General features: G+C 71.6%; 103 protein-coding genes, 7 tRNA genes and 2 pseudogenes (1 of these 112 only partly in view). 86 read left to right on the top strand and 26 right to left on the bottom strand.

Annotated features, from left to right (window positions below):
- Positions 1-166: 166 nt before the first annotated feature.
- Entirely contained in the window at positions 167-709 is a 543-nt protein-coding gene (locus CFW40_RS05985; protein ID WP_088796798.1) for a GNAT family N-acetyltransferase, read from the top strand.
- A gap of 114 nt (positions 710-823) precedes the next feature.
- Here CFW40_RS05985 and CFW40_RS05980 read toward each other — a convergent pair whose 3' ends face one another.
- Both CFW40_RS05980 and CFW40_RS05975 read right to left on the bottom strand, forming a co-directional pair.
- The gene (locus CFW40_RS05980; protein WP_088796797.1) at positions 824-1282 is read right to left on the bottom strand and encodes a hypothetical protein; all 459 of its coding nucleotides are present in this window, start codon (positions 1280-1282) and stop codon (positions 824-826) included.
- The gene (locus tag CFW40_RS05975) at positions 1275-1643 is read right to left on the bottom strand and encodes a hypothetical protein (RefSeq protein WP_088796796.1); all 369 of its coding nucleotides are present in this window, start codon (positions 1641-1643) and stop codon (positions 1275-1277) included. The genes CFW40_RS05980 and CFW40_RS05975 overlap by 8 nt, the downstream gene beginning before the upstream one ends.
- A 656-nt stretch (positions 1644-2299) precedes the next feature.
- Between CFW40_RS05975 and CFW40_RS05970 the strand changes: the two genes are divergently transcribed.
- The 8 genes from CFW40_RS05970 (at position 2300) to CFW40_RS05935 (ending at position 14086) form a co-directional block, all read left to right on the top strand.
- Positions 2300-3376 (top strand): methionine ABC transporter ATP-binding protein, encoded by a 1077-nt coding sequence (locus tag CFW40_RS05970; protein WP_088796795.1) that lies wholly within the window; start codon positions 2300-2302, stop codon positions 3374-3376.
- Positions 3373-4107, top strand: coding sequence for a methionine ABC transporter permease (locus CFW40_RS05965; protein ID WP_088796794.1), 735 nt, complete (start codon positions 3373-3375; stop codon positions 4105-4107). Before CFW40_RS05970 ends, CFW40_RS05965 begins: the two co-directional genes overlap by 4 nt.
- A 93-nt stretch (positions 4108-4200) precedes the next feature.
- Positions 4201-5058, top strand: coding sequence for a MetQ/NlpA family ABC transporter substrate-binding protein (locus CFW40_RS05960; protein ID WP_088796793.1), 858 nt, complete (start codon positions 4201-4203; stop codon positions 5056-5058).
- Between the two features lie 291 nt (positions 5059-5349).
- Positions 5350-5985: a GNAT family N-acetyltransferase gene (locus CFW40_RS05955; protein WP_088796792.1), complete on the top strand. Its 636-nt coding sequence runs from the start codon at positions 5350-5352 to the stop codon at positions 5983-5985.
- Between the two features lie 165 nt (positions 5986-6150).
- Complete coding sequence (gene cbiE / locus CFW40_RS05950; protein ID WP_088796791.1) at positions 6151-7371, top strand: precorrin-6y C5,15-methyltransferase (decarboxylating) subunit CbiE; 1221 nt, start codon at positions 6151-6153, stop codon at positions 7369-7371.
- 236 nt (positions 7372-7607) lie between these two features.
- Positions 7608-11819, top strand: a complete 4212-nt coding sequence (gene cobT / locus CFW40_RS05945) for a nicotinate-nucleotide--dimethylbenzimidazole phosphoribosyltransferase (protein ID WP_088796790.1) — start codon at positions 7608-7610, stop codon at positions 11817-11819.
- A gap of 160 nt (positions 11820-11979) precedes the next feature.
- Positions 11980-13218, top strand: a complete 1239-nt coding sequence (cobA, locus tag CFW40_RS05940) for a uroporphyrinogen-III C-methyltransferase (protein ID WP_088796789.1) — start codon at positions 11980-11982, stop codon at positions 13216-13218.
- Positions 13219-13270: 52 nt separating this feature from the next.
- Positions 13271-14086 carry an RNA methyltransferase gene (locus tag CFW40_RS05935; protein WP_088796788.1) on the top strand — a complete coding sequence of 272 codons (816 nt, stop codon included), beginning with the start codon at positions 13271-13273 and terminating at the stop codon, positions 14084-14086.
- A 399-nt stretch (positions 14087-14485) separates the two neighbouring features.
- Here the strand turns inward: CFW40_RS05935 and CFW40_RS05930 are convergent, their stop codons facing one another.
- Positions 14486-15841: a serine/threonine-protein kinase gene (locus CFW40_RS05930; RefSeq protein ID WP_088796787.1), complete on the bottom strand. Its 1356-nt coding sequence runs from the start codon at positions 15839-15841 to the stop codon at positions 14486-14488.
- A 610-nt stretch (positions 15842-16451) separates the two neighbouring features.
- On the opposite strand from CFW40_RS05930, the gene CFW40_RS05925 reads away from it, so the two are divergent.
- From CFW40_RS05925 to CFW40_RS05915, 3 genes are all read left to right on the top strand, one after another.
- Positions 16452-16658 carry a hypothetical protein gene (locus CFW40_RS05925; protein WP_088796786.1) on the top strand — a complete coding sequence of 69 codons (207 nt, stop codon included), beginning with the start codon at positions 16452-16454 and terminating at the stop codon, positions 16656-16658.
- A gap of 270 nt (positions 16659-16928) precedes the next feature.
- Positions 16929-17954, top strand: a complete 1026-nt coding sequence (locus CFW40_RS05920) for a phosphotransferase family protein (protein ID WP_088796785.1) — start codon at positions 16929-16931, stop codon at positions 17952-17954.
- Positions 17955-18027: 73 nt separating this feature from the next.
- Positions 18028-18315 (top strand): zf-TFIIB domain-containing protein, encoded by a 288-nt coding sequence (locus tag CFW40_RS05915; protein ID WP_088796784.1) that lies wholly within the window; start codon positions 18028-18030, stop codon positions 18313-18315.
- 63 nt (positions 18316-18378) lie between these two features.
- Here CFW40_RS05915 and CFW40_RS05910 read toward each other — a convergent pair.
- The 5 genes from CFW40_RS05910 to CFW40_RS05890 all read right to left on the bottom strand — a co-directional run bounded on the left by CFW40_RS05910 (position 18379) and on the right by CFW40_RS05890 (position 18849).
- Positions 18379-18450: transfer RNA gene (locus CFW40_RS05910), tRNA-Val, on the bottom strand.
- Between the two features lie 34 nt (positions 18451-18484).
- Positions 18485-18556, bottom strand: a tRNA-Val gene (locus CFW40_RS05905).
- Between the two features lie 38 nt (positions 18557-18594).
- Positions 18595-18666 (bottom strand) — tRNA-Val (locus tag CFW40_RS05900).
- Between the two features lies 1 nt (position 18667).
- A tRNA-Cys gene (locus CFW40_RS05895) sits at positions 18668-18741 on the bottom strand.
- Between the two features lie 35 nt (positions 18742-18776).
- Positions 18777-18849 (bottom strand) — tRNA-Gly (locus CFW40_RS05890).
- Positions 18850-19026: 177 nt separating this feature from the next.
- On the opposite strand from CFW40_RS05890, the gene CFW40_RS05885 reads away from it, so the two are divergent.
- The 3 genes from CFW40_RS05885 to CFW40_RS05875 are packed head-to-tail and all read left to right on the top strand — an operon-like array spanning position 19027 to position 21781.
- Positions 19027-20094, top strand: coding sequence for a chorismate-binding protein (locus CFW40_RS05885; protein ID WP_088796783.1), 1068 nt, complete (start codon positions 19027-19029; stop codon positions 20092-20094).
- The gene (locus tag CFW40_RS05880) at positions 20091-20915 is read left to right on the top strand and encodes an aminotransferase class IV (protein WP_088796782.1); all 825 of its coding nucleotides are present in this window, start codon (positions 20091-20093) and stop codon (positions 20913-20915) included. The genes CFW40_RS05885 and CFW40_RS05880 overlap by 4 nt, the downstream gene beginning before the upstream one ends.
- Positions 20916-20950: 35 nt before the next feature.
- Positions 20951-21781: an N-acetyltransferase gene (locus tag CFW40_RS05875; RefSeq protein ID WP_088796781.1), complete on the top strand. Its 831-nt coding sequence runs from the start codon at positions 20951-20953 to the stop codon at positions 21779-21781.
- Between the two features lie 70 nt (positions 21782-21851).
- Here the strand turns inward: CFW40_RS05875 and CFW40_RS05870 are convergent, their stop codons facing one another.
- Positions 21852-22379: a DsbA family protein gene (locus CFW40_RS05870; protein ID WP_088796780.1), complete on the bottom strand. Its 528-nt coding sequence runs from the start codon at positions 22377-22379 to the stop codon at positions 21852-21854.
- Between the two features lie 195 nt (positions 22380-22574).
- Between CFW40_RS05870 and CFW40_RS05865 the strand changes: the two genes are divergently transcribed.
- Together CFW40_RS05865 and CFW40_RS36990 are read left to right on the top strand one after the other, a co-directional pair.
- Positions 22575-23036, top strand: a complete 462-nt coding sequence (locus tag CFW40_RS05865; protein WP_088796779.1) for a hypothetical protein — start codon at positions 22575-22577, stop codon at positions 23034-23036.
- A gap of 68 nt (positions 23037-23104) precedes the next feature.
- Positions 23105-23260, top strand: coding sequence for a hypothetical protein (locus tag CFW40_RS36990; protein WP_018087659.1), 156 nt, complete (start codon positions 23105-23107; stop codon positions 23258-23260).
- 66 nt (positions 23261-23326) lie between these two features.
- Here the strand turns inward: CFW40_RS36990 and CFW40_RS05860 are convergent, their stop codons facing one another.
- Both CFW40_RS05860 and CFW40_RS05855 read right to left on the bottom strand, forming a co-directional pair.
- Entirely contained in the window at positions 23327-23896 is a 570-nt protein-coding gene (locus CFW40_RS05860) for a CGNR zinc finger domain-containing protein (protein WP_088796778.1), read from the bottom strand.
- Between the two features lie 227 nt (positions 23897-24123).
- Complete coding sequence (locus tag CFW40_RS05855) at positions 24124-24537, bottom strand: SsgA family sporulation/cell division regulator (protein WP_003959770.1); 414 nt, start codon at positions 24535-24537, stop codon at positions 24124-24126.
- 190 nt (positions 24538-24727) lie between these two features.
- Between CFW40_RS05855 and CFW40_RS05850 the strand changes: the two genes are divergently transcribed.
- The 4 genes from CFW40_RS05850 (at position 24728) to CFW40_RS05835 (ending at position 26022) form a co-directional block, all read left to right on the top strand.
- Positions 24728-25159 carry a TIGR02611 family protein gene (locus tag CFW40_RS05850; RefSeq protein ID WP_088796777.1) on the top strand — a complete coding sequence of 144 codons (432 nt, stop codon included), beginning with the start codon at positions 24728-24730 and terminating at the stop codon, positions 25157-25159.
- A gap of 54 nt (positions 25160-25213) precedes the next feature.
- Positions 25214-25285 (top strand) — tRNA-Val (locus tag CFW40_RS05845).
- A gap of 86 nt (positions 25286-25371) precedes the next feature.
- Positions 25372-25833, top strand: a complete 462-nt coding sequence (locus tag CFW40_RS05840) for an SRPBCC family protein (protein WP_088796776.1) — start codon at positions 25372-25374, stop codon at positions 25831-25833.
- A gap of 117 nt (positions 25834-25950) precedes the next feature.
- A tRNA-Val gene (locus tag CFW40_RS05835) sits at positions 25951-26022 on the top strand.
- A gap of 136 nt (positions 26023-26158) precedes the next feature.
- Here CFW40_RS05835 and CFW40_RS05830 read toward each other — a convergent pair.
- On the bottom strand, positions 26159-26884 hold the full coding sequence (locus CFW40_RS05830; RefSeq protein ID WP_088801932.1) for an exonuclease domain-containing protein: 726 nt from the start codon (positions 26882-26884) through the stop codon (positions 26159-26161).
- A gap of 199 nt (positions 26885-27083) precedes the next feature.
- Between CFW40_RS05830 and CFW40_RS05825 the strand changes: the two genes are divergently transcribed.
- The 3 genes from CFW40_RS05825 (at position 27084) to thrS (ending at position 30932) form a co-directional block, all read left to right on the top strand.
- Positions 27084-27650 (top strand): DUF4365 domain-containing protein, encoded by a 567-nt coding sequence (locus tag CFW40_RS05825; RefSeq protein WP_088796775.1) that lies wholly within the window; start codon positions 27084-27086, stop codon positions 27648-27650.
- Entirely contained in the window at positions 27650-28828 is a 1179-nt protein-coding gene (locus CFW40_RS05820; protein WP_088796774.1) for a hypothetical protein, read from the top strand. Before CFW40_RS05825 ends, CFW40_RS05820 begins: the two co-directional genes overlap by 1 nt.
- A 124-nt stretch (positions 28829-28952) precedes the next feature.
- Entirely contained in the window at positions 28953-30932 is a 1980-nt protein-coding gene (thrS, locus tag CFW40_RS05815; protein WP_088796773.1) for a threonine--tRNA ligase, read from the top strand.
- A gap of 89 nt (positions 30933-31021) precedes the next feature.
- Here thrS and CFW40_RS05810 read toward each other — a convergent pair whose 3' ends face one another.
- Entirely contained in the window at positions 31022-31663 is a 642-nt protein-coding gene (locus CFW40_RS05810) for a potassium channel family protein (RefSeq protein WP_088796772.1), read from the bottom strand.
- A 67-nt stretch (positions 31664-31730) separates the two neighbouring features.
- Between CFW40_RS05810 and CFW40_RS05805 the strand changes: the two genes are divergently transcribed.
- The 3 genes from CFW40_RS05805 to CFW40_RS05795 all read left to right on the top strand — a co-directional run bounded on the left by CFW40_RS05805 (position 31731) and on the right by CFW40_RS05795 (position 34403).
- Positions 31731-32288 (top strand): HIT domain-containing protein, encoded by a 558-nt coding sequence (locus CFW40_RS05805; RefSeq protein ID WP_088796771.1) that lies wholly within the window; start codon positions 31731-31733, stop codon positions 32286-32288.
- A gap of 100 nt (positions 32289-32388) precedes the next feature.
- Positions 32389-33201: a polysaccharide deacetylase family protein gene (locus CFW40_RS05800; protein WP_371127307.1), complete on the top strand. Its 813-nt coding sequence runs from the start codon at positions 32389-32391 to the stop codon at positions 33199-33201.
- The gene (locus CFW40_RS05795) at positions 33201-34403 is read left to right on the top strand and encodes a YncE family protein (RefSeq protein ID WP_088796769.1); all 1203 of its coding nucleotides are present in this window, start codon (positions 33201-33203) and stop codon (positions 34401-34403) included. Before CFW40_RS05800 ends, CFW40_RS05795 begins: the two co-directional genes overlap by 1 nt.
- A gap of 18 nt (positions 34404-34421) precedes the next feature.
- Here CFW40_RS05795 and CFW40_RS05790 read toward each other — a convergent pair whose 3' ends face one another.
- Positions 34422-36077 carry a hypothetical protein gene (locus tag CFW40_RS05790; protein WP_088796768.1) on the bottom strand — a complete coding sequence of 552 codons (1656 nt, stop codon included), beginning with the start codon at positions 36075-36077 and terminating at the stop codon, positions 34422-34424.
- Between the two features lie 269 nt (positions 36078-36346).
- Positions 36347-38545 carry an elongation factor G-like protein EF-G2 gene (locus tag CFW40_RS05785; RefSeq protein WP_088796767.1) on the bottom strand — a complete coding sequence of 733 codons (2199 nt, stop codon included), beginning with the start codon at positions 38543-38545 and terminating at the stop codon, positions 36347-36349.
- 276 nt (positions 38546-38821) lie between these two features.
- Between CFW40_RS05785 and pgsA the strand changes: the two genes are divergently transcribed.
- From pgsA to CFW40_RS05710, 15 genes are all read left to right on the top strand, one after another.
- On the top strand, positions 38822-39478 hold the full coding sequence (gene pgsA / locus CFW40_RS05780) for a phosphatidylinositol phosphate synthase (protein ID WP_088796766.1): 657 nt from the start codon (positions 38822-38824) through the stop codon (positions 39476-39478).
- The gene (locus CFW40_RS05775) at positions 39475-40449 is read left to right on the top strand and encodes a phosphatidylinositol mannoside acyltransferase (RefSeq protein ID WP_176956562.1); all 975 of its coding nucleotides are present in this window, start codon (positions 39475-39477) and stop codon (positions 40447-40449) included. The genes pgsA and CFW40_RS05775 overlap by 4 nt, the downstream gene beginning before the upstream one ends.
- Positions 40446-41606, top strand: a complete 1161-nt coding sequence (locus tag CFW40_RS05770) for a glycosyltransferase family 4 protein (RefSeq protein ID WP_088796764.1) — start codon at positions 40446-40448, stop codon at positions 41604-41606. Before CFW40_RS05775 ends, CFW40_RS05770 begins: the two co-directional genes overlap by 4 nt.
- A gap of 199 nt (positions 41607-41805) precedes the next feature.
- On the top strand, positions 41806-42351 hold the full coding sequence (locus CFW40_RS05765; RefSeq protein ID WP_088796763.1) for a hypothetical protein: 546 nt from the start codon (positions 41806-41808) through the stop codon (positions 42349-42351).
- A gap of 193 nt (positions 42352-42544) precedes the next feature.
- Positions 42545-43456, top strand: a complete 912-nt coding sequence (gene pdxS, locus CFW40_RS05760; RefSeq protein ID WP_088796762.1) for a pyridoxal 5'-phosphate synthase lyase subunit PdxS — start codon at positions 42545-42547, stop codon at positions 43454-43456.
- A gap of 8 nt (positions 43457-43464) precedes the next feature.
- Positions 43465-44052: a pyridoxal 5'-phosphate synthase glutaminase subunit PdxT gene (gene pdxT / locus CFW40_RS05755; protein ID WP_088796761.1), complete on the top strand. Its 588-nt coding sequence runs from the start codon at positions 43465-43467 to the stop codon at positions 44050-44052.
- A 113-nt stretch (positions 44053-44165) separates the two neighbouring features.
- Positions 44166-44918 (top strand): YebC/PmpR family DNA-binding transcriptional regulator, encoded by a 753-nt coding sequence (locus CFW40_RS05750; protein ID WP_030076370.1) that lies wholly within the window; start codon positions 44166-44168, stop codon positions 44916-44918.
- Positions 44919-45088: 170 nt separating this feature from the next.
- Positions 45089-45667, top strand: a complete 579-nt coding sequence (gene ruvC, locus CFW40_RS05745) for a crossover junction endodeoxyribonuclease RuvC (RefSeq protein WP_088796760.1) — start codon at positions 45089-45091, stop codon at positions 45665-45667.
- Positions 45664-46284 carry a Holliday junction branch migration protein RuvA gene (gene ruvA / locus CFW40_RS05740; RefSeq protein ID WP_088796759.1) on the top strand — a complete coding sequence of 207 codons (621 nt, stop codon included), beginning with the start codon at positions 45664-45666 and terminating at the stop codon, positions 46282-46284. Before ruvC ends, ruvA begins: the two co-directional genes overlap by 4 nt.
- Positions 46285-46369: 85 nt before the next feature.
- On the top strand, positions 46370-47461 hold the full coding sequence (gene ruvB, locus CFW40_RS05735; protein ID WP_088796758.1) for a Holliday junction branch migration DNA helicase RuvB: 1092 nt from the start codon (positions 46370-46372) through the stop codon (positions 47459-47461).
- Positions 47462-47622: 161 nt separating this feature from the next.
- Complete coding sequence (gene yajC / locus CFW40_RS05730) at positions 47623-48171, top strand: preprotein translocase subunit YajC (RefSeq protein WP_088796757.1); 549 nt, start codon at positions 47623-47625, stop codon at positions 48169-48171.
- 151 nt (positions 48172-48322) lie between these two features.
- Entirely contained in the window at positions 48323-50107 is a 1785-nt protein-coding gene (gene secD / locus CFW40_RS05725; RefSeq protein WP_088796756.1) for a protein translocase subunit SecD, read from the top strand.
- 1 nt (position 50108) lies between these two features.
- Positions 50109-51233: a protein translocase subunit SecF gene (secF, locus tag CFW40_RS05720; protein ID WP_088796755.1), complete on the top strand. Its 1125-nt coding sequence runs from the start codon at positions 50109-50111 to the stop codon at positions 51231-51233.
- Entirely contained in the window at positions 51230-51778 is a 549-nt protein-coding gene (locus tag CFW40_RS05715) for an adenine phosphoribosyltransferase (RefSeq protein ID WP_088796754.1), read from the top strand. Before secF ends, CFW40_RS05715 begins: the two co-directional genes overlap by 4 nt.
- 173 nt (positions 51779-51951) lie before the next feature.
- Positions 51952-54579: a bifunctional (p)ppGpp synthetase/guanosine-3',5'-bis(diphosphate) 3'-pyrophosphohydrolase gene (locus CFW40_RS05710; RefSeq protein WP_088796753.1), complete on the top strand. Its 2628-nt coding sequence runs from the start codon at positions 51952-51954 to the stop codon at positions 54577-54579.
- 160 nt (positions 54580-54739) lie between these two features.
- Here the strand turns inward: CFW40_RS05710 and CFW40_RS05705 are convergent, their stop codons facing one another.
- Both CFW40_RS05705 and CFW40_RS05700 read right to left on the bottom strand, forming a co-directional pair.
- Positions 54740-55969 (bottom strand): DUF349 domain-containing protein, encoded by a 1230-nt coding sequence (locus tag CFW40_RS05705; RefSeq protein ID WP_088796752.1) that lies wholly within the window; start codon positions 55967-55969, stop codon positions 54740-54742.
- 250 nt (positions 55970-56219) lie between these two features.
- Complete coding sequence (locus CFW40_RS05700) at positions 56220-57047, bottom strand: peptidylprolyl isomerase (RefSeq protein ID WP_088796751.1); 828 nt, start codon at positions 57045-57047, stop codon at positions 56220-56222.
- Between the two features lie 162 nt (positions 57048-57209).
- Here CFW40_RS05700 and CFW40_RS05695 point away from each other — a divergent pair, with 162 nt between their 5' ends.
- The 4 genes from CFW40_RS05695 to CFW40_RS05680 all read left to right on the top strand — a co-directional run bounded on the left by CFW40_RS05695 (position 57210) and on the right by CFW40_RS05680 (position 61672).
- On the top strand, positions 57210-57923 hold the full coding sequence (locus tag CFW40_RS05695; protein ID WP_088796750.1) for an MBL fold metallo-hydrolase: 714 nt from the start codon (positions 57210-57212) through the stop codon (positions 57921-57923).
- A gap of 11 nt (positions 57924-57934) precedes the next feature.
- Positions 57935-59197 carry a histidine--tRNA ligase gene (gene hisS, locus CFW40_RS05690; protein ID WP_088796749.1) on the top strand — a complete coding sequence of 421 codons (1263 nt, stop codon included), beginning with the start codon at positions 57935-57937 and terminating at the stop codon, positions 59195-59197.
- A gap of 347 nt (positions 59198-59544) precedes the next feature.
- Positions 59545-60186 carry a vitamin K epoxide reductase family protein gene (locus tag CFW40_RS05685; protein ID WP_088796748.1) on the top strand — a complete coding sequence of 214 codons (642 nt, stop codon included), beginning with the start codon at positions 59545-59547 and terminating at the stop codon, positions 60184-60186.
- A gap of 115 nt (positions 60187-60301) precedes the next feature.
- Positions 60302-61672: a replication-associated recombination protein A gene (locus tag CFW40_RS05680; protein WP_088801931.1), complete on the top strand. Its 1371-nt coding sequence runs from the start codon at positions 60302-60304 to the stop codon at positions 61670-61672.
- Positions 61673-61736: 64 nt separating this feature from the next.
- Here CFW40_RS05680 and CFW40_RS05675 read toward each other — a convergent pair whose 3' ends face one another.
- Positions 61737-62489: a DUF2470 domain-containing protein gene (locus tag CFW40_RS05675; protein ID WP_088796747.1), complete on the bottom strand. Its 753-nt coding sequence runs from the start codon at positions 62487-62489 to the stop codon at positions 61737-61739.
- A gap of 182 nt (positions 62490-62671) precedes the next feature.
- Between CFW40_RS05675 and rpsD the strand changes: the two genes are divergently transcribed.
- Complete coding sequence (gene rpsD, locus CFW40_RS05670; protein WP_030987289.1) at positions 62672-63283, top strand: 30S ribosomal protein S4; 612 nt, start codon at positions 62672-62674, stop codon at positions 63281-63283.
- Positions 63284-63358: 75 nt separating this feature from the next.
- Here the strand turns inward: rpsD and CFW40_RS05665 are convergent, their stop codons facing one another.
- On the bottom strand, positions 63359-65590 hold the full coding sequence (locus CFW40_RS05665; RefSeq protein ID WP_256331576.1) for an AAA family ATPase: 2232 nt from the start codon (positions 65588-65590) through the stop codon (positions 63359-63361).
- A gap of 194 nt (positions 65591-65784) precedes the next feature.
- Between CFW40_RS05665 and CFW40_RS05660 the strand changes: the two genes are divergently transcribed.
- The 14 genes from CFW40_RS05660 to nusB all read left to right on the top strand — a co-directional run bounded on the left by CFW40_RS05660 (position 65785) and on the right by nusB (position 79174).
- Positions 65785-66219: a DUF948 domain-containing protein gene (locus tag CFW40_RS05660; protein ID WP_176956563.1), complete on the top strand. Its 435-nt coding sequence runs from the start codon at positions 65785-65787 to the stop codon at positions 66217-66219.
- A gap of 8 nt (positions 66220-66227) precedes the next feature.
- Positions 66228-66572 (top strand): DUF6167 family protein, encoded by a 345-nt coding sequence (locus tag CFW40_RS05655; RefSeq protein WP_088796746.1) that lies wholly within the window; start codon positions 66228-66230, stop codon positions 66570-66572.
- Positions 66572-69241, top strand: a complete 2670-nt coding sequence (gene alaS / locus CFW40_RS05650) for an alanine--tRNA ligase (RefSeq protein WP_088796745.1) — start codon at positions 66572-66574, stop codon at positions 69239-69241. The genes CFW40_RS05655 and alaS overlap by 1 nt, the downstream gene beginning before the upstream one ends.
- 14 nt (positions 69242-69255) lie before the next feature.
- On the top strand, positions 69256-69720 hold the full coding sequence (gene ruvX / locus CFW40_RS05645) for a Holliday junction resolvase RuvX (RefSeq protein WP_088796744.1): 465 nt from the start codon (positions 69256-69258) through the stop codon (positions 69718-69720).
- A gap of 127 nt (positions 69721-69847) precedes the next feature.
- The gene (mltG, locus tag CFW40_RS05640) at positions 69848-71539 is read left to right on the top strand and encodes an endolytic transglycosylase MltG (RefSeq protein WP_088796743.1); all 1692 of its coding nucleotides are present in this window, start codon (positions 69848-69850) and stop codon (positions 71537-71539) included.
- Positions 71536-72363: a shikimate dehydrogenase gene (locus tag CFW40_RS05635; RefSeq protein ID WP_088796742.1), complete on the top strand. Its 828-nt coding sequence runs from the start codon at positions 71536-71538 to the stop codon at positions 72361-72363. Before mltG ends, CFW40_RS05635 begins: the two co-directional genes overlap by 4 nt.
- A gap of 132 nt (positions 72364-72495) precedes the next feature.
- The gene (gene aroC / locus CFW40_RS05630; RefSeq protein ID WP_088796741.1) at positions 72496-73680 is read left to right on the top strand and encodes a chorismate synthase; all 1185 of its coding nucleotides are present in this window, start codon (positions 72496-72498) and stop codon (positions 73678-73680) included.
- Positions 73677-74231: a shikimate kinase gene (locus CFW40_RS05625; protein ID WP_088796740.1), complete on the top strand. Its 555-nt coding sequence runs from the start codon at positions 73677-73679 to the stop codon at positions 74229-74231. Before aroC ends, CFW40_RS05625 begins: the two co-directional genes overlap by 4 nt.
- The gene (gene aroB, locus CFW40_RS05620; protein WP_088796739.1) at positions 74228-75319 is read left to right on the top strand and encodes a 3-dehydroquinate synthase; all 1092 of its coding nucleotides are present in this window, start codon (positions 74228-74230) and stop codon (positions 75317-75319) included. The genes CFW40_RS05625 and aroB overlap by 4 nt, the downstream gene beginning before the upstream one ends.
- On the top strand, positions 75316-75768 hold the full coding sequence (gene aroQ, locus CFW40_RS05615) for a type II 3-dehydroquinate dehydratase (RefSeq protein ID WP_088796738.1): 453 nt from the start codon (positions 75316-75318) through the stop codon (positions 75766-75768). Before aroB ends, aroQ begins: the two co-directional genes overlap by 4 nt.
- A gap of 295 nt (positions 75769-76063) precedes the next feature.
- The gene (locus CFW40_RS05610; protein ID WP_088796737.1) at positions 76064-76921 is read left to right on the top strand and encodes a Pro-rich N-terminal domain-containing protein; all 858 of its coding nucleotides are present in this window, start codon (positions 76064-76066) and stop codon (positions 76919-76921) included.
- Positions 76922-76996: 75 nt separating this feature from the next.
- Positions 76997-78103, top strand: a complete 1107-nt coding sequence (locus CFW40_RS05605) for an aminopeptidase P family protein (protein ID WP_088796736.1) — start codon at positions 76997-76999, stop codon at positions 78101-78103.
- A gap of 67 nt (positions 78104-78170) precedes the next feature.
- Complete coding sequence (efp, locus tag CFW40_RS05600; protein ID WP_018087607.1) at positions 78171-78737, top strand: elongation factor P; 567 nt, start codon at positions 78171-78173, stop codon at positions 78735-78737.
- A 2-nt stretch (positions 78738-78739) separates the two neighbouring features.
- A complete protein-coding gene (gene nusB / locus CFW40_RS05595; RefSeq protein ID WP_088796735.1) occupies positions 78740-79174 on the top strand; it encodes a transcription antitermination factor NusB in 435 nt (144 codons plus the stop codon).
- A gap of 196 nt (positions 79175-79370) precedes the next feature.
- Here the strand turns inward: nusB and bldD are convergent, their stop codons facing one another.
- On the bottom strand, positions 79371-79871 hold the full coding sequence (gene bldD / locus CFW40_RS05590; protein WP_030076442.1) for a transcriptional regulator BldD: 501 nt from the start codon (positions 79869-79871) through the stop codon (positions 79371-79373).
- Between the two features lie 221 nt (positions 79872-80092).
- On the opposite strand from bldD, the gene pyrR reads away from it, so the two are divergent.
- From pyrR to CFW40_RS05520, 14 genes are all read left to right on the top strand, one after another.
- Positions 80093-80683 (top strand): bifunctional pyr operon transcriptional regulator/uracil phosphoribosyltransferase PyrR, encoded by a 591-nt coding sequence (gene pyrR, locus CFW40_RS05585; protein WP_088796734.1) that lies wholly within the window; start codon positions 80093-80095, stop codon positions 80681-80683.
- A 93-nt stretch (positions 80684-80776) separates the two neighbouring features.
- A complete protein-coding gene (locus tag CFW40_RS05580) occupies positions 80777-81754 on the top strand; it encodes an aspartate carbamoyltransferase catalytic subunit (protein WP_088796733.1) in 978 nt (325 codons plus the stop codon).
- A 5-nt stretch (positions 81755-81759) separates the two neighbouring features.
- Positions 81760-83046, top strand: coding sequence for a dihydroorotase (locus CFW40_RS05575; RefSeq protein WP_088796732.1), 1287 nt, complete (start codon positions 81760-81762; stop codon positions 83044-83046).
- Positions 83043-83639, top strand: coding sequence for a hypothetical protein (locus CFW40_RS05570; RefSeq protein ID WP_088796731.1), 597 nt, complete (start codon positions 83043-83045; stop codon positions 83637-83639). The genes CFW40_RS05575 and CFW40_RS05570 overlap by 4 nt, the downstream gene beginning before the upstream one ends.
- Positions 83636-84790: a glutamine-hydrolyzing carbamoyl-phosphate synthase small subunit gene (gene carA / locus CFW40_RS05565; RefSeq protein ID WP_088796730.1), complete on the top strand. Its 1155-nt coding sequence runs from the start codon at positions 83636-83638 to the stop codon at positions 84788-84790. The genes CFW40_RS05570 and carA overlap by 4 nt, the downstream gene beginning before the upstream one ends.
- Positions 84783-88094 (top strand): carbamoyl-phosphate synthase large subunit, encoded by a 3312-nt coding sequence (carB, locus tag CFW40_RS05560; RefSeq protein ID WP_088796729.1) that lies wholly within the window; start codon positions 84783-84785, stop codon positions 88092-88094. Before carA ends, carB begins: the two co-directional genes overlap by 8 nt.
- Positions 88095-88175: 81 nt before the next feature.
- The gene (locus tag CFW40_RS05555; RefSeq protein WP_088796728.1) at positions 88176-89285 is read left to right on the top strand and encodes a quinone-dependent dihydroorotate dehydrogenase; all 1110 of its coding nucleotides are present in this window, start codon (positions 88176-88178) and stop codon (positions 89283-89285) included.
- Positions 89282-90193, top strand: a complete 912-nt coding sequence (gene pyrF / locus CFW40_RS05550) for an orotidine-5'-phosphate decarboxylase (protein ID WP_088796727.1) — start codon at positions 89282-89284, stop codon at positions 90191-90193. The genes CFW40_RS05555 and pyrF overlap by 4 nt, the downstream gene beginning before the upstream one ends.
- Before the next feature lie 215 nt (positions 90194-90408).
- Positions 90409-90732, top strand: a complete 324-nt coding sequence (locus tag CFW40_RS05545; protein WP_006607450.1) for an integration host factor — start codon at positions 90409-90411, stop codon at positions 90730-90732.
- A gap of 38 nt (positions 90733-90770) precedes the next feature.
- Positions 90771-91391, top strand: coding sequence for a guanylate kinase (gene gmk, locus CFW40_RS05540; RefSeq protein WP_088796726.1), 621 nt, complete (start codon positions 90771-90773; stop codon positions 91389-91391).
- A 71-nt stretch (positions 91392-91462) separates the two neighbouring features.
- Entirely contained in the window at positions 91463-91735 is a 273-nt protein-coding gene (gene rpoZ / locus CFW40_RS05535; protein ID WP_005319902.1) for a DNA-directed RNA polymerase subunit omega, read from the top strand.
- Positions 91736-91863: 128 nt separating this feature from the next.
- Entirely contained in the window at positions 91864-93099 is a 1236-nt protein-coding gene (gene coaBC / locus CFW40_RS05530; RefSeq protein ID WP_088796725.1) for a bifunctional phosphopantothenoylcysteine decarboxylase/phosphopantothenate--cysteine ligase CoaBC, read from the top strand.
- Between the two features lie 253 nt (positions 93100-93352).
- Entirely contained in the window at positions 93353-94561 is a 1209-nt protein-coding gene (gene metK, locus CFW40_RS05525) for a methionine adenosyltransferase (protein WP_088796724.1), read from the top strand.
- 125 nt (positions 94562-94686) lie between these two features.
- On the top strand, positions 94687-96825 hold the full coding sequence (locus CFW40_RS05520; RefSeq protein ID WP_088796723.1) for a primosomal protein N': 2139 nt from the start codon (positions 94687-94689) through the stop codon (positions 96823-96825).
- A 119-nt stretch (positions 96826-96944) separates the two neighbouring features.
- Here CFW40_RS05520 and CFW40_RS05515 read toward each other — a convergent pair whose 3' ends face one another.
- Positions 96945-97502 carry a hypothetical protein gene (locus CFW40_RS05515; protein ID WP_088796722.1) on the bottom strand — a complete coding sequence of 186 codons (558 nt, stop codon included), beginning with the start codon at positions 97500-97502 and terminating at the stop codon, positions 96945-96947.
- 248 nt (positions 97503-97750) lie between these two features.
- Here CFW40_RS05515 and fmt point away from each other — a divergent pair, with 248 nt between their 5' ends.
- Together fmt and CFW40_RS05505 are read left to right on the top strand one after the other, a co-directional pair.
- Complete coding sequence (fmt, locus tag CFW40_RS05510; protein ID WP_088796721.1) at positions 97751-98689, top strand: methionyl-tRNA formyltransferase; 939 nt, start codon at positions 97751-97753, stop codon at positions 98687-98689.
- Between the two features lie 151 nt (positions 98690-98840).
- Positions 98841-100274 (top strand): RsmB/NOP family class I SAM-dependent RNA methyltransferase, encoded by a 1434-nt coding sequence (locus CFW40_RS05505; RefSeq protein WP_088796720.1) that lies wholly within the window; start codon positions 98841-98843, stop codon positions 100272-100274.
- A 164-nt stretch (positions 100275-100438) separates the two neighbouring features.
- Here CFW40_RS05505 and CFW40_RS05500 read toward each other — a convergent pair whose 3' ends face one another.
- The 5 genes and pseudogenes from CFW40_RS05500 to CFW40_RS05490 form a co-directional block, all read right to left on the bottom strand.
- Positions 100439-100831, bottom strand: coding sequence for a DUF6193 family natural product biosynthesis protein (locus CFW40_RS05500; RefSeq protein WP_256331577.1), 393 nt, complete (start codon positions 100829-100831; stop codon positions 100439-100441).
- Between the two features lie 59 nt (positions 100832-100890).
- Positions 100891-103482 (bottom strand): RHS repeat-associated core domain-containing protein, encoded by a 2592-nt coding sequence (locus tag CFW40_RS38660; protein WP_306427425.1) that lies wholly within the window; start codon positions 103480-103482, stop codon positions 100891-100893.
- 93 nt (positions 103483-103575) lie between these two features.
- Positions 103576-103677 (bottom strand): annotated as a pseudogene (locus CFW40_RS38655) (RHS repeat domain-containing protein); the annotation flags it as partial.
- 170 nt (positions 103678-103847) lie between these two features.
- Positions 103848-104747 (bottom strand): annotated as a pseudogene (locus CFW40_RS38650) (DUF6531 domain-containing protein); the annotation flags it as partial.
- 1166 nt (positions 104748-105913) lie between these two features.
- Entirely contained in the window at positions 105914-106606 is a 693-nt protein-coding gene (locus tag CFW40_RS05490; protein WP_088796718.1) for an SDR family oxidoreductase, read from the bottom strand.
- A 312-nt stretch (positions 106607-106918) separates the two neighbouring features.
- On the opposite strand from CFW40_RS05490, the gene CFW40_RS05485 reads away from it, so the two are divergent.
- From CFW40_RS05485 to CFW40_RS05445, 9 genes are all read left to right on the top strand, one after another.
- Entirely contained in the window at positions 106919-107767 is an 849-nt protein-coding gene (locus CFW40_RS05485; RefSeq protein WP_088796717.1) for a LysR family transcriptional regulator, read from the top strand.
- A 119-nt stretch (positions 107768-107886) separates the two neighbouring features.
- A complete protein-coding gene (rpe, locus tag CFW40_RS05480) occupies positions 107887-108570 on the top strand; it encodes a ribulose-phosphate 3-epimerase (RefSeq protein WP_088796716.1) in 684 nt (227 codons plus the stop codon).
- Positions 108571-108822: 252 nt separating this feature from the next.
- Positions 108823-109839 (top strand): sugar-binding transcriptional regulator, encoded by a 1017-nt coding sequence (locus CFW40_RS05475; RefSeq protein ID WP_088796715.1) that lies wholly within the window; start codon positions 108823-108825, stop codon positions 109837-109839.
- Between the two features lie 238 nt (positions 109840-110077).
- The gene (locus tag CFW40_RS05470) at positions 110078-110545 is read left to right on the top strand and encodes a ribonuclease domain-containing protein (RefSeq protein WP_088796714.1); all 468 of its coding nucleotides are present in this window, start codon (positions 110078-110080) and stop codon (positions 110543-110545) included.
- Positions 110542-110985 (top strand): barstar family protein, encoded by a 444-nt coding sequence (locus CFW40_RS05465; RefSeq protein ID WP_088796713.1) that lies wholly within the window; start codon positions 110542-110544, stop codon positions 110983-110985. Before CFW40_RS05470 ends, CFW40_RS05465 begins: the two co-directional genes overlap by 4 nt.
- A gap of 176 nt (positions 110986-111161) precedes the next feature.
- Entirely contained in the window at positions 111162-112625 is a 1464-nt protein-coding gene (locus CFW40_RS05460) for a GuaB1 family IMP dehydrogenase-related protein (RefSeq protein ID WP_088796712.1), read from the top strand.
- 377 nt (positions 112626-113002) lie between these two features.
- Positions 113003-114466 (top strand): amino acid permease, encoded by a 1464-nt coding sequence (locus tag CFW40_RS05455; RefSeq protein WP_088796711.1) that lies wholly within the window; start codon positions 113003-113005, stop codon positions 114464-114466.
- A 10-nt stretch (positions 114467-114476) separates the two neighbouring features.
- Complete coding sequence (locus CFW40_RS05450) at positions 114477-114932, top strand: Lrp/AsnC family transcriptional regulator (RefSeq protein ID WP_030076492.1); 456 nt, start codon at positions 114477-114479, stop codon at positions 114930-114932.
- Positions 114933-115220: 288 nt separating this feature from the next.
- On the top strand, positions 115221-115343 hold the 5' portion of the coding sequence (locus CFW40_RS05445) for a carbon-nitrogen hydrolase family protein (RefSeq protein ID WP_088796710.1). Its footprint extends 693 nt past the window's final position; only the first 123 of its 816 coding nucleotides appear in the window; the start codon lies at positions 115221-115223; its stop codon lies off the right edge, out of view.

The following is a 115343-nucleotide window of genomic DNA, read 5'->3' as shown; positions in this document are numbered from 1 at the left end:
GATTGCCGCTGCCACATACCGGGGAACCCGGAAGGAGCAGTGTCAGTCACGCCATGGCGGCGACGGGTACCCCACGGCGCCGTCCGTCAGGGCACATCGTTCCGGGCGCACCCCTCTCACCCTCGAGCGCCCGGACCAACGAACCGAATAGGGGAGGCATACGCGCATGGGCACGAGCGTGACCATCTCTGCGGCGACCGACCAGGACGCCGAGCAGATCCTCAAACTCCAGTACCTCTGCTACCAGCAGGAAGCCGCGCTGTACGACGACTACGGCATCGAACCGCTCACCCAGACGCTGCAGGCGCTGCGCGCCGAACTGGGCGAGGGCTGCGTCATGGTGGCCAGGCTCGGCGAGGAGGTGGTCGGGTCCGTGCGCGGCACGGTCGACGAGGACGGCACCGCGCGGATAGCCAAGCTCATCGTGCACCCGCGGATGCAGCGCCACGGCCTGGGCGGACGGCTGCTCGACGCCATCGAGCAGCGGCTGGCGGCCGAGCGGTCGGCCACCCGCTACCGCCTGTTCACCGGCCACCGCAGCGAGGGCAATCTGCGGCTCTACCGCAGCCGCGGCTATGTGCCCGTGGGCACCGAGCAGCGCACTCCCCGGCTGAGCGTGGTGACGCTGGAGAAGGAGCTCCGGACGGAGGCCGCCGCCGTGGCAACGCCCGCCGAACCGAGCCAGGGCGAGTTCGCCGCCCAGGCGTGAAGCCGTCCGGCGGGAGAAAACCCGCATGAGAAAAAAGGGGGGTGCGGGTCCCGGCCGCGCGGCCGGGACCCGCACCCCCCTTCCGGGAAGACGGCCCTTGGGCGAAGACGCCCCTCAGGCGGCAGGCTGCTCCGTACGGGCCCGGCGCAGCCACAGCAGCCCCGTGACGGGCAGGATGACCGGGATGAAGAGGTAGCCCATGCCGTAGTCCGACCAGACCGTGGCGTCGGGGAAGGCGGACCGGTCGAGCAGCGTCCAGGTGCCGATGCCGAGCACCCCGAGCAGTTCCAGCGCACAGCAGGCGATCGCGGCCCGGCGGGCGCCCTCACCGCCGCGCACCAGCGAGAAGGTGATGAACCCGTAGACGACCGCGGAGAGCGCCGAGAGGCTGTAGGCCAGCGGAGCCCGGTCGAACTGGGCGATCAGCTGGTAGAGCGAGCGGGAGGCGGCCGCGACGGTGAAGATGCCGTAGAGCGTGACCAGCAGGCGTCCGGGACCGGTGCCCAGGGAACGCCTCGCCGGGGCGGTGGCCGTGGTGCCGTCCGCCGCCGTGGTTGCCGTGGTCTCAGGCACTGCCGCCTCCCCAGATGTCGAACAGCCGCACTTCCAGAACCGCCAGCACCACGGCGCCCGCCGCGACGGTGGCCGAACCCCAGCGGGTGCGCTCCGAGAGCGACATGAACCCGGTCGCCGGGACACAGGCGGCCGCCCCGAGCAGATACGAGACAAAGAGCGCGGTGCCCTTGTCCGGCGCCGCTCCGCCCGCCAGCTGCACGCCGGCGACGACCAGTTGGACCAGGCCGAGAACCGACACCAGGGCCATGCCGATGAAGTGCCAGTCCTTGGTCGGCTGGTCGCGGAAGGCGGCGAAGCCGCACCAGGCGGCGAGGGCGAGAGCGGTCACCGCGACCGCGATCGTCAGCGCGTCGATCACCGGGACCTCCGGGCCACGTGGCTGCGCGCCGTGGGGTTGTGGGGCATGGGGCGATGCTAATCGGCGGCGGACGGGTGGCCGTCTCCGGCCCCGCCGTGGCCCGCCGCCCGGCGGCGGAAACCACCGGGACGATGACCGTCGGGAGGGTGACCGTGGCGTTGGCCACAGCCCACCGGGCGGAAGTACTGCACCGGGGCGCCGTCGTCACCCTGCTTCCGGCGGCATCCGCGCAGGCCACGGGCGGACCGGTGGAGGGTACTCGCGCGCCGGGCGGCGCTGTCCACGGAATGGTCAGGCATGTCCGCCATCCGGACTGGCTTGATGGGGCCGTCCCGCTGTCTGGTTTACTTGCCGCCATGACCACGACGAGCAACCGCACCCCTGCGACCGAGGCGTACCTGACGCCCGGTGCTCGTTGCATGTGTCGAATGTGTGACCGCTGAGGGCCCCCGCCTGAGCCTCGCGCCCCGAAGCGAGACCCTGTCATGAGCCGTACGTCGGCCTCCTCCCGACGCCCCCGGCCGCCCCGCGTCACCGGAACCCGGAGCCGGGCCCCGCGCCCGCCGCCGCTCCCTGTTCCCCTCTGCCGCACTCGCAAGAATGCCCCGTGCCCGGCGGGCGAGCCGCCGAGCACTCGACAGTGACGGAATTCCCTAGTGATCACCACAACGGGCCTGACCAAGGTCTACCGTTCAGGAGACCGCGAAGTCACCGCCCTGGACGGCGTCGATCTGCACGTCCGCGAGGGCGAGGTGTACGGCGTCATCGGCCAGAGCGGCGCCGGAAAATCCACCCTCATCCGCTGCCTCAACCTCCTGGAGCGCCCCACCTCCGGCACGGTCACCGTCGCCGGCCAGGAGCTGACGTCCATCGCCGGGCGCGGCAAGCGCGCCAGTGCCCAGCTGCGCGCCGCCCGCAGCCACATCGGCATGGTCTTCCAGCACTTCAACCTGCTGTCCTCGCGCACCGTCCAGGACAACGTGGAACTGCCGCTGGAGATCCTCAAGGTCGACCGCCGTGAGCGCTCCCGCAAGGCGCTGGAGCTGCTGGACCTGGTCGGCCTCGCCGACAAGGCCAAGGCCTACCCCGCGCAGCTCTCCGGCGGACAGAAGCAGCGCGTGGGCATCGCCCGCGCGCTGGCCGGCGACCCCAAGGTGCTGCTCTCCGACGAGGCCACCAGTGCCCTGGACCCGGAGACCACCCGCTCCATCCTCCAGCTGCTGCGCGACCTCAACCGCAAGCTGGGCCTGACCATCGTGCTCATCACGCACGAGATGGACGTCGTCAAGACGATCTGCGACTCGGCCGCGCTGATGAAGAACGGCCGGGTGGTCGAGCAGGGCACCGTCGCCGAGCTGCTGGCCACCCCCGGCTCCGAGCTGGCCCGGGAGCTGTTCCCGGTCGGCGGCGAACCATCGGCCGACGACCGCACCGTCGTCGACGTCACCTTCCACGGCTCGGCCGCCACCCGCCCGGTGATCTCCGAGCTGTCGCGCACCTACAACGTCGACATCTCGATCCTCGGCGCCGCCATGGACACGGTCGGCGGCAATCAGGTCGGCCGGATGCGCATCGAGCTGCCCGGCCGCTTCGAGGAGAACGTCGTGCCCATCGGCTTCCTGCGCGAGCAGGGGCTCCAGGTGGACGTGGCGGATGTAGCGGGCCAGACCGTCGACGACGCGCTGAGCGTCGTCGCGGCCGGCGCCCCGCTGGAGAAGGAAGGTGCCAAGTGACCTGGTCCGAGATGCAGCCGCTGCTGTATGACAACACCCTCGACACCCTGTTCATGGTGTGGTGGTCGACGTTCTACGCGGTGCTCTTCGGCATCCCGGTCGGTGTGCTGCTGCACCTGACCGACCGCGGCGCCGTCCTGCGGAACCTCACGGTGAACAAGGTCCTAGGCGCGATCGTGAACATCGGACGGTCCTTCCCGTTCCTGATCCTGATCGTCTGGCTGATCCCCTTCACCCGGTTCCTCGTCGGGGTCTCCATCGGCCCGACCGGGGCGGTCGTCCCGCTCACCATCGCCGCCATCCCGTTCTTCGCCCGGCTGGTGGAGTCGGCACTGCGCGAGGTGGACAGCGGCCTGGTCGAGGCCGCCCACGCCATGGGCGGCGGCACCTGGACCGTCATCTTCAAGGTGCTCCTCCCGCAGGCGCTGCCCGCACTGATCGCGGGCGTCACCACGCTCGTCATCCAGTTGATCGGCTACTCCGCGATCGCCGGCACGGTCGGCGGCGGAGGCCTCGGCAACCTGGCCTACACCTACGGCTACCAGCAGTACGAGAGCAGGCTGATGGTCGTCACGGTCATTGAGCTGGTCATCATCGTCACCGTCGTCCAGTACCTCGGGGACTACGTCGTCCGCCGTCTCGCCGAGCGCGGCACCCGTACCTCCTCGCTGCGGGTCGGCCTGCGCCGTGCCCGCGCCGAGGAACCGGCCGCGGTCACCGAGGCCGCCTGACCCGAACCACCGCACCACCCCGCAGCCCGGACCCTTTGCCGGGCGGACATCACGCGTGAACGCGCGCGTGGGAACAAGAAAGAGGCACTCTTCGTGCGCAACACCGTCAAGATCTCCGTCGCCGTAGTCGCCGCCTCCGCCGTCGCCCTCGGCGCGAGCGCCTGCAGCGCCCCCTCCGACACCACCGCCAGCACCGACAAGAACGACAAGAACGCCCCCCTCGTCGTCGCCGCGAGCCCCACCCCGCACGGCGCCATCCTCGACTTCGTCAAGAACAAGCTGGCGGCGAAGGCGGGCCTCAAGCTGGTCGTCAAGCCGTTCAACGACTACAAGATCCCCAACAAGGTCACCGACGACGGCCAGGTCGACGCCAACTTCTTCCAGCACAAGCCGTTCCTCGACGTCTTCAACAAGGAGAACGGCACGCACATCGTGCCCGTCCAGAACGTGCTCATCGAGCCGCTGGGCGTCTACTCCAAGAAGATCGACAAGCTGTCCCAGCTCAAGTCCGGCAGCACCGTCTCGGTCCCCAACGACCCCTCCAACGAGGGCCGGGCGCTCAAGCTGCTCGCCGACAACGGCGTGATCACCCTCAAGCCCGGTGTCGGCTCCGACGCCAAGCTGACCGACGTCAAGGACGACAAGGGCATCAAGATCACCGAGCTGGAGGCCGCCCAGACCGCGCCGCGCATCGACGACGTCGACGCCGCGATCATCAACGGCAACTTCGCCATCGGCGCCCACCTCAAGCCCTCCAAGGACGCGCTGGCCCTGGAGAAGGCGAAGGACAACCCCTACGCCAACTTCCTCGCCGTCAAGAAGGGCAACGAGAACGACCCGCGGATCAAGAAGCTGGCCAAGCTCCTGAACTCCCCCGAGGTCAAGAAGTTCATCGAGGACAAGTACAAGGACGGCTCGGTCATCCCGGCCTTCGGTCCCGCCAAGAGCTGATGCCGCCGCTGCTGTCCTGAACGTTTTCCCCGCCGCCCACCCCCCTTCGGGGGTGGGCGGGTGTGGACGTGCCCTCGCCCCCGCGCAGGTCACCGGAAGGTGGCCGTCCGCAGGCGCGGCCACCGGGCCCCGGATCCGTGCACGCGCGCGGCCGGGGCCCATACGCGTGCACACCCGCGGGCCGATGCTGCATGCTGGTGCATTCAAGACGGTCAAGACGGCCCGTGACCTCGCGGTCTCACAGTCCGCGACGTTCCGGAACACCACAGTCAACGGCGTGGGAGCAGCGGCATGACATCCACCTTTCCGGACATCTCCATCAGCACGGACCGGTTGGTGCTGCGCCCGTTCGAAGAGGCCGACGTGCCCTCCCTCACCGCCATGATGAACGACGAGCTGGTCGCCGCCTGGACCGCGATACCCCAGCCGTACACCGAGGACGCCGCGCGTACCTGGACCACCGAGAACGCCCCCGCCGAACGGGCGTCGGGCCACGGCATCGACTTCGCGGTCACCGAGTTCCTGACCCAGCGCCTGGTCGGCGTGATCCAGCTGCGTCACACCGACTGGCGGATCCGCTCCAGCGAGATCAGCTACGTCGTCGCCTCCTGGGCCCGCGGTGAGGGGTACGCCTCCGAGGCCTCGCTCGCCGTCGCCCACTGGCTCTTCCACGACCAGAAGTTCGAACGCATCGAGCTGCGCACCGCCGCCGGCAACACCGCCTCCCAGCAGGTCGCCCAGAAGATCGGCTGTATCAGCGAGGGCGTGCTGCGCAACGCCTTCATCGTCCGCAGCCGCACCGAGGACGGCGGCTGGACGGACATCCGCACCGATCTGATCGTGTGGAGCCTGCTGCCCGAGGACCTGGACGGGCTCCCGGGCCGGCCGGGAGAGGCGGACGCATTTCCCTACCCCGAGTGGAACTGACCCCACACCCGCGCTCCGGTCCGTACCTCTCGGGGTACCCTCGGCCTGCCGCGCACCTGCGCGACCAGCGCCCCAGCGGCACCTCACCGGCCTGCGGCCGCCCGCAGCCGGCCCGCCTGCCGCCCCCGCGCGCGCAACCACAGCAGCCCCAGGAGACTGACGAGCATGGCCGACCGGGTCACGGTGATCGGATGGGACGGCTCCGCGCTGACCGCCGCCGCCCGCTCCGCCCTCGGCGCCGCCACCCTGGTGGCCGGCGCCGCGCACCACCTCGCACTGCCCGAAGTCCCGCCGAACGCCGAGCGGATCCGGCTCGGCAGTGTGACCCTGGCCGCCCGCCGCATCGCCCAGCACCGCGGCACCGCCGTCGTGCTCGCCGACGGCGACCCAGGCTTCTTCGGCGTCGTACGCACCCTGCGGGCACCCGAGCACGGCCTGGAAGTCGAAGTGGTACCGGCCGTCTCCTCCGTCGCCGCCGCCTTCGCCCGGGCCGGCATGCCCTGGGACGACGCCCAGGTCGTCGTCGCCCACAGCCGCGATCTGCGCCGCGCGGTGAACGTCTGCCGGGCCCACACCAAGGTCGCGGTGCTCACCTCGCCCGGCGCCGGGCCCGCCGAACTCGCCCTGCTGCTCGGCGGCGTCCACCGCACCTTCGTCATCTGCGAGGACCTGGGCACCGACCGGGAGCGGGTGACGGTACTCACATCGGACAAGGCCGCCGACCATGTCTGGCGTGACCCCAATGTCGTCATTGTCGTGGGGGGTTCGCCCGGCGGCGCCGCAGCCCAGGGCACCGGCTGGATCGCCGGACGCGAGGTAGGCCATCCGACGGGTGCGCGCGGCTGGGGACTTCCGGCCGGCGCCTACGGCGGTGCCCTGGGCGAGGGCGAGTCCGTCCAGCTGCGCACCGCACAACTCGCCCGCCTCGGGCCGCAGGTGGGCGACCTCGTCTGGGACATCGGCGCGGGCAGCGGAGCCGCCGCGGTGGAGGCCGGGCGCTTCGGCGCCGCCGTCATCGCGGTGGACGCCGACCCCGACGCCTGCGGACGCACCGCCGCCCTCGCCCGCCGCCACGGCGTCCAACTCCAGGTCGTGCACGGGCGGGCGCCGCAGGTCCTGGAGGACCTGCCCGAGCCCGATGTGATCCGGGTCGGCGGCGGGGGAGCGGAGGTCGTCACCGCCTGCGCGGCCCGCCGTCCCGAACGGATCGTCACCCACGCCGCCACCCGCGACGAGGCCGAAGCGCTGGGCCGGGCGCTGGCCGACGGCGGCTACGAAGTCGAGTGCGCGCTGCTGCAGTCCGTGGACCTGGACACCTCCGTCTGGGTCGAACGCGAGCGGTCCGTGGTGTTTTTGCTCAGCGGCTATCGCGTTCCTCACCCGTGACCAGCACGGCAACCCGCGCGAGGTAGGCTGGCGGATCGTTGCGCCGCCGTTCCGCATTCGGCTTCGTACACCAATATCCGGAAAATGCCGTGGTTTTGGCCGAATATGAAGCTCTGGAGAGCGGACGTGCCGCGAGGCGTGCTCGCTCGTTCTAGCTATCGGGGCGTCGGCGCGCCCCGGTCGAGCGCGTCGCACGAGCGGTTGGAAGGAGCACTACCAATGGGCGAGGGGTACGCATGACCGACACCGGCCAGGTCCCGGGCGAGGGACAGCCGGAGAACGCAGGCGGACATCCCGGGCAGCCGCAGCCGGCGGCCGCTCCCTCCCCTGCCGACGCCGGACCGACGGAGCTGCCGGGCATGGTGCCCCCTCCCGGCGTCTACCCCTATGCCGAGCAGGCCGACGGCGTCGCCGAGGACGACGATCTGCTGCTGATGCCGGGTGCCCAGGGCGCCTGGAGCGAACAGTCGGCGGCCCAGCCGCTCCCGCAGCCGCAGGAGACCCACCAGGGGCCACAGGGCGCGTCGTACGACCCGGCCGCTCAGGGGGCCACCGGCTTCGAGCCGATGCCCGCCCCGGCCGGTGACCACGAGAGCGGCGGCCGGGACTCCGGTTCGGTCGACCTCGGCGCCGTCCGTATCCCGCAGCCCGCGGCACCGCAGCAGCCCCGCGCCGCGGCGCCCGCCACGCCCCCGCGCCGCCCGCTGCACATGGGCCCGCCCGTCCCCGACGCGACCGGCGGAGTGGTCCGTTCGCTCGCCGACCGCGGACCGGCCGACGCGCCCGCGCAGCCCGCCGCCCGGCACGCCGGACCGCCCACCGGCGGTCCCGAATACTTCGACGTTCCGGCCGGGGCGCCCGAGGCCGTGGTGGGCGAAGCGCCACCGGCCGAGGCGGGCCTGCCGTACGCCGAGCAGCCCTTGGAGGAGGCGGCCGCGACGGAGCAGGGCGTTGCGGCGTCGTCCTACGCCGGGCAGCCGTACGGCGGGCAGCCCTATGGCGGGCAGTCCTACGGTGGGCAGTTGTCCGCCGAGCAGACCTATGGGGCCGCGGGCCAGGGCCCGTTGCCCGGCCCGCAGCTCGGCGAGATCCCGTCGCAGGTGCCGTCGTGGGAGGAGGCCGCCGCCCAGGCCGCGGCCTCGGCCCCGCTTGCAGAAACGGTCGCCCCCGAGGCGCCGGCCGCCCCTGCCGCCGAGGCGGCGCCTGGCCTGGCGGACACGGCCCAGCCCGCCGAAGCGCTGCCCGTTGAGCAGCCCCAGCCGATGCCGTCGGCGCCCGAGGGCGTGGCGGAGGCCGGTGACGTCGCGGCCGTCGCGGGAGTCCCCGAGGCCGGCCAGGACGCGCCGGCCGGGGGAGCGGCGCCGGAGCAGCCGCAGGAGAGGGCTGCGGACGTCCTGCCCGATGCCGCCGTGGCCGGTCAGGACGGCGTGGCCGAGGCTGTGGAGACGGCCGTGTCTGTGGAGACGGCCGAGCTTGTCGAGACGGCCGTGTCTGTCGAGGCGGCCGAGCTTGTCGAGACGGCCGAGCCTGTTGAGGCGGCCGAGGCGGAAGCAGTTGTGCCGGAGGCCCCGGTGGCGGAAGCTGCCGTGCCGGAGGCGCCCGCCGCCGAGGACCCGCAGCAGCCCGTGGAACAGGGCCTGCCCACCGAAGCCGAAGCTGGAGTCGAAGCCGGAGCCGGAGCCGGAGCCGTGGCCGACCCGGAGGCGCAGGCGCAGCCCGCCGCCACCCCGGCCCCCGTCGCGCCCGAAGCCGTCGTCCCGGCCGAGGAGCCCGCCACCGCCCAGCCGGCCGACGCTCCCGCCGATCCGGCCCCGGCCGCGCAGGGCGAGCAGCCCGCCGACCAGGGACAGGGCGCCGACCCGGCCCCTGCCACCGACGAGGCCCAGCCGCAGCCCGAGGCCGCAGCGCCCGAGGCGGTAACTCCCGAGGCCGCAGCGCCTGAGTCCGCTCCTGAGGCCGCCGAGCCCGAGGCCGCCCCCGCCGAGGCCGGTACGGACGCCCCCGTGGCCGAGCCCGCCGCCGCCCCGGCGCCCGTCGCTGCCCCCCAGGGGCCCGTCGCGCCGACCGCCGACGAGACCGGCGCGCCCGTGGACCAGGCGGACACGGAGCAGACCGACACGGATCAGACCGTCATAGAGCCGCCCGAGGCGCAGGAACCGGCCGCCGGGCAGCCGCAGTCCGATGCCCCCGCGGATGCCGCCGGGCAGCAGACCGCGCAGGCGCCCGCAGCGGCGGCCGCGCCGCAGGATGCGGAAGCCGCCGTCGAGGAGCGGCCCGCAGCGGACGGCCCGGAGGCCCCCGGCCTGCCGGAAGCCCCGCTGGCCGAGGCGACCCCGGACACCGCGCCCGCCGTGGAGCCGGCGGCCGATGAACCCGCGGAGCCCGGCACGACCGCGGAAACCGCGGAGCCCACCGCCCCCGAGCCCCCCGCCGCCCCCGAGACCCCCGAGGCCCTGCCCGACGACACCCCGCCGGTGGCCGTCCACATTCCGTCCCAGGCCTCCGGCGAGCCGTCCCCCGTGGACGGCCCGGCCCCGCGCGCCGCGGCCGCCGAGCCCTCGACGGCCGGGCCCACGCCCGACGCTCCCGCCGACGAGGCGCCCCACCAGCAGGACGTCGCCGAACTCGTCCAGCTCGGCGACGACCAGCCGCAGCCGGCCGGTGAGCAGCCCGACGGCGGCGACCCCGCAGTGTCCGACGCGGCCGAGGTGCCGTCCCCGGCCGCCGGGTACGACGACGACGAGCGGGCCGCCGTGCACCGCGTGATGCGCGAACGCCGCGACATCCGCAACGGCTTCCGCGGCGACCCGATCCCCAACGAGGTGCTGCTGCGCGTCCTGGAGGCGGCCCACACCGCCCCCAGCGTCGGCCACTCCCAGCCCTGGGACTTCGTGGTCATCCGCTCGGAGGAGACCCGCGAGAAGATGCACCAGCTCGCCATGCGGCAGCGTGAGGCGTACGCCAAGTCGCTGCCCAAGGCGCGCGCCAAGCAGTTCCGCGAGCTGAAGATCGAGGCCATCCTCGAAACGCCGGTGAACATCGTCGTCACCGCCGACTCCACCCGCGGCGGCCGGCACACCCTCGGCCGGCACACCCAGCCGCAGATGGCCCCGTACTCCTCCGCGCTCGCCGTCGAGAACCTCTGGCTCGCCGCCCGCGCCGAGGGCCTGGGCGTCGGCTGGGTGAGCTTCTTCGACGAGCGCGAGATGGTCCGCGAACTGGGCCTGCCCGAGCACCTCGAAGTCGTCGCCTACCTGTGCATCGGTTACGTCGACGAGTTCCCGGAGGAGCCCGAGCTGCTGCAGGCCGGCTGGTCCAAGCGGCGCCCGCTGTCCTGGGTCGTCCACGAGGAGACCTACGGCCGCCGCGCGCTGCCCGGCGAGAGCCCGCACGACCTCCTCCAGGAGACCCTGCAGGGCATCCGCCCGCTGGACGCCAAGGCGCTCGGCGAGGCCTGGGAGCGGCAGAAGCGGATGACCAAGCCGGCCGGGGCGCTGGGCATGCTGGAGATCATCTCCGCGCAGCTGTCCGGACTGTCCCGCAAGTGCCCGCCGCCCATCCCGGAGCCGGCCGCCGTAGCGATCTTCGCCGGTGACCACGGTGTCCACGCCCAGGGCGTGACCCCCTGGCCCCAGGAGGTCACCGGCCAGATGGTCGCCAACTTCCTGGGCGGCGGCGCGGTCTGCAACGCCTTCGCCAACCAGGTCGGCGCCGAGGTCTGCGTCGTGGACGTCGGTGTCGCGAGCGACCTGCCCGCCACCCCGGGTCTGCTGCCCCGCAAGGTCCGCGCCGGCACCGCCGACTTCACGGCCGGCCCGGCGATGACCCAGGAGGACGTGCTCAAGGCCATCGAGGTCGGTATCGACACCGCCCGCGACCTGGTCGCGGCCGGCAACAAGGCGCTGCTCACCGGCGAGATGGGCATCGCCAACACCACCACCTCCGCCGCGCTGATCTCCGTCTACACCGGCGTCGACCCGGGCGAGGTCACCGGCCGCGGCACCGGCATCAACGACGAGACGCACGCCCGCAAGGTCGAGGTCGTCCGCCGCGCCCTGGAGCTGCACCAGCCCGATCCGGCCGACCCCATCGGTGTCCTCGCCGCGGTCGGCGGCCTGGAGCACGCCGCCCTCGTCGGCCTGATCCTCGGCGGCGCCTCGCTGCGCACGCCGGTGATCCTCGACGGGGTCAGCGCCGGCGCCGCCGCCCTGGTCGCCCGCGCCATCGCCCCCGAGGCGCTGGCCGCCTGCATCGCCGGACACCGCAGCGCCGAGCCGGGCCATGTCGCGGCCCTCAACAAGCTGGGCCTGCGCCCGCTGGTCGACCTCGATCTGCGCCTCGGCGAGGGCACCGGCGCCCTGCTCGCGCTGCCCGTGGTGCAGAGCGCCGCCCGTGCCATGCACGAGGTCGCCACCTTCGACTCGGCCGGAGTGACCGAGAAGACCTGATCAGGCCCGACCTCCGCATGACCCCCGGCCCGCAGCCCCATAGGCTGTGGGCCGGGGCCGTACCGCCGCCCCGGGCCGTCCCCTCACCAGCCGCTCCAGAGCCGCAGCGGCTGAGCCGGTCGCCGAACCCCGCAGCATCCGCACAAGGAGCCGTACCGCCATGGCCGATCACGCCGCCGATCACGCCGCCTACCCCGTCGGACTGCGGCTGTCCGGCCGCCGGGTGGTCGTCCTGGGTGCCGGACAGGTCGCCCAGCGCCGGCTCCCGTCCCTCGTCGCCGCGGGCGCCGAGGTTCTGCTGATCTCCCCGTCCGCGACCCCCTCCGTCGAGGCGATGGCCGATGCCGGTGAGGTCCGCTGGGAGCGCCGCCGCTACCGGGACGGCGACCTCGACGGCGCCTGGTACGCGCTGATCTCCACCGACGACCCGCAGGCCAACGCCGCCGCGTCCCAGGAGGCCGAGGACCGCCGGGTGTGGTGCGTACGCTCCGACGACGCCGAGGCGGCCACCGCCTGGACCCCGGCCACCGGCCGCAGCGAGGGCGTCACCGTCGCCGTGCTCACCGGCCGCGACCCGCGCCGCTCCGCCGCCGTACGCGACGCGATCGTCGAGGGCCTGCGCGACGGCAGCCTCGCCGCCCCGCACCACCGCCGCCCGCACACCCCGGGCGTGGCGCTGGTCGGCGGCGGCCCCGGCGACCCCGACCTGATCACCGTCCGCGGCCGCCGGCTGCTCGCCGAGGCCGATGTCGTGATCGCCGACCGGCTCGGCCCCCGCGATCTGCTCGCCGAACTCCCGCCGCACGTCGAGGTCATCGACGCGGCGAAGATCCCCTACGGCCGGTTCATGGCCCAGGAGGCCATCAACAACGCGCTGATCGAGCACGCCAAGGCCGGCAAGGCCGTGGTCCGGCTCAAGGGTGGCGACCCGTTCGTCTTCGGCCGCGGCATGGAAGAGGCCCAGGCGCTCGCCGAGGCCGGCATCCCCTGCACGGTCGTCCCCGGTATCTCCAGCACCATCTCGGTGCCCGGCGCGGCCGGCATCCCGGTCACCCACCGCGGAGTCGCCCACGAATTCACCGTCGTCAGCGGCCATGTCGCCCCCGACGACGAGCGCTCGCTCGTGGACTGGCCGTCGCTCGCCAAGCTGCGCGGCACCCTCGTGGTCCTGATGGGCGTGGAGAACAGCGGCGCCATCGCCGCCAAGCTGATCGAGCACGGCCGGCCCGCCGACACCCCGGCCGCCGTCATTCAGGAGGGCACCACCGCCGCCCAGCGCCGGGTCGACGCCACGCTCGCCACGCTCGGCGACACCGTACGGGCCGAGGGCATCCGTCCTCCGGCGGTCATCGTCGTCGGCGACGTCGTCACCGTCGCCCCCGCACCTGCCCCCAGGTAGCCGATCCCGACGCGGCATTGGCACCCCGACACCGACAAGGCACTCTCTTCCCGTGGCAGAAATCATCACCGTCGACGATCCGGACGACCCCCGGCTGGCCGACTACACCGGCCTGACCGACGTCGAGCTGCGGCGCCGGCGCGAGCCCGCCGAAGGGCTCTTCATCGCCGAGGGCGAGAAGGTCATCCGGCGCGCCCGGCAGGCCGGTTACGAGATGCGGTCCATGCTGCTCTCGGCCAAGTGGGTCGACGTGATGCGCGATGTGATCGACGAGGTCCCGGCGCCGGTCTACGCCGTCAGCCCGGACCTCGCCGAGCGGGTGACGGGGTACCACGTCCACCGTGGGGCGCTGGCCTCCATGCAGCGCAAGCAGCTGCCGGACGCCACCGAACTCCTCGCCGGGGCCCGGCGCATCGTGGTCATGGAAGCGGTCAACGACCACACCAACATCGGCGCGATCTTCCGCAGCGCGGCGGCCCTCGGCATGGACGCCGTGCTGCTCTCCCCGGACTGCGCCGACCCGCTCTACCGCCGCTCGGTCAAGGTCTCCATGGGCGCGGTGTTCTCCGTGCCGTACGCCCGCCTGGAGGGCTGGCCCCGGGACCTGGCCGCTGTACGGGAAGCGGGCTTCACCCTGCTCGCCCTCACCCCGGCCGAGAAGGCCACCGGCATTGACGAAGTCGCTCCGCACACCCTGGAGCGCGCCGCCCTGATGCTGGGCGCGGAGGGCGGCGGTCTGAGCACCGGTGCACTGCGGGCCGCCGACGAATGGGTCCGCATCCCGATGGCGCACGGCGTGGACTCGCTCAACGTCGGAGCGGCCGCCGCGGTGGCGTTCTACGCGGTGACGACGGGGCGGCCCGCTTAAGGGGCGCGCCTGCGCCTCGTCCTGCGCCCCGTCCTGCGCCCCGTCCTGCGCCCCGTCCTGCGCCCCGTCAGGGCGTGTCCGCCGCCCCGTCCCTCAAGCGGACCGCCCGCGTGACCTGCCCGGGCAGGCCCCTCCATCACGGGAACACCGCCGCGTAGCCCACGGGAACCGGCGCGTAGCCCACGGGAATGCCGCCCTGGACGCCAAGGGAATGCGGCCCTGGCCCCCATGGGAGCCCCGTCCCGGACTCCACGGGCACGCCGTCCCGGCCCCACGGGAGCACCGCCCCGGCCCCATGGGAGCACCGCCCCGGACTTCACGGGCACGCCATTCCCGATCCCCACGGGAATGCCGCCCCGGCCCCGCCGCGTTGAGGCCCGCAGGGGGGCTCCGCCCCCCTTAGGGGTTCTGTTCCCCCACCCCGTAAGGCCCGTCCGCACCCCAGGCCGGGGCGACCGGCGCCGGCCGCTCCACCCCCAGACCGTGGGCCGGCCCCTGGCACCCCTGGGCCGCCGCGATACCGAGCGCCACCAGCAGGGTCACCACCACGAACACGATGACACGCTGGCGCAGCAGCCGGCGGTCGGGGCCGGGCCGCCGACCGCCCGACGTCGTACGCACCGGGGCGCGCTTACCGCCCGCCCCCGCGGGCCGGGCGGCCGGGACACGGCGCACCGTGCGTCCGCCGGTCCTCCGCGGATTCCTCCCCGCGGCCGAGGCCGGGCCGGACGGCCGGGAGGCCGCGTCCTGCGAAGCCGGGGGGCGGGACGGGTGCGGACGTGGCGAGGAGTTGCCGGCCGTCCGCCGCTCGGTGCGCTGACGGGCGTATTCCTCGGCACGCTGCCCGGTCGGCCGGTCCGGAGGACGGCGCTCCGCGCGCTGCCAAGCGGCGCCCGCGCCCGCGCCGTTCTCCAGCGGTCCGCCCGACGGACCGTGCGCCTCACGGGCCGCGATCTCCTTGAGGCGCAGCGACAGCGACAACGTGCTGGGACGGTCCGCCGGATCCTTGGCCAGGCACGAGGCGAGCAGTGGCGCCAGGGCGTCCGGCACCCCGGCGAGCTGTGCCTCCTCGTGGACCACGCGGTAGAGCATGACCTCCGAACTTCCCTGCCCGAAGGGGGAGTCCGCGGTACAGGCGTACGCGAGGGTGGCGCCCAGCGCGAAGATGTCCGTCGCCGGCGTGACCGCGGCCCCGCGCACCTGCTCCGGCGCCAGGAACCCCGGCGAGCCGACGGCCGTACCCACATGGGTCAGCGTGCTGGCGCCGGTCGCCCAGGCGATGCCGAAGTCGATGATCCGCGGGCCCTTGGGCGACAGCAGAATGTTGGACGGCTTGAGGTCACGGTGCACCACGCCCGCGTCATGGACGGCCAACAGCCCCTCGGACAGCGCGGCGCCGATGGCGGCGACCTGTGCCGGGGACAGCGGACCGCCCTCGTTGACCTTGTCGTGCAGCGAGGGGCCGGGGACGTACTGGGTGGCGAACCAGGGGCGGTCCGCGTCGAGATCGGCCGCGACCAGCCGGGCCGTACAGCCGCCGCGGATCCGCCGGGCGGCCGAGACCTCCCGCGCGAACCGCGAGCGGAATTCCTGATCCTCCGCCAGGTCCGGCCGGATCACCTTGAGCGCCACCCGCTGCCCGCGCTTGTCCGAGCCGAGATAGACGACGCCCATCCCGCCCGCGCCGAGCCGGCGGTGCAGCCGGAACGTCCCGACGACACGCGGGTCCTCGCGTCGGAGCCGCATCATCGCCATGTCCGTCCCCTACCTGCGGTGGGGAGCCCCCTCCGCTGCCAACCGTCTGACGTGGCACAGCTTACGGATTGACGGCTCGCTGTGCTGAGAGGCCGCGCATGCGTCGGCGGCCGGATTGCCGGTGGCGGGTGCGATTCCCGCGGCGGGCGGGGAAAACCGGCCGCCGGGCGTCCCCGCGCACCGTGAGCAATCCCAATGATCCGCCGTGGAAGGGAATTTGGCGGGATGAAAGGGGATCAGGTGTGGTTGGCCGGGGATGCCGGGGATGCGGCCAAGAGGCGGTAAGCGGGGGTGCGCGCGGCGGTCCGCAGGCGCGGGGCCGTGGTGCGCGGGGGAGCGGACGACGTGAGCGAGGTCACCCTCAGGAGTGCGCGGGCCAAGGCGGCGCAGCGGTCCCCCTTGGGGGAGACCCCCAAGGCCTGGCGCCGTCTCTCCACCCAGGGGAGTACACGGGGCGCCGGGCCGTCATCCTCCCGGAGGCCGACCAATCGGTACGACGGCATGACGCCCGTCGCCGGCCACGTGCCTACTGTTGTCTTCAAGCGGCGGGCGCCGCACTCGTCCCCCGAGGTCAGACGCCCGCCGCCCCAGACACGACGGGAGCGGGACGATGGTGCGGAGCTCAGGGCGGACGGCCCTTCGGGCGCAGGGGCGGCGAGCCACTGTGCCCGGCGGCCGGCAGCCCTCCGGCACGCGCCATCCCCTCGTCGCGGTGGCCATGGTGCTGCCGCTGGCCTGCGTTCTCGTCGTGGTCTTCGGCGGCTGGGAGGCCGTGATGACACAGGCGTCGTCCGTGGTCGGAATGTTGGGGCGCTGAGCGGCGCCCCGGTCCCGGGAGAGCGGCCCGGGACGGGGACCTCCGGCTGAAAGCCCCGTGGGGACGGGGGTGCGGCGGACGGCACGACGGCCGGGCATCTGGGGAGATGCCCGGCCGTCGGGTTTTCCCGGCCGCCGTCCTGCCCGGCCCCACGGACCACGCGTACGATCCCCCTCCGGGCCGCCCACAGCCCGCACCACCACCCACGGCGCACCCTGCACGGCCCGCCGCCCACGACGCCGTCCGGCGCGCGCAGGACCAGGGGGAACGATGGCCACCTCACTGCTCGACCGCCTCGCCGCCCTGTCCGCGACGACGGCCCGGCCCGGCGCTCCGGCCTCCACCGCCACCCCCGCCCCCGAGGTGCTTGCCGACCGCCCCGACGGCACGGTCGTCCGCAGCGGCCCCACGGTCGCCAAGGCGCACGCCCCCGACGGCGACCCGCACGACCTGGCCACCCGGCTGCGGATCGCCGCCCACCCCCTTCTGCACGGCATCCTGCTGCCCCCGCTCCCGGTCACCGCCCCCGGCGGCTTCCTCACCTTCACCGAGGAGGGCCGCGCCCTCACCCGCTGGCCGTACGGCAGCCCGGTGCGGCCCGACGACCCGGGCGCCGCGCCCTGGGAGGACGCCGCCCGCCTGCTGGCCCGTCTGCACACCGTCGACCCCCGCCAACTGCCCGGCCCCGTACCGCCGATGCGCGGCCCCGCCAAGGCCGCCCGCGCCCTGGCCCGGCTGCGCACCGCCCTGGCCGCTGCCGACGGCCCGCCGCTCGCCCTCCGGCCCGGCCCGGGGCCGCTGCCCGCGGCCGCCGCGGCCGTCGAGCGGGCCTGGGCCCTGCTGCCGCCGTGGGCCAAAGGCGCCGCCCCGCCGCCACGCGCCGGCACCCTCTGCCACGGCGATCTGCACCTGGGCCAGCTCGTCCGCCACCCGGCCACCGGCGGCCCCTGGCTCCTCATCGACATCGACGACCTCGGCACGGGCGACGGCACCTGGGACCTGGCCCGCCCCGCCGCGTGGTTCGCCACCGGCCTGCTCGCACCGGACCTCTGGACGCGTTTCCTCGCCGCCTACCGCGCCGCCGGCGGCCCCGCCGTCCGGCCGTCCGGCGATCCCTGGCCCGACCTGGAGGTTCCGGCCCGTGCCCTGACCGTGCAGACCGCCGCGCTCGCCCTCGCCAAGGCCCTCACCGCCGCCCGCCCTCTGGACGAGTCCGAGGCGGCGGTCGTCGCGGCCTGTGCCCGGATGGCCTCCCTGCCGGACCGGTTGGCGCCCGGCGGCCCGGACGTAAGGTGAACACCCCGCCGCCGGGCCGCCGTTCCGGCGGCGCGGCAGTGACCAGTGCCGGATGACAGGAGTGGAGCCGACGATGCAGTGCCCCAAGTGCCATGCGCCGATGCAGACATACCACCGCAATGGCGTGCAGATAGAACAGTGCGCCGGCTGCCGGGGGATCTTCCTGGACTACGGGGAGCTGGAAGCGCTGACCCGCCTCGAGTCACAGTGGTCCCAGCAGCCTCCGCCGCCGCCCGCCCCGCAGGCCTACCCCGCAGCGCCCGCCTGGGGCGCCCCGCACCAGGGCCACCACGGCCACCATGGACACCACGGTCATCACGGCCACCACCGAGGCTTCGGCCACATGCTCTTCTCGTCCTGACCGGTCCCTGCCGGACAACGACCGAGGGCCGGAGCGAATTGCTCCGGCCCTCGGGATCAGGTGTGGACGATACTGGGATTGAACCAGTGACCTCTTCCGTGTCAGGGAAGCGCTCTCCCGCTGAGCTAATCGTCCGCGGGACCGCGAATCACGAAGATCCGCAGCTGCGTGCGCGATACTGGGATTGAACCAGTGACCTCTTCCGTGTCAGGGAAGCGCTCTCCCGCTGAGCTAATCGCGCGGGATGGAAACCCCGGTCAAGCACGTTCGGGGATCCAGTGGACGATACTGGGATTGAACCAGTGACCTCTTCCGTGTCAGGGAAGCGCTCTCCCGCTGAGCTAATCGTCCTTGGAGGTGGAGACGGGATTTGAACCCGTGTAGACGGCTTTGCAGGCCGTTGCCTCGCCTCTCGGCCACTCCACCAGGAGTGAGGGGGTTCGGGAAGATCCCCCACATCGAGCGGACGACGAGACTCGAACTCGCGACATCCACCTTGGCAAGGTGGTGCTCTACCAACTGAGCTACGTCCGCAGGTGTCTCTCCCAGACTACGTCCGGGAGCTACGTGTCCTCCGGGGCGCTTGCGCGTCCCGGCGACGTGTTGAACTCTAGCGGATTCCGGGGCCAGTACAAAAACGCGTTTGTGCAGCGTGCTGCGCTGCTCGCTCGGCACAGGCAGCCTCGGGGCCGCCGCCATAGACTCGCTGACGTGCACGACTTCGCTCCGATGGCACGCTTCGGCGGCCTGATAGCCACCGACCTGCTGGATGTGACCAGCGATCCCGCGGCTCTGGACTCCACGGGCTGGTGGGCCGTGGCCGCCGATTTCGAGGGCGCGGTGGTCTGCGCCCGCTTCGGCGACGTACGCCCGGCCACCGCGGCGGACGGTCCGGACCCCGACGGCTGGCGCGGCCCCGCCCCCGGTGCCTGGACCAGCTCCCTGGACCGCGACGCCTATACAGGCGGTGTGCGGCGCATCCGTGAACACATCGCGGCCGGCGACGTCTACCAGGTGAACCTCTGCCGGGTGCTGACCGCGCCGCTGCCCGACCCCGGCCGTGCCGACGTGGACGCGCTGTCCGCGGTGCTGGCCCGCGGCAACCCGGCGCCGCACGCGGGCACGATCCGGCTGCCCGGCCATGGCGTCGAGATCGCCAGCGCCTCCCCGGAGCTGTATCTGCGGCGCGAGGACCGCACCGTCGCCTCCGGCCCCATCAAGGGCACCGGGCGGACCGCGGCGGACCTCTCGGCGAAGGACCGGGCGGAGAACGTGATGATCGTGGACCTGGTCCGCAACGATCTCGGCCGGGTCTGCGCCACCGGCTCCGTGACCGTCCCGGCACTGTGCGCCGTCGAAGAGCACCCCGGCCTGGTCCATCTCGTCTCCACCGTGTGCGGCGAACTGGACGGGGCGAACGAGAAAACCGCCTGGGCGGATCTGCTGGACGCCACCTTCCCGCCCGGGTCGGTCACCGGCGCCCCCAAATCCAGCGCGCTGCGGATCATCGACGAGCTGGAGACCGCACCCCGCGGCCCCTACTGCGGAGGCATCGGCTGGGTCGACGCGGACCGCCGCACCGGCGAGCTCGCGGTGGGCATCCGTACGTTCTGGATCGACCGCACCCCGCCCGGCGGCCCAGTGCTCCGCTTCGGCGCCGGCGCCGGGATCATCTGGGACTCCGATCCGGAGCGGGAGTGGGCCGAGACCGAGTTGAAGGCGCGCAGGCTGCTCGCGGTAGCGTCGGGCCTGCACGAGGCGAGTGGAGGAAAGCGATGAAGATCTGGCTCAACGGCACGCTGCAGGACGCCGAGGGCGCCCGGGTCTCGGTCTTCGACCACGGGCTGACGGTCGGCGACGGAGTCTTCGAGACCATCAAGGCCGAGCGCGGCCGTGCCTTCGCCCTCACCCGCCACCTGGAGCGCCTGACCACCTCGGCCCGCGGACTGGGCCTGCCCGATCCCGATCTCGACGAGGTGCGGCGCGGCTGCGCGGCGGTCCTCGACGCCAACCCGATGGCCCTGGGCCGGCTGCGGCTCACCTACACCGGCGGCGTCTCACCGCTCGGCTCGGACCGCGGCGACGCCGGCCCCACGCTGGTCATCGCGCTCTCCGAGACCACGCGCCGCCCCGACACCACGGCCGCCGTCACGGTCCCGTGGACCCGTAACGAGCGCGGGGCGCTCACCGGCCTGAAGACCACGTCGTACGGCGAGAACGTCGTCGCCCTGGCCCGCGCCCGTGAACGGGACGCCTCCGAGGCCCTGTTCGCCAACACGGTCGGCGCGCTCTGCGAGGGCACCGGCTCCAACGTCTTCGTCGTGCTGGACGGCGAACTGCACACGCCGCCGCTGCACTCCGGCTGCCTGGCGGGCATCACCCGCGCCCTGACCATCAGCTGGGCCGGCGCCAAGGAGACCGACCTGCCGCTGGACGCACTGGAGCGGGCCGAGGAGATCTTCCTGACCTCCACCCTGCGCGACGTCCAGGCCGTGACCCGCATCGACGACCGTCAACTCGCCGACGCCCCGGGCCCGGTGACCGCGGAAGCCATGCGGATCTTCGACGAGCAGTCCGCCGCCGACTTCGATCCGCGGTGATGACGGGCCCGCGCAGGGGCGAGTAGAAAGTCCTCGTGACCACAACGCTGCGCCCCGCGGGACCCGAAGAGCGACCCGACGACGGGCGCCGGGCCCGTCCGTACGACATCTGTGTCAACAGCCGCAGGGTCGGGGGGATCCGGCTGACGACGGATGCCCGGTTCGGCCCGACGGCGGGCCGGATCGCGGAGCTGACCGTCGAGGAGCCGGACCGGCACCGCGGCCGCGCCACGGTCGCCGCGCTCGCCGCCGAGGAGGTCCTGCGCGGCTGGGGCTGCCGGCAGATCGAGGTGACCGTCCCCGCCGGCGCCGAGGCCGCCGCCCGGCTCGCCGCGGCGCTGGGCTACACCGAGCGCAGCCGCACGATGAGCAAAACCCTCGACGGCCCGCCCCGGCTCCCCGGGAACAGCAGCGACCGTGCGCTCAGCGAAGTGGAGTACCCGGCCTGGCGGGACGCCGCGCTCGCCGAGTACGTCCGGACGCAGCGGGGCCAGGGGATGCCCCGCGCACGCGCCGAGGAGGTCGCGGCCGCGAGCCATCGCGCCCTGCTGCCGGACGGTGTGGACACGCCCGACCACGCGCTGCGCGTCCTGGCCCACCGCGGCGCGGACGTCGGCAGCATCTGGGTCGCCCTGCGGATGCCGGGCCAGCCGGGCGGCTATGTCGTCGACGTACGGGTCGATCCCGCACACCGCGGGCACGGCCACGGCCGCACCCTGATGCTGGTCGCCGAGCGCGAGAGCCTGGCCGCCGGCCACACCACCCTCGGCCTGAACGTCTACGCGGACAACGCGCCGGCGCTCGGCCTCTACACCTCGCTGGGCTACCGGCCCACCGGGTACCTGTTGTGGAAGCCGATCCTGTGAGGCGGTCCGGGCGGCGCCCGTGAGACCGGCCCGAAGCCCGTGCGGCCCGCCGGTGCCCGTGCGGCCCGGCTCAGTCCTGTCCGGCCAGCAGCCGGTCGGCGATCTCCTCGATGCGGGCGCGCAGCCCCTCCTGGCTCGTGCCGCCGTCCAGCCGCTCGCCGCCGATCACATAGGTGGGGGTCCCGGTCACCCCGATCGCCTTGCCCTCGGCCTGGTCCGCGTCGACGATCAGCAGATGCCGCCCGTCGATCAGCGCGGTGTCCAGCTCCTCGGCGTCCAGCCCCAGCTCCCCGGCGACCTCCAGCAGCAGCTTCTCGCCGCGCGCGCCGAGCTCTTCGCTGCGCGCCAGCACCGCCTCGATGTACGGCCAGCCCTGGCCCTGCTCGATGGCCTCCTCGGCGGCCTGCGCGGCCACGTAGGCGTGCTTGTGCTTGGGGAGGGGGAAGTGGCGCAGCCGGACGTCCAGCCGGTCGCCGTAGCGCGCCCGCAGCGCCCGCAGGTCCTCCAGGGCGGTACGGCAGTCCGGGCACTGCAATTCGCACCACACGTCCAGAACGGGGCGGTCGGGGCGGGCGGCGGAGGTGGTGGCGTCGTTCATGGGGCCAGTCTTCCAGCCCGCCCCCGGCCGACACCCGCTGGTACCCCGCCCCGGTGACGGAACCGGCACCTGCGGAGGAGCGCAACCCCGAGATGTCCCTGAGCCCGTCCCGGAACATGGCCCGCGCCCGGCCGGACAAGGCAGGATGGAAGGGAGCAGAGTGCCTGCTCGCCCTTTCAGCAGCAGGAGGACCGGATGCTGACCTCGACCGTCTGCGCCGCGGTGTCGGCAGTGGGCCTGGGCATCGCCGCGCTGACGGCATACCGCAAGCGGTTCCTGGCCGCGACCCGCATCGCCGCTTTTTCCTTGGTTCCCATCGGCCTGGTGATGACGGGCGTCATCGACTGGGTCACCAACATCGTCTTCAAGCCCACGGTCTGGGCCGGCTTCGGTGTGCTCGCACTCTCCGCCGTGCTGTTCATGATCAGCAGGGGAGTGGAGCGCCGCAGGGGCGGGATCGGCAGCCGCAAGGAGCGCAAGGCCGCGGCGGCCGACCGGTCCGACGCGGTGGCCCCGGCCGCCTCCGTGCCCTCCCTCGGCGCCGCCCGGGGCGCCGCGCAGCCGGCATCCAAGGGGAAGGCCGCCCAGGGCAAGGACGGCGCACCCAGGGATGACTTCTCGGACATCGAAGCGATCCTGAAAAAGCACGGGATCTGATGAACTACCGCTGCTGAGGCGCATATCGGGCGCATTGGCACGATCATCTGCGTCATGATGCGCGCGAGATGAACGATGAGTGCGCCCTCGCCCAAGACGACGCCCCGTCCCCCGAACCGCGCGGCTGCCTGTTCGCGCTGTCCCAGCCGCCGCTGATGCTCTTCCTCGCCGTCATCGGCTTTCTGCTCCTTCTCGGGGCGGTGCACGACCTCTTCCTGCTGTGAAGCGGCCATGCACCGCCGCTGTACACCCCGCCGCCGTCCACCCCGTGGGGGTGCCGCGACCGGCGCTCAGCCCGCCGCGGCCTCCCGCCGCCGCGCCCGGTAGGCCGCGACATGCAGCCGGTTTCCGCAGGTGCGGCTGTCGCAGTAGCGCCGGGAGCGGTTGCGCGAGAGGTCGACGAAGGCATGCCGGCAGTCCGGCGCCTCGCAGCGCCGCAGCCGCTCGCGCTCTCCGGCGACGAGGAGGAAGGCCAGCGCCATCCCGCCGTCCGCGGCCAGGTGCTCGGCGACCGACGCGCCCGGCGCGAAGTAGTGGACGTGCCAGTCGTACCCGTCGTGATCGGTCAGCTGCGGTGTGGTGCCCGCCGAGGCGACCAGCGCGTTCAGCTGTTCGGCCGCGGCGCGGTCGTCGTCGGCCGCGAAGATCCGCGCGAACCGCGCGCGGACGGACCGTACGGCCGCCAGATCGCCCGCACCGAGCGCCCCCACGTCGCTGACGTCATGGCGCCGGACGAAGTCCTCGAGGGCCGCGAGGCCGGTCAGGCTGTCCGGCGCTGCGGGCGAGTCGCCCTCCGGAGCGGTGTTCAGCAGGTCGACGACCGCATCCAGTGCGCACCGGGTGTCATGGCTGATCATCACGGTTCCGCTCCCTGGCAGGGTGGGGCCGGACGAGTACCGCCCCCGGTGTGGTTGCCGCATGGTCGCCGAATCCCGCGCCCGGAACAAGCTTCAGCGCCGACTCCGCGGTGGGTCCGCGGCGACGACGCCGAAGTGTGCCGTATGAACTTGTCGGTCCTGCGCCGTCTCCCCGAGTCGGACGGACGCAAGTGTGAGCGGGTGGGTGCTTTCGGTAACCGTGCTGCGTCTCAGCTCTCCGCAAGGATGTGGGAGAGCTCGGTGTCGAGATCGAAATGCCGGTGCTCCGTACCGGGCGGTACGGCGGCATCGGTCCTTTTGAGGAACGACTCGAGGGCCCGTGCGGGCGCCTCGAGCAGGGCCTCGCCCTCCGGGGAGCTCAGGGCGATGCAGACCACGCCCTGTCCGTGGCTCCGGGACGGCCATACTCGGACGTCTCCGGTGCCCGTGGGCCGGTGCAGGCCCTCGGCGAGGAGGTCGCGGGCGAAAACCCACTCCACGGTCTCCTCGGCTCCGGTATGGAAGGTGGCATGCACGGCATAAGGATCGGCCGTGTCATACCGCAGGCCCGCGGGTACAGGCAGTGAGGACTCGCTCGACACAACGAGGCGCAGGTGCAGCTCGCAGCTGACCGTGGTGTTCATAAGCGCCAGGGCCTTTCGCTCAGTGTGCGCTCGGGGATTCGCACGTCGGCGAAATCGACATGCCACCTACGGTGCCGTTGTAAACCCCTCTGACGGTTTTGTGTGGCTTCAGGTACCTCTTCCGGCGGATTGCGGGATCGTCCTCGGCGGTAATTCCGCCGGACCCACCCCGTCCGGTAAGTTTGCGGGTATGAATACGCAGAGTAACGGGGGGTTGGGAACGGTGGAGGAGGACGCCGCTCCGGCCGGGCAGCCGCTCGGTTCGAGAGCGCCGCACTTCATCAAGCGCTCCCGGCCGCTGCACGTGAGCTGGCAGGTCGGGGTCTTCGTCGTCGGCCTCGCGGTCGTGGTGGGCGGCGTGATCATGCTGCCGCTGCCGGGGCCGGGCTGGCTGGTGATCTTCGCCGGTATGGCGATCTGGGCGACGGAATTCGTCTGGGCCCAGCTGGTGCTGCGCTGGACCAAGCGGAAGGTCACGGAAGCGGCCCAGAAGGCGCTCGACCCCAAGGTGCGGCGGCGCAACATCATCCTGACCGCCGTCGGCCTCGTGATCATCGCCGCGGTGCTCGCGGTCTATGTCTGGAAGTTCGGCCTCGCGATGCCGTGGAACGTCTCCGAGTGACGTCGCCGTGGTCAGAAGTGCCCGCCGACGTGGGGTAATGTTGGCGGTGCGCCCGGGCGATTAGCTCAGTGGGAGAGCGCTTCGTTCACACCGAAGAGGTCACTGGTTCGAACCCAGTATCGCCCACCCCGGACGACGGCCCGGAGACTTCAAGTCTCCGGGCCGTCGCAGTTGTTGCGCACCTGCGCCGCCGCGGGGCGCACACTGGGACCATGCCCGTCCGGTCACGCCGACTGCACCGCTACCGCTTTTGCACCGTCTGGCTGCTCAACGCCCCGCCGACCGTCGTCTACGCCGTCCTCGAACGCGCCGAGGCCTACCCCCGGTGGTGGCCGCAGGTCCGCGAGGTGAAGGCGCTCGACGACCGCAGCGGCGTCGCCCGCTTCCGTTCGGTGCTGCCGTACGACCTCACGGTCGTGGCGAGCGAGCGCGTACGGGACCCGGGCGCGGGGGTGCTGGAGATAGGGATGAGCGGTGACCTGGCCGGCTGGGCGCGCTGGACGGTGGTGCCCGGCGCCGGCGGCACCCGCGCGGTCTTCGAGCAGGACGTCGAGGTCTGCAAGCCGCTGCTGCGGCGCTTCGCGCTGCTGGGGCGGCCGGTCTTCCTCGCCAATCATGCGCTGATGATGCGGTCCGGGCGCCGGGGGCTCGCCGCCTGGCTGGCCCGCGGATGAGGCGCCCCGCATGCCCCGGCGGGGCCGCCCCGGGCGCCGGCGGAACAGGAATTTGATGGAAGCCCCGCGCGGCCTGTATTGTTCTGCTCGTTCGCGAGGGAAACCCCGCCGACACCCGGGCGATTAGCTCAGTGGGAGAGCGCTTCGTTCACACCGAAGAGGTCACTGGTTCGAACCCAGTATCGCCCACCGGGATCAAGAACCGGGCCGCAAAAAGCGGCCCGGTTCTTTTTGTTGGGAGAAGGCGGCGCCGCGCGGGGAGAACATCGCACCGGGAATTCCGGCCGGCGCCTTTGCCGGCCGGGCCGGAATTGCTGATGAGGGATCAGGCCGCGGCGGGGAGTTCGGGGCGCAGCGGCCAGTGCGGATCGACGGTTTCGGGGTTGCCGCTGCGCTCGAACCACGCCTGCAGGCCACGTGCCTGGGCGGCGTACCAGACGGCCTGGCGGGTGTGCAGCTCCGCCGGGTGCAGCTTCTCCAGGCGGTCCGCGTAGCGATGGCCCAGGGCCCGGACGACGCGCAGCGCGGCGAGTGCGTCGGCGGCCGCCTCGTGGGCGTCCGTCAGCTCGACCTCGTAGTGGGCGCACAGATCGGTGAGCGTGCGGCGTCCCTTGCGGTAGCGGTCCAGGTGCTTGTCGAGGACGCGGGGGTCGAGGATGCGCAGCGGATGGCCGCCCAGGTAGGCGTCGAGCGAGCTGGCGCGGTGCCGTTTCAACTCGCGCTCCAGGAGAGTGAGGTCGAACGGGGCGTTCATCACGACCAGCGGGCGGCCGGCCACCGACTGGGCGGCCAGGGCACGCGCCACCTCTTCCAGCACCGGCGCGGGCCAGCGGCCGTGCAGCGCGAGATGGTCGCCGGTCAGGCCGTGCACCGCCGTGGCGGCCTCGGGTATGTCGACGCCCGGGTTGATCAGCCAACGGGTGATCCGGGGCGCGGAACGCGGTGTCTCCTGGACCACCAGGGCGGCGGAGACGATGCGGTCGCGCTCGACGTCGATGCCCGTGGTCTCGGTGTCGAAGGCGGCAAGCGGTCCGTCATACCAGCACGGCATCATCCCAACTCCTCGCACTCGTACAGGGGATGACATGCACGCCACCCGAGCTGGTGATACCCGAGCCGCCCGGCGCTCGAACCGTCTTTGTTTGCGGACCACTTGACGCGGAGACAACCAGAGTGACGGGCCGGCGGGTTCCGCCTTCTCCCCGTCATCCACCCGCACCGATCGGCACAGCCCGGAAGGCTCCCCCGCGATGACGCTCGCGCAGCCCGAACCGGGCGGGCTGCTGCCCCAGCTGTCCACACCGCAGCGCGGCTCAATCGCCACCACTGCGTGCATGGAGACCCTTCAGGTGGGCTATCTGCACGCGGTCGCCGCCGCCTCGGGATGTTCGCTGGCGCAGCCCTTCCCGGACAACGGAATCGACTGGCACGTCAGCCATGGCGCGCCCGGCCACACCGTCGACGACGAAGTCACGATCAAGGTGCAGCTCAAGTGCACCTACCAGACCGCCCCCCGCCCGCCGGGGCCGACGTTCGCCTTCACGCTCGACAACGACCATCTGGTGAAGCTGGCCCGTACGCCCGTATCGGTGCACAAGATCTTGGTCGTGATGCTGGTCCCGCGGACCCGGGAGGACTGGCTGCGGGCCTCCCACGACCGTCTCGCGCTGCGGCACTGCTGCTACTGGATCAACCTGGCCGGCCATCCGGTGACCGGCCGGCGCAGGACCACCGTGCGGATCCCGACCGCGCGGATCTTCGACGACCGAGCGCTCTGCGAGATCATGACGCGGGTCGGGGCGGGAGGGAGACCCTGATGTACCGGCCGACCGACGAATACGACGCGCGACTCCTGGATCCCGCCCAGCTCGATCCGGCGGTGCTCGGCGCGCTGCTGGCCCGGCACGGCTGGCGGCGCCGGGGCGGGGCCGCGGGCCACTACGCCCGGTGGACACCGCCCGGCAGCGCGGGCGGCACCAGCCTGCTGGTGCCGCACGACCGCCGCTTCCCCGACAGCGGGGAACTGCTCGCGGAGGCGCTGGCGGCGCTGGCGCAGAGCTCCGCGCCCTCCGCCCGCGAGGTGCTGGTGGGGCTCGCGGTGCCCAGCGACGAGGTGCGCTGGGTGCGCGAGGTGCCCGACGGCGGCTCGGGGGCCGCGTACTGGGTCGCCCAGGAGCAGCTGCGCGGTGCGGCCCGCGCGATGCTGATCGCCGGGGCGCTGGGGACGTGCGGCCGGGCCGGCTACTACGGCGCGCGGCACAAACGGCAGGCCGAGGGGTTCCTGGGCGAGGTGCTGGTCGGTCCGGCGGCGGCCGGGCGCCGGCTGACCGCGTTCGTCCCGGTGCGCGGTGGGCGCGGCGCGGTCGCCGTGCTGCAGCGGGCGCTGCACGCGGCCCGCGACGCCACCGACTACCAGCGGGCCACCGGCGGGATGGAGGCCTTCGACGCGGCTGTCGAGCTGGGGGTCTGCCATGAGCTGGTCCAGGCCCTGATCGCGCTGGTGCGGGACGCGGAGGGGGTGCGGATCGCGGTCGCGTGGTCGCCGGGGGCCGGCGCCCCGGCCGGCTGCCCGGCCCGCCCCGAACCGGTGGAGTTCTCGCCCGGCGATCTGCCCGCGCTGCAGCAGGCGGCCCAGCGCTACGTACGCGACGAGCCGTCGCTGCCGGTGCGGGTGACCGGCGCGGTGATACGGCTGCGCAGGGAGCGGCCCGGCGGGCCCGGCACGGTGCGGCTGCGGGTGATCACCGGGGCGGATGTGGTGCAGGTGCGGGTCGCGCTGGGGGAGGAGGACTACCGCATCGCCGGGCACGCGCACCTGGTGGGACTGCCCATCCGGGTGAGCGGCCGGCTGGAGAGCCGGGGCGGCTTCCGCCGGATCACCGGCGGCCGCGATGTCACGCCCGTACAGGTCGACGAGGCGGAGCGGGACCGGCTGCTGAAGTCGCTCCAGGAAAACCTCGACTTCTTCGAGGAGGCGTGCGGCGCCGAGGAATAGCGGCGCAGGAGCGGTTTTCGGGCCGGGGGTGGTGAAACCGTTTCGCGGTCGGGTCCGGTGGCTCGGTACGATTCGGCTGCGCAGCAATCGCTGTCGCGCAAGAGACATGAGTCAGGAGAGACCGGTGTCAGACGTCCGTGTGACCATCCAACGCGATTCCGAGCGGGATGAACGCGTGGTGACCACGGGCACTACGGCCGCCGACCTCTTCCAGGGTGAGCGCAGCGTCGTGGCCGCACGGGTCGCCGGAGAGCTGAAGGACCTCGCGTACGAGGTCGCCGACGGTGACGCGGTCGAGCCCGTGGAGATCTCCTCCGAGGACGGTCTGAACATCCTGCGGCACTCCACCGCGCATGTGATGGCGCAGGCCGTGCAGGAGCTGTTCCCGGAGGCGAAGCTCGGCATCGGCCCGCCGATCAAGGACGGCTTCTACTACGACTTCGACGTCGAGACCCCGTTCCACCCCGACGATCTCAAGCGCATCGAGAAGAAGATGCAGGAGATCCAGAAGCGCGGGCAGAAGTTCGCGCGCCGGGCGGTCAGCGATGACGCCGCGCGCGAGGAGCTGGCCGACGAGCCGTACAAGCTCGAGCTGATCGGGATCAAGGGCTCGGCCGCCGAGGCCGCCGAGGGGGCCTCCGCCGAGGTGGGCGCAGGCGAGCTCACCATCTACGACAACCTCGACGCCAAGACCGGCGAGCTGTGCTGGAAGGACCTGTGCCGCGGTCCGCACCTCCCCAGCACCCGCGCCATCCCGGCGTTCAAGCTGATGCGCTCGGCCGCCGCCTACTGGCGCGGCAGCGAGAAGAACAAGCAGCTGCAGCGGATCTACGGCACCGCCTGGCCGACCAAGGACGAGCTCAAGGCGCACCTGGAGTTCCTGGCCGAGGCCGAGAAGCGCGACCACCGCAAGCTCGGTGCCGAGCTCGACCTGTTCTCCGTTCCCGAGGACATCGGCTCGGGCCTGGCGGTCTTCCACCCCAAGGGCGGCATCATCCGCCGGGTCATGGAGGACTACTCCCGCCGGCGGCACGAGGAGTCGGGGTACGAGTTCGTCTACACCCCGCACGCCACCAAGGGGAAGCTCTTCGAGAAGTCCGGCCACCTGGACTGGTACGCCGACGGCATGTACCCGCCCATGCAGCTCGACGAGGGCGTGGACTACTACCTCAAGCCCATGAACTGCCCGATGCACAACCTGATCTTCGACGCGCGCGGCCGCTCGTACCGTGAACTGCCGCTGCGTCTCTTCGAGTTCGGGACCGTGTACCGGTACGAGAAGTCGGGCGTCGTGCACGGCCTCACCCGCGCCCGGGGCTTCACCCAGGACGACGCGCACATCTACTGCACCAAGGAGCAGATGGCGGACGAGCTGGACGCCACGCTCACCTTCGTCCTGGACCTGCTGCGCGACTACGGTCTGACCGACTTCTACCTGGAGCTGTCCACCAAGGACCCGGAGAAGTTCGTCGGCTCGGACGAGGCGTGGGAGGAGGCCACCGAGACGCTGCGGAAGGTGGCCGAGAAGCAGGGGCTGCCGCTGGTCCCGGACCCGGGCGGCGCCGCGTTCTACGGTCCGAAGATCTCCGTGCAGACCAAGGACGCCATCGGCCGGACCTGGCAGATGTCGACCGTCCAGCTGGACTTCAACCTTCCGGAGCGGTTCGACCTGGAGTACACCGCCGCCGACGGCACCAAGCAGCGTCCGGTGATGATCCACCGCGCGCTGTTCGGTTCCATCGAGCGGTTCTTCGCGGTGCTGCTGGAGCACTACGCGGGTGCGTTCCCGGCGTGGCTGGCGCCGGTCCAGGCGACCGGGATCCCGATCGGCGATGCCCACGTCCCGTACCTGCAGGACTTCGCCGCGCAGGCCAAGGCCAAGGGCCTGCGGATCGAGGTGGACTCCTCGTCGGACCGGATGCAGAAGAAGATCAGGAACGCGCAGAAGGCCAAGGTCCCGTTCATGATCATCGCTGGTGACGAGGACGTCGCGGGCGGCGCGGTCTCCTTCCGCTACCGCGACGGGACGCAGAAGAACGGCATCCCGCGCGAGGAGGCGATCGCCGAGATCCTCGACGTCGTGGAGCGTCGCGTCCAGGTGTGACGCGTGCCTGAGCACCGGGCCCCGGAGAGCGACCCGCTCTCCGGGGCCCCGTCATGTTCCGCCGCCGGATTCAGGTCTCGTCGCCGGGTTCAGGTCTCGCCGTCCTGTCGGAAGCGGCGCAGCAGCCAGGAGGAGAAGGAGCCCACCACCGCCCCGATCAGCGCCACCCCGACGAACATCAGCGCCACCGCGACCAGCCGGCCGCGCGGGGTGACGGGGGTGGCGTCGCCGTACCCCGTGGTCGTCAGCGTCGAGCAGGCCCACCACACCGCGTCCCCGAAGGTGTGGATGTTCGCGCCCGGGGCGGAGCGCTCGTCGTGGTAGACGGCCAGGCTGGCCGCGAAGCCCAGCAGCAGCGAGGTGATCCCGGTGTACGCCATCACCCGCGATTCGAGGGCGAGCCGTGGATGGTCCCGGCGCCGCTGCATCCGCTCGTGCATGTCGACGATCCGCAGCGGCCGCAGCAGGGGGAGCACGGTCACGATCAGATCCAGCCAGCGGGTGCGCAGGAAGCGGCGCCGGTCGTTGCTGAGCGCCAGCCGCGCCAGATATTCGACGACGAAGACGCCCCAGGTGACGGCGGTGACCAGCTCCCACCAGGTCTGCCAGCCGGGGGAGAGGCCGGGGACCAGGACCCGGACGGCGTAGGAGGTGAGGAAGAGGAGGGAGGCGGCAAGGAGGTAGGGCTGGGCGGTTCGTTCCCAGGTCCACAGCCGCTGCTCCCTGTCCACCGGCTCAGCATCGCGGAGCGGACCGCGGTGTGTGCCCCAACGACACGGCGCCAACGGGCGAAGCCATATGCTGGCCCGTATGACAAGCGAGCCGGAGCAGCAGATCGGAGTCGGGACGCAGGACGCTTTCCAGCGTCTGTGGACGCCCCACCGGATGGCTTACATCCAGGGCGAGAACAAACCGTCCGGCCCGGGGGCGGGCGACGGCTGTCCGTTCTGCACGATCCCGGCGAAGTCCGACGAGGACGGCCTGGTGATCGCGCGCGGTGAGTATGTCTATGCGGTGCTGAACCTCTACCCGTACAACGGCGGGCACCTCATGATCGTCCCGTTCCGGCACGTCGCCGACTACACGGAGCTGGACGGCCCGGAGACCGCGGAGCTGGCTGAGCTGACGAAGCAGGCGATGACCGCGCTGCGCACCGCCTCCGGAGCGCACGGCTTCAACATCGGGATGAACCAGGGCACCGTCGCCGGTGCCGGGATCGCGGCCCATCTCCATCAGCATGTCGTCCCGCGCTGGGGCGGTGACACCAACTTCATGCCGGTGGTCGGTCACACCAAGGTGCTGCCCCAACTGCTCGCCGACACCCGGGCGATGCTCGCGGACGCCTGGCCCGCCTGAGGCCGCCGGCCTCGCCCGGGGCCGGCATCCGAAGCGACACGCGCCCGGGCGAATCGGGCATATCTCCCTAATTCGGATTAGTTGCCTCTCTAATGGGGTGGTGACTTCCCTAGATCGCCGCTCCGTGCTGCGCGCGGCCGCCTCGGCCGTGGCCGCCGGTGCACTGGTGCCGGGCTGCGACCCGCACCGGGACGACGACTCCGGCGCCGTACGGTCCGGCGGGCCGAGCCCTTCCGGTGCGGGCTCTTCCGGGGCGGGTCATGCGCCACCCGCCCGTGCCCGCACCGCCCGCCCGCCGGTCCGGGTGCCCGGTCTGCCCGTACAGATCGCGCACGGGCCGCGGAACGGCCGTGCGGTCGCGCTGACCTTCCACGGCAGGGGCGACCCCACGAGGGCAACCGCCCTGCTCACCGAGGCCGAGCGGGCCGGGGCCAGGGTCACCGTGCTCGCCGTCGGCGACTGGCTCGACGAGCAGCCCGCGATGGCCCGCCGGATCCTCGACGGCGGCCATGAGCTGGGCAATCACACCATGCACCACCGCAATATCTGTGCCCTGCCGGCCGCCGAGGCCTACGCCGAGATCACCCGGTGCGCCGACCGGCTGCGCGCCCTCACCGGGACCATCGGCAGCTGGTTCCGCCCCTCACAGGCCCAGCGGGCCACGGACCTGGTGACCGGGCTGGCCCGCAAGGCCGGCTATCCGCACGTCCTCTCCTACGACGTGGACTCCCGCGACGCGGACGACCCCGGGGCACCGGCCGTCCGGCGCACGGTCCTGGACGCGGTCGGGTCGGGCTCGATCGTGAGCCTCCACCTCGGGCACGCCGGCACGGTGGCGGCGCTGCCCTTGATCCTCGACGGCCTCCGCCGGCGCGGTCTGCGCGCGGTGACGACAACGGAGCTGGTGACCTGATGGCTGACCGGAAGCGTACCCACGACCGTCCCCGTCCCCGCGCACGTCACCGGGCCGCACTGCTCGCCGTCGCCTGCGCGCTGACAGCGGCGGGCTGCGGCGGCGGCGAGACCGGGCGGGCCGGGCACAGCCCGCGGCCGGTCGAACGCGCCCCGGTCAAGGCCGCCACCTCCGGTCTGCCCGGGATGCCGCCGCTACTGGACGAGCACGACCTCTATGCGGCGGACCGGCCGGGCAAGCTGGCGCCGCAGGTCAAGGGCTTCCCCTCGCGGATCTACGTCCCCAACACCGGCTCCGACACGGTCAGCGTCATCGACCCGAAGACCTACAAGGTCATCGAGACCATTCCGGTGGGCGTACAGCCGCAGCACGTCGTGCCGTCCTGGGACCTGAAGACGCTCTGGGTCAACAACAACCGGGGGCACGACCTGACCCCCATCGACCCCGCCACCGGCAAGGCCGGCAAGCCCGTCAAGGTCCACGACCCGTACAACCTCTACTTCACGCCCAACGGGAAGTACGCCGTCGTGATGGCCTCGATGGACCGGCAGTTGGTCTTCCGCGACCCGCACACCATGGAGATCCGCAAGACGCTGCCGGTCAACTGCGGGGGCGTCAACCACGCCGACTTCTCGCCCGACGGGCGGTACTTCATCGTCTCCTGCGAGTTCTCCGGGGAACTGCTCAAGGTCGACACCGAGAAGATGAAGGTGATCGGCCAGGAGAAGCTGCCGTTCGAGGGGGCGATGCCGCAGGACGTGAAGATCGCCCCGGACGGCAAGACCTGGTACATCGCGGACATGATGGCCGACGGCATCTGGATCCTCAACGGCGACACCTTCGCACAGCCCAAGCTCATGCCGACCGGCAAGGGTGCCCACGGCCTCTACGTCAGCCGCGACTCGCGCTACATGTACGTCTCCAACCGCGGCGAAGGCTCCGTCTCCCGGCTCGACTTCAAGACCGGCGCCCTCATCGGCAAATGGCACATCCGCGGGGGCGGCAGCCCCGACATGGGCGGTCTGTCCACCGACGGCAAGGTCCTGTGGCTGTCCGGCCGCTACAACTCCGAGGTCTACGCGCTGGACACCCGTACCGGCGCCACCCTGGCCAAGATCCCCGTCGGCCAGGGCCCGCACGGGCTGGCGGTCTACCCGCAGCCGGGGCGGTACTCCTTGGGGCACACGGGCATCTTCCGCTAGAGGGAGACACCCCCGGGCCTACGCGTTGTACTCGTCCGCCTTCTGCGGCTCCACTCCCTGGATCATGCCGCTGAGCACCAGGGAACGGTTGGTGAAGCGCTCGGTGTCCACGCCGTTCTCCTTGAGGACGCTCATCGCGGCGGCGTGGACGGTGCGCAGCACCGGGGTCGCGGCGCGCAGCGCGTCATCGGCCATGAAGCGGTGGCGCCAGGGCTTGTCGGCCCAGACGTGCCGCAGGCCGAACGGCTCGGGGAGGGTCAGCTTGCCGCCGAGGAAGTCCAGCACCGGCGGGAACCAGGTCAGCGGGGCGCGCGCGGCGAGCCGGACCACCTCCTGCGGCTCGATGAGCGGCAGGTGCTGCGTCTTGGTCTCCCAGAACTTGACGACCTTGGCGACGTCCTTGGTCTTGGGCTCGGGCTTGGTCGTGAACAGGCCGTGGACCGGGCCGAGGGCGTGGCCGGTCACCTCGATGCGCAGGGTCTCGTGCAGCACCGTGACCGTGATCATCAGGGTGATCACCAGCTGGCCGTCCCACAGCACGAACTGGACGCCGAGGTAGTGGCGGTTGCCGCTGCCGAACTGCTGCTCGTTGCAGATCCGCTCTATCTCGTGCCCGCGGATCTGGTACGCCTCCACGTGGGTGCCCTCGGGGCGGGTGACGGCGGCGGCCTTCTCCCCTACCGGCGAGACGATCCAGTGGCGCACGGACGGTGTGGGGAAGCCGCCGGTGTGCAGCGGACTGCGCTCCAGCAGCCGCAGCTTGTCGTGGATCGCCCGGATGACGTCCCAGCTGCGGAACGGGTGGATCTCGGCGTTCCCCGGCGCCGGCGTCAGCTCCTCGGCGAGCTGCCAGCTGCCCCAGCGGGTGCCCATGCCGAGTATGCCCTTGGGGCCGGCGTAGAAGACGACGTTGCTGGTCTGCTCGGCGGAGATCTTGGCGAGGTTCTGGCGGAGGGTTTCGGCGGCGGTCTGGTTCGGGTCCTGCGGCACCGCCTCGGGGATCTTCGCGGCCACGCCGCCGCCCTCCAGCAGCCCCTTCCAGGACTCCCGCATGGCCACCGCGGTCTTCTCGCAGATCTGCTTGGCCCACCACCAGCCGATCACCGGGGCGAGGACCATGGCGCGGGCGTACAGCGGCCAGAAACCGGTGAGCGGCAGCTTGACCATGAAGAACAGGCCGACGCCGGCCAGCACCGTCAGCAGCAGCCCGCCGAGCAGCGAAAGCCCCTTGCCCGCACCGTCCTTGGAGAGCATCTTCCGCAGCTGGAAGACGCCCAGCCACACCAGCACCCCCGGCAGGAACAGGACGCCGAACAGCACCATCAGCAGGGTCAGCTTGGCGTCCCGCTGCTTGCGCACGCGGGTGGCGGACAGGCAGTGCTCGACGATGGTCTGCGGCTCGGTCCCGAAGGACTGGATGAGCGCGGCGCGCCCGCCGCCGAGCATCCGCACCTGCACGGCACGCGAGAACGCCTCGCCGAGATTCGGCGCGAACAGCGACAGCTTGGGCTTCTTGATCGCGGACTTGCCGGAGTCGGAGTCGGCCTTGGAGATCTCGGCCAGTGGACTGTCCCGGTAGGCGGCCGAGGCCAGTGCCTGGGTCGCCGCCGTCTGCCCGGCGCTCCCCGAGAGCGGGACCTGCGCCCCGGGACTGAAGTCAAAGCCGTCTGCCACTACCGCCCCCACACCCCACGTATCCGATGATGCGGCTCTTCCCGACTTCCGTCGACGGCACACCTGCTGAGGGCCTGTGTTCGAGCCCGTGACCTCGCATCCTGCCGCCGGCCCCCCAGGGCCTGTCTTCCACGTCCCGCCTGCCTCGGGCGAACGACGGGACGGGGAAGACAGGCCCTGGCAACGGCAGGAACTCAGCGTACAGCCGCCGGCCGGCCCAGGGGAGTTGAGCCGGACAGCGACCGCCCCAACGGCTGATTCGCCGTTAACTATGCGCCGTTCTCGGCTTGTTCCCGCCACTTGTCGGCGAGCTGTGGCGGCATCGGCTCATGCCGCAGGTGAGCGCGCGAGAACCGGCCGGTGCCGTGCGAGAGGGAGCGCAGATCGACGGCGTACCGGTCGATCTCGATCTCGGGAACCTCGGCGCGCACCACCGTGCGCCCCGCCCCCGACTGCTCCGTGCCCACGACCCGGCCCCGGCGCCCCGACAGATCGCTCATCACCTGGCCGACGAAATCGTCCGGAACCATCACGCTCACCTCGGACACCGGTTCGAGGAGATCGATCCGGACGTCACCGGCCGCCTCGCGCAGCGCCAGCGCGCCCGCCGTCTGGAACGCGGCGTCCGAGGAGTCGACGGAGTGCGCCTTGCCGTCGAGCAGCGTGACGCGGATGTCGACGAGCGGATGCCCGGCGGCGACCCCGCGCTCGGCCTGGGCGCGTACGCCCTTCTCCACGGAGGGGATGAACTGCCGGGGCACCGCGCCGCCCACGACCTTGTCCACGAACTCGATGCCGGAGCCGCCCGGCAGCGGTTCGATCTCGATCTCGCAGATCGCGAACTGGCCGTGTCCGCCGGACTGTTTCACATGGCGTCCGCGGCCCGCGGCGGGGGCGCCGAAGGTCTCCCGCAGGGACACCTTGTGCGCGACCGTGTCCACCTGGACGCCGTAGCGGGTCCGCAGCCGCTCCAGCGCGACATCGACATGGGCCTCGCCCAGGCACCACAGGACCACCTGGTGGGTGTCCTGATTGTGCTCCAGGCGCATCGTCGGATCCTCCGCGACCAGGCGGGCCAGGCCCTGCGACAGCTTGTCCTCGTCGGCCTTGCTGTGCGCCTGGATGGCGACCGGCAGCAGCGGGTCGGGCATCGTCCAGGGCTCCATCAGCAGCGGGTCGTCCTTGCCGGACAGGGTGTCGCCGGTCTCGGCTCGGGTCAGCTTCGCCACACAGGCCAGATCGCCGGCGATGGCCTTGGACAGCGGGCGCTGCTGCTTGCCGAACGGGGTGGACAGCGCCCCGACCCGCTCGTCGACGTCATGGTCCTCATGCCCCCGGTCCTCCAGCCCGTGGCCGGAGACATGCACCATGTCGTCCGGGCGCAGGGTGCCGGAGAAGACGCGGACGAGGGAGATCCGGCCGACGTACGGGTCGGAGGACGTCTTGACCACCTCCGCCGCGAGCGGGCCGTCGGGGTCGCAGCTCAGCGCCGGGCGCACGGCACCGTCCGGGCTGGTCACGGCGGGTGCCTCGCGCTCCGCGGGGGTCGGGAAGCCGCCGCTGATCAGCTCCAGCAGCTCCACGGTGCCCAGCCCCTGTCTGGCCCCCTCGGCGGCCGGGGCCGCGGCCAGCACAGGGTGGAAGGTGCCGCGGGCAACGGCTGTCTCCAGGTCCCCGATCAGGGTCTTGACGTCGATCTCCTCGCCGCCGAGGTAGCGGTCCATCAAGGACTCGTCCTCGCTCTCGGCGATGATGGCCTCGATGAGACGGTTGCGGGCCGCCTCGATCCGCGGCAGCTCGTCCTCGGTGGGCGCGCGCTCGGTGCGCTCGCCGGAGGAGTAGTCGAAGACCCTCTGGGTGAGCAGGCCGATCAGGCCGTGCACGGGGGAGTGGCCGTCGGCGCCCGGGGTCCCGTACAGCGGGAGGTACAGGGGCACGACGGCGTCCGGGTCCTCGCCGCCGAACGAGGCCCGGCAGAGCTCGGTCATCTCGTCGAAGTCGGAGCGGGACGCCTCCAGGTGCGTGACGACCAGCGCGCGCGGCATGCCGACGGCCGCGCACTCGTCCCACACCATCCGGGTCGCACCGGCCACGCCGTCCGCCGCCGAGACAACGAAAAGGGCCGCGTCCGCCGCGCGCAGACCGGCCCTGAGTTCCCCGACGAAATCGGCGTATCCGGGGGTGTCCAAGATATTGATCTTGACTCCGCCCCAGTCCACCGGGACCAGGGAGAGCTGTACGGAGCGTTGCTGGCGGTGTTCGATCTCGTCGTAGTCGGACAGACACCCGCCGTTCTCGACCCGGCCCGCCCGGTTGACCGCGCCGGACGCCAGCGCGAGGGCTTCGACCAGGGTGGTCTTTCCCGATCCGGAGTGGCCGACCAACACCACATTCCGCAGGGCCGTGGGCTGGTCGGCCGTTGATGCCCTGCCGGCGGCTCCCGGGTGTGTACTCGATTTCTCGCTCATGTGTCTCGCCTCCAGGTCGACACTTTGCGGTGATTCGAGCTTTCCACCGAGGCCATGTCGCGTCCATAGCGGGCACGCGGCGCCGGTGCTCCCAAGGGTCCCGTAACGGCGCCCGGTGGGGCCCGCGGGCGCGCCCACGGGCGCGCGGCGGCGTCCCCGAGCCGTGGGATGCGCTCCGCGCCGCGATGCGTTCGTGGTGGCCCAAGACCTCCTGGCTACGATGGGCCAGCCGGTGGCCCCTTGACCGCCCGGCCCATATCGACCTCCGGGAAGGCCATGCTGAACAAGTACGCGCGTGCGTTCTTCACGCGTGTTCTCACGCCGTTCGCCGCCCTGCTCATCCGTATCGGCGTCAGCCCGGACGCGGTCACTCTCGTCGGCACCGGGGGCGTGGTGGCCGGCGCCCTGGTCTTCTACCCCCTGGGAGAGTTCTTCTGGGGCACGGTCGTCATCACCCTGTTCGTCTTCTCCGACCTGGTCGACGGCAACATGGCACGGCAACTGGGGCGCTCCAGCCGGTGGGGGGCCTTCCTCGACTCCACCCTCGACCGGGTCGCCGATTCGGCGATCTTCGGCGGGCTCGCCCTGTGGTACGCGGGGCGCGGCGACAGCCTGATGCTCTGCGCGATGGCGATCTTCTGCCTGGCCAGCGGCCAGGTGGTCTCCTACACCAAGGCGCGCGGTGAGGCCATCGGGCTGCCGGTGAACGTCAACGGACTGGTGGAGCGCGCCGAGCGCCTGGTCATCACGCTGGTCGCCTGCGGGCTGTCGGGTCTGCACGCCTTCGGGGTGCCCGGTGTCGAGGTGCTGCTGCCGATCGCCCTGTGGATCGTCGGCATCGGCAGCGCCGTCACCCTCGGCCAGCGCGTGGTGACGGTACGACGGGAGTCGGCCGAGGCCGACGCCATGGCTCAAGGGGGAACGGGCGTATGAGTCCACACCGCATGCGCCGGCCGCGGCTGGACACCGAAAAACTGGCGGACGCGCTCTACGCACTGGGCTGGAGCACCGTCAAGAAGCTGCCCGAGGGCGCGGCCGTACGGCTCGGCCGCCAAATCGCCGACACCGTCTGGAAGCGCCGCGGCAAGGGCGTCCTGCGGCTGGAGGCGAACCTCGCCCGGGTCGTCCCGGACGCCACCCCGCAGCGGCTCGCCGAGCTCTCCCGGGCCGGGATGCGCTCGTACATGCGCTACTGGATGGAGTCCTTCCGGCTGCCGGCCTGGAGCAAGGACCGGATAAGGGGCGGCTTCACCCCTGAGGACGTGCACCACCTGGTGGACGGGCTCGAGAGCGACCGCGGAGTCATCCTCGCCCTGCCGCACATGGGCAACTACGACCTCGCCGGTGCCTGGGTCACCACCAAACTCGGCGTCCCCTTCACCACCGTCGCCCAGCGCCTCAAGCCGGAATCCCTCTACGACCGTTTCGTCGCCTACCGTGAAGGCCTGGGCATGGAGGTGCTGCCGCACACCGGCGGCTCCGCCTTCGGCACCCTCGCCCGGCGGCTGCGGGCCGGCGGCCTGGTCTGTCTGGTCGCCGACCGCGATCTGTCGGCCTCGGGGATAGAGGTCAAGTTCTTCGGAGAGGCGGCGAAAATGCCGGCCGGTCCCGCGGTCCTCGCCCTCCAGACCGGCGCCATGCTGCTGCCCGTCACGCTCTGGTACGACGACACCGCCGTCATGCGCGGCCGGGTCCACCCCGAGATCGAGGCCCCGGAGACCGGCACCCGCGCCGAGAAGGCCGCCCAGATGACCCAGGCGCTCGCCGACGCCTTCGCCTCCGGCATCACCGACCACCCCGAGGACTGGCACATGTTGCAGTGGCTCTGGCTCGCCGACCTGGAGCCGCGCGAGCAGTCCGGCGCCCCGGGCGGCACCGCGGCGTCCGGAACGGAGACGGCGTGAAGATCGGCATCGTCTGCCCGTACGCCTGGGACGTCCCCGGCGGCGTGCAGTTCCACATCCGGGACCTGGCCGAGCACCTGATCCGCCTGGGCCACGAGGTCTCCGTGCTCGCCCCCGCGGACGACGAGACCCCCCTGCCGCCGTACGTCGTCTCGGCCGGCCGCGCCGTCCCCGTCCCGTACAACGGTTCGGTCGCCCGGCTCAACTTCGGCTTCCTCTCCGCGGCCCGGGTGCGCCGCTGGCTGCAGCACGGCGCCTTCGACGTGATCCACATCCATGAACCGGCCTCGCCCTCGCTCGGCCTGCTCGCCTGCTGGGCGGCACAGGGCCCGATCGTGGCGACCTTCCACACCTCCAACCCGCGCTCGCGGGCGATGATCGCCGCGTATCCGATCCTGCAGCCCGCGCTGGAGAAGATCAGCGCACGCATCGCGGTGAGCGAATACGCCCGCCGCACCCTCGTCGAACACCTCGGCGGCGATGCGGTGGTCATCCCCAACGGCGTGGACGTCGGCTTCTTCGGCTCGGCCGAGGCCAAGGCCGAATGGCAGGGCCGCACGATCGGCTTCATCGGCCGGATCGACGAACCGCGCAAGGGCCTGCCGGTCCTGATGAAGGCGCTGCCCGCGATCCTGGCCGAGGTACCGGACGCCCGGCTGCTGGTCGCCGGACGCGGTGACGAGGAGGAAGCGGTCGCCGCGCTGCCCGCCGAGATGCGCTCCCGGGTCGAATTCCTCGGCATGGTCAGCGACGAGGACAAGGCCCGGCTGCTGCGCAGCGTCGATCTCTATGTCGCGCCCAACACGGGCGGCGAGTCCTTCGGCATCATCCTCGTCGAGGCGATGTCGGCCGGGGCGCCCGTACTGGCCAGCGACCTCGACGCCTTCGCCCAGGTCCTGGACCAGGGCGAGGCCGGCGCACTCTTCACCAACGAGGACGCGGATGCGCTTGCCGCTGCGGCTGTACGACTGCTCGGTGACCCGGCGCGGCTGGCGGAGCTGCGTGAGCGGGGCACCCGGCACGTGCGGCGGTTCGACTGGTCGACCGTCGGGGCCGACATCCTCGCCGTCTACGAGACGGTGACCACCGGGGCGGCGTCGGTGGCCACGGACGAGAGGGTGGGGCTGCGGGCCCGGCGGTGGCTGGCGAAGGATTGACGATTCGCTGCGCTTTGCCTGTGGCCCAAGTTTTTGGCTTTCCCGCCGTGCGGGTTGCTCGCCGCTGGGGGTACCTCCCACGCCCTTCAGGTGAGGGAGCAACGGCGAGCAACAACCCACGGCGCGCAAGCCGGAAACGTACGCCGCCGGCAAAGCGCAGCGGATCGGCGGCAAAGACGGACGCGTATCGTGACCCGGCGTGACCACGTTCATCTGGATCGCCGCCGCGATCGTCCTCATCGGTATCTATCTGAGCTGGACGGCGGGCCGCCTCGACCGCCTGCACGCGCGTATCGACGCGGCCAGGGCGGCCCTCGACGCCCAGTTGTTGCGGCGGGCGTCCGTCGCGCAGGAGGTGGGGACCTCGGGGATCCTCGACCCCGCCGCCTCGATCGTGCTCTACCAGGCCGCGCATGAGGCCCGGCAGGCCGCGGAAGATCATCGCGAGGTCGCGGAGAGTGAGCTGAGCCAGGCGCTGCGGGCCATTTTCGCCGAGGAGGCCCAGCTGGAGGCCGTACGGGAGGCCCCGGGCGGTGAGCGCACGGTCACCGAACTCACCGCCGCCGTGCGCCGGGTCCCGATGGCCCGACGGTTCCACAACGATGCCGTACGGGCCGCGCGTGCCGTCCGCCGCCACCGGGTGGTGCGCTATCTGCGGCTGGCCGGTCATGCGCCGTTCCCGCTGGCCTTCGAGATGGACGACGAGCCGCCGGTCGTCCTGGACGACCGCTCGGCCGGAAGCTGAGCGGGAAGCGGGAAGCGGGAAGCGGGAAGCGGGAAGCGGGAAGCGGGAAGCGGGACCGGGGCGGGGAGAGCCGGAATCTGCGACTCCCAGTAGTGAAGAGCCACTGACCTCTAATTGGCCCTTTTCCCGGGCCACTCACTAACGGTTGTGTGGGCGCAGCAGTACAGCCACCCGGATTGAGTGAGGTCGAACCGTGTCCAGCACGCCCACCACGCCCCAGAACCCCGAGACCGGAACCGCGCGCGTCAAGCGCGGGATGGCCGAGCAGCTCAAGGGCGGCGTGATCATGGACGTCGTCACGCCGGAAGAGGCGAAGATCGCCGAGGACGCGGGCGCCGTCGCGGTCATGGCCCTGGAGCGGGTCCCCGCCGACATCCGCAAGGACGGCGGCGTGGCCCGGATGTCGGACCCCGACATGATCGACGGCATCATCAACGCCGTCTCCATCCCGGTCATGGCCAAGTCCCGGATCGGCCACTTCGTCGAGGCCCAGGTCCTGCAGTCGCTCGGCGTCGACTACATCGACGAGTCCGAGGTCCTGACCCCGGCCGACGAGGTCAACCACTCCGACAAGTGGGCGTTCACCACCCCCTTCGTCTGTGGTGCCACCAACCTGGGCGAGGCCCTGCGCCGGATCGCCGAGGGCGCCGCCATGATCCGTTCCAAGGGCGAGGCCGGCACCGGCAACGTCGTCGAGGCGGTCCGCCACCTGCGCCAGATCAAGGGCGAGATCGCCAAGCTGCGCGGCTGTGACCACAACGAGCTGTTCGCCGCGGCCAAGGAGCTGCGCGCCCCGTACGAGCTGGTCAAGGAGGTCGCCGAGCTCGGCAAGCTGCCGGTCGTGCTGTTCTCCGCCGGTGGTGTCGCCACCCCGGCCGATGCCGCGCTGATGCGTCAGCTCGGCGCCGAGGGCGTCTTCGTCGGCTCCGGCATCTTCAAGTCCGGCGACCCGGCCAAGCGCGCCGCCGCGATCGTGAAGGCCACCACCTTCTACGACGACCCCGCCGTCATCGCGGACGCCTCCCGCAACCTGGGCGAGGCCATGGTCGGCATCAACTGCGACACCCTCCCCGAGGCCGAGCGCTACGCCAACCGCGGCTGGTAGGACGGCAGATGAGCACCCCCACTATCGGTGTGCTGGCCCTGCAGGGCGATGTCCGCGAGCACCTCAAGGCGCTCGCGGACACCGGTGCCCAGGCCCGGCCGGTGCGCCGTTCCGAGGAACTGGACGGGATCGACGGCCTGGTCATCCCGGGCGGCGAGTCGACCACCATGTCCAAGCTGGCGGTCGTCTTCGGCGTGCTGGAGCCGTTGCGTGCCTTCATCCGCGCGGGCAAGCCGGTCTACGGCACCTGCGCCGGCATGATCATGGTCGCGGACAAGCTGCTGGACGCCCGTGAGGACCAGGAGACGTTCGGCGGCATCGACATGATCGTGCGCCGTAATGCCTTCGGGCGGCAGAACGAGTCGTTCGAGGCGGCCATCGACGTAGCGGGGATCCCCGGCGGGCCGGTCGAGGGCGTCTTCATCCGGGCGCCCTGGGTCGAGTCGGTCGGCGGCGCGGTCGAGGTGCTGGCGACGTATGACGGGCACACCGTGGCCGTGCGGCAAGGTAACGTCCTGGCCACGTCCTTCCACCCGGAGCTCACCGGCGACCACCGGGTCCACGCCCTGTTCGTGGACATGGTGCGGCGCGCCTAGCGGGCCGTCCCAAGTGGTGGCCGGGTGACGGGCGGGAGTAACACCGTGTGATCCGGCCCCGGTAGGATCTGAGGCGTTCATTCAGACGTTGGTTACGCGAAGGAGACAGGCGGATGTCCGGCCACTCTAAATGGGCTACGACGAAGCACAAGAAGGCCGTGATCGATGCCAAGCGCGGCAAGCTCTTCGCGAAGCTGATCAAGAACATCGAGGTCGCGGCCCGTACCGGCGGCGCCGACCCGGACGGCAACCCGACCCTCTTCGACGCCATCCAGAAGGCCAAGAAGAGCTCGGTGCCGAACAAGAACATCGACTCCGCGGTCAAGCGCGGTGCGGGGCTCGAAGCCGGCGGCGCCGACTACGAGACCATCATGTACGAGGGGTACGGCCCCAACGGTGTCGCGGTGCTCATCGAGTGCCTGACCGACAACCGCAACCGTGCCGCCTCGGACGTCCGCGTCGCCATGACCCGCAACGGTGGTTCGATGGCCGACCCGGGTTCGGTGTCGTACCTGTTCAACCGCAAGGGCGTGGTGATCGTCCCCAAGGGTGAACTGACCGAGGACGACGTCCTGGGCGCGGTGCTGGACGCGGGCGCAGAGGAGGTCAACGACCTCGGTGAGTCCTTCGAGGTGCTCAGCGAGGCCACCGACCTGGTCGCGGTCCGCAGTGCCCTCCAGGAGTCCGGCATCGACTACGACTCGGCCGACGCCAACTTCGTCCCGACCATGCAGGTCGAGCTGGAGGAAGAGGGCGCGCGCAAGATCTTCAAGCTGATCGACGCGCTGGAGGACAGCGACGACGTGCAGAACGTCTTCGCCAACTTCGATGTCTCGGACGATGTGATGGCCAAGGTCGACGCCTGACAGGCGTGGCACGCTCGGTCGACTGACGGGCCGACGGGGACACACCCCGTCGGCCCGTCCGTTTGTCAGTGGCAGCCATTACTGTGCTGATCAGGGGGCATTCGCTCTCTTCGGGGGCGGGCGCCTCCGGTCGGGAACAGCCGGGCGACAAGTGCGAGGGGCGGGGAGCGATGAAGGTGCTGGGGGTGGACCCGGGGCTGACGCGCTGCGGGGTCGGCGTGGTCGACGGGGTCGCGGGGCGCCCGCTGACCATGGTCGGCGTCGGCGTCGTCCGCACCCCCGCGGACGCCGAGATCGCGCAGCGTCTCGTCGAGATCGAGCGCGGCATAGACGCCTGGCTCGACGAGTACAGCCCGGAGTTCGTCGCCGTGGAGCGGGTCTTCAGCCAGCACAACGTCCGTACGGTCATGGGCACCGCCCAGGCCAGCGCGGTCGCCATGCTGTGCGCGGCCCGCCGTGGGCTGCCGGTCGCGCTGCACACCCCCAGCGAGGTCAAGGCCGCCGTCACGGGCTCGGGCCGGGCCGACAAGGCCCAGGTCGGGGCGATGGTCACGCGTCTGTTGCGGCTGGACGCGCCGCCGAAGCCGGCCGACGCCGCCGATGCCCTGGCACTCGCCATCTGTCACATCTGGCGCGCCCCCGCGGTCAACCGCCTCCAGCAGGCGCATGCCGCGGCCCGTCGCGCCGCCTCCACCACCGTTCCGTCCTCCGGCACCCGCCGGACGGCTCCCCAGAAGGGCACCCGATGATCGCCTTCGTCTCCGGCCCGGTCGCGGCCCTCGCCCCGGACACCGCCGTCGTCGAGGTCGGCGGCGTCGGCATGGCCGTCCAGTGCACGCCGAACACCCTGTCCGCCCTGCGTATCGGGCAGCCGGCCAAGCTCGCCACCTCCCTCGTCGTCCGCGAGGACTCGCTCACCCTCTACGGCTTCGCCGACGACGACGAGCGGCAGACCTTCGAGCTGCTGCAGACCGCCAGCGGCGTCGGCCCCCGGCTCGCCCAGGCGATGCTGGCCGTGCACTCCCCGGACACCCTGCGCCTCGCCGTCTCCACCGGCGACGAGAAGACCCTCACCGCCGTGCCCGGCATCGGCAAGAAGGGGGCACAGAAGCTGCTCCTGGAGCTCAAGGACCGGCTCGGCGAGCCGGTGGGCACCGGCCGCGCGGGCGTCGGCAGCGCCGTCACGGCAGGCTGGCGCGACCAGCTGCACGCCGCCCTGATCGGCCTCGGCTACGCCACCCGCGAGGCGGACGAGGCGGTCGCCGCGGTCGCCCCGCAGGCCGAGGCGGCCGTCGCCGAGGGCGGCAGCCCCCAGGTGCCGCAGCTGCTCAAGGCGGCCCTGCAGACTCTGAACCGGGCGCGATGACCGCCGCCGGCCGGGCCTCGCGCCCCCGACCGTACGACCACGCAGGCGGCCCGGCCGCCCCGACCACCCCACGAGGCAATCCGCAGTGAACTGGGACGACACCGCACCGCACACCGCCGAGGACGCCGACCCGGGGGCGCCCGACCGGCTGGTCGGAGCCGACGCGGACGGCGAGGACACCGCCGTCGAGGCCGCGCTGCGGCCCAAGGACCTCGGGGAGTTCGTCGGCCAGGAGCGGGTGCGCGAACAGCTCGACCTGGTGCTGCGCGCCGCCCGCGCCCGCGGTGCCACCGCCGATCACGTCCTGCTGTCCGGGGCGCCGGGCCTCGGCAAGACGACCCTCTCCATGATCATCGCGGCCGAGATGGGCGCCCCGATCCGGATCACCTCCGGGCCCGCCATCCAGCACGCCGGTGACCTCGCCGCGATCCTCTCCTCCCTGCAGGAGGGTGAGGTCCTCTTTCTCGACGAGATCCACCGGATGTCCCGGCCCGCCGAGGAAATGCTCTACATGGCGATGGAGGACTTCCGCGTCGACGTGATCGTCGGCAAGGGACCGGGAGCCACCGCCATTCCCCTGGAGCTCCCCCCGTTCACCCTCGTCGGGGCCACGACCAGGGCCGGTCTGCTGCCGCCCCCGCTCCGCGACCGCTTCGGCTTCACCGCCCATATGGAGTTCTACGCCCCCGCCGAGCTGGAGCGGGTCATCCACCGCTCGGCCGGGCTGCTGGACCTCGACATAGAACCCGAGGGCGCCGCCGAGATCGCCGGCCGCTCCCGCGGCACGCCTCGTATCGCCAATCGCCTGCTGCGCCGCGTGCGCGACTACGCCCAGGTGAAGGCCGACGGCCTGATCACCCGCGAGATCGCCTCTCAGGCCCTCGGGGTCTACGAGGTCGACGCCCGCGGCCTGGACCGCCTCGACCGCGCCGTGCTCACGGCCCTGCTCAAGCTGTTCGGCGGCGGCCCGGTGGGCCTGTCCACCCTCGCGGTCGCGGTGGGGGAGGAGCGGGAGACCGTCGAGGAGGTCGCCGAGCCGTTCCTCGTACGGGAAGGACTGCTGGCCAGGACCCCTCGGGGCCGGATCGCGACACCGGCCGCCTGGGCCCACCTGGGCCTCGTTCCTCCGCAGCAGCAGACCGGCGGGAGCGGACAGCAGGGCTTGTTCGGGGCGTGACGGCGCGGGGACTCGCCCGGCCAGGAACTGCGGTGGGATGCTGGGCGTTGTTCCACTGGTGGGGACTCGCCTAGACTCCGCCGATGCCGTTCGTATGGACGGCATACCCACCCCCGTATAAGAGACCGCGCATCAGCGGTCGTGCGAAGGATTTCCGTCCCGTGAGTATCGTGACTCTCCTCCCCTTCATCGTCCTCATCGGGGCCATGTTCCTGATGACCCGGTCTGCCAAGAAGAAGCAGCAGGCGGCCGCGCAGATGCGCAACGAAATGCAGGCCGGCACCGGCGTCCGGACGATCGGCGGCATGTACGCCACCGTCAAGGAAATCCACGAGGACACCGTCCTCCTGGAGGTCGCCCCCGGCGTCCACGCGATCTACGCCAAGAACGCCATCGGCGCGGTGCTCGCGGACGAGGAGTACAACCGCATCCTGGACGGTGCCGACCCGATCCACGGCGACGAGCCGATCGTCCCGGACGACGCCTCCTCGCTGACCGGCACCGCCGCCGCCGAGGCCACCGAAAAGGGTGACAAGGGCGACAAGATCGACCTGGGCAAGGCCGAGACCCCGGCCGACGCGGCCGCCGCGGACAAGCCCGCCGCCGAGGCGGGGGAGACCAAGGCCGCCGGCGACGCCAAGGACACCGTCAAGGCCGACGCGGACACCGCCAAGGACGACAAGAAGTCCGGCGACGACGAAGCGAAGTAGTCCGCCCCACGGAACCGCGGAGCACGCGTCGAGTGCCGTGCGCCGCGGTTCCGGGACGGTCTAGGCTCCGGCGGGGGCACGTCCCCACAAGACTTCGTGGCTCCTCGGCCGGCATCCCGGGCCGAGGGGTTGGACAGGGAGATACGAGAAGGTGGCAGCACCGAAGAAGGGCCGCAGGACGCCCGCGAGCCAGGGGCATCCGGGCCGCACCCTGATCCTGGTCCTGATCGCCATGGCAGGGCTGATCGGAGGCATGTTCTACTCCGGCACGATGACGCCGCGGCTGGGCATCGACCTGGCGGGCGGCACCAGCTTCACGCTGGCGGCCCAGAACCAGCCGGGCAAGCCCAACGCGATCAACGAGACCAATATGAAAACCGCCGCCGGCATCATGGAGCGACGGGTCAACGGTCTCGGGGTGACCGAGTCCGAGGTCCAGACGCAGGGCAGCAACCACATCATCGTGAACATCCCCAAGGGGACGGACGCGAAGCAGGCGCGCCAGCAGGTCGGCACCACCGCCCAGCTCGGCTTCCGGCCGGTGCTGACCACCACCACGGGCGCCAAGACCCCCGAGCAGCCCAAGCCGGGCCCCTCCCAGAGCGGTGCGAACGGCAAGGGCAAGGGGGACAAGGCCGCCGGTGACCCGGCCCGGAAGCAGTCGGGCAGCGGGCAGAAGGCCTCTTCCCCGCAGTCGCCGGACGCGAAGCCGACGACGCAGGGCCGCGCGGTGACCGCGTCGCTGAAGAAGGCGCCGTCCGCCAAGCCCACTCCCTCCGGCAAGCCCTCCGCGCCCCCGGTGCAGCCGACGCCTCCGGGCGGAGCGGCCATCCCGCCGGCCCTCCAGAAGCAGCTCGACGCGCTCGACTGCACCACCAAGGCGAGCCGCGCCGCCGCGGGCGAGAAGGCCGCGAACACCAAGCCGTCCGACCCGATCGTGGCGTGCAAGCAGGACGGTGCCCAGAAGTACGCGCTCGGCCCCGTCGCCGTCGAGGGCACGGACGTCAGCAGCGCCAAGGCCGTCTTCGACAGCCAGCAGGGCCAGGGCTGGATCGTCCAGATGGACTTCACCTCCGAGGGCGGCAAGAAGTTCGGGGACATCACCGGCAAGCTCGCCACCAAGACGCCGCCGCAGAACCAGTTCGGGATCGTCCTCGACGGTGCGGTCGTGTCCTCTCCCTCGGTCGACAAGGCCATCATGGGCGGTGGAGCCACCATCTCCGGCGGCTTCACCCAGCAGTCCGCCGAGGACCTGGGCAACATGCTCTCCTACGGCGCCCTGCCGCTCTCCTTCAAGATCGACGACGAGACCACGGTCACCGCGGCGCTCGGCGGCGAGCAGCTGCACGCCGGTCTGATCGCCGGTGCCATCGGCCTCGCGCTGGTCGTCCTCTACCTGGTCGCCTACTACCGGGGGCTGGCGCTGGTCGCGCTGGCGAGCCTGGGCGTCTCGGCGGTCCTGACGTACACGATCATGACCTTGCTCGGCCCGGCCATCGGGTTCGCGCTGAACCTCCCGGCGGTCTGTGGCGCCATCGTCGCCATCGGTATCACCGCCGACTCGTTCATCGTCTACTTCGAACGCATCCGGGACGAGATCCGTGAGGGACGCACCCTGCGTCCGGCCGTCGAGCGCGGCTGGCCGCGCGCCCGGCGCACGATCCTGGTCTCCGACTTCGTGTCGTTCCTGGCCGCCGCGGTGCTGTTCATCGTCACCGTCGGCAAGGTCCAGGGCTTTGCCTTCACGCTCGGCCTGACCACCGTCCTCGATGTCGTCGTGGTCTTCCTGTTCACCAAGCCCCTGATGACCCTGCTGGCCCGGCGGAAGTTCTTCTCCGACGGCCACTCCTGGTCCGGCCTCGACCCCAAGCGCCTGGGCGCCAAGCCGCCGCTGCGCCGTCGTCGCGGCGCCGCCCCCACCACGAAGGAGGCGTGAGATGTCCAAGCTCGGAAACATCGGCGCCCGGCTTTACCGCGGCGAGGTCGGCTACGACTTCATCGGCAAGCGGAAGATCTGGTACGGCCTCTCGATCCTCATCACCATCGTGGCCATCGTCGGCCTCGGGGTGCGCGGCCTGAACATGGGCATCGAGTTCTCCGGCGGTGCGGTGTTCACCACCCCGAAGACCTCCGTGTCCACCACCGAGGCCCAGCACAACGCCGAGTCGGCGGCCGGCGGCCGCCAGGCCGTGGTGCAGAAGCTCGCCAACACCGGCGCCCTGCGCATCCAGATCAGCGGTCTGGACACCAAGCAGGCGGTGCCGGTCCAGGAAGAGCTCGCCAAGGACCTGAACGTCCCGGTCAAGGACGTCAACACCCAGCTGGTCGGCCCGAGTTGGGGCGAGCAGATCGCCAACAAGGCGTGGCTGGGCCTGGGGATCTTCATGGTCCTCGTGGTGCTCTATCTGGCCATCGCCTTCGAGTGGCGGATGGCGGTGGCCGCCCTGATCGCGCTGATCCACGACCTGACGATCACGGTCGGCATCTACGCCCTGGTCGGCTTCGAGGTCACCCCCGGCACGGTCATCGGTCTGCTGACGATCCTCGGTTACTCCCTCTACGACACGGTCGTCGTCTTCGACAGCCTCAAGGAAGCCTCCAAGGACATCACCAAGCAGACCCGCTTCACCTACACCGAGATCGCCAACCGCAGCATCAACGGCACCCTGGTGCGCTCCATCAACACCACCGTCGTGGCGCTGCTCCCGGTCGCCGGTCTGCTGTTCGTCGGCGGCGGTGTCCTGGGCGCGGGCATGCTCAACGACATCTCGCTGGCCCTCTTCGTCGGCCTCGCCGCCGGTGCGTACTCCTCGATCTTCATCGCGACCCCGCTGGTCGCGGACCTGAAGAACCGCGAGCCGCAGATGCAGGCACTGGCCAAGCGGGTCAAGGCGAAGCGTGCCGCGGCCGAGGCCAAGGCCGCGGGCCAGGAGGACGCCCAGGAGGAGACCGCCGGCGTGGCGGACGCCGAGGACGGTGACGGCGCCGCGGTCGTCGGCCCCCGCCGGCAGCCCGCCTCCCGCAACCGCGGACGCGGCCGCCCGTCGGGCAAGCGCCGGTGAGCGCCCCCGCACAGCTGCGTGAGCTGCTGCTCAGCCGGATCGCGGACGTTCCGGACTATCCCCAGCCGGGCGTGATGTTCAAGGACATCACCCCGCTGCTGGCCGACCCGGCCGCCTTCGGCGCGCTGACCGAGGCGTTCGCCGAGCTGTGCGGACGCCACCGCGTGGACAAGATCGTGGGCCTGGAGGCGCGCGGGTTCATACTCGCCGCTCCGGTCGCGGTCCGGGCCGGAATCGGCTTCGTCCCCGTACGCAAGGCGGGCAAGCTGCCCGGCACCACGCTCGGGCAGGCCTACGAGCTGGAGTACGGCACGGCCGAGATCGAGATGCACGCCGATGCGCTGGCCCCGGGCGACCGGGTGCTGGTGATCGACGACGTCCTGGCCACCGGCGGCACCGCCGATGCCTCGCTGCAGCTCATCCGCCGCGCGGGCGCCGAGGTCGCGGGCGTGGCGGTCCTGCTGGAGCTGGGCTTCCTGGCCGGGCGGGAGCGGCTGGAGCCGGGCCTGAAGGGCGCTGCGCTGGAGGCCCTGATCACCGTCTGAGCGGGCTCGCACCGCACCATCGCGCAAACAGGGGCATCCGGAAGAATCCGGGTGCCCCTGCTGCTGTGTCATGTACGGAACCGCGGCCGCGGGGGAGCAGTGGCCCCGAGGTCGATACCATGGCACCCCGGCCCGTTCGAGGTCCTGGGGTCCCAGCCGCCTGAGGAGTGCTCTTGCCAGACGAGGCCCAGCCGCTCTCCCCCGGACTGCGTCCGGCGGGATCCGACGCCGCGCGCCCGGACGAGCCGAAGCCGGCGGCCGAGGCGTCCTCGAAGACGCCCCAGCCCGAGCGGCAGGGCGCGTCCGACGGCACCACCGCGCCCCGGCCGACGGGCGGCGGATCGACCGCGTCCCAGGCCCCCGCCGAGCGGCCCCGCCCGGCGCCCAAGCCGGGCCCGGCGGCCTCCTCGCCCCAGCCGGCGGCGCCGTCCCGCGCGGCCAAGCCGCCCGCCAAGGCCGACCAGCCCGCCCCGCCCAAGCCGCCGGCCCCCGCTCCCGCCGGCCGCTCCGGCTCACCCAACCGGGTCCGCGCCCGCCTCGCCCGGCTCGGCGTCCAGCGCTCCAGTCCGTACAACCCGGTCCTGGAGCCGCTGCTGCGGGCCGTCCGCGGCAACGACCCCAAGATCGAGACCGGGACGCTGCGCCAGATCGAGCGGGCCTATCAGGTCGCCGAGCGCTGGCACCGCGGACAGAAGCGCAAGAGCGGTGACCCGTACATCACCCACCCGCTCGCGGTGACGACGATCCTCGCCGAGCTGGGCATGGACCCGGCGACGCTGATGGCCGGTCTGCTGCACGACACCGTCGAGGACACCGAATACGGCCTGGACACCCTGCGGGGCGACTTCGGCGACCAGGTCGCGCTGCTGGTCGACGGCGTCACCAAGCTCGACCGGGTCAAGTTCGGCGAGGCCGCGCAGGCCGAGACCGTGCGCAAGATGGTCGTCGCGATGGCCAAGGACCCGCGCGTCCTGGTCATCAAGCTCGCCGACCGGCTGCACAACATGCGCACCATGCGCTACCTCAAGCGGGAGAAGCAGGAGAAGAAGGCCCGCGAGACGCTGGAGATCTACGCTCCGCTCGCCCACCGCCTGGGCATGAACACCATCAAGTGGGAGCTGGAGGACCTCGCCTTCGCGATCCTCTACCCCAAGATGTACGACGAGATCGTCCGGCTGGTCGCCGAGCGGGCGCCCAAGCGCGACGAGTACCTGGCCATAGTGACCGACGAGGTCCAGGCCGATCTGCGCGCCGCCCGCATCAAGGCCACCGTCACCGGCCGCCCGAAGCACTACTACAGCGTCTACCAGAAGATGATCGTCCGCGGCCGCGACTTCGCCGAGATCTACGACCTGGTGGGCATCCGGGTCCTCGTCGACACCGTCCGCGACTGCTACGCCGCCCTCGGCACCATCCACGCGCGATGGAACCCGGTCCCCGGCCGGTTCAAGGACTACATCGCGATGCCCAAGTTCAACATGTACCAGTCGCTGCACACGACGGTCATCGGCCCCAGCGGCAAGCCCGTCGAGCTGCAGATCCGCACGTTCGACATGCACCGCCGCGCCGAGTACGGCATCGCCGCCCACTGGAAGTACAAGCAGGAGGCGGTGGCCGGCGCGTCCAAGGTGCGTACGGACGTGCCGAAGAACGCCGGCAAGGGCCAGGACACCGTCAACGACATGGCCTGGCTGCGGCAGTTGCTGGACTGGCAGAAGGAGACCGAGGACCCGGGCGAGTTCCTGGAGTCGCTGCGCTTCGACCTCTCCCGCAACGAAGTCTTCGTCTTCACGCCCAAGGGCGACGTGATAGCGCTGCCGGCCGGTGCCACCCCCGTCGACTTCGCGTACGCGGTGCACACCGAGGTCGGCCACCGCACGATAGGAGCGCGGGTCAACGGGCGCCTCGTCCCGCTCGAATCCACCCTGGACAACGGCGACTTGGTGGAGGTCTTCACCTCCAAGGCAACGGGCGCCGGGCCCTCCCGCGACTGGCTGGGCTTCGTCAAGTCCCCGCGCGCCCGCAACAAGATCCGCGGCTGGTTCTCCAAGGAGCGCCGCGACGAGGCCATAGAGCAGGGCAAGGACGCCATCGCGCGCGCCATGCGCAAGCAGAACCTGCCGATCCAGCGGATCCTGACCGGCGACTCCCTGGTGACCCTGGCGCACGAGATGCGCTACCCGGACATCTCCTCGCTCTACGCCGCCATCGGCGAGGGCCATGTCGCCGCCCAGGGCGTCGTCCAGAAGCTGGTGCAGGCGCTCGGCGGCCAGGACGAGGCCACCGAGGACATCGCCGAGTCCACCCCGATCCGGCCGCGCTCCAAGCGGCGTTCCAGCGCCGACCCCGGTGTGGTCGTCAAGGGCGTCGACGACGTCTGGGTCAAGCTCGCCCGCTGTTGTACGCCGGTGCCGGGCGACCCCATCATCGGCTTCGTCACCCGCGGCAACGGCGTCTCGGTGCACCGCGCCGACTGCGTCAACGTCGACTCGCTGTCCCGGCAGCCGGAGCGGATCCTGGACGTCGAGTGGGCGCCCACCCAGTCCTCGGTCTTCCTGGTAGCCATCCAGGTCGAGGCGCTGGACCGCTCCCGTCTGCTCTCGGACGTCACCCGCATCCTGTCCGACCAGCACGTCAACATCCTGTCGGCCGCCGTCCAGACCTCCCGCGACCGCGTGGCCACCTCCCGCTTCACCTTCGAGATGGGCGACCCCAAGCACCTGGGGCACGTCCTGAAGGCCGTACGGAGCGTGGAGGGTGTGTACGACGTCTACCGGGTGACGTCGGCCCGCAGGCCGTAGACCCACCGGCCGCAGGGCCACGCACGCGAAGGGGCCCCGGTACGGAATCCGTACCGGGGCCCCTTTCCCGTCAAGCCACCCCAACCATCAATTGAGGAACCCCAACGGCGAGCAACCACCTCCGCGAGAGCGGCGCCGGCTCAGGCGCAAAGCAGGGCAATCAACCGCCGAACTCCTCCAGGCCCTTGAGCGCCTGGTCCAGCAGCGCCTTGCGGCCCTCCAGCTCCCGGCCGAGCTTGTCGGCCTTGGCGTTGTTGCCCGCCGCCCTGGCCGTGTCGATCTGCTTCTCCAGCTTGTCGACCGCGTCCTGGAGCTGGCCGGTCAGCCCCGCGGCACGGGCCCGCGCCTCGGGGTTCGTCCGCCGCCACTCGCCCTCCTCGGCCTCCTGAATGGCGCGCTCGACGGCGTGCATCCGGCCCTCGATCTTGGGGCGGGCGTCCCGGGGGACATGGCCGATGGCCTCCCACCGCTCGTTGATCGAGCGGAACGCCGACCGCGCGGCCTTCAGGTCCGAGACGGGGAGCAGCTTCTCGGCCTCGACGGCCAGCTCCTCCTTGCGGGTCAGGTTCTCCCGCTGCTCGGCGTCCCGTTCCGCGAAGACCTCGCCGCGCGCCTGGAAGAAGATGTCCTGGGCGCCGCGGAAGCGGTTCCACAGGTCGTCCTCGTGCTCGCGCTGGGCGCGGCCCGCGGCCTTCCAGTCGGCCATCAGCTCGCGGTAGCGGGCCGCGGTGGCCCCCCAGTCCGTCGAGTTCGACAGCGACTCGGCCTCGGCGACCAGCTTCTCCTTCGCCTTACGGGACTCCTCACGCTGTGCGTCCAGCGATGCGAAGTGCGCCTTGCGGCGCTTGGAGAACGCCGAGCGGGCGTGCGAGAAACGGTGCCACAGTTCGTCGTCCGTCTTGCGGTCGAGCCGCGGCAGGCCCTTCCAGGTGTCCACCAGGGCGCGCAGCCGCTCGCCGGCCGCCCGCCACTGCTCACTGGCCGCCAGCTCCTCGGCCTCGGTGACCAGCTTCTCCTTGGCCTGCCGGGCCTCGTCGCTCTGCTTGGCCTTCTGCGCCTTGCGCTCCTCGCGGCGCGACTCGACGGCCTCGACGAGCTTGTCCAGCCGCTTGCGCAGCGCGTCCAGATCGCCCACCGCGTGGTGTTCGTCGACCTGGGTGCGCAGATGATCGATCGCGGTCGTCGCGTCCTTCGCCGACAGGTCGGTGGTCTTGACCCGGCGCTCGAGGAGGCCGATCTCGACGACCAGGCCCTCATACTTGCGCTCGAAGTAGGCGAGGGCCTCCTCGGGAGTTCCTGCCTGCCACGATCCGACGACCTGTTCGCCCTCGGCGGTACGCACGTACACGGTCCCCGTCTCGTCGACGCGGCCCCATGGGTCGCTGCTCACAGCGCCTCCTCCACATGATGCCGACAGGGGCGCGCGGCCCCCCGGCATCGTCCACAGTTTCTGTCCGGCAGAGCCGCGCCCTGGCCGGTCCGACGGGCTGAATTGCGGGTGAGGGTGGCAGCCGTCGGAGCAGGCACCCTACCCAACGCCAATCTAGGCGACCGGCGGTCCGCTGTCCGCATCCAGCACGACGAAATTCCGCGGTTCGCACGGGGCCGCGCGGCCCCGCCGCCCCAGGTCGTCCGGCCGGTCAGGACTTCTGCACGGACGCCTTGTCGATCACGACGGTGGCGTTGGGCGCACTGTTGTGGGTCTGCGGGTCGGTCGTGGCACCGGCCTTGGCGATCTTGCGCAGGACGTCCATACCGCCCGTGATGGTGCCGAACGGTGTGTAGTTCGGCGGCAGCTTGCTGTCCTGGTAGACGAGGAAGAACTGGCTGCCGCCGGAGTTGCGGGTCTTCTCGCTCGCCCCGTCGTAGCGGTTCGCCATCGCGACCGTGCCCGCCGGATAGACGCCGCCCTTGAGCCGCGGGTCCTTCAGGTTCTCGTCCGGGATGGTGTAGCCGGGGGTGCCCTGACCGGTGCCCTTCGGGTCGCCGCACTGCAGGACGAAGATTCCCTCGTCCACCAGGCGGTGGCACTTGCTGTGGTCGAAGTAGCCCTGGCCGGCCAGGAAGGCGAAGGAGTTGACCGTGTGCGGCGCCTTGCCGGCGTCCAGCTTGATGCCGATCGTGCCGCAGGTCGTGGCCAGCTTCGCGGAGTAGGAGGCCGAGGTGTCGAGCGACATCGCCGGCTCCTTCGGCCAGGTCTTCTTCGACGGGCTGCCCTTCGCGGGCCGGTTGCAGGGGTCCGGCGCCTTGGACGGCGTCGGGGCCGCGGCCCGGTCCTCCTGGTCGCTGCCGCCCGCGAGGCCTGCGGAGGCGTAGACCGCGGCGCCGGCGGCCAGCGCCACGGCCGCGACGGACGCGATGATCACATTGCGGCGTTTGGCCTTCCGCTGGGCCGCGGACCGCCGTTGCTGCTGACGCTCGTACTTCTCGCGGGCGAGCTGCCGCCGCCGCTGATCTTTGCTGACCACCGGTCGTCTCCTTGTCCGATCATCGATCGCGCTCGTGCGCCGTGGCCGTACGGTATACGGGTTCGCCCTGCCGGGAGTCCCGCCGGTAGGCTCTGGAGCTGCCGAGATGTCCGGGAGGAGCGGCCTTGCGGGCCGGCCTCCACACCGACCGTAAGGACGAACGTGCTGATTGCCGGGTTCCCCGCCGGGGCCTGGGGCACCAACTGCTACTTGGTCGCCCCCGCCGCAGGCGAGGAGTGCGTCATCATCGACCCGGGCCACCAGGCGGCCCCAGGAGTCGAGGACGCGGTCGCAAAGCATCGGCTCAAGCCCGTCGCGGTCGTTCTCACGCATGGTCATATCGACCACGTCGCCTCGGTCGTCCCGGTGTGCGGCGCGCACGACGTCCCGGCCTGGATCCACCCCGAGGACCGCTACATGATGAGCGACCCGGAGAAGGCCCTCGGCCGCTCCATCGGTCAGCAGCTCATGGGCGAGCTCACGGTGGGCGAGCCGGACGACGTCAAGGAGCTGGGCGACGGTGCCACCCTGCAGCTCGCCGGGATGGAATTCTCCGTCGCGCACGCCCCGGGCCATACCAAGGGGTCGGTGACCTTCCGGATGCCCGAGCAGGCCGACATCCCGCCGGTCTTCTTCTCGGGCGACCTGCTGTTCGCCGGCTCCATCGGACGCACCGACCTGCCGGGCGGCGACCACGCCGAGATCCTGCAGTCGCTGGCGCGTGTGTGCCTGCCGCTGGAGGACTCGACCGTCGTCCTGTCCGGCCATGGCCCCCAGACCACCATCGGCCACGAGCGCACCACCAACCCCTTCCTGCGGGAGGTGGCCGCCGGCCTCGGAGACGGCTTCAGTCCGGCTCCACGACGAGGAATGTGACGAGAGCTTCCGTGAGCACCTTCAAGGCCCCCAAGGGCACCTACGACCTGATCCCGCCGCAGTCCGCCACCTATCTCGCGGTGCGCGAGGCGATCTCCGCGCCGCTGAAGAACTCCGGCTACGGCTACATCGAGACGCCCGGCTTCGAGAACGTCGAGCTGTTCGCGCGCGGGGTCGGCGAGTCCACCGACATCGTGACGAAGGAGATGTACGCCTTCGAGACCAAGGGCGGCGACCGGCTGGCGCTGCGCCCCGAGGGCACCGCATCCGTGCTGCGGGCCGCGCTGGAGGCCAACCTCCACAAGGCCGGCAACCTCCCCGTCAAGCTCTGGTACTCCGGCTCGTACTACCGCTACGAGCGTCCGCAGAAGGGCCGTTACCGCCACTTCTCCCAGGTCGGTGCCGAGGCCATCGGCGCCGAAGACCCGGCGCTGGACGCCGAGTTGATCATCCTGGCCGACCAGGCCTACCGCGCGCTGGGCCTGCGGAACTTCCGCATCCTGCTCAACTCCCTGGGCGACAAGGAGTGCCGTCCCGTCTACCGCGCCGCGCTGCAGGACTTCCTGCGCGGGCTCGACCTGGACGAGGACACCCGGCGCCGGGTCGACATCAACCCGCTGCGGGTCCTGGACGACAAGCGCGAGGCGGTGCAGAAGCAGCTCGACGGGGCGCCCAAGCTCCGCGACTACCTCTGCGAGGCATGCAAGGCGTACCACGAGCAGGTGCGCGAGCTGCTGACCGCGGCGGGCGTGGCCTTCGAGGACGACGAGAAGCTGGTCCGCGGCCTCGACTACTACACCCGCACCACCTTCGAGTTCGTCCACGACGGCCTGGGCTCGCAGTCCGCGGTGGGCGGCGGCGGCCGCTACGACGGCCTCTCCGAGATGATCGGCGGCCCCGCGCTGCCGTCCGTCGGCTGGGCCCTGGGCGTCGACCGCACGGTCCTGGCGCTGGAGGCGGAGGGCATCACGCTCGACATCCCCGCCGCCACCGCGGTGTACGCCGTCCCGCTCGGCGAGGAGGCCCGCCGGGTGCTGTTCGGTGTGGTCACCGAGCTGCGCCGGACCGGTGTCGCCACCGACTTCGCGTTCGGCGGCAAGGGCCTGAAGAACGCCATGAAGTCCGCCAACCGCTCCGGCGCGCGGCTGGCGCTGGTGGCGGGCGAACGGGACCTGGCCGAGGGCGTCGTCCAGCTCAAGGACCTGGAGAGCGGCGAGCAGACCGCGGTGGCGCTGGACGGCGTGGCCGGGGAGGTCCGGCGCAGGCTGGGCTGAGGCCGCACGGCGAGCGGGTGAGGGGCCCGACGGCGATCTGCCGTCCGGGCCCCTCGTGCTGCCGGCGTCCGGTGTCAACGCCGGTCGCGGCTGTCATCCCGGCGGAGGGATTCCGGGGCCGCCGCACCGGCGGGGGCGCGCCCCGGACCGGCGGCCGGGCGGGCCGGTGCGGCGGCCGGGTGGGCCGGAGCGGGGCGAAGCCTGAGAGAACGCTGTGTGCGGCCGCCTCGTCTTTATGTTCATCGCACAGTGGGTCATGGTGGAGTTGGGGCAGAATGAACGGCGGTGCCGCGCTCGCGGACCCGTGTGTTCAGCCCCATCTCCCCAGGGATCGACGGAACGGCGATATGACGACGACAGCGCTTGACGACGTGTCCACCGACGACGACCACGCGAGCGGCGCGGGCAGCATCGGTTCCGGCCGCGGCCTCGCGCTGCTCCTGGTGATCACCAGCGCGCTGGGGCTGCTGGCGGCCTGGGTCATCACCCTGGACAAGTTCGAGCTGCTGAAGGACCCGAACTACAAGCCGGCCTGCAGCCTCAACCCGATCATCTCCTGCGGCAGCGTCATGCAGAGCAAGCAGGCGGAGGTCTTCGGCTTCCCGAACCCGATGGCCGGGCTGGTCGGCTTCGGCGTGGTCATGGCGGTCGGGATGGCCCTGCTGGCGGGCGCCCGCTTCCGCCGCTGGTACTGGATCGGGCTGAACATCGGCACCGGGCTCGCCGCGGTCTTCTGTATGTGGCTGATGACCCAGTCGCTGTACAGCATCAACGCGCTGTGCCTGTGGTGCACGCTGACCTGGTGCGTCACCATCCTGATGTTCTGGTACACCACCGCCCACAACCTCAAGCACGGCATCATCCCGGTTCCCGCGGGGCTGCGCGCCGCGGTGGTGGAGTTCCACTGGGTGGTGCCCGTGGTCTGGTACGGCGTGATCGCGATGCTGATCCTCACCAAGTGGTGGTCGTACTGGAGCACGCTGATCTAGGGGAGACACCCCTAGGGCCAAACGCCCCCCGGGCCGCCCGCACGAACCCCCGCACGCCCCGGCCGCCGTCAACGGCGCCGGGGCGTTGTCAGTGGGGTGGCTTAGGCTCGTGATCGTGGAGCCCGACCTGTTCACCGCCGCTGCCGAAGACCGCCAGGAGAAGGACCCCGCGGGGTCCCCGCTCGCCGTGCGGATGCGTCCGCGCACCCTCGACGAGGTCGTGGGCCAGCAGCATCTCCTCAAGCCGGGCTCGCCGCTGCGGCGGCTGGTGGGCGAGGGGAACGGCGGGCCCGCGGGGCCGTCGTCGGTGTTCCTGTGGGGGCCGCCCGGCATCGGCAAGACGACCCTCGCCTATGTCGTCAGCCAGGCGACGAACAAGCGCTTCGTGGAGCTCTCGGCCATCACGGCGGGCGTCAAGGAGGTGCGCGCGGTGATCGACGGCGCCCGGCGCGCCTCGGGCGGCTTCGGCAAGGAGACCGTCCTCTTCCTGGACGAGATCCACCGTTTCAGCAAGGCCCAGCAGGATTCCCTGCTGCCCGCCGTGGAGAACCGCTGGGTCACCCTGATCGCCGCGACGACCGAGAATCCGTATTTCTCGGTGATCTCGCCGCTGCTGTCCCGCTCGCTGCTGCTGACCCTCGAACCCCTCACGGACGACGACCTGCGCGGGCTGCTGCGCCGCGCGCTGAGCGATGCGCGCGGGCTGGCGGGCGCGGTCACCCTCCCCGAGGACACCGAGCGGCATCTGCTGCGGATCGCCGGCGGCGATGCCCGGCGGGCGCTGACGGCGCTGGAGGCCGGTGCAGGATCCGCGCTGTCCAAGGGGGAGAAGGAGATCACCCTCCAGACGCTGGAGGAGTCCGTCGACCGGGCGGCGGTGAAGTACGACCGGGACGGCGACCAGCACTACGACGTCGCCAGCGCGCTGATCAAGTCCATCCGGGGCTCGGACGTCGACGCCGCGCTGCACTACCTCGCGCGCATGATCGAGGCGGGGGAGGACCCGCGCTTCATCGCCCGCCGGCTGATGATCTCGGCGAGCGAGGACATCGGGCTGGCCGATCCGACGGCCCTGCAGACCGCGGTGGCCGCCGCCCAGGCCGTGGCGGTGATCGGCTTCCCGGAGGCGCGGATCACGCTGAGCCAGGCCACCATCGCGCTCGCCCTGGCGCCGAAGTCCAACGCCGCGTACCTGGCGATCGACGCCGCCCTGGCGGACGTCCGGGCGGGTCAGGCGGGTGCGGTACCGCCGCATCTGCGCGACAGCCACTACAAGGGCGCGCAGAAGCTCGGCCACGGCCAGGGCTATCAGTACCCGCACGACCTGCCGGGCGGTATCGCGGCCCAGCAGTACGCACCGGACGAGGTGCACGGCAAGCGCTACTACGAACCCACCCGCCATGGCGCGGAGGCACGCTACGCCGATGTGGCCGAGCGGGTCCGCGCCCGCCTGCGCTCGGCCTCCGGCGAGGCCGCCACCGAGTAGCCCCGGCCGCCACCGAGCAGGGCCGGCCGCCACCGAGCAGGGCCGGCCGCTCCGCACGCCCCGGCTACCCGGCCGCCGCCTCGAAGAGCAGATGCATCGCCCGCCGCAGCTCCGTCACGTCCCGCACGGGCTCGGGGAAGTCGAACCTCGCGTCGAAGGACCGCTGCTCGGCGTCGGTGAAGCGGACCCGCAGGCCGAAGCGGTCCAGGCCCACCGGCACGGCCCGGTCGCCCACCCCGCAGGCATCCTTGCGCTCGCCCAGCAGGGCACACAGCCCGCGCACCTGCTCGCTGTGCGCGGAATGCAGATGCTGCAGCAGCTCCGCCTCGTGGGGCGCCAGCGGATCGGGGGCCGCGACCGCGAACTCGTCGGGCTCGACGGGCTCGGCGCCCCACAGGTCGTCCACCGCGCCCTCGCCGACCTCCAGGCGCAGCATCATCCAGGCGGTCCGCCCGTACAGGCCCGGTGCCGGGTCCGGCTGCAGCGCCTCACCGATGCCCAGCAGCTCGCCCACCGGGTGCCGCTCGGCGAGCAGCATGGCGGCCTCGGCGCGCTGGTCATTGCGTACGGGGGTCAGCCAGCCGGCCACCCAGGCCCGTCCGCGGATGCGGTGAGGCACCGAAACCGGGGCGACGTCCGTGATCTCCATCACGGCTGTGAGGTCGTCGTCCTGTGCGTGCGCGGCCGCCCGAGCCGCCGCAGAGTCCCCAGGAACCAGCAACAGCACGTCTCCACCGGGTGTCACGGTCCGGCAGACAGGAGCCGCGAGGCCGGCTTCGTCGGGGTCCTCGACACCGGGGATGCTCAAGGACGCCATACCATGGGATTCGACGAGGGTTCGTATGCGCTCGGCGGCAGAGGGCCGCTGGGCGCCTTCCACGGGACGCGGCTGACCCGCCTCGGTGCGGTGTGCACTGGGCAGGGGGATCCCAGGTCGAAACATGCGTTCTCCTCGCGCTAAGGTAAGCCTCACCTAACTTACATGGAGGAACGTTCCACGTGAACCAGTCGCGTCCCAAGGTCAAGAAGTCCCGCGCGCTCGGCATCGCGCTGACGCCGAAGGCCGTCAAGTACTTCGAGGCCCGTCCCTACCCGCCCGGCGAGCACGGCCGTGGCCGCAAGCAGAGCAGTGACTACAAGGTCCGTCTGCTCGAGAAGCAGCGCCTGCGTGCGCAGTACGACATCAGCGAGCGCCAGATGGCGCGTGCCTACGACCGCGCTCGGAAGGTCGAAGGCAAGACCGGCGAAGCGCTGATCATCGAGCTTGAGCGCCGTCTGGACGCGCTCGTCCTGCGGTCGGGCATCGCCCGCACCATCTACCAGGCTCGTCAGATGGTCGTCCACGGCCACATCTCGGTGAACGACCGCAAGGTCGACAAGCCGTCCTTCCGCGTCCGCCCCGGCGACGTCGTGATGGTCCGCGAGCGCAGCCGCGAGAAGCACCCCTTCCAGGTCGCCCGCGAGGGTGGCTACGACACCGACGGTGAGACCCCGCGCTACCTCGAGGTCAACCTGCCGGCTCTGGCGTTCCGTCTCGACCGGGACCCGAACCGCAAGGAGATCCCGGTGATCTGCGACGAGCAGCTCGTCGTCGAGTACTACGCCCGCTAAGCACCGCAGCAGGCACCGCGCGCCACGCGCTCGGCCCGTCGTCTCCCCGCCCTCGCGGCGGGAGAGGCGGCGGGCTCATTGGCGCCCGGGTGCCGTGTCCGGCACCGGGCGCAGCCGTGCGGGCAGCAGGCCGGCGGGCCGCAGGACCCGGGCCACCGCCGCGTCCAGGTCCAGCCGCTCACCCGCGCGCCGGAAGTGCTCGTAGCGCTCGTCCCCCAGCCGCTCACGCGCCTGCTCCTCGCACCGTGCGTGCGGCTGGTTGAAGTGCCGCGAGCCGAACAGCGGCAGCCCCACCGACGGCCAGATCCGCCCGGCGGCGCCCTGCAGCACCGCCGCCTCCTCCGCGTCGCCCTCGCCGACCGTCACCAGGGCCAGCAGCTCGATCGCCAGCACCGCCCCGAGCAGATCGTGGAACGTGTGATCGATGGCCAGGCACTCCTCCAGCAGCGCACGGGCCCGCCCGCCGTCGCCGCCGGACCAGGCCGCGAAGGCCAGCACGTAGAGGGCGTACGCCAGCGTCCAGCGCTCGCCGTGCTCCTCGCACACCTCCAGGACGTCCTCGCACAGGCGCACCGCGTCCGCCAGCTCGCCCTGGAAGGCCACTGCCATCGCCAGCTCGACCTGCCCCAGCAGCACATTGCTGTTGAGCTCGCCGATCTCCCGGTAGCGCTCCAGCGCCGCGCGCAGCAGCTTCTCGGCGCGCGGCAGGTCATCGCTGACCAGGGCCAGACAGCCGGTGCGGTGCAGCGCATACGCGGCCGCGGTGGCGTTGCCGGTCCGCTCGGCCTCGTCACGGCACTCCTGCAGGGCCCCCAGCGCGCCGACGGTGTCCCCCTGGAGCACCGCGACATAGCCGGCCACCCACAGCGCCTTCATCCGCGCCTCGTCGTGGGTGCTCTCCAGCTCCAGGGCCCGGTCCAGCCAGTGCCGGCCCTCCGCGAGCCGGCCGCAGCCAACCCAGTAGAACCACAGCGTGCCCGCCAGGTACTGGCCCAGGTGGGTATCGGCGGGGCTCTCCAGGCTCTGTTCCAGCGCCGCCCGCACATTGGGCAGGTCGGCCTCGATCCGGGCCGCGATCTCGGCCTGCCGGGAGCTGAACCAGTCCAGTTCGCACCAGGTGGCCAGCCCCAGGTACCAGTCGCGGTGCCGCCGCCGCAGCCGATCGCCGTCGGGCGTCACCGCCAGCCAGCCCGCCCCGTAGGCCCCTACGGTGTCCAGCATCCGGTAGCGGACCCCGGCCGCGGTCTCCTCGCGCACCAGCACCGACTGGGTGACCAACTCGGTGAGGACGTCGAGGAGTTCACCGGCCGGCAGCTCCGGCCCCGAGCAGACGTATTCGGCCGCCTCCAGGTCGAACTGCCCGGCGAAGACCGACAGCCGCGCCCACAGCAGCCGTTCCTCGGGGGTGCACAGCTCATGGCTCCAGCCGATCGCGGTACGCAGCGTCCGGTGGCGGGACGGGGGCCCGCCCGGCTCGCGCGGCGCCGGGAGCGTGGACGGGGCCCCCTCCTGCCCGGACGGGTCCGAGAGCTCGGGGGAGCGGCGCGGGCGGATGCCGGTCAGCAGCCGGAAACGGTCGTCGAGCCGGTGCAGCACCTGGTCCACGGACAGGGCGCGCAGCCGTCCGGCGGCCAGTTCCAGCGCGAGCGGAATGCCGTCCAGCCGTTCGCAGAGCTCGGTGACCGCCGCCTCGTCGGCCGGCCCGACGGTGAACCCGGGGACGACGGCGGCGGCCCGCTCGGCGAAGAGGGCGGCCGCGTCGGCGGTGTTCATCGGCGGCAGCGGCACGGTCCGCTCACCGTCCAGCCCGAGCGGCCGCCGGCCCGCGGCCAGCACCTTCAGCCCGGGGGCACGGCGCAGCAGCGCTCCGGTCAGGTCGGCACAGGCGTCGACCAGGTGCTCGTGGCCGTCCAGGACGAGCAGCAGGTCCCGGTCGGCGAGGAGATCGCACAGCGCGGTGCGCATCGGGCGGCCGCTGTGGTCGGTGGCCCCCAGCGCCTCGGCGACGGTGTGCTCCAGGAGGTGCGGCTCGCGCAGGGCGGCCAGTTCGACCAGCCACACCCCATCGCAGAAGCGATCCTGCAAGATCCCTGCCGCCTGGCGGGCAAGCCGCGATTTCCCGACGCCGCCCAGGCCGGTGAGGGTCACCAGCCGGGCGGATTCCAGCTGCCGTGCCAGCGCGGCCAGTTCGTCGTGGCGGCCGATGAAGCCGCCCAGCTCCGCGGGCAGATTCCCCGGCCGGGCCGGCTCCCGCCGACGCGCGGGGGAGGGGCGGGGAGCAGGGCCGGGGCGCGTGAGGCGTCGCATGGCACACGGAGCGTACTCGGCGGGATGCGGACCGTACAATCACGCCCCCGGGAATCCCGGGCCCGCGCTCCGCGTTCGAGGGGGAACGGGGTACGGACGGACAGTCACGGCGCGATAAGGTCAAGGGTGCCGTTCGAGCGGGACAGCCGAGCGGGAATGAGCCCCGACCAAATCATTCGGAGTGTGGTGCCGACGTGTCCGGTGGAGAGGTGGCCGGGATCCTCGTGGCCGTCTTCTGGGCGATCCTGGTGTCGTTCCTCGCCCTCGTGCTGGTGAGGCTCGCGCAGACGCTCAAGGCGACCACCAAGATGGTGGCCGAGGTGTCCGAGCAGGCCGTCCCGCTGCTGGCCGACGCCTCCGCGACCGTCCGCTCCGCGCACACCCAGCTGGCCCGCGTCGACGCCATTGCCGCCGACGTCCAAGAGGTCACCGCCAACGCCTCCGCGCTCTCCTCGACCGTCTCCTCCGCCTTCGGCGGCCCGTTGGTCAAGGTCGCGGCCTTCGGCTACGGCGTGCGCCGCGCGATCGGCAAGAAGGGTGAGCCGGAACCCGAGCGCACCGTCCTCCTCGGCCGTACCCTGCCCGGCGCCCGCCGCGGCGGGCGCCGCAACCGTCGCTCCAAGGACTGATCACAGCGATGTTCCGCCGCGCATTCTGGTTCACCACCGGCGCCGCCGCCGGCGTCTGGGCCACCAACAAGGTCCACCGCAAGCTGCGCAAGCTGCAGCCCGACAGCCTCGCCGCACAGGCCGCGGACAGGGCCGTCGAGACCGGACACCGGCTGCGCCAATTTGCATTGGACGTACGGGCCGGAATGGCGGACCGTGAAGAGCAGCTGCACGAGGCCCTGGGCCTCGGCGGGACGGGCGAGGTGCGCGAGTTGCCCGCGCCGCGCCGTGCGGTGCTCGAACCGCAGTACCGCACCACGAGAACAACCGGACAAACCGGTCTGACCGGACCGACTGGAAAAGAGGACCACTGATGGAGTCGGCTGAAATCCGCCGCCGCTGGCTGCGCTTCTTCGAGGAGCGCGGGCACACCGTCGTGCCGTCGGCGTCGCTCATCGCGGACGACCCGACGCTGCTGCTCGTCAACGCGGGCATGGTCCCCTTCAAGCCGTACTTCCTCGGCGAGGTCAAGCCGCCCGCCCCGCGCGCCACCAGCGTCCAGAAGTGCGTCCGTACGCCGGACATCGAAGAGGTCGGCAAGACCACCCGGCACGGCACGTTCTTCCAGATGTGCGGCAACTTCTCCTTCGGTGACTACTTCAAGGAAGGCGCCATCAAGTACGCCTGGGAGCTGCTGACCGGCTCCCAGGCCGACGGTGGCTACGGCCTCGACCCGGAGAAGCTCTGGATCACCGTCTACCTGGAGGACGACGAGGCCGAGCGCATCTGGCACGAGGTCATCGGCGTGCCCAAGGAGCGCATCCAGCGGCTGGGCAAGAAGGAGAACTACTGGTCCATGGGCGTCCCGGGCCCCTGCGGCCCGTGCTCCGAGATCAACTACGACCGCGGCCCCGAGTTCGGCGTCGAGGGCGGCCCGGCCGTCAACGACGAGCGGTACGTGGAGATCTGGAACCTCGTCTTCATGCAGTACGAGCGGGGCCAGGGCACGGGCAAGGAGGACTTCGAGATCCTCGGCGACCTGCCCAGCAAGAACATCGACACCGGCCTCGGACTCGAGCGCCTGGCGATGATCCTGCAGGACGTACAGAACATGTACGAGACCGACACCCTGCGCGTCGTCATCGACAAGGCCACCGAGCTGACCGGCGTCCGCTACGGCGCCGCGCACGACAGTGACGTCTCGCTGCGCGTGGTCGCCGACCACATCCGCACCTCCACGATGCTCATCGGCGACGGCGTCACCCCCGGCAACGAGGGCCGCGGCTACGTCCTGCGCCGCATCATGCGCCGCGCCATCCGCAACATGCGCCTGCTCGGCGCCAGTGGACTGGTCATCGGCGAGCTGCTGGACGTGGTCATCAAGACCATGGGCCAGCAGTACCCGGAGCTGTTGGAGGACCGCCGCCGCATCGAGACGGTCGCCCTCGCCGAGGAGGCCGCCTTCGTCAAGACGCTCAAGGCCGGCACCAACATCCTCGACACCGCCGTCACCGACACCAAGGCCGCCGGCGGCACGGTCCTGGCCGGCGAGAAGGCCTTCCTGCTCCACGACACCTGGGGCTTCCCGATCGACCTCACCCTCGAAATGGCCGCCGAACAGGGCCTTTCGGTGGACGAGTCGGGCTTCCGCCGCCTGATGACCGAGCAGCGGGAGCGCGCGAAGGCCGACGCCCAGGCCAAGAAGAGCGGCCACGCCAATCTGTCCGCCTACCGCGAGGTCGCCGACACGTCCGGAGCCACGGAGTTCACCGGCTACAGCGCCACCGAGGGCGAGTCCACCGTCGTCGGCCTGCTGGTGGGCGGTGTCCCGGCGCCCGCCGCCCACGAGGGCGACGAGGTCGAGGTCGTCCTGGACCGCACCCCCTTCTATGCCGAGGGCGGCGGCCAGCTCGCCGACACCGGCCGGATCAAGCTGGAGTCCGGCGCCGTCGTCGAGGTCCGCGACGTCCAGCAGCCGGTGCCCGGCGTCACGGTCCACAAGGGCGTCGTCCAGGTCGGCGAGGTGGTGGTCGGCTCCGCCGGGTACGCCGCCATCGACGTCACCCGCCGGCGTGCCATCGCCCGCGCCCACAGCGCCACCCACCTCACCCACCAGGCGCTGCGCGACGCCCTCGGCCCGACGGCCGCCCAGGCCGGTTCGGAGAACTCCCCGGGCCGCTTCCGCTTCGACTTCGGCTCGCCGGCCGCCGTGCCGGGCTCGGTCCTCACCGACGTCGAGCAGAAGATCAACGACGTGCTCGCCCGTGAGCTCGACGTCCATGCCGAGGTCATGAGCATGGACGACGCCAAGAAGCAGGGCGCCATCGCCGAATTCGGCGAGAAGTACGGCGACCGCGTCCGGGTGGTCACCATCGGTGACTTCTCCAAGGAGCTGTGCGGCGGCACCCACGTCCACAACACCGCTCAGCTGGGCCTGGTGAAGCTGCTCGGCGAGTCCTCCATCGGCTCCGGCGTACGCCGTGTCGAGGCGCTGGTCGGCGTGGACGCCTACAAGTTCCTCGCCCGTGAGCACACCGTCGTCTCCCAGCTCACCGAGCTGGTCAAGGGACGCCCGGAGGAGCTGCCCGAGAAGATCTCCGGTGTCCTGGCCAAGCTGAAGGACGCCGAGAAGGAGATCGAGAAGTTCCGCGCCGAGAAGGTGCTGCAGGCCGCCGCCGGGCTGGCCGAGGGCGCCAAGGACATCCGCGGTGTGGCGCTGGCCGCCGGTCAGGTCCCGGACGGCACCTCCGCCGACGACCTGCGCAAGCTCGTGCTCGACGTGCGCGGGCGCATCCAGGGCGGCCGAGCCGCGGTTGTGGCGCTCTTCACAGTGGCCAATGGCCGCCCGGTGACGGTCATCGCCACCAATGAGGCCGCCCGCGAGCGCGGCATCAAGGCCGGTGACCTGGTGCGCACGGCCGCCAAGACGCTCGGTGGCGGTGGCGGCGGCAAGCCGGACGTCGCCCAGGGCGGCGGGCAGAACGCCGCCGCGGTGCCCGAGGCCATCGAGGCCGTCGAGCGCCTTGTCGCCGAGGCGGCCTGACGCGCGTGAGTGAGATGCGACGCGGACGGCGCATCGCCGTGGATGTCGGGGACGCCCGTATCGGGGTCGCCTCGTGCGACCCCGACGGGGTCCTCGCCACCCCCGTCGAGACCGTCCCGGGGCGTGACGTCCCGTCAGCGCACCGCCGGCTCAAGGCGATCGTCGAGGAGTACGAACCCCTCGAAGTCGTGGTCGGCCTGCCCCGCTCCCTCAGTGGGGGGGAGGGGCCGGCCGCGGCCAAGGTCCGGGGCTTCGCCCAGGAGATGGCCCGGAACATCGCACCCGTAGGGGTCCGGCTGGTCGACGAGCGGATGTCGACGGTCACGGCCACCCAGGGGCTGCGGGCCTCGGGTGTGCGCAGCAAGAAGGGCCGCTCGGTGGTCGATCAGGCCGCCGCGGTGGTGATCCTGCAGAGCGCCCTGGAGGCCGAACGTGTCTCCGGGGAGCCTCCGGGCGAGAGCGTCGAAGTGGTCATCTGATCGCGGTACGGTAACGTTCCGCGCGATGTGCGGCGTTCGAACAGCCGCGCGTGCAAGTAGAGGCGGGTCGGATTCAGCAAGCGCGCTGCCGGTCCGGAGCACACCGCCTCTCGGCTCTAGGGGATCGATGACCGAGTATGGCCGGGGCTACGGCTCCGAACCGTGGCATCCCGAGGACCCGCTCTACGGTGAGCAGGGCGCCTCCAGAGGCCAGGCGCAGCAGCCCCAGTGGGACGGACAGCAGGCCGCCCGGTATCCCCAGCACCACGCCGACCCGTACGCCGGGCAGCAGTACAACGGTGGCTGGGACGGTACGCAGGGCGGGCAGCTGTCGTACGACCCGTACGACCCCTACGGGCAACAGCAGCCGCCGGTCGACCCGTACAGCGGGACGAGCCCCGACTACTACGCCACCCCTGACGCCTATCCGCCGCCGCAGCCGCAGCATCTGCAGCAGCAGGCGCAACAGCAGCAGATGCAGCAGCAGTACCAGCAGGCGCCGCATCCGCAGCAGCCGAGCCCGCAGTATGCGCAGCAGGCGGAGCCGCAGCCGCACTACGACGACGGCGACGGCCCCGGTGACGACTGGCGGGCCGAGCCGGAGCCCCGCGAGCCGGAGCCGGAGCATGCGTTCTTCGCGGGCGGCGGGGACGACGACCACGACGACGACCCGCGCGAGACCCGCCGGGGCGACCGCGAGCGCCGCGGCAAGAAGAACGGCGACAAGAAGAACAAACGGCGCAGTGGCACCGCCTGCCTGGTCGTCGCGCTGGTCTTCGCGGGAGCCGTGGGCGCGGTCGGTTACTTCGGCTATGACTTCTTCATGGCCCACTTCGGCTCGGCCCCCGACTACGAGGGGGAAGGGTCCGGTGAGGTCCAGGTGGACATTCCGGACGGTTCGACGCTCTCGGAAATGGGCCAGATCCTCCAGCGCGAGGGCGTCATCAAGAGCCCCGGCGCCTTCACCGAAGCGGCCGGTGAGAACCAGAAGGCGAACAGCATGCAGCCGGGGACGTACACGCTGCGCAAGCAGATGTCGGGCGCCGCGGCCATCGACCTGATGCTGAATCCCAAGAGCCGTAACGGCCTCACGATCCGTGAAGGGCTGCGGGCCGGCGACGTCTACAAACTCATCGACAAAAAGCTGCACCTCAAGGCGGGTACGACCAAGGGCGTGGCGAAGAGCGACGTCAAGAGCCTCGGGCTGCCGTCGTGGGCCAACGACTCGCCGAAGATAAAGGACCCGCTGGAGGGATTCCTCTACCCGTCGACCTACAGCGTCGGCGGAAAGGCGAAACCGGCCGCGGTCCTCAAGCAGATGGTGGCGCGGGCGAACCAGGTGTACACGCGGTACGACCTGGAAGGGAAGGCCCGCGCGCTCAAGCTCGACTCGCCCATGCAGCTGCTGACCGTCGCCAGCCTCACGCAGGCCGAAGGCAAGTACAAGCATGACTTCGTCAAGGTCGCGCGCGTCGTCTACAACCGGCTCAAGCCGGACAACACCGAAACGTATGGCCTGCTGGACTTCGACTCGACGGTGAATTACGCGAAGTCCCAGAGCACGCTGGACACCGGCTCCGTCGACAACCTGCGCAATTTCAACGATCCCTACAACACCTACAAGTTCAAGGGACTGCCGCCGGGCCCGATCGGCAACCCGGGTGAAGTGGCGCTGAAGTCGGCCATCGCCCCGGCAAAGGGCAACTGGTACTACTTCGTCTCGATCAACCCGGAAAAGACGCTGTTCGCCGAGACGAACGAAGAGCATGAGCGAAACCGGCGCATCTACGAAAAGGAACAAGAGAAGAACAAGCAATGAGCGCCACACGTCGAGCCGCGGTCCTCGGCTCCCCGATTGCCCACTCCCTCTCACCGGTGCTGCACCGCGCCGCCTACCGGGAACTGGGGCTGAGCGACTGGACCTACGACCGCCACGAGGTCGACGAAGCGGCGCTGCCCGCCTTCATGGAGCGCCTGGACGCCACCTGGGCGGGTCTCTCGCTGACCATGCCGCTCAAGCGGGCGGTGATCCCGCTGCTCGACGAGATCAGCCCCACGGCGTCCTCGGTCGAGGCGGTGAACACCGTCGTCCTCGCCGCCGACGGGCGCCGCCTGGGCGACAACACCGACATCCCCGGCATGCTCGCCGCGCTGCGCGAACGCGGGGTGCGGCAGGTCGAGCGGGCGTCGGTGCTGGGCGCGGGCGCCACCGCCTCCTCGGCGCTCGCTGCGCTCTCCCGTCTCTGCACCGGTGAGGTCACCGCCTATGTCCGCAGCCGGGCGCGCGCCGACGAGATGCGCGGCTGGGGCGAGCGGCTGGGCGTCACGGTCCGCACCGCCGCCTGGGAAGACGCCGCGGCGGCCTTCGAGGCACCGCTGACCATCGCGACCACCCCGGCGGGCGCCACCGACGCGCTCGCCGCCGCCGTCCCCGACCGTCCCGGCACGCTCTTCGACGTCCTCTACGACCCCTGGCCGACGACACTGGCCACCGCCTGGGCCGCCCGCGGCGGCGCCGTGGTGGGCGGCCTCGACCTGCTGGTCCACCAGGCCGTACTGCAGGTGGAACAGATGACGGGGCGGTCCCCGGCGCCCCTGGCCGCGATGCGCAAGGCCGGGGAGGCGGCACTCGCCGCCCGCTGACCCGCCCGCTCCGGTTCCCCGCTGCCCGCGCGCCCCCGGTCCGCCCCCTGGACGGGGCGCCGCCCCTCGCGCGCGACGTGGGAGGATCGGGGGGAAGACCGTACGCGGATGAGCAGTACATGAGGAGCACCGTTGAGCAGGTTGCGCTGGCTGACGGCGGGGGAGTCGCACGGCCCCGCACTCGTGGCGACGCTGGAGGGCCTTCCGGCCGGAGTCCCGATCACCACGGAGCTGGTGGCGGACGCCCTGGCCCGGCGCCGGCTCGGCTACGGCCGCGGTGCCCGGATGAAGTTCGAGCAGGACGAGGTCACGTTCCTGGGCGGGGTGCGGCACGGTCTGTCGCTGGGCTCGCCGGTGGCCGTGATGGTCGGCAACACCGAGTGGCCCAAGTGGGAGCAGGTGATGGCGGCCGACCCGGTGAACCCGGAGGAACTGGCCGCACTCGCCCGTAACGCGCCGCTGACCCGTCCCCGCCCCGGCCACGCCGACCTCGCCGGTATGCAGAAGTACGGCTTCGACGAGGCCCGCCCGATCCTGGAGCGCGCCTCCGCCCGCGAGACCGCCGCCCGGGTCGCCCTCGGCGCGGTGGCCCGCTCCTTCCTCAAGGAGACGGCCGGTATCGAGATCGTCTCGCACGTCGTCGAACTGGCCGCGGCCAAGGCCCCGTACGGCGTCTACCCGAAGCCCTCCGACGTCGAGCGGCTGGATGCCGACCCGGTGCGCTGCCTGGACGCGGACGCGAGCAAGGCGATGGTCGCCGAGATCGACCAGGCCCACAAGGACGGCGACACCCTCGGCGGTGTGGTCGAGGTGCTGGCGTACGGCGTGCCCGTGGGCCTGGGCTCCCACGTCCACTGGGACCGGCGCCTGGACGCCCGCCTGGCCGCCGCCCTCATGGGCATCCAGGCGATCAAGGGTGTCGAGGTCGGCGACGGCTTCGACCTGGCCCGGGTGCCCGGCTCGAAGGCCCACGACGAAATCGTCTCGACCGACGACGGCATCAAGCGCAGCTCGGGCCGCTCCGGTGGCACCGAGGGCGGGCTGACCACCGGCGAGCTGCTGCGGGTGCGGGCCGCGATGAAGCCGATCGCTACGGTGCCGAAGGCGCTGGCGACCGTCGACGTGAGCACCGGCGAGGCGGCCAAGGCGCACCACCAGCGCTCGGACGTCTGCGCCGTGCCGGCCGCGGGCATCGTCGCCGAGGCGATGGTGGCCCTGGTCCTGGCGGACGCGGTGGTGGAGAAGTTCGGCGGCGACAGCGTGCCGGAGACCCGCCGCAACGTGCAGACCTACCTCGACCACCTGGCGATCCGATGACGTCGCCGGTCGTCGTGCTGATCGGCCCGCCCGGGGCCGGCAAGTCGACGGTGGGCGCGCTGCTGGCCGAGCGGCTGGACGTCGGCTACCGGGACACCGACGCCGATATCGTCGCCACGGCCGGCCGGCCGATCGCCGAAATCTTCATCGACGAGGGCGAGCCGTACTTCCGCGAGCTGGAGCGGACGGCGGTGCGCGAGGCGCTGGAGGGCCACCCCGGGGTGCTCTCGCTCGGCGGCGGCGCGATCCTGGACGACGGCACCCGCACGCTGCTGACCGGGCTGCCGGTGGTCTTCCTGGACGTGCAACTCGCCGACGCCGTCAAGCGGGTGGGCCTGGACGCGCCCCGCCCGCTGCTGGCCGTCAACCCCCGCAAGCAGTGGCGCGAGCTGATGGAGCACCGCCGCCCGCTGTACACCGAGGTCGCGCGCGCCGTGATCGAAACGGGGGAGCGCACCCCCGAGCAGGTCGCCGAGGCGATCCTGGACGCTTTGGAGCTACGGTCGGCCGCGGGGAGCCCGCGGGCCGCCCACAGGGAGGAACAGGCATGACGGAGCAGGCCACCCGTATCCAGGTCGGCGGCACGGCGGGCACCGACCCGTACGAGGTGCTTGTCGGGCGGCAGCTGCTCGGCGAACTCGCTGGTCTGATCGGTGAGAGCGCGAAGAGGGTCGCGGTGCTGCACCCGGAGGCGCTGGCCGCCACCGGTGAGGCGCTGCGCGAGGACCTGGCCTCCCAGGGCTACGAGGCGATCGCCATCCAGCTGCCGAACGCCGAGGAGTCCAAGACCGCCGAGGTCGCGGCGTACTGCTGGAAGGCGCTCGGCCAGTCCGGCTTCACCCGCAGCGATGTGATCGTCGGGGTCGGCGGCGGCGCCACCACCGACCTGGCCGGCTTCGTCGCCGCGACCTGGCTGCGCGGGGTCCGCTGGATCGCGGTGCCCACCACCGTGCTCGGCATGGTGGACGCGGCGGTCGGCGGCAAGACCGGCATCAACACCGCCGAGGGCAAGAACCTCGTCGGCGCCTTCCACCCGCCGGCCGGGGTGCTCTGCGACCTGGCCGCGCTCGACTCGCTGCCGGTCAACGACTACGTCTCCGGTCTGGCCGAGGTCATCAAGGCCGGCTTCATCGCCGACCCGGCGATCCTCGAACTGATCGAGTCGGACCCGGAGGCCGCCAAGCGCCCGGACGGTGCGCACACCGCCGAGCTGATCGAGCGGGCGATCCGGGTCAAGGCCGAGGTCGTCTCCGCGGACCTCAAGGAGTCCGGCCTGCGCGAAATCCTCAACTACGGCCACACCCTCGCACACGCCATCGAGAAGAACGAGCGCTACAACTGGCGGCACGGCGCGGCCGTCTCCGTCGGCATGGTCTTCGCCGCCGAGCTCGGCCGGATCGCCGGCCGCCTGGACGACGCCACCGCCGACCGGCACCGCTCCGTGCTGGAGTCCGTCGGGCTGCCGCTGACCTACCGCGGCGACCAGTGGCCCAAGCTGCTGGAGACGATGAAGGTCGACAAGAAGTCCCGCGGAGACCGGCTGCGCTTCATCGTCCTGGACGGCCTCGCCAAGCCGACCGTCCTGGAGGGCCCGGACCCGGCCATGCTGCTCGCCGCACACGCGGAGATCGCGGCATGAGCGGCACGACGAGCCGGCGGGTGCTCGTCCTCAACGGGCCCAACCTCGGCCGGCTGGGCTCCCGTGAGCCCGAGGTCTACGGCGCCACCTCCTACGCCGGACTGGTCCAGGAGTGCGCCCGGCTCGGCAAGGAGCTGGGCTTCGAGGCCGAGGTCCGGGAGACCAACGACGAGGGCGAGATGATCCGCTGGCTGCACGAGGCCGCCGACGGCTCGCTCCCGGTCGTCATCAACCCGGGTGCCTTCACGCACTACTCGTACGCCATGCGGGACGCGGCCGCCCAGCGCACCGCCCCGCTGATCGAGGTGCACATCTCGAACCCGTACGCGCGCGAGGAGTTCCGCCACCACTCGGTCATCGCGGCCGTCGCCAGCGGCACGGTCGCCGGCTTCGGCATCGGCTCCTACCGTCTCGCGCTCCGTGCACTGGCCGAGGAACTGAACGGCTGACGCCCCCTGGACGCCCTCCACAGGGCACCTTTCCCCGCCCCCGGCCCCTCTCGCACCGAGCGCCGGGGGCAGCGGGCGCTCCTGCCGCGTCCGGGAGGGTACCGTTCGCTGCAACACCCACCCACGCCGACGGCCGTGGGGCACAACGGCCCCTCCGGGCCGCCGGGTTGGTTACCGTCAGGCGCACCGGGCAGCCGAGCCCCGGCGCCTGGGGGCACCCCACCCGGCGTGAGCCGGAGGAGCACCGCACCATCTCGACCGCACGAGTCGACCGCACGAGACGGAGAGCCACCGGATGCACTACGCAGTGGGTGCTCCGCTGCCACCGCCCCACGGGCAGGCATCACCCGGCGGCGCCATGAACTGGACGCCCCACCCGGGACAGCACACCCCGCCCACCCCGCCGTCGGCCCCGGCCGCCCCGCCTCCGCCCGCGCAGCAGCCCGCCTCCGGCCAGGGCGGGCACGGGCCCGCGCACGGGCAGGCCCCGACCGTGCCGCATGGCGCGGACATCACCGGCCATGTCCAGCTGCCCCCTGGCGCCCCGGTGCCGCTGCCCAGCCCGCCCACCGACACCACGGCGCCGGACGCGGCGCATGCGGCCGTCGCGGTGCTGCTCATCGGCCCGGCCGGGGCCGGCAAGACCAGCGTGGCGCGCCACTGGGCCGACACCCGGCGGGTGCCGACCGCGCACATCAGCCTCGACGACGTCCGCGAATGGGTCCGGTCCGGCTTCGCCGACCCGCAGGCCGGCTGGAACGACCACTCCGAGGCCCAGTACCGCCTCGCCCGCCGCACCTGTGGCTTCGCGGCCCGCAACTTCCTTGCCAACGGCATCTCCTGCATCCTCGACGACGCCGTCTTCCCCGACCGGCCGGTCATCGGTCTGGGCGGCTGGAAGCGTCATGTAGGACCCGGCCTGCTGCCGATCGTGCTGCTGCCCGGCCTGGAGATCGTCCTGGAGCGCAATGCCCGGCGCAGCGGCAACCGCCGGCTGTCCGACGAAGAGGTGGCGAGGATCCACGGACGGATGGCCGGCTGGTACGGCTCCGGCCTGCCGATCATCGACAACTCCCAGCACGACGTCGCCACGACGGTGCGGGTGCTGGACGACGTCGTCGCCCGCAGCATCGCCAGCCCGCCGAACTGGTAGCAGCCACGGCCGCCCGGTCCCCCGGGCGGCCCCGCTCGACCGGCCGCCCCGGGGGAGCCGCCGTACGCTCGTGATATGTCCGAGTTGTACGCGGCCCGACGCACGCGGCTGCGTGATCGCGTAGCCGCGACCGGAAGTGCCGCCGCACTGATCTCGCGCCCCGCGAACGTCCGCTACCTCACCGGCTGCGCGCCGCCCGGCGCCGCGCTGCTGCTGGGCCCGGCCGACGAGGTGCTGCTGTGCGGCAGGCCGCTGAGCGGTGATCCCGCCGAGGGCCGGCCGGCCGATGACGTACGGGTGTCGGTGCTGCCGACCCGTGGCGGCGACCCGGTGGTGGCCGGCGCCGACCTCGCCGCGACGGCCGGCGCGGACACCCTGGCCGTCGAGGAGCACCACCTCACCGTCACCCGGCACCGCGCCCTCTCCCAGGTCGCGCCCCGGCTGCGGCTGACCGACCTGGCCTGCGCGGTCGAGGGACAGCGGCTGGTGAAGGACGACGACGAGATCGCCTGTCTGCGGATCGCCGCCGAGATCGCCGACCAGGCCCTGGGGGAACTCCTGGAATCGATCCTGGTTGGCCGCACCGAGCGGCATCTGGCACTGGAGCTGGAGCGCCGGCTGGTGGACCACGGCGCGGACGGCCCGGCCTTCCCCACCTCCGTCGCGACCGGCCCGAACGCCGGCCGCCCCGGGCATCTGCCCACCGACCGGCGGGTCGAGGAAGGCGACTTCCTCAGTGTCTGCCTGGGCGCCAATTACCGCGGCTACCGCTGCGAGATCGGCCGGACCTTCGTCATCGGCACCACGCCCTCGGACTGGCAGATCGAACTGTACGATCTCGTTTTCGCAGCCCAGCGCGCCGGGCGCGAGGCACTTGCGCCGGGTGTGGAGTGCCGCGAGGTGGACCGGGTGACCCGAAATGTGCTGGACGCCGCGGGGTACGGGGAGCGGCTGGGAGCATGGACCGGGCACGGCGTGGGGCTCGAAATCGACGAGGACCCTCAATTGTCGCCTGCCGCCATGGGTAAACTGGACGCTTGCGTGCCGGTCACCGTCGAGCCGGGGGTTCACATCCCGGGCCGCGGAGGTGTCCGGATCGACGACACACTCGTCGTCCGCCCCGAGGCGGACGGCGGGCCCGAGCTACTCACGATCACGACCAAGGAGCTGCTCGCACTCTGAGCCGTAGAGGTTCGGTGGGCGTGTGCTCCGGGGTCCCACCACCTGCAGTCCAGGAGATTCCGCAACCGTGGCATCCACGAACGACCTCAAGAACGGCATGGTGCTCAAGCTCGAAGGCGGCCAGCTCTGGTCCGTCGTCGAGTTCCAGCACGTCAAGCCCGGCAAGGGCCCGGCCTTTGTCCGCACCAAGCTCAAGAACGTGCTGTCCGGCAAGGTGGTGGACAAGACCTTCAATGCCGGCGTGAAGGTCGAGACGGCCACCGTCGACAAGCGCGGGATGCAGTTCTCGTACATGGACGGCGACTACTTCGTCTTCATGGACATGGACACCTACGACCAGCTGCACGTCGACCGCAAGGCCGTCGGCGACGCCGCGAACTACCTCATCGAGGGCTTCGAGGCGGTCGTGGCGCAGCACGAGGGCGAGGTGCTGTACGTCGAGCTGCCCGCCGCGGTCGAGCTGACCATCAAGCACACCGAGCCCGGTGTGCAGGGCGACCGCTCCACCGGCGGCTCCAAGCCCGCCGAGCTGGAGACCGGCTACTCCATCCAGGTGCCGCTCTTCATCACCACCGGTGAGAAGATCAAGGTCGACACCCGCACGGGCGACTACCTCGGCCGGGTGAACAGCTAACCGTGGCTGCCCGCACCAAGGCCCGTAAGCGCGCCTTCCAGATACTCTTCGAGGCCGACCAGCGCGGTGCCGATGTGCAGTCCGTGCTCGCGGACTGGATGCGGCACGCCCGGACCGACCCCCGGCAGCCGCCGGTGAACGAATACACCCTGCAGTTGGTCGAGGGGTACGCGGACCATGTCGCCCGGATCGACGAGCTGATCTCCACCTACGCGGTCGACTGGGACCTGGACCGGATGCCGGCGGCCGACCGCAGCATCGTGCGGCTCGGTGCCTATGAACTGCTGTGGGTGGACGACACGCCGGACGCGGTGGCGATCGACGAAGCCGTACAGCTCGCCAGGGAGTTCTCCACGGACGACTCCCCGGCCTTCGTCAACGGCCTCCTCGGCCGGTTCAAGGAGCTGAAGCCGAGCCTGCGGCGCGAGGCGCAGTAGGCGGTCGGCAGAGCGTGTGAACGGGCCCGGAGCGAAGGGCAGTGCTCCGGGCCCTTCGCATGCCCGCAGAACGCCGTACGGGGGCTCTCCTGGTGCACTGTCCGCGCGCCGTGCGCGCCGTCCGTGCGCCGGTACACAGAAACCGCCGCCCCGGAGGTCCGGAGCGGCGGCACGTTTCTGCAGGTGGTGCGGTGGATCAGAGCTCGTCGTGCTGCACGGCACGGCGCGCTTCCGCGTCCAGCACGCCCCAGCTGATCAGCTGCTCGGTCAGCACCGAGGGCGACTGGTCGTAGATGACCGCGAGGGTGCGCAGGTCGTCCTGGCGGATCGAGAGGACCTTGCCGTTATAGTCACCGCGCTGGCTCTGGATGGTGGCCGCGTAGCGCTGCAGCGGGCCGGCCTTCTCCTGCGGGACATGGGCCAGGCGCTCCAGGTCGAGCACCAGCTTCGGCGGCGGCTCGGCCGCCCCGCCCGGTGTCGTCCCCGGCAGTAGTTCCTGCACCGGAACGCCGTAGAAGTCCGCCAGCTCGGCGAGGCGCTGCACGGTCACGGCACGGTCGCCGCGCTCGTACGAACCCACCACCACGGCCTTCCAGCGGCCCTGGGACTTCTCCTCGACGCCGTGGAGAGAGAGGCCCTGCTGGGTGCGGATGGCGCGGAGCTTGGCCCCGAGCTGTTTGGCGTATTCGCTGGACATAAAACTCCCCAGACGGCTGTATCGACATGCGGCTCCGCCGCGGGCTGGTAACTCACTGTGAGGTTACGCAGCGTAATCTGACTTCGTCAAGCGGAACGGGGCAGACCCTCACCCGTCAGGGGTGCGGACCGCTCCTGTGAGGGGCCCTGATAGCCTGGGCTGCGTAATTCCGACGTCCTTTAAGGTCCGTCCCGTGAGGCGGAGAAGGAGGTCCGTTTCATATGGACGCAAGCAGTTCCGACACGACGGATCGGCTCCCCGCACGCCCGGTGCTCGAAGGCCCGGACATCGCGCGGATGCTCACCCGCATCGCCCACGAGATCGTCGAGCGCGCCAAGGGCGCGGACGATGTGGTGCTCCTGGGGATCCCCACCCGCGGCGTCTTCCTCGCCCGACGGCTCGCCGCCAAGCTCGAAGAGATCACCGGCCGCACGGTCCCGGTCGGCTCGCTCGACATCACGATGTACCGCGACGACCTGCGCCTGGGCCCGGCCCGCACGCTCGCCCGCACGGACATCCCCGCCGACGGCATCGAGGGCCGGCTCATCCTGCTCGTCGACGACGTGCTCTTCTCCGGACGCACCATCCGTGCCGCGCTGGACGCGCTGGGCGACATCGGACGGCCGCGCGCCGTGCAGCTGGCGGTCCTCGTCGACCGCGGCCACCGCGAACTGCCGATCCGTGCCGACTACGTAGGCAAGAACCTCCCCACGTCGCTGCGGGAGACGGTCAAGGTCCAGCTCACCGAGGAGGACGGCCGGGACGCCGTGCTGCTCGGCGTGAAGCACCCCGCCCCGGCCGGCGAGCGATAGCGCACCGCGCACGGACCCGGTGACCCCGGGTCCGCAGGCATGCCCGCTCGACGGATATTCCCGTACACCTCCTTCACTCACGGAGAAAACCGGATGAAGCGTCACCTCATCTCGGCCGCCGATCTCACGCGCGACGACGCCGTCCTGATCCTCGACACCGCCGAGGAGATGGCCCGGGTCGCCGACCGGCCGATCAAGAAGCTCCCCACCCTGCGCGGACGCACGGTCTGCAACCTCTTCTTCGAAGACTCGACCCGGACCCGGATCTCCTTCGAAGCCGCCGAGAAGCGGCTCTCCGCGGACGTGATCAACTTCGCGGCGAAGGGATCCAGCGTCTCCAAGGGTGAATCCCTCAAGGACACCGCCCAGACCCTGGAGGCGATGGGCGTGGACGCCGTCGTCATCCGGCACAGCGCCTCCGGCGCCCCCTACCGGCTCGCCACCTCCGGCTGGATCGACGCCCCGGTCATCAACGCCGGTGACGGCACCCACCAGCACCCCACCCAGGCCCTGCTCGACGCCTTCACCATGCGCCGCCGACTCATCGGGCCGGACGCCGGGCTCGGCCAGGACCTCGCCGGCCGCCAGATCACCCTGGTCGGCGACGTCCTGCACAGCCGGGTCGCGCGTTCCAACGTCGACCTGCTGCACACCCTGGGCGCCGAGGTCACCCTCGTCGCGCCGCCCACCCTGGTGCCGGTCGGGGTGGAGAACTGGCCGTGCGAGGTCTCCTACGACCTCGACGCGGTGCTGCCCAAGTCCGACGCCGTGATGATGCTGCGGGTGCAGCGCGAGCGGATGAACGCCGCCTTCTTCCCGACCGAGCGGGAGTACTCGCGCCGCTACGGCCTGGACGGCGAACGGATGGCGCGGATGCCCGGGCACGCGCTGGTGATGCACCCCGGCCCGATGGTCCGCGGCATGGAGATCACCGCCGAGGTCGCCGACTCCGACCGCTGCACGGCTGTCGAGCAGGTGACCAACGGCGTCTCCATCCGGATGGCCGTCCTGTACCTGCTCCTGGGCGGCAACGAGCCCGCCCTCACCCACCCCCGTACCGAGGAGAAGTAAGAACCATGAGCAAGATCCTGATCCGCGGTGCCAGGGTGCTGGGCGGGGAGCCCCAGGACGTCCTGATCGACGGGGAGTTCATCGAGGCCGTCGGCACCGGGCTGAGCGCCGAGGGCGCCGAGGTCGTCGAGGCCGACGGGAAGGTCCTGCTGCCCGGGCTCGTCGACCTGCACACCCACCTGCGCGAGCCCGGCCGCGAGGACTCCGAGACGGTGCTCACCGGCACCCGCGCCGCCGCCTCGGGTGGCTACACCGCCGTGTTCGCCATGGCCAACACCTTCCCGGTCGCCGACACCGCCGGCGTCGTCGAGCAGGTCTACCGGCTGGGCAAGGAGCACGGCTACTGCGACGTGCAGCCCATCGGCGCGGTGACCGTCGGCCTGGAGGGCAAGAAGCTCGCCGAGCTGGGCGCCATGCACGAGTCCGCGGCCGGTGTCACGGTCTTCTCCGACGACGGCAAGTGCGTCCACGATGCCGTGATCATGCGCCGGGCACTGGAGTACGTGAAGGCCTTCGGCGGCGTCGTCGCCCAGCACGCCCAGGAGCCGCGGCTGACCGAGGGCGCCCAGATGAACGAGGGCGTGGTCTCCGCCGAGCTGGGCCTGGGCGGCTGGCCGGCCGTCGCCGAGGAGTCGATCATCGCCCGCGACGTGCTGCTCGCCGAGCACGTCGGCTCGCGGGTGCACATCTGCCACCTGTCGACCGCCGGGTCCGTGGAGATCGTGCGCTGGGCCAAGTCCCGCGGCATCGACGTGACCGCCGAGGTCACCCCGCACCACCTGCTGCTGACCGACGAGATGGTGCGCAGCTACAACCCCGTCTACAAGGTCAACCCGCCGCTGCGCACCGAGCGCGACGTGCTCGCCCTGCGCGAGGCGCTGGCCGACGGCACGATCGACATCGTCGCCACCGACCACGCCCCGCACCCGCACGAGGACAAGGACTGCGAGTGGGCCGCCGCCGCCATGGGCATGGTGGGCCTGGAGACCGCGCTCTCCGTCGTCCAGCAGACGATGGTCGACACCGGCCTGCTGACGTGGGCGGACGTCGCGGACCGGATGTCCTTCGCGCCGGCCAGGATCGGTCGCGCGGCCGGCCACGGCCGTCCCGTCTCGGCTGGTGAGCCCGCCAACCTCATGCTGCTCGATTCCGCTTACCGTGGAGAGGTGGACCCCGCGGGCTTCGCCTCCCGCAGCCGCAACACCCCCTACGAGGGCCGTGAGCTGCCGGGGCGCGTCACCCACACCTTCCTGCGGGGCCGGGCAACGGTCGTCGACGGGAAGCTGGCGTGACACCTCCACTGAGCACCTTGGCCGCGGCACAGCACTCCGCTCCGGTCACCGACTGGGCCGCACGGCTCGGCTGGGTCGCCGGTCTCCTGGTCTTCGTCGTCTTCGTCTACTGGCTGATGCGCCAGGGCTGGAAGTGGCGCGGCACGCTCCAGGGCGACCTGCCCGAGCTGCCGTCCGCGCCCGAGGACCCCGGCGCCCCGCTTCTGACCCTGTCGGGCCGCTACCACGGCTCCACCACCGCAGGGCAGTGGCTCGACCGGATCGTGGCGCGCGGCCTGGGCACTCGCAGCCGCGCCGAGCTGACCCTCACCGACCGGGGACTGGACGTCGTACGGCCGGGCGCGGCGGACTTCTTCGTGCCGGCCTCCGCACTGCGCGGCGCCCGCCTCGACAAGGGCATCGCCGGGAAGGTGCTGACCGAGGGCGGCCTGCTGATCGTCACCTGGGAGCACGGCGGCCGGCAGCTCGACTCCGGCTTCCGCGCCGACAAGGCGGACGTCCACCCGGCCTGGGTCGAGGCCGTCAACCGGCTGAGCACCACCGAGCACACCACCAGCACCACCGAGCACACCGAAACGGAAGGCGCACGATGACGACCTCCACCAGGGGCACCGCCCACGGCACAAGGGGGATCCCCGCCGTACTCGTCCTGGAGGACGGCCGCAGCTTCCGCGGCCGCTCCTACGGGGCCGTCGGGGAGGCCTTCGGCGAAGCGGTGTTCTCCACCGGCATGACCGGCTACCAGGAGACCCTGACCGACCCCTCGTACCACCGCCAGGTCGTCGTCATGACCGCCCCGCACATCGGCAACACCGGGGTGAACGACGAGGACCCCGAGTCGCAGCGGATCTGGGTGGCCGGCTACGTCGTCCGCGACCCCGCCCGTATCCCGTCCAACTGGCGCTCGGTGCGCTCCCTCGACGACGAGCTGGTCGCCCAGGGCGTCGTCGGCATCAGCGGCGTCGACACCCGCGCCCTGACCCGCCACCTGCGCGAGCGCGGTGCCATGCGGGTCGGCATCTTCTCCGGCGAGGCGCTGGCCGACGAGGGCATGATGCTGGCCAAGGTGCGCCAGGCCCCCGAGATGCAGGGCGCCGACCTGTCCACGCAGGTCGCCACCAAGGAGTCCTACGTCGTCCCGGCGATCGGTACGAAGAAATTCACCGTCGCCGCGATCGACCTGGGCATCAAGGGCATGACCCCGCACCGGATGGCCGAGCGCGGCATCGAGGTGCACGTCCTGCCCGCCACCGCCACCGTCGAGGACGTCTACGCGGTGAACCCGGATGGGGTGTTCTTCTCCAACGGCCCGGGCGACCCGGCCACCGCCGACCACCCGGTCTCCGTGATGCGGGGAGTGCTGGAGCGCAAGACGCCGCTGTTCGGCATCTGCTTCGGCAACCAGATCCTGGGCCGCGCGCTGGGCTTTGGCACCTACAAGCTCAAGTACGGCCACCGCGGCATCAACCAGCCGGTGCAGGACCGCACGACCGGCAAGGTCGAGGTCACCGCGCACAACCACGGATTCGCCGTCGACGCCCCGCTCGACACCGTCTCCGACACCCCCTTCGGCCGCGCCGAGGTCTCCCACGTCTGCCTCAACGACAACGTGGTGGAGGGCCTGCACCTCCTCGACCAGCCGGCCTTCAGCGTCCAGTACCACCCCGAAGCCGCCGCGGGTCCGCACGACGCCGCGTACCTCTTCGACCGCTTCGTATCCCTGATGGAGGGCCAGCGTGCCTAAGCGCACCGATATCCAGTCCGTCCTGGTCATCGGCTCCGGCCCGATCGTCATCGGCCAGGCCGCCGAGTTCGACTACTCCGGTACCCAGGCGTGCCGGGTCCTCAAGTCCGAGGGCCTGCGCGTCATCCTGGTGAACTCCAACCCGGCGACGATCATGACCGACCCGGAGATCGCCGACGCCACCTACGTTGAGCCGATCACCCCGGACTTCGTCGAGAAGATCATCGCCAAGGAGCGCCCGGACGCCCTGCTGCCCACCCTGGGCGGCCAGACCGCGCTGAACACCGCGATCTCGCTGCACGAGGCCGGCACCCTCGACAAGTACGGCGTCGAGCTGATCGGCGCCAACGTCGAGGCGATCAACAAGGGCGAGGACCGCGACCTGTTCAAGGAGGTTGTGGAGGAGGTCCGCAAGAAGATCGGCCACGGCGAGTCCGCGCGCTCCTACATCTGCCACTCCATGGACGACGTCATGAAGGGCGTCGACGAGCTCGGCGGCTACCCCGTCGTCGTCCGCCCCTCCTTCACCATGGGCGGCGCCGGCTCCGGCTTCGCGCACGACGAGGAGGAGCTGCGCCGGATCGCCGGCCAGGGCCTGACGCTCTCGCCGACCACCGAGGTGCTTCTGGAGGAGTCCATCCTCGGCTGGAAGGAGTACGAGCTGGAGCTGATGCGCGACAAGAACGACAACGTCGTGGTCGTCTGCTCCATCGAGAACTTCGACCCGATGGGTGTGCACACCGGTGACTCGATCACCGTCGCCCCGGCGATGACGCTCACCGACCGCGAGTACCAGACCCTGCGGGACGTCGGCATCGCCGTCATCCGCGAGGTCGGCGTGGACACCGGCGGCTGCAACATCCAGTTCGCGGTCAACCCCGAGGACGGCCGGGTCATCGTCATCGAGATGAACCCGCGCGTCTCGCGCTCCTCGGCGCTGGCCTCCAAGGCCACCGGCTTCCCGATCGCGAAGATCGCCGCCCGGCTGGCCGTCGGCTACACCCTCGACGAGATCCCCAACGACATCACCGAGAAGACCCCGGCCTCCTTCGAGCCGACCCTCGACTATGTCGTCGTCAAGGTGCCGCGGTTCGCCTTCGAGAAGTTCCCGGCCGCCGACGCCACGCTCACCACGACCATGAAGTCGGTCGGCGAGGCCATGGCCATCGGCCGCAACTTCCCCGAGGCGCTGAACAAGGCCCTGCGCTCGCTGGAGAAGAAGGGCAGCCAGTTCGACTTCCTGACCGAGCCGGGCGAGAAGGCCGCGCTGCTGGAGAAGGCCAAGGTCCCCACCGACGGCCGGATCAACACCGTCATGGAGGCGATCCGGGCCGGCGCCACGCCCCAGGAGGTCTTCGACGCCACGAAGATCGACCCCTGGTTCGTCGACCAGCTCTTCCTCGTCAAGGAGATCGCCGACGAGATCGCGGCGGCCGAAAAGCTCCACCCGGAGATCCTTGCGGACGCAAAGCGCTACGGCTTCTCCGACGCCCAGATCGCCGCGATCCGCGGGCTGCGCGAGGACGTCGTCCGCGAGGTACGGCACGCCCTCGGTGTCCGCCCGGTCTACAAGACGGTCGACACCTGCGCCGCCGAATTCGCCGCGAAGACCCCGTACTTCTACTCGTCCTACGACGAGGAGACCGAGGTCGCGCCCCGCGAGAAGCCGGCCGTGATCATCCTCGGCTCCGGCCCCAACCGCATCGGCCAGGGCATCGAGTTCGACTACTCCTGCGTCCACGCCTCGTTCGCGCTCAGCGACGCCGGCTACGAGACCGTGATGGTCAACTGCAACCCGGAGACCGTCTCGACGGACTACGACACCTCCGACCGTCTGTACTTCGAGCCGCTGACGCTCGAAGACGTGCTGGAGATCGTGCACGCCGAGACCCAGGCCGGCCCGGTCGCCGGCGTCATCGTCCAGCTCGGCGGGCAGACCCCGCTGGGCCTGGCGCAGGCGCTCAAGGACAACGGCGTGCCGATCGTCGGCACCTCGCCCGAGGCCATCGACCTCGCCGAGGAGCGCGGCGCCTTCGGCCGGGTGCTCACCGAGGCCGGACTGCCCGCGCCCAAGTACGGCACCGCCTTCTCCTTCGACGAGGCCCGGCGGATTGCCGCCGAGATCGGCTACCCGGTCATGGTCCGCCCGTCCTACGTGCTCGGCGGCCGCGGCATGGAGATCGTCTACGACGAGCCGTCGCTCGGCGAGTACCTCACCCGCCATGCCGGCCTGATCGACCGCCACCCGGTCCTCATCGACCGGTTCCTCGACGACGCCATCGAGATCGACGTCGACGCGCTCTACGACGGCCACGAGCTCTACCTCGGCGGCGTCATGGAGCACATCGAGGAGGCCGGCATCCACTCCGGCGACTCCGCCTGTGCCCTGCCCCCGATCACGCTCGGCGGCTACGACATCAAGCGGCTGCGCACCTCGACGGAGGCCATCGCCAAGGGCGTCGGCGTCCGCGGACTGATCAACATCCAGTTCGCGATGGCCGGCGACATCCTCTACGTCCTGGAGGCGAACCCCCGCGCCTCCCGTACGGTCCCCTTCACCTCGAAGGCCACCGCCGTACCGCTGGCCAAGGCCGCCGCGCGGATCTCGCTGGGCGCCACCATCGCCGAGCTGCGCGCCGAGGGCATGCTGCCCAAGACGGGCGACGGCGGCACCCTGCCGCTGGACGCGCCGATCTCGGTGAAGGAAGCCGTGATGCCCTGGTCGCGGTTCCGCGACATCCACGGCCGCGGTGTGGACACCGTCCTCGGCCCGGAGATGCGCTCCACCGGCGAGGTCATGGGCATCGACTCGGTCTTCGGCACCGCCTACGCCAAGTCGCAGTCCGGCGCCTACGGGGCCCTGCCCACCAAGGGCCGGGCGTTCGTCTCCGTCGCCAACCGCGACAAGCGCTCGATGATCTTCCCCGCCCGGGAACTGGTCGCGCACGGCTTCGAACTGCTCGCCACCTCCGGCACCGCCGAGGTGCTGCGCCGCAACGGCATCAACGCCACCGTGGTGCGCAAGCAGTCCGAGGGCGAGGGTCCGGACGGTGAGAAGACCATCGTCCAGCTCATCCACGACGGCGAGGTCGACCTGATCGTCAACACCCCCTACGGGACCGGCGGCCGGCTCGACGGCTACGACATCCGTACCGCGGCGGTGGCCCGCGCCGTGCCCTGCCTGACCACGGTCCAGGCGCTGGCGGCCGCGGTCCAGGGCATCGAGGCGATGTCCCGCGGCGACGTGGGCGTGCGTTCCCTCCAGGAACACGCCGAACATCTCACCGCGGCCCGCGAGGAGTAGCGGCCAGGAGGGGGACACCGACGCGGTGTCCCCCTCTTCATGAGCCCTCGCACTCCTCACCCCGGAAGGCCCACCCCGACGATGTACCGCCTCTTCTTCCACCTGATCTTCAAGCGCATGGACCCCGAGCAGGCCCACCACCTGGCCTTCCGCTGGATCCAGCTGGCCGTGCGCGTCCCCGTGCTGCGCACCTTCCTGGCGGCCGCACTCGCGCCCCGCTACCGGGAGCTGCGCACCGAGGCCCTGGGCCGCCGGATGCACGGCCCCTTCGGCCTGGCCGCCGGCTTCGACAAGAACGCCGTCGCGATCGACGGGATGACCATGCTCGGTTTCGACCATGTCGAGATCGGCACGGTCACCGCCCAGCCGCAGCCCGGCAACCCCAAGAAGCGCCTGTTCCGGCTCGTGGCGGACCGCGCGCTGATCAACCGGATGGGGTTCAACAACGACGGCTCCGCGTCCGTGGCGGCCCGTCTGGCCGCCCGCAACCCCGTCTTCCCGGCCACCGTCGGCGTCAACATCGGCAAGACCAAGGTCGTACCGGAGGACGAAGCCGTCGCCGACTACGTCACCTCCACCGAGCGGCTTGCCCGGCACGCCGACTACCTGGTCGTCAATGTCTCCTCCCCGAACACCCCGGGGCTGCGCAACCTCCAGGCCGTCGACCATCTGCGCCCGCTGCTGACGGCCGTCCGCGAGGCCGCCGACCGTACGGTCACCGGCCGCCGGGTCCCCCTGCTGGTCAAGATCGCTCCCGACCTCGCCGACGCGGACGTGGACGCGGTCGCCGACCTGGCCGTCGAGCTGGGCCTGGACGGGATCATCGCCACCAACACCACCATCGCCCGCGAGGGCCTTGGCCTGGTCTCCGACCCGAAGCTGACCGCCGAGACCGGCGGGCTGTCCGGCGCGCCCGTCAAGGAGCGCTCCCTGGAGGTGCTGCGCCGCCTCTACGCCCGCGTCGGCGACACGGTCACCCTCATCGGGGTGGGCGGCATCGAGAACGCCGAGGACGCCTGGCAGCGCATCCTGGCCGGCGCCACCCTGGTCCAGGGCTACAGCGCCTTCATCTACCAGGGCCCGTTCTGGTGCCGCGCGATGCACAAGGGCCTCGCCGCCCGCCTGCGCAACAGCCCGTACGCCACGCTCGCCGACGCCGTCGGCGCCGAGCACAAGAAGGTGACCGCATGACCCAGGAAGCCTTTGGCGCCCGCCCGTCGCCCGACCACCACCCCTCACCGAGGCCCTCCGGGCCGCAGGATTCGTCTGCGAACCCCTTCGGGGCCCGCCTCCGCCGCGCCATGGACGAGCGCGGCCCCCTCTGCGTCGGCATCGACCCGCACGCCTCGCTGCTGGCCGACTGGGGCCTGAACGACGATGTCGCGGGCCTGGCGCGGTTCACCCGGACCGTCGTGGAGGCCCTGGGCGAGACGGTCGCGCTCTTCAAGCCACAATCCGCGTTCTTCGAGCGCTTCGGCTCCCGCGGCCTCGCCGTCCTGGAGACCGCCGTCGAGGAGGCGCGCGAGCGCGGGGCCCTGGTGCTGATGGACGCCAAGCGCGGCGACATCGGCTCCACCATGGCCGCCTACGCCGAGACCTACCTGCGCAAGGACTCGCCGCTGTTCTCCGATGCGCTGACCGTCTCCCCGTACCTCGGGTACGGCTCGCTGCGGCCGGCCGTCGACCTGGCACGCGAGAACGGCGCCGGGCTCTTCGTCCTCGCCCTCACCTCCAACCCGGAGGGCGCCGAGGTCCAGCGGGCGGTGCGCGAGGACGGCCGCACGCTCGCCGCGACCATGCTCGGCCACCTCGCCGCCGAGAACGCCGGTGCCGAGCCGCTGGGCTCCTTCGGCGCGGTCGTCGGCGCCACGCTCGGCGATCTCTCCTCGTTCGACCTGGCGATCAACGGCCCGCTGCTCGCCCCAGGCATCGGCGCCCAGGGCGCCACCCCCGCCGACCTCCCGAAGGTCTTCGGTGACGCCGTGCGCAACGTCGTGCCGAGCGTCAGCCGGGGGGTGCTGCGGCACGGTCCGGACACCTCGGCACTGCGCGCCGCGGCCGACCGATTCGCCGGCGAAGTGCGCACCGCGCTCGATTGAGAGCCTTCCGACGGGGACTTTGGTCCCGAATTGTCCTGGTCAGCAGAGTCTGACCAGGACTTTTCGCTTGTTCTCGCTGACTCTGGCGCCCTCTGGCGCTAGTCTCCGACGAGAGCACTGCACGTAAGCGCGTTGCTCGTTGCTCCGCAGGTGCGGGGCGACTAGGTTCCACACCGGTCCGTATCCGACAGTTCGACATCCGAGGTGACGTAGGCGTGGCTCTTCCGCCCCTTACCCCTGAACAGCGCGCAGCCGCGCTCGAGAAGGCCGCCGCGGCTCGCCGGGAGCGCGCCGAGGTCAAGAATCGGCTCAAGCACTCCGGTGCTTCCCTCCATGAGGTCATCAAGCAGGGCCAGGAGAACGACGTCATCGGCAAGATGAAGGTCTCCGCGCTCCTTGAGTCCCTGCCGGGCGTCGGCAAGGTCCGCGCCAAGCAGATCATGGAACGGCTCGGGATCTCCGAGAGCCGCCGAGTCCGGGGTCTTGGCTCCAACCAGATCGCGTCGCTGGAGCGCGAGTTCGGCAGCACTGCTTCCTGAATTTTCCGGCATCACCGGGAAGCTGGAATAATCGCTGCATGAGTTCTGCAGTCTCCGGGGGGACGACCCCCGCGCCCCCGGCCAGACAACCGCGACTGACCGTGCTCTCCGGCCCCTCCGGGGTCGGCAAGAGCACGGTCGTCGCGCATATGCGCAAGGTCCACCCCGAGGTCTGGCTCTCGGTTTCGGCCACCACCCGCAAGCCGCGCCCCGGGGAGCGGCACGGTGTCCACTACTTCTTCGTCGACGACGGGGAATTCGACAAGCTCATCGCCAACGGCGAGCTGCTCGAATGGGCCGAGTTCGCGGGCAACCGGTACGGCACTCCCCGCAAGGCGGTGCTGGACCGCCTGGAGTCCGGGGAGCCGGTCCTGCTGGAGATCGACCTGCAGGGCGCCCGCCAGGTCCGCGAGTCCATGGCGGAGGCGCATCTGCTCTTCCTGGCCCCGCCGAGCTGGGACGAGCTGGTCCGCCGGCTCACCGGCCGGGGCACGGAGGCGCCGGAGGTCATCGAACGCCGGCTGGCCGCCGCCAGGATCGAACTGGCAGCGGAGAAGGAGTTCGATACGACGCTTGTCAACACCTCCGTCGAGGACGTCAGCCGTGAGCTGCTAGCCTTGATGCTGAATAGGTCCGGAGACGAGAACACCAGCGGCTGACCGCGCAGCTCCCCGGACCGTCGAAGACTTTGCGTCACACCCCCGCTTCATCCCCCTTCGGAAGGTAGAGAGTGTCCTCTTCCATCACCGCACCCGAGGGCATCATCAACCCGCCCATTGATGAGCTTCTCGAGGCCACCGACTCGAAGTACAGCCTGGTGATCTACGCCGCCAAGCGTGCGCGCCAGATCAACGCCTACTACTCGCAGCTCGGCGAGGGCCTGCTCGAGTACGTCGGCCCGCTCGTGGACACCCACGTCCATGAGAAGCCCCTGTCGATCGCGCTGCGCGAGATCAACGCGGGCCTGCTGACCTCCGAGGCCATCGAGGGCCCGGCTCAGTAAGCAGCGGCACTTTTCACCAGGGGCCCGGCGGAGCTCCCCCAGCCAACGCTGGGAGGGCCCCCAGCCGGGCCCCTGGTGTGTCATAGGGGCAATACGTAGGGACTTAAGGCCCGGGGAGCGGCGAAGCGATGGACAGGCGTGAGCGGGAGCGGCCCAGGGTCGTCCTGGGGGTGAGCGGCGGGATCGCCGCCTACAAGGCGTGTGAGCTGCTGCGGCGGCTGACCGAGTCCGGGCACGACGTACGGGTCGTGCCGACCGCCTCGGCGCTGCACTTCGTCGGGGAGGCCACCTGGTCGGCGCTGTCCGGCCACCCGGCCGGCACCGAGGTCTGGGAATCCGTCCACGAGGTCCCGCACGTCCGGATCGGCCAGAGCGCCGACCTCGTCGTGGTGGCCCCCGCCACCGCCGACCTGCTCGCCAAGGCGGCCCACGGCCTGGCCGACGACCTGCTGACCAACACTCTGCTCACCGCGCGCTGTCCGGTGGTCTTCGCCCCGGCGATGCACACCGAGATGTGGGAGCACCCCGCCACCCAGGAGAACGTCGCCACGCTGCGCCGCCGCGGCGCCCTCGTCATCGACCCGGCGGTCGGCCGGCTGACCGGCGCCGACACCGGCAAGGGGCGTTTCCCCGACCCGGCCGAGATCTTCGCGTTCTGCCGCCGGGTGCTGGCCCGCGGCGACCGGGCGGCGGAGCAGGATCTGGCCGGCCGCCGTGTGGTGGTCAGCGCGGGCGGCACCCGCGAGCCGCTGGACCCCGTCCGCTACCTCGGCAACCGCTCCTCCGGCCTGCAGGGCTACGCGCTCGCCCGTACGGCGGCGGCCCGCGGCGCCCAGGTCACCCTGGTCGCCGGCAACACCGAGCTGCCCGATCCGGCCGGGGTGGACGTGATCCGCATCGGTACCGCCCGTCAGCTCCATGAGGCGATGCGGAAGGCGGCCGCGGACGCCGACGCGGTGATCATGGCCGCCGCCGTCGCCGATTTCCGGCCTGCCGTCTACGCCAGCGGCAAGATCAAGAAGGTGGAAGGGCGGGAGCCGGAACCGGTCACTCTGGTCCGAAATCCGGACATCCTCGCCGAACTCTCCGCCGAGCGGGCCCGCCCCGGCCAGCTCGTGGTGGGCTTCGCCGCGGAGACCGACGACGTGCTCGCCAACGGTCGCGCCAAGCTGGCCCGCAAGGGGTGTGACCTGCTGGTCGTCAATGAGGTCGGCGAGCACAAGGCCTTCGGTTCGGCGGAGAACGAGGCGGTGATCCTGGCGGCCGACGGAACCGAGACGCCGGTCCCGTACGGCCTCAAGGAAGACCTGGCCGACACGCTCTGGGACCTGGTCGCGCCCCGCCTGGCCGAGACTCGCCCCTGACGCGCCCGAACGGACCCGGGAGTCACCCCACCGGCCGTCTACACTCCGGCATGTCCCCTTGACCCGGCCCATACTCGAGGTGATCGTCCTACCGAGGGCCGTGGTGTCCCAGGTCACGGGGGGTCCATAAATCGAGACCGCGTGCCCGAACGCCGCACACGACCGATAAACTGGCGAGTGGATCGGGCCGAGCGCAGCTCTCGGCCCTTCCGCCAATGATCAGCCAGCAGCCGCTGCAACCCCAGGGAGCGATGTGTCCCGCCGCCTGTTCACCTCGGAGTCCGTCACCGAGGGCCACCCCGACAAGATCGCTGACCAGATCAGCGACACCATCCTCGACGCTCTCCTCAAGGAAGACCCGACCTCCCGGGTCGCCGTGGAGACGTTGATCACCACCGGCCTGGTGCATGTGGCCGGCGAGGTGACGACGAAGGCGTACGCCGACATCCCCAACCTCGTCCGCAACAAGATCCTGGACATCGGTTACGACTCGTCCAAGAAGGGCTTCGACGGCGCCTCCTGTGGCGTCTCGGTGTCCATCGGCGCGCAGTCCCCGGACATCGCCCAGGGTGTCGACACCGCGTACGAGAACCGCGTCGAGGGCGACGACGACGAGCTGGACAAGCAGGGCGCGGGCGACCAAGGCCTGATGTTCGGCTACGCCTGCGACGAGACCCCGGAGCTGATGCCGCTCCCGATCAACCTCGCGCACCGCCTGTCCAAGCGCCTGTCCGAGGTCCGCAAGAACGGCACCATCCCCTACCTCCGTCCCGACGGCAAGACCCAGGTCACCATCGAGTACGACGGCCACAAGGCCGTCCGCCTCGACACCGTCGTGGTCTCCTCCCAGCACGCCAGCGACATCGACCTCGACTCGCTGCTCGCTCCCGACATCCGCGAGTTCGTCGTCGAGCACGTCCTGGCCCAGCTCGTCGAGGACGGCATCAAGCTGGACACCGACGGCTACCGGCTGCTGGTCAACCCGACCGGCCGCTTCGAGATCGGCGGCCCCATGGGTGACGCCGGCCTCACCGGCCGCAAGATCATCATCGACACCTACGGCGGCATGGCCCGCCACGGCGGCGGTGCCTTCTCCGGCAAGGACCCGTCCAAGGTCGACCGCTCGGCCGCCTACGCGATGCGCTGGGTCGCGAAGAACGTCGTCGCGGCCGGCCTCGCGGCCCGCTGTGAGGTCCAGGTCGCCTACGCCATCGGCAAGGCCGAGCCGGTCGGTCTCTTCGTCGAGACCTTCGGCACCGCCACCGTCGACACCGACAAGATCGAGCAGGCCATCGGCGAGGTCTTCGACCTCCGCCCGGCCGCCATCATCCGCGACCTCGATCTGCTCCGCCCGATCTACTCCCAGACCGCCGCCTACGGCCACTTCGGCCGTGAGCTGGAGGACTTCACCTGGGAGCGCACGGACCGCGTGGAGGCCCTGAAGAAGGCCGCGGGTCTCTGAGGCTCCTCCCGGTTTTCGTATCGCCCGTGTAGTGGCCGACGGCCCCGGACCGCACCAGTGGTCCGGGGCCGTCGGCTGTCCACAGGCACCCCTCGCTGTCCGTGCCATCTGCTAAGACTGATGCTGTGAGCAGGGAGAACGGGCGACCGGAGGCGGGGGCGTCGGGTGCGGGCGAGCAGTTGGCCCTCATCCGGGAGGCCGTGCGGGAGACCAAGGCGGAGCGGGCGAAGCCGCGGACGTGGCGGGGGGCCGAGCTGGCCGCCGGGCTGCCGGTGGCGCGGGTGCTGGTCGACAAGGGGCTGGTGCACCTCGACCGCTATTTCGATTACGCGGTGCCCGCGGCGATGGACGCCGAGGCCCAGCCCGGCGTGCGGGTGCGGGTGCGCTTCGGGGCGGGGGAGAAGGGGGGCCGCCGTGAGGGCGGCAAGCTGGTCAGCGGATTCATCGTGGAGCGGGCCGCGGAGAGCGACTACCGCGGGGTGCTCGCCCCGATCGCGCAGGTGCTGTCGTCCGAGCGGGTGCTGACGCCCGAGCTGCTGGGGCTGTGCCGGGCGGTGGCGGACCGCTATGCCGGGACGCTCGCCGATGTGGTGCAGCTGGCCGTGCCGCCGCGCCGGGCGCGGGCTGAGGCCAAGCCGTCGCCTGCGCCACTGCCACCCAACGCCGCCCCGGAGCCCGGCAGTTGGACGCGCTACGGCGCGGGCCCCGGGTTCCTGGCGGCGCTGACGCGGGGGGATGTGCCGCGGGCGGTGTGGACGGCGCTGCCCGGGGCGACCTGGCCGCAGGAGCTGGCGCGGGCGGTGGCCGCGGCGCTGGCCGGCGGGCGGGGCGCGCTGGTGGTGGTGCCGGACGGGCGCGCCGCCGCGCGGGTGGACGCGGCCCTCGGCGAGCTGATCGGGGAGGGCCGGCATGTGCTGCTGACCGCCGATGCCGGGCCCGAGGAGCGCTACCGCCGCTGGCTGGCGGTCAGCCGTGGCGCGGTGCGCGCCGTGGTCGGGACGCGCGCGGCGATGTTCGCACCGGTCGCCGGCCTCGGCCTGGTCGCCCTGTGGGACGACGGGGACGCCAGCCACAGCGACCCGCATGCACCCCAGCCACACGCCCGTGAGGTCCTTATCCAGCGGTCGGTCAATGAGCGCGCCGGGTTCCTGCTGGGCGGGCTGAGCTGCACGGTCGAGGCGGCCCAGCTCGTCGAGACCGGCTGGGCGCGCCCGCTGACCGCCGAGCGCGAGCAGGTGCGGACCGCGGCCCCCCTGGTGCGTACGGTCAGCGACGGTGACGAGGCGCGGGACGCCGCGGCGCGCGCCGCCCGGCTGCCGACGATGGCCTGGCAGGTGGTGCGCGAGGGCCTGCGGCGCGGACCGGTGCTCGTCCAGGTGCCGCGCCGGGGGTATGCGCCCCGTCTGGCCTGCGAACGCTGCCGCACCCCCGCGCGCTGCCGGGCCTGTGCGGGCCCGCTGGAGTCGCAGGACGCGGGCGAGCTGGCCTGTGCGTGGTGTGGCCGGCCCGAGCCGGACTGGCACTGCGCCGAGTGCGGCGGGGCGCGGCTGCGGGCCCAGGTCGTGGGCGCGCGGCGGACGGCCGAGGAGCTGGGCCGGGTGTTCCCGTCGGTCCCGGTGCGCACCTCGGGGCGCGATCATGTGCTGGCGACGGTTCCGGGCGCTCCCGCGCTGGTGGTGAGCACGCCCGGCGCGGAGCCGGTGGCCGAGGACGGCGGTTATGCGGCGGCGCTGCTGCTGGACGGCTGGGCGCTGCTGGGGCGCCCCGACCTGCGGGCGGGGGAGGAGGCGCTGCGCCGCTGGCTGGGCGCCGCCGCGCTGGTCCGCGGCCAGGCGGAGGGCGGCACCGTCGCGGTGATCGCGGAGCCGACGCTGCGGCCGGTGCAGGCGCTGGTGCGCTGGGACCCGGTCGGCCATGCGGTCCGCGAGCTGGCCGAACGGGCCGAGCTGGGCTTCCCTCCGGTGTCGCGGATGGCTTCGGTGGCCGGCCGCGCCGAGGACGTCGTCGAGCTGCTGAGGGATGCCGAACTCCCCGTGGGCGCCGAAGTGTTGGGGCCCGTTCCGCTGCCGGTGCCGGACCCCGCGCGCCCGCGCCGCCCCGGCGATCCTCCGCCGGGCGAGCAGTGGGAACGCGCGCTGGTCCGCGTCCGTCCCGGCAAGGGTGCCGCCCTCGCCGCGGCGCTCAAGGCCGCCCGCGCGGCCCGGCTGGTCAAGCGGGAGGGCGAGGCGGTACGGGTACGGATCGATCCGCCCGATCTGGGGTGAGGCCCGCCCGAGTGCCCCGGACATGGCGCCGCCCCGGGACCGGTGTCGGCGGATGGTCCCGGGGCGTTGGCGAGCGGCGGGTGCGGCGGGGAGCCAAGGGCGCTCGGTGCCGGGGTGGTTCAGCCGTTGCGGGGGCCGGGGAAGGCGCCCGGGCGGGCCGGCTCGTCGCGGGAGACCGCGGAGGGCTGGGCGGGCATGGCGCGGGCGGCCGGGAAGGACGGGGAGCCGGGCAGCCCCGCGGCCATGGTCACCGCACGGCTCGCGGCGGCGGAATCGGACGAACGCCCCGTCGGCTCACCGCCGTTGCTCTCCGCGGAGGGCTGGGCGGCAGCCCGGCGGGCACCGTAACGGCGGTGCACCGCCTGCTTGGTGACGCCGAGTGCCGAGCCCACCGCGTCCCAGGAGAAGCCCAGCGAACGGTCGAAGTCGACCGCGGCCGTGACCAGGGTTTCGACGCTGTCCCGCAGCTCCTGGGCGAGGCGCACCGTCGGGGCGGGGGCGCGTCCGTAGACGACGAAGCCTGCGGAGGGGCCGGTGCGCCGCGGCCGGTAGACGTTGCCGAGCTGAGCGGTCAGCGTGCGCAGTGCGTCCACCTGCCGGCGCACCCGTTCGATGTCCCGCACCAGGAGATGCAGGCTGGCGCGCGCCTGGGCGTCGTGGGTTGCGTGGTCGGCCATGAGCAAGCCTCTCGAACCGGCGTGGAAAAGGAAGGATGAAAGCGAGCGGGCCGCCAAACGGCCCGGTCCGGGTCAATGCTGTTTGACCAACGCGACAGCAGCGGCTCTGGTCACGGTATGGGGGCGCACGAGCTTCCGTACGAGGCGCGGGAATTGTCGTACGCCCCCTGAGCCACCGCCCATGGCCTGGGACGGTCCCCCTAGACTGGTGTGTCGTTCCGCTGCGTGTGAGAGGTAGATCGCCACCCATGAGGCTCGTCTTCGCCGGCACCCCCGAGGTCGCCGTACCCGCCCTCGATGCCCTGCTCGCCTCGGACCGGCACGAGGTCGTGGCCGTCGTCACCCGGCCCGACGCGCCCGCGGGGCGCGGCCGGAAGCTGGTGGCCAGCCCCGTCGCGGAGCGGGCGGAGGAGGCGGGCATCGAGGTGCTCAAGCCCGTCAAGCCGCGCGACGAGGACTTCCTGGCCCGGCTGCGGGAGATCGCGCCGGACTGCTGCCCGGTGGTTGCCTACGGGGCGCTGCTGCCGAAGGCCGCGCTCGACATTCCCGCCAAGGGGTGGGTCAATCTGCACTTCTCACTGCTGCCCGCGTGGCGGGGCGCGGCGCCCGTGCAGCATGCGGTGCTGGCGGGGGACGAGGTGACCGGCGCCTCGACGTTCCAGATCGAGACCGGACTGGACTCCGGCCCGGTCTACGGCGTGTTGACCGAGGAGGTCCGGCCGACCGACACCAGCGGCGATCTGCTCACCCGGCTGGCATTCGCCGGTTCCGGGCTGCTCGTGGCGACGATGGACGGCATCGAGGACGGCACGCTGCAGGCGGTGCCGCAGCCGGCCGAGGGGGTCACGCTCGCGCCGAAGATCGAGGTCGAGGACGCCAAGGTGGACTGGGCGGCGCCCGCGCTCCGGGTCGACCGGGTGATCCGCGGCTGTGCGCCCGCGCCGGGGGCCTGGACGGTCTTCCGCGGGGAACGCCTCAAGCTGATGTCGGCCGTTGCCGCCCCGGGCCACACCGAGCCCGCCCTCGCACCCGGCGAACTCGCCGTGACCAAGAAGGCGGTGTACGTCGGTACCGGCAGCCACCCCGTCGAACTCGGCTGGGTCCAGCCGCAGGGCAAGAAGCCGATGCAGGCGGCCGATTGGGCGCGCGGGGTGCGGATCGGGAGCGGGGAGCTGCTGGGGGACTGAGCCCCCGCTGTCCGGGGGCCGGCCGCCGCCGGAGGGGGGTCCGGCTCCGGCCTCCCCGCGCCGGCCCGGCTCCGGCCTCAGCGCGCGCTCCGCCCGCGCGCCCGCGTAGGCTGGGACGGACCCCTCATCTCGTATCCGGAGCACCTTTTCTGTGAGCCAGCAGCCGCGCCGTCGCCCCACCAAGCCCCATCGCCGCCCGCAGAAGGACCCGGTCAGGGTTCTCGCGTTCGAGGCGTTGCGGGCCGTCGACGAGCGGGACGCCTACGCGAACCTCGTCTTGCCGCCGTTGTTGCGCAAGGCACGCGAGGGCGGCGACTTCGACGCCCGGGACGCGGCGCTGGCGACGGAGCTGGTCTACGGCTCGCTGCGGTGGCAGGGGACGTATGACGCGATCCTCGCGAGCTGTGTGGACCGGCCGCTGCGGGAGGTGGACCCGCCGGTCCTGGACGTGCTGACCCTCGGCGCGCACCAGTTGCTCGGCACCCGCATCCCGACGCACGCCGCGGTGAGCGCCAGCGTCGAGCTGGCGCGGGTGGTGCTGGGCGACGGGCGGGCGAAGTTCGTCAACGCGGTGTTGCGCAAGGTCGCCGCCCATGACCTGGACGGCTGGCTGGAGCGGGTCGCCCCGGAGTACGACGAGGACCCCGAGGACCACCTCGGCATCGTGCATGCGCACCCCCGCTGGATCGTCTCGGCGCTGTGGGACGCGCTCGGCGGGGGCCGGGCCGGTATCGAGGACCTGCTGGAGGCGGACAACGAACGCCCCGAGGTGACGCTGGTGGCCCGGCCCGGCCGGTCCACCACCGAGGAGCTTCTGGCGGCGGCCGGCGAGGAGCGGGCGCTCCCCGGGCGCTGGTCCCCGTATGCGGTCCGGCTCGCGGAAGGCGGGGAGCCGGGCGCTCTGGGCCCGGTCGGTGAGGGGCGCGCCGGGGTGCAGGACGAAGGCAGCCAGCTCGTCGCCCTCGCGCTGGCGAACGCACCGGTCGAGGGCCCCGACCGCGCCTGGCTCGACGGCTGCGCGGGCCCCGGCGGCAAGGCGGCGCTGCTGGCGGCGCTCGCCGCCGAGCGCGGTGCCGCCCTGCTGGCCTCGGAGAAGCAGCCGCACCGTGCGCGTCTGGTGGCCCGGGCACTCGACGGCAACCCCGGTCCGTATGCGGTCATCACCGCCGACGGCACCCGCCCGGCCTGGCGGCCCGGCGCCTTCGACCGGGTGCTGGTCGACGTTCCGTGCACCGGTCTGGGGGCGCTGCGCCGGCGGCCGGAGGCGCGCTGGCGGCGCCGCCCCGAGGACCTGGACGGGTTCGCCCCGCTGCAGCGCGAACTGCTCCGGCAGGCGCTCGCGGCCGTACGGGTCGGCGGCGTCGTCGGCTATGCGACCTGCTCGCCGCATCCGGCCGAGACCCGGGCCGTGGTGGACGACGTCCTCAAGGGGCGGGGCGGCGAGCCGGTGCAGGTGGAGTGGATCGACGCCCGCCCGCTGATGCCCGGCGTACCGGCGCTCGGCGACGGTCCGGACGTCCAGCTGTGGCCGCATCTGCACGGCACGGACGCGATGTATCTGGCGCTGCTGCGCCGGACCGCCTGAGGAGACGTCTGCCTTCTCAGTGTCTCGGAACCGCCGCGGTGGGAGCCACCCCGCGTGGTGCGATCTCCAGCGGTGGCGTCCCGCTACGCATGGCGGCGCGGACCACATGAGGTGAGGTCTGCGCCGCCGTTCAGCGCCCGGGACGCTGGATGGCCGACGCGCGATCAGGGGCGGTCGAGATCGTCAGCGGTTCCGTCGATCGCCGGACCGCAGCCTGAGGGGAGGTTGGCGACGACCAAAGCAACGGCCCCTTCGGCCGAGTCCGCATCTCCCACCATCTGGCGGCTCGACCCCACGGGTTCGTTCATCCGGACCACGCGAAACCCTTCACCGGCGGCTGGGTAAATGGACGGCACGTCGTTTGTCCAGGGGAACTTGATGCAGCGGCTGAAGTGCAGCGACCCGTGGCTGATCATGGGGAAAAGCATGCGGAGCAGCGGGTCGGCGTAGGCAGCCTCAACAGCAGGCTGGATGAGACGCCCTTCACTCGCCGCCCGCACCTTGTCCCACTTGATCGCCACTTCATCGGGCATCTGCGGTTCGATATTTTGAGTCACGTGAACACACTACTCACTTCTGGAAAATGGTGACGCTCTGCTGATACTTCGTGGGGCGGCTATCGGCGTCGCCTGCCCTGGTCATTATCCCGAGGTGGTAGGGGGATGTCCGGATGAGGAACATTTTCAACCCTCTCGTTCCCGGAATACCAGTGAATTGAATCCCAGGATCGCCCGCCCAGGTCGGGGTCGCAATCGTAGGTCAGCACATTCCTGGCCACCACGCTCATCTCCCATGCAGTGCCATTACCGCTGCTAGGCAGAGCCTGGCCGGGGCCCACGCCAAAATTCCGCCCCCGTTCGACCGCAACGAGGAAAGCCTCCTGGATTGCTTCCGGCGTGTTCCAGTTTCCGTTTGTCCCCTGCCGGTTCGGCATGCCGTCGAGGGTAATGGATAGAGTGGTGTCCCGGTCTCCGACTGCCTGCATGACATTACTCATCCACACGGGTGTCCCGTTTTCGTTCCCTGCGTAATCATCGCCGTTATATGTATGCGCAGCGGGGTCACCGTTCTCGCGAAGGTGTTTGGCCAGAACGTCGGACCCGAAATCGTCTCCGTTGACGCCGAGAACCACACTGTGCCTGCCGCGCTGCTTCCGGTGGGGGCAGGCCGCCAGGCCCAGCGGGTCAATCCACGTGGTCGGGTTGTGGACGTAGGCCGTCGGGTTCGGTGCGGGAAGGAGACCGAGGGGGTCCGGTGTGATGTAGCGGGCGGTGTCGGGGTCGTAGTAGCGCTGATTGTTGTAGTGGAGTCCGGTCTCCGGGTCGAAATACTGGCCGGGGAAACGGAGGGGGGTGTAGGCGGTGGCGTTGGTGTTCCAGGTGGTGGAGCCCCACAGGGTGGTGCGGGTGCGCCAGGCGATGTTGCCGTCTTCATCCACGAGTTCGGCAGGGGTGCCGACAAGATCTGTGACGATGGCGAAGAAGCGTTGGTCTATTTCCTGCTGCGGGGCGTCGGCCAGGCTTTTGCGTTCCGTCTGGACAACGGGGTGCAGACCCTGGTGTTCCCAGGTGAGGGTGATCAGATGTGCGCCATCGGGTGAGGCAGCGGTCTGCTCGACGAGGGTGTTGCCGTCCCAGGTGAAGTGGGTTTGTTCCAGGGCCTGCCGGCCGTCCGGGGCGAGGCGTTGCTTGGCGATCCGGCGGCCGAACGGATCGTAGAGGTAGCGCCAGGTGTTGCCGTCGGGTGTGATGACTCGGACGAGCCGGTCTTCGGCATCCCACTCGTACCGCCACGTTTCGGGTTTGCGGGACAGCCTGGTTTTCTGACGCACGATGATATGGCCTTGCGCGTCGTGTTCGTAGCGAATGCCGCCGGCTCGCGTGATGCGAGTTCCCGTATACGTGCGGGGGCCGCGGGATTCGGGGGAGGGATACCGGTCGGACCAGTCGGCGTCGGTCTGGTTGCCGGCCTCGTCGTAGGCATACCGTTCGGACCAGCCCTGTGCGTGAACGGCGGTGACCCTGCCCGAGCTGTCGAGGTCGAAGGTACGGGGACCGCTCAGCCGATCGTCGATTCCGGCGAGATTGCCGTCCGGGTGGTAGGAGTACGAACGGTGCTGAACGGTGCCTGACGGGGCGGTGAGGGATTGTTCGGTGAGGAGGCCGTTCGTGTCCCAGCTGTGGGTGAGGGTCAGATCCGCGCCGAAGTGACGGGCCATTTCTTGGCCCGCGGGGTCGTATGCGAATTCGAGGGTGCGGCCGGAGGCGGTCAGCGCGGTGCGGCGGCTCGCTGCGTCGTATTCCCAGCTGCTCGTGGCGCCTGCAGGCGTGGTGCGATGGGTGCGGCGTCCCAAGGCGTCATAGGCGAAGGTCGTGGTGCGGTCGTTCACGGTCTCGGCCACCACCCGGCCCAGAGCATCGCGCCGGTATGTCAGCTCGACGTCCGGAGCCGATGCCTGCAGCAGGCGCCCCGCCGGATCGTGTTGATACGACGTGACCCGCCCGTCCGCGTTCTTCTCCACGATCCTTCCGAAGGAGTCGTGGGTGTAGGTGACGGTCTGGCCGAGGGCGTTGGTACGGGTGGCAAGCCGGCCGACCGGGGTATGGGTGTATCTGAGGGTGCGGTCGTCGAAGTCGGTCTCGGATATCAGGTGGCCGGCCGGGTCGTATTCATAAGTCCACGTCAGGCCTTGCTGGTTGGTGACAGAAGTGAGCTGGAGCTCCGTGTCGTGGGTGAACTCGTAGCGAGCTCCGTCCTGGCTGGTCCTTGCCTTGAGCTGGTCGAAGTGGGTGTACTCGAAGGTGGTGACCCCGCCTGCTGCGTTGGTGTGGGCGATGCAGTTGCCCTCGCCGTCGTATGTCCAGGACTGCTCCGCACCATCGGAGCCGATATGGCCGGCCAGCCGTCCTTCCACCGTCCAGACCAGACGGCTCGATGCCCCCAGTGGATCGGTGACGGAGATGACGCGACCGAAGGCATCGCGGTGGTAGCGGGTCTCTGCCCCCAGCGGATTGATGATGCGGAGAGGTAGTCCCGCCGGGTCGCATATGAGGGAGGTGGTGTTGCCCAGGGCATCGGTGACAGAGGTCGGACGGCCTTGTGCGTCGTAGCTGAAACGGGTGGTGGCGCCGCTCGGATCGATGTTCGCCGTGCGATTGCCACGGCTGTCGTATTCGTCCCGCCACGTGGCGCCGTCCGCGCCGGTCACGGCGACCAGCCGGCCGAGGCCGTTGTACTCGGCGATGGCCTGGCGACCGTCCGGGCGGTTGATGGTGGTCAGATGGCCGTGCTCGTCGTAGGTGTACCGGGTGGTGTGGCCGAGGGGATCGGTGACGGCCAGGGGACGGTCGTACGCGTCGTATTGGGTGCGGGTGGTGTTGCCGAGTGGGTCGGTCTCGGCGATGACCTGGAGGCGGTCGTTGATGAGGTAGCGGGTGGCATGCCCGAGGGAGTTCGTGGCGGTGGTGACACGGTTGCCGGTTTTGGGATCCAGCGGGCCGAAGTCGAAGCGGTACCGCAGGTGGCCCCGCCTTCAGCGACGCAGCGGCTGTGATGGTCGTAGGTGTATGCGTAACGGCTGTCGTTGGTGTCGGTCCAGGCGACGAGACGGTGATCGGTGTCGTACTCGAACCGGGTCGGGATGCCGGAGGAGTTCGTGAGGGTGGTGAGGTTGCCGTCTTCGTCGTGGCCGTAGGAGATGACCAGCACGTCGGTGCCATCGGCAGCGGCGTCGGCGAGGTGCAGCGCGGTGATGTACCCGTTGCCGTCGGTGGTGATTTTGAGGTGGTAGCCGGCGGAGTGGCGGATGGCGAGCGGGGCACCGGTTTCGTCGTCGTAATCGAAGGCGATCCGGTTGCCGTTGCGGTCCGACAATTCCTCCAGCAGGGCGGTGCCGGGGGAGTGGCTTGCTTCGGTGAAGTAGCGGGTCTGGCCGGTGTCGGGGTCGTGAACGGCCCAGTCGCCTCCGGGGGTCCGTGTCAGAGGCCAGCGCGGACCGTGGGCAGGCAGAACACGTTGGTTGGGACCGGGAGTCTCGTAGGAGAGCAGCAGGCCGTTCTCGGTGACGAAGATGATGCCCTGGTCGTCGATCTCCAGGCGCTGGTCGGCCGTGGATGCCCAGGACGGCCCCATATGGCGGCCCGCGCGGTATGACGACTCGAATCTCCGCGTGAACGTGAGGGGGAGAGCGCCGGGCAGGGCGATGTCGGTCTGACGGAGGAAGACCCGGCCGGTGGCGACGTCCACCGGGTCACCACAGTCCTTGACGGCCTTGTCGGTGCGAGTGCTGTTGTTGGGGTGTTCCTTGCCCAGTTGGGTGCGGGTCTTGTGGCTCTTGCCGCGTCCCTTGCCCGTGGAGTTCGCGGATGGGACAGCACCGCTGCCGGGGGACTTCGGGTCGTGGTTGTTCTTCTTGCCGATACCTTTGAGGTGCGCGGCGATTTTCTCGTCGTTGTCGCGATGGTTCTTGATCATCTGCTTGACGCCGCGCGTCATGTTCTCGTCGAGGTGCTTGGCGGTCTTCTTGACGCCGTCCTCGATGCCGTCGACCACCTTGTCCAGCACCACATTCGCCGCATCCGCGATGGCGTCCTTGCCGCGGGTACGACCGTGGTGGCTCCTGGCCCGGCCGATCTTGCCGCCGGCTTTGGTGCGGAACGTGCCGCTCGCGCTCTGCAGACCGGTCACGACGTTGCGGTGTTCGCGTTCGTCGAAGCTGAACCCGCTGCCGGCGCTGCCCGCGGACCGGCCCCCTCCACCGCCGCTTCCGCCTGCGCTGAGCAGACCCGTCGTGGGGTTCGTGGCGGCCCCCTTGGCCGCGCCCTTGGCGTTCTCTGCGCCTTGCCGGAAGCCGTCTTCCCCGGCCTTGGCGGCATGACTGAGGCTGACACCGTCCTGGACGCCGAGAGCATGGGCGCCGAGCTGGACCACGAGGTCCCCGACCATCGCCCCGAGTGCTTCCTCGACCGGGGTGAGCGCGATGCTGACGACCTGCTCGGCGACCTGTTGGCAGACCTCTTTGAAGAGCCGTTTGAGGATCATCCGGGTGGCCTGCGTCGCACCCATCGCCCCCAATTCCGACAAGCCGAGCGTGAAGGGGGCCGCGGCCTGGGCGGCGATCACCTCCGCGGCGAGGATGCCCAGCTGAACCAGCGCGCCGATTTTCGCGCCCTCGATGAGGGTCGCGACACCGTCCATCGCGGTGCCCGCCTTGCGGCCACACTCGGCAAGGCCCTTCAGATGTTTGCCGTTGACCTTGCCCCAGTGTCTGTTCAGTGCCTCCACGGCAACGGAACCGCCGGCCGAGCCGACCAAACCCTGGATGGCGGTGTGAGCCTCGTTGGCGCCCTCGGCGATGTCGTCGGCGAACTCCCGCATGGCGTGGGCCATTTCGCGGTAGTCGTCCTCGTCCACGTTCGGCCACGACACGCCGATCAGGTCAAGCAGCTCATCCGCCCACCCAGGCAGAACCACACCCATCAGAACCCCCGTTTGATCATGGTCCACCGGAACGTAATGTCAGACCCGTGGGCAGGGCAAGTGGCCCAGGGTCACGCGGGGGCGGCGGACGGCGGATGGGCGCCGCAGGGCGCGCCTTACGGCAGCAGGAACACGGTTCCGGCGGTGCCCGGTCGCGGTGTCTACCAGGGCACGACCTGCCCCTGGTGGTCGACGAAGTGCAGGCCGGGCTCTCGGTGGCGCTCGATCGTCTCCACCACCCCGGGAATGCTCTCCTCCACGCTGAGGTCGGCGTCCGGGCCACCGAGTTCGGTGCGTACCCAGCCCGGGTCGACGAGCAGCAGCTTGCGGGTGTCCCCGGCGCGGCGGGCGGCGTAGCTGCGCATCAGCTGGTTCAGTGCGGACTTGCTGGCCCGGTACAGGTCCTGGCCGCCCTCGGTGTTCAGGGCGATGCTCCCCTGGTCGGAGGACATGACGCCGATGGTCCCGGTGGGCGCGACCAGCGGACGCAGGGATTCCACCACCCGCATCGGGCTGAGGGCGTTGGTGACCATGACCTCGGTGAACATAGCCGTCGGGACCTCGCCGATCGGGATGTCGCCGCGGGTGATGGCGGCGTTGACGAAGAGCAGGTCGAGGGTGCGTCCGGCCAGCCGGTCGCGCAGCGCCGAGATCTGCTCCGGCTCGGTCATCTCCAGCGACTCGATGGTCAGCCGTCCACCGGACGTTTCGGCCAGGTCGTGGAGGCCGGTGCGCCGGCTGCCGCGGACCGTGCCGATGACGTCCCAGCCGCGGCGCAGGTACGCGGCGGCGAGCCCGAGGCCCAGGGTCCGGGAGGCCCCGATGACGAGGGCGGTCTTACGGGTGTCGGTCATGTGATTCCTCTTGTGGATCAGGGCTTATGGGGCAGGGCCTGTGGGGCAGGTCCTGTGGGTCGGGAATCCTGCTGTCAGGACTGCTGCGAAGCCGCGTTGACGCAGCTGGTGGACGTGGTGGAGAAGCGGTCCAACAGCGGGCGGGCGTGGCCCACTTGACGGTTCAGTACCTCGGTGAGGTGCGCCATACCGTGGGGGAGGGGCCCGCGTGGGTGCCGTCCGCCGGAGAGGTGATGACGATCATGAGTCAAGTCTCCGAGGGGTTCCGCCGGGCGTCCAATACCCTTTCCACCACGTTGATACCTTTCGGGAATGGATTTAGATCTGCGGAAACTCCGCTATTTCGTCGCGGTGGCCGAACACCGGCAATTCGGCCGGGCGGCACAGGCGTTGTTCATCGCGCAGCCCGTCCTCAGCCGGCAGATCCGCGCGTTCGAGCAGGAGTTGGGCTGCCCGCTGTTCACGCGGACCACGCGCAGCGTCGAACTGACCCCCGCGGGACGTCAGTTGTACGACGAGGCGGGCAGGATCACCACGGTGGTCGAGACGGCGCTGCGTCGCGTGCACGAGGCCGGGCGGGGCGAGCAGCGGATCGTCGTCGCCTTCTCGCCCGGCCTGCGCGTCTCGGAGGCGATCCTGACGTTCACGGCGAGCCACCCGAAGGTCCGGATCGATGTGTTTCCGCTGCGCTGGTGGGAGCAGGACGCACCGCTGCGCGACGGCCGCGCGCACGTCGGATACCTCCGGCGCCCCTTCGACGACACGGGGCTGCACACCGTCCCCATCGGTCACGAGACCAAGATCGCGTGCCTGCCCGTGACCCATCGGCTGGCCGGCCGTCGCAGCCTCACGTCGGCCGCTCTCGACGGTGAGCCGGTCCTCGACGTCAGGACGCGGCGGACCTCCTCACTGGAGGAGAAGTTCGAGCTCATCGCCTCCGGGCAGGGCCTCGCGCTGGTTCCCGTCAGCGTCGCGGGCTCGTACTCCCGCCCCGATCTCGTCTACCTGCCCGTCACCGATGCCCCGCCGGTCGAGACCTGCCTGGCGATGCCGGAGGGCAGCTGCGCGGGCCCCGCAGCGGACTTCCTGGACATCGCCACCGCGACGCTGCGCCGGCAGCCCGGCGAGGCGAAGACGGAGGAGGACGGCGGACGCGTGTGAGAGGGCTCATCGCCGCTCCCGCCGCCGCGCTCCGCGTCCCAGAAAGGCCGCACCGGCCCGCCGAAAACCCGGTCCCTCCCGCCGCCGCCCCTTCCCGGCCCGCAGGCCATACTGGGGGCATGGCCTTGATCAACCCCAGCATCCTGTCCGCAGACTTCGCCCGCCTCGCCGAGGAGGCCGAGGCCGTCAAGGGCGCCGACTGGCTGCACGTCGACGTCATGGACAACCACTTCGTCCCGAACCTCACCCTCGGTGTGCCGGTGGTCGAGTCGCTGAGCAAGGCGACGGACACCCCGCTCGACCTGCATCTGATGATCGAGGACCCGGACCGCTGGGCGCCGCAGTACATCGAGGCCGGAGCCGGGTCCGTGACCTTCCACGTGGAGGCGGCGGCCGCGCCGGTGCGGCTGGCGCGGGAGATCCGGGCCAAGGGCGCGCGGGCGTCGATGGCGCTGAAGCCTGCCACGCCGATCGAGCCGTACGAGGACCTGCTCCCCGAGCTCGACATGGTGCTGATCATGACCGTGGAGCCCGGCTTCGGCGGCCAGGCGTTCCTGGACATCATGCTGCCGAAGATCCGCCGCACCCGTGAACTGATCTCCCGGCACGGCCTGCAGCTGGGGCTCCAGGTGGACGGCGGGGTCTCGGCGGCCACCATCGAGCGGTGCGCCGACGCGGGCGCCGATGTGTTCGTGGCGGGCTCCGCGGTGTACGGCGCGGACGACCCGGCCAAGGCGGTCAGGGACCTGCGCGAACAGGCCGAGACGGCGACCGCGGCGGCGGGCTGGGGCTGCGCGCACTGAGTGCGAGTGCCGGTCAGGGGGCGAGTGCCGGTCGGGCCCCGGAGCGAGAGCCCGGCCCGGCTGATTCACGCCAGGGGAATCCGCCCGTGGCGGGGGCCGTGCCGCCCGTTGTACGGGGCGCAACCGAGCGTTCACGAGGGTCGGGACGGTCATGGTCCCCGTTGCCGCCGGGTTTCTGAAAGGATGAGCAAAGACTCGATCAGATGCGCAAAAGGGGAGAATTTCGTGGTAGCCAGCCGCCCACAGTCCGGAATGGGCCCTGCCGAGCTGGTGCAGGCCGCGGCCATGGCCCGCCGTTTCTATCTTGAGGGCAAGTCGAAGATCCAGATCGCGGAGGAGTTCGGCGTCAGCCGGTTCAAGGTCGCGCGGGTGCTGGAGACCGCCCTGGAACGTGATCTCGTACGGATCGAGATCCGGGTGCCCTCCGAGCTGGACGCCGAACGCTCCGACGCCCTGCGGGCCCGCTACGGCCTGCGGCACGCGGTCGTCGTCGAGTCGCCCGCGGACGCTCCCCCCGCCTTCGGCGGCCAGACGCCGCCCGACGACGCCGCGGACCCGGAGAACCTGGGCGAGGTCGCGGCCGATCTCCTCGGTGAGCTGGTCACCGAGGGCGATGTGCTGGGGCTGGCGTGGGGCCGGTCGACCATTCATATGGCGGCCGCGCTGCACCGTCTCCCGCCGTGCACCGTGGTGCAGTTGACCGGTGTGTACGACGCCGGTACCGCCGACCGCGGTTCGGTCGAGGCGGTCCGCCGTGCGGCCGATGTCGCCGGAGGAGAGGCGCATCCGATCTATGCGCCGATGCTGCTGCCCGACTCGGCGACCGCCGAGGCGCTGCGCCGCCAGACCGGGATCGCCCGCGCGTTCGACTACTTCGACAAGGTCACCGTCGCCTGTGTCTCCATCGGTTCCTGGGAGCCGGGCGTCTCGACCGTCTACGACATGCTCTCGGAGCAGGAGCGGGAGCACTACGCCTCGCTGGGGGCGGCCGCCGAGATGTCAGCGCACCTCTTCGACGCCGAGGGGCGGCGGATCGGCCGGGACCTCGGCGAGCGGTGCATCACCGTCGAGGCGGACCGGCTGCGCCGTATCCCGGAGGTCGTCGCCATCGCGGGCGGCCGGCGCAAGGCCGCCGCGATCGGCGCGGTGCTCCGCTCCGGGCTGGTGACCAGCCTGGTCACGGACACCGCCGCGGCCGACCACCTGCTGCTGGAGACCGGCCCCGGGCCGCGCCCCGCACTGGACCGGGCGGATCCTGACGGAGCGTGACCCGCGCCGGGCGGGACGCGGCGGCGGACGGCCCCGCGTGACCGCCCCGCCGGTCCGCTGCCCCGCCCGTGCGGACCGTCCCGGCAGCCTCGCGACCCCGCCCGTGCGGACCGCCCCCGCCGCCTCGCGACCCCGCCCGCTGCCCCGCCCCTGCGCGACCGCCCCGCCGTCCGCCCCGTGCACCCCCGGCGCCGGTCACCGACGAGCAGCCTGCGCAGCCCTGTGACAGCATCGGCGCATGGTGATCCGCTCCGTCCCGCGTCGTGCCGCCGCTGTCCTCGGCACGCTGCTCGCCGGGCTGCTCCTCGTGCTGACCGGCTGTGCCACGGGCGGTGCCGCAGGCGGGAGTTCGTCCGGACCGCCGCGGTCCACCGCCACGGCCGCGGCCGATGCGCCGGGCCCCTCCGGCGCTTCGGACCGGCCGCGGGGCATGCCGGTCGTGCCGGCCGGCGCGCTGCCCGCCCAGGCGCGGGACACCCTCCGGCTCATCGATGCCGGCGGCCCCTTCCCGTATCCGCAGGACGGCACCGTCTTCGGCAACCGTGAGCGGCTGCTGCCCCGTCAGCCGCGCGGCTACTACCACGAGTACACGGTGCCCACGCCCGGCTCGCCGGACCGCGGAGCCCGCCGGCTCGTCACCGGGCAGGGCCATGAGACGTACTACACCGACGACCACTACCGGACCTTCAAGGCGGTGCTTCGATGACGGGTTCCGTGCCCCGGCCGCTCGCCGCGGTGCTCGACGGACGTACGCCCCCCGGGGTGCTGCCCTGGCCCGCGGAACGCTCGGTGGCCGAGGCGCTGGGTGCCGCGCGGGACGCCGGCTGGACCGGCACGTCCCTGGACCTGGAGGGGGTCGCGGACAAGGCCGCCTTCATGGACCGGTGCGCCCGTGCCCTGCGGCTGCCGGACTGGTTCGGCCGCAACTGGGACGCGCTCGCCGACTGCCTCACCGACCTGTCCTGGTGCCCCGCCGACCGCGGCCGGCTGCTCGTCGTGACGGGCTGGCAGGGCTACGCGGCCGCGTCCCCGGACGAGTGGAGCATCGTCGAGGGCGTCCTGGCGGATGCGGTGGGCTACTGGCGCGACACGGACACCGGACTGGCCGTGATCATGGCCAGGGGGCGGGACCGGCAGGGCGTGTAGCGGCGGCGCACCAGGCCTGACCGGCGGCGATGCGGTGCGGCCCGGCGAGCGGCGGAGCGCCCCCGTTCCGGCGGGCCCGCCCCGCCGTGCACGGCGCCTTTGGCGGATCGCACACACGGCCGGGGAAAGCCTCGGATTATCACATGAGCCCTGGTCAGGGCCCGTATCCTGGCCGTATGCGATTCCTGAATCCGAAGAACGGCGCGCTCGAAGAGAGTTCTTCGGTGCCCTACGACCTGACCTACGACGATGTGTTCATGGTGCCCGGCCGCTCCGCCGTGGGCTCCCGTCAGGGAGTGGACCTGTCCTCCCATGACGGGACCGGTACCACCATCCCTCTCGTGGTCGCCAACATGACGGCGATCGCCGGCCGCCGGATGGCCGAGACCGTTGCCCGCCGTGGTGGTCTGGTCGTCATTCCGCAGGACATCCCGCTCGACGTCGTCACCGACGTGGTGACCTGGATCAAGCGCCGCCACCTGGTCCTGGACACCCCGATCGTGCTGTCCCCGGTCGCGACCGTCGCCGACGCCCTGGCGCTGCTGCCCAAGCGGGCGCACGGCGCGGGCATCGTCGTCGAGGGCGGTCGCCCGGTCGGCGTCGTCACCGAGCACGACCTGGCCGGGGTGGACCGCTTCACCCAGGTGGCCGAGGTCATGTCCAGGGACCTGCTCGTCCTGGACGCGGACATCGACCCGCGGGAGGCCTTCAACCGCCTGGACGCCGCCAACCGCAAGCTCGCGCCCGCGGTCGACGCGGACGGCATGCTGATCGGCATCCTCACCCGCAAGGGCGCGCTCCGCGCCACCCTGTACACCCCCGCCACGGACGCCAACGGCAAGCTGCGGATCGCGGCCGCCGTCGGTATCAACGGCGATGTGGCCGGCCGGGCCAAGGCGCTGCTGGACGCCGGTGTGGACACCCTCGTCGTTGACACCGCGCACGGCCACCAGGAGTCGATGATCACCGCGGTCCGGGCCGTCCGCGCACTGGACCCGCAGGTCCCGATCGTGGCGGGCAACATCGTCGCCGCCGAGGGCGTCCGCGATCTGATCGAGGCCGGCGCGGACATCATCAAGGTCGGCGTCGGACCGGGCGCGATGTGCACCACCCGGATGATGACCGGCGTCGGCCGGCCGCAGTTCTCCGCGGTCCTGGAGTGCGCCGCCGAGGCGAAGAAGTTCGGCAAGCACGTCTGGGCCGACGGCGGGGTGCGCCACCCCCGCGATGTCGCGATGGCGCTGGCCGCGGGTGCCTCCAACGTCATGATCGGCTCCTGGTTCGCCGGCACCCTCGAATCGCCCGGCGACCTCCAGCACACCGCCGACGGCCGGCCGTACAAGGAGAGCTTCGGCATGGCCTCCGCGCGTGCCGTGCGCAACCGTACGAGCGACGAGTCGGCCTACGACCGGGCCCGCAAGGGACTCTTCGAGGAGGGCATCTCCACCTCGCGGATGTTCGTCGACCAGGCGCGGCCCGGCGTCGAGGACCTGATCGACTCGATCATCGCGGGGGTCCGCAGCTCCTGCACCTACGCGGGCGCCGCCTCCCTGGCGGAGTTCGCCGACAAGGCCGTGGTCGGGGTGCAGAGCGCCGCCGGCTACGCCGAGGGCAAGCCGCTGCACGACAGCTGGAACTGATCCGCCACGGGACGCACCCCGTCCCGGCACCGCCGCTCACCGGCCCCGCACCGACTCGGTGCGGGGCCGTTCGGCTATCCGGAACCCGGGCCCCCGGTCCGCCTCACCCTCACGGAGCCCGTACGATCGAACCCCGGCGCGCAACGAACGGCTGCCCGGCGCACCGGTGCGCAATGATCAGTCGCCGTTGCGCAAGGAACCTGCATTACGGCAGGTCAGCGGCGGGCCGTAAGGTCATGCGCTGTACGTGGAGTGACGGAGTCCGTCTGCTCGGCGGTCTCCTGCTGCGGGTTGCTTCGGCATGCCCGTACACCGACCGCTGCCGGTCGCCGTCCCCCGTATCTCATCTGATCGGCAGCGATAAAGGAGCCACCCCAGTGTTGGAGCACGGCGCAGCCCCACCCGCAGGGCCCCCACCGCAGTCCTCCGGAGGCCTCGGCACCCGGTTGATGCGGCGCAAGCCCGTAGAGCGGCTGGTCGCCGAGGGCGGCAAGGGCGAGGGGGGCACGCTCCGCCGCTCGATGGGCATGTGGCAGCTGACCATGATCAGCATCGGCGCCACGCTCGGCACCGGCATCTTCGTGGTGCTCGGCGAGGCCGTCCCGGACGCCGGGCCCGCGGTCATCCTCTCCTTCGTCATCGCCGGCATCACCGCCCTGTTCTCCGCGCTGTCCTACGCGGAGCTGGCCGGCACCATCCCGGTCTCCGGGTCCTCGTACTCCTACGCCTACGCCACCCTCGGTGAGCTGGTCGCCTGGGTCTGCGGCTGGTGCCTGATCCTGGAGTACGGCGTCTCGGTCGCGGCCGTCGCCGTCGGCTGGGGCCAGTACCTCAACGAACTGCTCGCCGGCACGATCGGCATCACCATCCCGGACGCGCTGTCCCAGCCGCCCGGTGACGGCGGCGTCTTCAACCTGCCGGCGCTGCTGGTCGTGCTGCTGGCGATGGTGTTCCTGCTGGGCGGGGCCAAGGAGAGCGCCCGCGCCAACACGATCATGGTCATCGTCAAGATCGTTGCCCTGCTGCTGTTCTGCGGCGTCGCCGTGCAGGGCGTGAAGTCGGGCAACTACGCGAACTTCATGCCGATGGGCATGGCGGGTGTCAGCGCGGCCGGCGCCACCCTGTTCTTCTCGTACATCGGCTTCGACGCCGCCTCCACCGCCGGTGAGGAGGCCAAGAACCCGCAGCGCGACATGCCGCGCGCGATCATGCTCTCGCTGGTGATCGTCACCGCGCTGTACTGCCTGGTCGCGGCGATCGCCGTGGGCGCGATGCCCTGGCAGAAGTTCAAGGGCTCGGAAGCCGCGCTCGCCGGGATCATGAAGGACGTCTCCGGCCAGAGCTTCTGGGCCGTGCTGCTCGCCTTCGGCGCGGTCATCGCCATCGCCAGCGTCGTGCTGACCGTGCTCTACGGCCAGACCCGCATCCTCTTCGCGATGTCCCGGGACGGGCTGGTGCCGAAGGTGTTCGCCAAGGTGCACCCGAAGAGCGGTGCGCCACGGGCCAACACCGTGATCGTCTCGCTGTTCTGCGGCATCCTCGCCGCCGCGGTGCCGCTGGGCCAGCTGGCCGACGCCACCAGCATCGGCACCCTGTTCGCCTTCGCGCTGGTCAATGTCGCGGTGATCGTGCTGCGCCGCACCCGCCCCGATATGCCGCGCAGCTTCCGGACCCCGCTCTCGCCGCTCTTCCCGGCGATCGGATTTCTGCTGTGCCTCTACATGATGGGCAGCCTCGGCGCCGTGACCTGGGTGGTCTTCGGTGTCTGGATGGTCGTGGGCCTTGTGGTCTACTTCGGTTACGGCTTGCGCCGTTCCCGATTGGCCACCGCAGAGAAGTGATCCACCCGCAGTGCGACTGAACGATCTCGACGAACGCATCGTCCACGCCCTCGCCGAGGACGCCCGCCGCAGCTATGCCGACATCGGCCAGGAGGTCGGGCTCTCCGCGCCGGCCGTCAAGCGCCGCGTGGACCGGCTGCGGGCCGACGGCGCGATCACCGGCTTCACCGTACGAGTCGATCCGGCCGCGCTCGGCTGGGAGACCGAGGGGTTCATCGAGATCTACTGTCGCCGCAACACCTCGCCCGAGGCGATCCACCGCGGCCTGTCGCGCTACCCGGAAGTGGCGTCCGCCTCCACCGTCACCGGGGAGGCGGACGCCGTCGTCCAGGTCTTCGCCTCCGACATGCGGCACTTCGAGCGGGTGCTGGAGCGCATCGCGGGCGAACCGTTCGTGGAGCGGACGAAATCCGTCCTGGTGCTCTCGCCGCTGCTGCGGCGCTACAGCTCGGGGGCACCGGGCTGAGGGCTTGTCCCGTACGCCCCCTCGTCCGCCCTCCGTACGGGCTCCTGGCGCACGGCCGAGGGGCCCGTTGCCTTTCAGACCGGGATCCGGCCCTGCCCGCCCGCGCCCCGGTACGCCCGGGTGCAGGGGCCCGCTACCCCTGCGGCCTGGCGCGCAACGAATCTTCGAAAGATCCCTTGAACGCGCAATGAATCATCCCTCGGCGCGCAACGGTGACTCCTTGTCCCGCATCGGCGGCGGCCCGTACCGTCAATGCGTCCACCCGCACCGTCCTCGCCGAGGGGTCCCATGACGTCGCTGCACACCGCCCTGCTCCAGAGTTCGGGCCGGCCCGGCGATGTCGCGCACAATCTGCGGGTCCTCGACGACGCGGCCCGCGAGGCGGCGGCGACCGGCGCCGGACTGCTCGCC

It is taken from the genome of Streptomyces sp. 2114.4, from assembly GCF_900187385.1.
GTDB classification, from domain to species: Bacteria; Actinomycetota; Actinomycetes; order Streptomycetales; family Streptomycetaceae; genus Streptomyces; species Streptomyces mooreae.
Note: the sequence above shows the minus strand (reverse complement) of the source record. Positions and strands in the feature narration are given on the sequence as shown.

Bases quoted from the DNA above. Each gene is read 5' to 3' on its own strand.
- CFW40_RS05805 (WP_088796771.1), top strand. From the start codon at position 31,731: ATGCTGGCCCGTATGACAAGCGAGCCGGAGCAGCAGATCGGAGTCGGG.
- CFW40_RS05775 (WP_176956562.1), top strand. From the start codon at position 39,475: ATGAGTCCACACCGCATGCGCCGGCCGCGGCTGGACACCGAAAAACTG.
- CFW40_RS05915 (WP_088796784.1), top strand. From the start codon at position 18,028: ATGCAGTGCCCCAAGTGCCATGCGCCGATGCAGACATACCACCGCAAT.
- CFW40_RS05635 (WP_088796742.1), top strand. From the start codon at position 71,536: ATGAGCGCCACACGTCGAGCCGCGGTCCTCGGCTCCCCGATTGCCCAC.
- fmt (WP_088796721.1), top strand. From the start codon at position 97,751: ATGAGGCTCGTCTTCGCCGGCACCCCCGAGGTCGCCGTACCCGCCCTC.
- pgsA (WP_088796766.1), top strand. From the start codon at position 38,822: ATGCTGAACAAGTACGCGCGTGCGTTCTTCACGCGTGTTCTCACGCCG.
- rpe (WP_088796716.1), top strand. From the start codon at position 107,887: ATGGCCTTGATCAACCCCAGCATCCTGTCCGCAGACTTCGCCCGCCTC.
- CFW40_RS05485 (WP_088796717.1), top strand. From the start codon at position 106,919: ATGGATTTAGATCTGCGGAAACTCCGCTATTTCGTCGCGGTGGCCGAA.
- ruvX (WP_088796744.1), top strand. From the start codon at position 69,256: ATGCGACGCGGACGGCGCATCGCCGTGGATGTCGGGGACGCCCGTATC.
- coaBC (WP_088796725.1), top strand. From the start codon at position 91,864: ATGGACAGGCGTGAGCGGGAGCGGCCCAGGGTCGTCCTGGGGGTGAGC.
- CFW40_RS05925 (WP_088796786.1), top strand. From the start codon at position 16,452: ATGGTGCGGAGCTCAGGGCGGACGGCCCTTCGGGCGCAGGGGCGGCGA.
- CFW40_RS05930 (WP_088796787.1), bottom strand. From the start codon at position 15,841: ATGGCGATGATGCGGCTCCGACGCGAGGACCCGCGTGTCGTCGGGACG.
- CFW40_RS05955 (WP_088796792.1), top strand. From the start codon at position 5,350: ATGACATCCACCTTTCCGGACATCTCCATCAGCACGGACCGGTTGGTG.
- ruvC (WP_088796760.1), top strand. From the start codon at position 45,089: ATGAAGGTGCTGGGGGTGGACCCGGGGCTGACGCGCTGCGGGGTCGGC.
- CFW40_RS05555 (WP_088796728.1), top strand. From the start codon at position 88,176: ATGTACCGCCTCTTCTTCCACCTGATCTTCAAGCGCATGGACCCCGAG.
- CFW40_RS05610 (WP_088796737.1), top strand. From the start codon at position 76,064: ATGCACTACGCAGTGGGTGCTCCGCTGCCACCGCCCCACGGGCAGGCA.
- CFW40_RS05795 (WP_088796769.1), top strand. From the start codon at position 33,201: ATGGCTGACCGGAAGCGTACCCACGACCGTCCCCGTCCCCGCGCACGT.
- CFW40_RS05750 (WP_030076370.1), top strand. From the start codon at position 44,166: ATGTCCGGCCACTCTAAATGGGCTACGACGAAGCACAAGAAGGCCGTG.
- CFW40_RS05475 (WP_088796715.1), top strand. From the start codon at position 108,823: ATGGGCCCTGCCGAGCTGGTGCAGGCCGCGGCCATGGCCCGCCGTTTC.
- CFW40_RS05580 (WP_088796733.1), top strand. From the start codon at position 80,777: ATGAAGCGTCACCTCATCTCGGCCGCCGATCTCACGCGCGACGACGCC.
- ruvA (WP_088796759.1), top strand. From the start codon at position 45,664: ATGATCGCCTTCGTCTCCGGCCCGGTCGCGGCCCTCGCCCCGGACACC.
- cbiE (WP_088796791.1), top strand. From the start codon at position 6,151: ATGGCCGACCGGGTCACGGTGATCGGATGGGACGGCTCCGCGCTGACC.
- mltG (WP_088796743.1), top strand. From the start codon at position 69,848: ATGACCGAGTATGGCCGGGGCTACGGCTCCGAACCGTGGCATCCCGAG.
- CFW40_RS05865 (WP_088796779.1), top strand. From the start codon at position 22,575: ATGCTGACCTCGACCGTCTGCGCCGCGGTGTCGGCAGTGGGCCTGGGC.
- aroB (WP_088796739.1), top strand. From the start codon at position 74,228: ATGACGGAGCAGGCCACCCGTATCCAGGTCGGCGGCACGGCGGGCACC.
- CFW40_RS05605 (WP_088796736.1), top strand. From the start codon at position 76,997: ATGTCCGAGTTGTACGCGGCCCGACGCACGCGGCTGCGTGATCGCGTA.
- gmk (WP_088796726.1), top strand. From the start codon at position 90,771: ATGAGTTCTGCAGTCTCCGGGGGGACGACCCCCGCGCCCCCGGCCAGA.
- carA (WP_088796730.1), top strand. From the start codon at position 83,636: ATGACGACCTCCACCAGGGGCACCGCCCACGGCACAAGGGGGATCCCC.
- CFW40_RS36990 (WP_018087659.1), top strand. From the start codon at position 23,105: ATGAACGATGAGTGCGCCCTCGCCCAAGACGACGCCCCGTCCCCCGAA.
- CFW40_RS05625 (WP_088796740.1), top strand. From the start codon at position 73,677: ATGACGTCGCCGGTCGTCGTGCTGATCGGCCCGCCCGGGGCCGGCAAG.
- aroQ (WP_088796738.1), top strand. From the start codon at position 75,316: ATGAGCGGCACGACGAGCCGGCGGGTGCTCGTCCTCAACGGGCCCAAC.
- CFW40_RS05490 (WP_088796718.1), bottom strand. From the start codon at position 106,606: ATGACCGACACCCGTAAGACCGCCCTCGTCATCGGGGCCTCCCGGACC.
- CFW40_RS05515 (WP_088796722.1), bottom strand. From the start codon at position 97,502: ATGGCCGACCACGCAACCCACGACGCCCAGGCGCGCGCCAGCCTGCAT.
- cobT (WP_088796790.1), top strand. From the start codon at position 7,608: ATGACCGACACCGGCCAGGTCCCGGGCGAGGGACAGCCGGAGAACGCA.
- CFW40_RS05985 (WP_088796798.1), top strand. From the start codon at position 167: ATGGGCACGAGCGTGACCATCTCTGCGGCGACCGACCAGGACGCCGAG.
- CFW40_RS05855 (WP_003959770.1), bottom strand. From the start codon at position 24,537: ATGAACACCACGGTCAGCTGCGAGCTGCACCTGCGCCTCGTTGTGTCG.
- CFW40_RS05460 (WP_088796712.1), top strand. From the start codon at position 111,162: ATGCGATTCCTGAATCCGAAGAACGGCGCGCTCGAAGAGAGTTCTTCG.
- CFW40_RS05785 (WP_088796767.1), bottom strand. From the start codon at position 38,545: ATGAGCGAGAAATCGAGTACACACCCGGGAGCCGCCGGCAGGGCATCA.
- CFW40_RS05575 (WP_088796732.1), top strand. From the start codon at position 81,760: ATGAGCAAGATCCTGATCCGCGGTGCCAGGGTGCTGGGCGGGGAGCCC.
- alaS (WP_088796745.1), top strand. From the start codon at position 66,572: ATGGAGTCGGCTGAAATCCGCCGCCGCTGGCTGCGCTTCTTCGAGGAG.
- cobA (WP_088796789.1), top strand. From the start codon at position 11,980: ATGGCCGATCACGCCGCCGATCACGCCGCCTACCCCGTCGGACTGCGG.
- CFW40_RS05870 (WP_088796780.1), bottom strand. From the start codon at position 22,379: ATGAACGACGCCACCACCTCCGCCGCCCGCCCCGACCGCCCCGTTCTG.
- secF (WP_088796755.1), top strand. From the start codon at position 50,109: ATGTCCAAGCTCGGAAACATCGGCGCCCGGCTTTACCGCGGCGAGGTC.
- CFW40_RS05655 (WP_088796746.1), top strand. From the start codon at position 66,228: ATGTTCCGCCGCGCATTCTGGTTCACCACCGGCGCCGCCGCCGGCGTC.
- pyrR (WP_088796734.1), top strand. From the start codon at position 80,093: ATGGACGCAAGCAGTTCCGACACGACGGATCGGCTCCCCGCACGCCCG.
- bldD (WP_030076442.1), bottom strand. From the start codon at position 79,871: ATGTCCAGCGAATACGCCAAACAGCTCGGGGCCAAGCTCCGCGCCATC.
- CFW40_RS05665 (WP_256331576.1), bottom strand. From the start codon at position 65,590: ATGCGACGCCTCACGCGCCCCGGCCCTGCTCCCCGCCCCTCCCCCGCG.
- CFW40_RS05465 (WP_088796713.1), top strand. From the start codon at position 110,542: ATGACGGGTTCCGTGCCCCGGCCGCTCGCCGCGGTGCTCGACGGACGT.
- CFW40_RS05470 (WP_088796714.1), top strand. From the start codon at position 110,078: ATGGTGATCCGCTCCGTCCCGCGTCGTGCCGCCGCTGTCCTCGGCACG.
- pdxT (WP_088796761.1), top strand. From the start codon at position 43,465: ATGAGCACCCCCACTATCGGTGTGCTGGCCCTGCAGGGCGATGTCCGC.
- CFW40_RS05880 (WP_088796782.1), top strand. From the start codon at position 20,091: ATGAAGATCTGGCTCAACGGCACGCTGCAGGACGCCGAGGGCGCCCGG.
- CFW40_RS05685 (WP_088796748.1), top strand. From the start codon at position 59,545: ATGACGACGACAGCGCTTGACGACGTGTCCACCGACGACGACCACGCG.
- CFW40_RS05825 (WP_088796775.1), top strand. From the start codon at position 27,084: ATGACGCTCGCGCAGCCCGAACCGGGCGGGCTGCTGCCCCAGCTGTCC.
- CFW40_RS05830 (WP_088801932.1), bottom strand. From the start codon at position 26,884: ATGCCGTGCTGGTATGACGGACCGCTTGCCGCCTTCGACACCGAGACC.
- CFW40_RS05675 (WP_088796747.1), bottom strand. From the start codon at position 62,489: ATGGCGTCCTTGAGCATCCCCGGTGTCGAGGACCCCGACGAAGCCGGC.
- pyrF (WP_088796727.1), top strand. From the start codon at position 89,282: ATGACCCAGGAAGCCTTTGGCGCCCGCCCGTCGCCCGACCACCACCCC.
- CFW40_RS05920 (WP_088796785.1), top strand. From the start codon at position 16,929: ATGGCCACCTCACTGCTCGACCGCCTCGCCGCCCTGTCCGCGACGACG.
- CFW40_RS05850 (WP_088796777.1), top strand. From the start codon at position 24,728: ATGAATACGCAGAGTAACGGGGGGTTGGGAACGGTGGAGGAGGACGCC.
- CFW40_RS05840 (WP_088796776.1), top strand. From the start codon at position 25,372: ATGCCCGTCCGGTCACGCCGACTGCACCGCTACCGCTTTTGCACCGTC.
- CFW40_RS05820 (WP_088796774.1), top strand. From the start codon at position 27,650: ATGTACCGGCCGACCGACGAATACGACGCGCGACTCCTGGATCCCGCC.